General features: G+C 40.6%; 105 protein-coding genes, 3 tRNA genes and 2 pseudogenes (2 of these 110 cut by a window edge). 53 read left to right on the forward strand and 57 right to left on the reverse strand.

Going from position 1 to position 115,343, the window contains the following annotated elements; genetic code table 11:
- The 10 genes from A3217_RS07685 to A3217_RS07730 all read right to left on the reverse strand — a co-directional run.
- On the reverse strand, positions 1-496 hold the 5' portion of the coding sequence (locus tag A3217_RS07685) for an acyltransferase (protein ID WP_066389322.1). It extends 77 nt beyond the left edge of the window; 496 of the gene's 573 nt are visible here — the first part of the coding sequence; it begins with the start codon at positions 494-496; the stop codon falls past the left edge of the window.
- The gene (locus A3217_RS07690; RefSeq protein ID WP_066389323.1) at positions 496-1,428 is read right to left on the reverse strand and encodes a Gfo/Idh/MocA family oxidoreductase; all 933 of its coding nucleotides are present in this window, start codon (positions 1,426-1,428) and stop codon (positions 496-498) included. The genes A3217_RS07685 and A3217_RS07690 overlap by 1 nt, the downstream gene beginning before the upstream one ends.
- A gap of 31 nt (positions 1,429-1,459) precedes the next feature.
- Entirely contained in the window at positions 1,460-2,320 is an 861-nt protein-coding gene (locus A3217_RS07695; RefSeq protein ID WP_066389324.1) for an SPOR domain-containing protein, read from the reverse strand.
- A gap of 71 nt (positions 2,321-2,391) precedes the next feature.
- Positions 2,392-2,934 (reverse strand): DUF1882 domain-containing protein, encoded by a 543-nt coding sequence (locus tag A3217_RS07700; protein WP_066389326.1) that lies wholly within the window; start codon positions 2,932-2,934, stop codon positions 2,392-2,394.
- 38 nt (positions 2,935-2,972) lie between these two features.
- Positions 2,973-4,220: a serine hydroxymethyltransferase gene (locus tag A3217_RS07705; protein ID WP_066389328.1), complete on the reverse strand. Its 1,248-nt coding sequence runs from the start codon at positions 4,218-4,220 to the stop codon at positions 2,973-2,975.
- A gap of 41 nt (positions 4,221-4,261) precedes the next feature.
- Positions 4,262-5,812, reverse strand: coding sequence for a lysine--tRNA ligase (gene lysS / locus A3217_RS07710; RefSeq protein ID WP_066389329.1), 1,551 nt, complete (start codon positions 5,810-5,812; stop codon positions 4,262-4,264).
- A gap of 98 nt (positions 5,813-5,910) precedes the next feature.
- A complete protein-coding gene (locus A3217_RS07715; protein ID WP_066389331.1) occupies positions 5,911-6,444 on the reverse strand; it encodes a CvpA family protein in 534 nt (177 codons plus the stop codon).
- 160 nt (positions 6,445-6,604) lie between these two features.
- Positions 6,605-7,186 carry a hypothetical protein gene (locus tag A3217_RS07720; RefSeq protein WP_066389333.1) on the reverse strand — a complete coding sequence of 194 codons (582 nt, stop codon included), beginning with the start codon at positions 7,184-7,186 and terminating at the stop codon, positions 6,605-6,607.
- A 24-nt stretch (positions 7,187-7,210) separates the two neighbouring features.
- On the reverse strand, positions 7,211-7,975 hold the full coding sequence (locus A3217_RS07725; RefSeq protein WP_082807920.1) for an MlaD family protein: 765 nt from the start codon (positions 7,973-7,975) through the stop codon (positions 7,211-7,213).
- A 96-nt stretch (positions 7,976-8,071) separates the two neighbouring features.
- Positions 8,072-8,148, reverse strand: a tRNA-Arg gene (locus tag A3217_RS07730).
- 115 nt (positions 8,149-8,263) lie between these two features.
- Between A3217_RS07730 and rpsU the strand changes: the two genes are divergently transcribed.
- Positions 8,264-8,476: a 30S ribosomal protein S21 gene (gene rpsU / locus A3217_RS07735; RefSeq protein ID WP_066389805.1), complete on the forward strand. Its 213-nt coding sequence runs from the start codon at positions 8,264-8,266 to the stop codon at positions 8,474-8,476.
- 77 nt (positions 8,477-8,553) lie between these two features.
- Here rpsU and uvrB read toward each other — a convergent pair whose 3' ends face one another.
- A complete protein-coding gene (gene uvrB / locus A3217_RS07740) occupies positions 8,554-10,527 on the reverse strand; it encodes an excinuclease ABC subunit UvrB (RefSeq protein WP_066389335.1) in 1,974 nt (657 codons plus the stop codon).
- Positions 10,528-10,638: 111 nt separating this feature from the next.
- On the opposite strand from uvrB, the gene A3217_RS07745 reads away from it, so the two are divergent.
- Together A3217_RS07745 and A3217_RS07750 are read left to right on the forward strand one after the other, a co-directional pair.
- On the forward strand, positions 10,639-10,866 hold the full coding sequence (locus A3217_RS07745) for a hypothetical protein (protein WP_066389337.1): 228 nt from the start codon (positions 10,639-10,641) through the stop codon (positions 10,864-10,866).
- Positions 10,863-11,162 (forward strand): hypothetical protein, encoded by a 300-nt coding sequence (locus A3217_RS07750; protein WP_066389338.1) that lies wholly within the window; start codon positions 10,863-10,865, stop codon positions 11,160-11,162. The genes A3217_RS07745 and A3217_RS07750 overlap by 4 nt, the downstream gene beginning before the upstream one ends.
- Before the next feature lies 1 nt (position 11,163).
- Here A3217_RS07750 and glmU read toward each other — a convergent pair whose 3' ends face one another.
- Positions 11,164-12,489: a bifunctional UDP-N-acetylglucosamine diphosphorylase/glucosamine-1-phosphate N-acetyltransferase GlmU gene (gene glmU / locus A3217_RS07755; RefSeq protein ID WP_066389339.1), complete on the reverse strand. Its 1,326-nt coding sequence runs from the start codon at positions 12,487-12,489 to the stop codon at positions 11,164-11,166.
- Positions 12,490-12,728: 239 nt separating this feature from the next.
- Here glmU and fliP point away from each other — a divergent pair, with 239 nt between their 5' ends.
- Both fliP and A3217_RS07765 read left to right on the forward strand, forming a co-directional pair.
- A complete protein-coding gene (gene fliP, locus A3217_RS07760) occupies positions 12,729-13,616 on the forward strand; it encodes a flagellar type III secretion system pore protein FliP (RefSeq protein WP_417935361.1) in 888 nt (295 codons plus the stop codon).
- Positions 13,617-13,618: 2 nt separating this feature from the next.
- Positions 13,619-14,863 (forward strand): tRNA (uridine(54)-C5)-methyltransferase TrmA, encoded by a 1,245-nt coding sequence (locus A3217_RS07765; protein ID WP_066389341.1) that lies wholly within the window; start codon positions 13,619-13,621, stop codon positions 14,861-14,863.
- A 4-nt stretch (positions 14,864-14,867) separates the two neighbouring features.
- Here the strand turns inward: A3217_RS07765 and A3217_RS07770 are convergent, their stop codons facing one another.
- Positions 14,868-15,248 carry a winged helix-turn-helix domain-containing protein gene (locus A3217_RS07770; protein WP_066389342.1) on the reverse strand — a complete coding sequence of 127 codons (381 nt, stop codon included), beginning with the start codon at positions 15,246-15,248 and terminating at the stop codon, positions 14,868-14,870.
- A 95-nt stretch (positions 15,249-15,343) separates the two neighbouring features.
- A tRNA-Glu gene (locus tag A3217_RS09110) sits at positions 15,344-15,419 on the reverse strand.
- A 185-nt stretch (positions 15,420-15,604) separates the two neighbouring features.
- Between A3217_RS09110 and A3217_RS07775 the strand changes: the two genes are divergently transcribed.
- The 10 genes and pseudogenes from A3217_RS07775 to A3217_RS07815 all read left to right on the forward strand — a co-directional run bounded on the left by A3217_RS07775 (position 15,605) and on the right by A3217_RS07815 (position 25,985).
- Entirely contained in the window at positions 15,605-16,924 is a 1,320-nt protein-coding gene (locus A3217_RS07775; RefSeq protein ID WP_066389343.1) for an MFS transporter, read from the forward strand.
- A gap of 25 nt (positions 16,925-16,949) precedes the next feature.
- A complete protein-coding gene (locus tag A3217_RS09115; protein WP_156471898.1) occupies positions 16,950-17,120 on the forward strand; it encodes a hypothetical protein in 171 nt (56 codons plus the stop codon).
- A gap of 104 nt (positions 17,121-17,224) precedes the next feature.
- Entirely contained in the window at positions 17,225-18,142 is a 918-nt protein-coding gene (locus A3217_RS07780; protein WP_231860229.1) for a DMT family transporter, read from the forward strand.
- A 12-nt stretch (positions 18,143-18,154) separates the two neighbouring features.
- Positions 18,155-19,792 (forward strand): methyl-accepting chemotaxis protein, encoded by a 1,638-nt coding sequence (locus tag A3217_RS07785; RefSeq protein ID WP_066389344.1) that lies wholly within the window; start codon positions 18,155-18,157, stop codon positions 19,790-19,792.
- 10 nt (positions 19,793-19,802) lie between these two features.
- A complete protein-coding gene (locus A3217_RS09490) occupies positions 19,803-20,189 on the forward strand; it encodes a hypothetical protein (RefSeq protein ID WP_066389346.1) in 387 nt (128 codons plus the stop codon).
- Positions 20,190-20,290: 101 nt separating this feature from the next.
- Positions 20,291-20,629, forward strand: a complete 339-nt coding sequence (locus A3217_RS09495) for a hypothetical protein (RefSeq protein WP_231860230.1) — start codon at positions 20,291-20,293, stop codon at positions 20,627-20,629.
- Positions 20,630-20,699: 70 nt separating this feature from the next.
- On the forward strand, positions 20,700-21,440 hold the full coding sequence (locus tag A3217_RS07800) for a hypothetical protein (RefSeq protein WP_066389348.1): 741 nt from the start codon (positions 20,700-20,702) through the stop codon (positions 21,438-21,440).
- Positions 21,409-22,923: a flagellar hook-length control protein FliK gene (gene fliK / locus A3217_RS07805; protein WP_066389350.1), complete on the forward strand. Its 1,515-nt coding sequence runs from the start codon at positions 21,409-21,411 to the stop codon at positions 22,921-22,923. Before A3217_RS07800 ends, fliK begins: the two co-directional genes overlap by 32 nt.
- A 33-nt stretch (positions 22,924-22,956) precedes the next feature.
- Positions 22,957-23,766, forward strand: a pseudogene (gene flgD / locus A3217_RS07810) (flagellar hook assembly protein FlgD); the annotation flags it as partial.
- 8 nt (positions 23,767-23,774) lie between these two features.
- Positions 23,775-25,985, forward strand: coding sequence for a flagellar hook-basal body complex protein (locus A3217_RS07815; RefSeq protein ID WP_066389353.1), 2,211 nt, complete (start codon positions 23,775-23,777; stop codon positions 25,983-25,985).
- Here A3217_RS07815 and A3217_RS07820 read toward each other — a convergent pair.
- The 4 genes from A3217_RS07820 to metE all read right to left on the reverse strand — a co-directional run bounded on the left by A3217_RS07820 (position 25,974) and on the right by metE (position 31,924).
- Positions 25,974-26,576: an anthranilate synthase component II gene (locus tag A3217_RS07820; RefSeq protein WP_066389358.1), complete on the reverse strand. Its 603-nt coding sequence runs from the start codon at positions 26,574-26,576 to the stop codon at positions 25,974-25,976. The two genes, A3217_RS07815 and A3217_RS07820, sit on opposite strands and share 12 nt — an antisense overlap.
- A gap of 6 nt (positions 26,577-26,582) precedes the next feature.
- Positions 26,583-28,592, reverse strand: a complete 2,010-nt coding sequence (locus tag A3217_RS07825; RefSeq protein WP_066389359.1) for a bifunctional chorismate-binding protein/class IV aminotransferase — start codon at positions 28,590-28,592, stop codon at positions 26,583-26,585.
- A 12-nt stretch (positions 28,593-28,604) separates the two neighbouring features.
- Positions 28,605-29,531, reverse strand: a complete 927-nt coding sequence (locus tag A3217_RS07830; RefSeq protein WP_066389360.1) for a methylenetetrahydrofolate reductase — start codon at positions 29,529-29,531, stop codon at positions 28,605-28,607.
- A 122-nt stretch (positions 29,532-29,653) separates the two neighbouring features.
- A complete protein-coding gene (gene metE / locus A3217_RS07835) occupies positions 29,654-31,924 on the reverse strand; it encodes a 5-methyltetrahydropteroyltriglutamate--homocysteine S-methyltransferase (protein WP_066389362.1) in 2,271 nt (756 codons plus the stop codon).
- Between the two features lie 292 nt (positions 31,925-32,216).
- Between metE and A3217_RS07845 the strand changes: the two genes are divergently transcribed.
- Both A3217_RS07845 and A3217_RS07850 read left to right on the forward strand, forming a co-directional pair.
- Positions 32,217-32,438, forward strand: a complete 222-nt coding sequence (locus A3217_RS07845; RefSeq protein WP_066389365.1) for a hypothetical protein — start codon at positions 32,217-32,219, stop codon at positions 32,436-32,438.
- 394 nt (positions 32,439-32,832) lie between these two features.
- Positions 32,833-33,645 (forward strand): glycosyltransferase family 61 protein, encoded by an 813-nt coding sequence (locus A3217_RS07850; protein WP_156471899.1) that lies wholly within the window; start codon positions 32,833-32,835, stop codon positions 33,643-33,645.
- Between the two features lie 46 nt (positions 33,646-33,691).
- On the opposite strand, the gene A3217_RS07855 is transcribed toward A3217_RS07850, so the two are convergent.
- Genes A3217_RS07855 through A3217_RS07865 form a run of 3 tightly spaced genes read right to left on the reverse strand, consistent with a single transcriptional unit; the run spans position 33,692 to position 36,695 of the window.
- Positions 33,692-34,933 carry a c-type cytochrome gene (locus A3217_RS07855; protein WP_066389368.1) on the reverse strand — a complete coding sequence of 414 codons (1,242 nt, stop codon included), beginning with the start codon at positions 34,931-34,933 and terminating at the stop codon, positions 33,692-33,694.
- Positions 34,930-36,171, reverse strand: coding sequence for a cytochrome b (locus A3217_RS07860; protein ID WP_197456928.1), 1,242 nt, complete (start codon positions 36,169-36,171; stop codon positions 34,930-34,932). Before A3217_RS07860 ends, A3217_RS07855 begins: the two co-directional genes overlap by 4 nt.
- A gap of 20 nt (positions 36,172-36,191) precedes the next feature.
- Positions 36,192-36,695 carry a Rieske 2Fe-2S domain-containing protein gene (locus A3217_RS07865; RefSeq protein WP_066389370.1) on the reverse strand — a complete coding sequence of 168 codons (504 nt, stop codon included), beginning with the start codon at positions 36,693-36,695 and terminating at the stop codon, positions 36,192-36,194.
- Positions 36,696-36,880: 185 nt separating this feature from the next.
- Between A3217_RS07865 and A3217_RS07870 the strand changes: the two genes are divergently transcribed.
- A complete protein-coding gene (locus A3217_RS07870; protein ID WP_066389372.1) occupies positions 36,881-37,705 on the forward strand; it encodes an NAD+ synthase in 825 nt (274 codons plus the stop codon).
- Positions 37,706-37,804: 99 nt separating this feature from the next.
- Here A3217_RS07870 and A3217_RS07875 read toward each other — a convergent pair whose 3' ends face one another.
- The 9 genes from A3217_RS07875 to A3217_RS07915 all read right to left on the reverse strand — a co-directional run bounded on the left by A3217_RS07875 (position 37,805) and on the right by A3217_RS07915 (position 48,435).
- Positions 37,805-38,287, reverse strand: coding sequence for a hypothetical protein (locus A3217_RS07875; protein WP_066389374.1), 483 nt, complete (start codon positions 38,285-38,287; stop codon positions 37,805-37,807).
- A gap of 2 nt (positions 38,288-38,289) precedes the next feature.
- Positions 38,290-38,970, reverse strand: a complete 681-nt coding sequence (arsR, locus tag A3217_RS07880; RefSeq protein ID WP_066389375.1) for an acid response regulator transcription factor ArsR — start codon at positions 38,968-38,970, stop codon at positions 38,290-38,292.
- A gap of 115 nt (positions 38,971-39,085) precedes the next feature.
- Positions 39,086-40,567 carry a Na+/H+ antiporter NhaA gene (nhaA, locus tag A3217_RS07885; RefSeq protein WP_066389376.1) on the reverse strand — a complete coding sequence of 494 codons (1,482 nt, stop codon included), beginning with the start codon at positions 40,565-40,567 and terminating at the stop codon, positions 39,086-39,088.
- 242 nt (positions 40,568-40,809) lie between these two features.
- A complete protein-coding gene (gene trxA, locus A3217_RS07890) occupies positions 40,810-41,133 on the reverse strand; it encodes a thioredoxin (RefSeq protein WP_066389379.1) in 324 nt (107 codons plus the stop codon).
- Between the two features lie 115 nt (positions 41,134-41,248).
- The gene (locus A3217_RS07895; protein ID WP_066389380.1) at positions 41,249-42,265 is read right to left on the reverse strand and encodes a glycosyltransferase family 9 protein; all 1,017 of its coding nucleotides are present in this window, start codon (positions 42,263-42,265) and stop codon (positions 41,249-41,251) included.
- A gap of 23 nt (positions 42,266-42,288) precedes the next feature.
- Complete coding sequence (locus A3217_RS07900) at positions 42,289-44,505, reverse strand: NADP-dependent isocitrate dehydrogenase (RefSeq protein WP_066389381.1); 2,217 nt, start codon at positions 44,503-44,505, stop codon at positions 42,289-42,291.
- An 89-nt stretch (positions 44,506-44,594) separates the two neighbouring features.
- On the reverse strand, positions 44,595-44,849 hold the full coding sequence (locus A3217_RS07905) for a hypothetical protein (protein ID WP_066389382.1): 255 nt from the start codon (positions 44,847-44,849) through the stop codon (positions 44,595-44,597).
- A gap of 28 nt (positions 44,850-44,877) precedes the next feature.
- Positions 44,878-46,914, reverse strand: a complete 2,037-nt coding sequence (abc-f, locus tag A3217_RS07910; protein WP_066389384.1) for a ribosomal protection-like ABC-F family protein — start codon at positions 46,912-46,914, stop codon at positions 44,878-44,880.
- 45 nt (positions 46,915-46,959) lie between these two features.
- The gene (locus A3217_RS07915; RefSeq protein ID WP_066389386.1) at positions 46,960-48,435 is read right to left on the reverse strand and encodes a hypothetical protein; all 1,476 of its coding nucleotides are present in this window, start codon (positions 48,433-48,435) and stop codon (positions 46,960-46,962) included.
- Positions 48,436-48,690: 255 nt separating this feature from the next.
- On the opposite strand from A3217_RS07915, the gene A3217_RS07920 reads away from it, so the two are divergent.
- A complete protein-coding gene (locus tag A3217_RS07920) occupies positions 48,691-51,831 on the forward strand; it encodes a DNA translocase FtsK 4TM domain-containing protein (RefSeq protein WP_417935348.1) in 3,141 nt (1,046 codons plus the stop codon).
- Positions 51,832-51,857: 26 nt separating this feature from the next.
- Here the strand turns inward: A3217_RS07920 and A3217_RS07925 are convergent, their stop codons facing one another.
- The 12 genes from A3217_RS07925 to A3217_RS07980 all read right to left on the reverse strand — a co-directional run bounded on the left by A3217_RS07925 (position 51,858) and on the right by A3217_RS07980 (position 67,025).
- Entirely contained in the window at positions 51,858-52,898 is a 1,041-nt protein-coding gene (locus A3217_RS07925) for a glycosyltransferase family 10 domain-containing protein (protein WP_066389394.1), read from the reverse strand.
- Entirely contained in the window at positions 52,882-54,273 is a 1,392-nt protein-coding gene (gene ccoG, locus A3217_RS07930; protein ID WP_066389396.1) for a cytochrome c oxidase accessory protein CcoG, read from the reverse strand. Before ccoG ends, A3217_RS07925 begins: the two co-directional genes overlap by 17 nt.
- Before the next feature lie 179 nt (positions 54,274-54,452).
- The gene (gene motB / locus A3217_RS07935; protein WP_066389398.1) at positions 54,453-55,202 is read right to left on the reverse strand and encodes a flagellar motor protein MotB; all 750 of its coding nucleotides are present in this window, start codon (positions 55,200-55,202) and stop codon (positions 54,453-54,455) included.
- A gap of 9 nt (positions 55,203-55,211) precedes the next feature.
- Positions 55,212-55,982, reverse strand: coding sequence for a flagellar motor stator protein MotA (motA, locus tag A3217_RS07940; protein WP_066389399.1), 771 nt, complete (start codon positions 55,980-55,982; stop codon positions 55,212-55,214).
- A 143-nt stretch (positions 55,983-56,125) separates the two neighbouring features.
- Positions 56,126-57,307: a glutamine-hydrolyzing carbamoyl-phosphate synthase small subunit gene (carA, locus tag A3217_RS07945; RefSeq protein ID WP_066389400.1), complete on the reverse strand. Its 1,182-nt coding sequence runs from the start codon at positions 57,305-57,307 to the stop codon at positions 56,126-56,128.
- Complete coding sequence (locus A3217_RS07950; RefSeq protein ID WP_066389402.1) at positions 57,307-57,858, reverse strand: DUF507 family protein; 552 nt, start codon at positions 57,856-57,858, stop codon at positions 57,307-57,309. The genes carA and A3217_RS07950 overlap by 1 nt, the downstream gene beginning before the upstream one ends.
- Positions 57,859-58,026: 168 nt before the next feature.
- Positions 58,027-59,781 (reverse strand): 2-hydroxyacyl-CoA dehydratase, encoded by a 1,755-nt coding sequence (locus tag A3217_RS07955; RefSeq protein ID WP_231860231.1) that lies wholly within the window; start codon positions 59,779-59,781, stop codon positions 58,027-58,029.
- Between the two features lie 109 nt (positions 59,782-59,890).
- Positions 59,891-62,980, reverse strand: coding sequence for an acyl-CoA dehydratase activase (locus A3217_RS07960; protein WP_082807921.1), 3,090 nt, complete (start codon positions 62,978-62,980; stop codon positions 59,891-59,893).
- An 83-nt stretch (positions 62,981-63,063) separates the two neighbouring features.
- Entirely contained in the window at positions 63,064-63,990 is a 927-nt protein-coding gene (gene pdxA / locus A3217_RS07965) for a 4-hydroxythreonine-4-phosphate dehydrogenase (protein ID WP_082807922.1), read from the reverse strand.
- Positions 63,991-64,011: 21 nt separating this feature from the next.
- Entirely contained in the window at positions 64,012-64,797 is a 786-nt protein-coding gene (locus A3217_RS07970) for a pyridoxine 5'-phosphate synthase (protein ID WP_066389404.1), read from the reverse strand.
- 25 nt (positions 64,798-64,822) lie between these two features.
- Entirely contained in the window at positions 64,823-65,302 is a 480-nt protein-coding gene (gene ilvN / locus A3217_RS07975; protein WP_066389408.1) for an acetolactate synthase small subunit, read from the reverse strand.
- A 4-nt stretch (positions 65,303-65,306) separates the two neighbouring features.
- Entirely contained in the window at positions 65,307-67,025 is a 1,719-nt protein-coding gene (locus A3217_RS07980; RefSeq protein ID WP_066389413.1) for an acetolactate synthase large subunit, read from the reverse strand.
- Positions 67,026-67,171: 146 nt separating this feature from the next.
- On the opposite strand from A3217_RS07980, the gene A3217_RS07985 reads away from it, so the two are divergent.
- The 11 genes from A3217_RS07985 to ruvX all read left to right on the forward strand — a co-directional run bounded on the left by A3217_RS07985 (position 67,172) and on the right by ruvX (position 75,205).
- Positions 67,172-67,708: a 50S ribosomal protein L25/general stress protein Ctc gene (locus A3217_RS07985; protein WP_066389414.1), complete on the forward strand. Its 537-nt coding sequence runs from the start codon at positions 67,172-67,174 to the stop codon at positions 67,706-67,708.
- A gap of 16 nt (positions 67,709-67,724) precedes the next feature.
- Positions 67,725-68,450 carry an aminoacyl-tRNA hydrolase gene (gene pth / locus A3217_RS07990; RefSeq protein ID WP_082807923.1) on the forward strand — a complete coding sequence of 242 codons (726 nt, stop codon included), beginning with the start codon at positions 67,725-67,727 and terminating at the stop codon, positions 68,448-68,450.
- A gap of 101 nt (positions 68,451-68,551) precedes the next feature.
- Positions 68,552-68,908 carry a class I SAM-dependent methyltransferase gene (locus A3217_RS09125; protein ID WP_156471900.1) on the forward strand — a complete coding sequence of 119 codons (357 nt, stop codon included), beginning with the start codon at positions 68,552-68,554 and terminating at the stop codon, positions 68,906-68,908.
- 542 nt (positions 68,909-69,450) lie between these two features.
- Positions 69,451-69,765, forward strand: a complete 315-nt coding sequence (locus tag A3217_RS08000) for a thioredoxin family protein (protein ID WP_066389416.1) — start codon at positions 69,451-69,453, stop codon at positions 69,763-69,765.
- Between the two features lie 207 nt (positions 69,766-69,972).
- A complete protein-coding gene (gene modA, locus A3217_RS08005; protein WP_231860232.1) occupies positions 69,973-70,710 on the forward strand; it encodes a molybdate ABC transporter substrate-binding protein in 738 nt (245 codons plus the stop codon).
- Between the two features lie 21 nt (positions 70,711-70,731).
- Positions 70,732-71,244, forward strand: coding sequence for a hypothetical protein (locus A3217_RS08010; RefSeq protein ID WP_066389420.1), 513 nt, complete (start codon positions 70,732-70,734; stop codon positions 71,242-71,244).
- 56 nt (positions 71,245-71,300) lie between these two features.
- On the forward strand, positions 71,301-71,963 hold the full coding sequence (gene modB, locus A3217_RS08015; protein WP_082807982.1) for a molybdate ABC transporter permease subunit: 663 nt from the start codon (positions 71,301-71,303) through the stop codon (positions 71,961-71,963).
- A 9-nt stretch (positions 71,964-71,972) separates the two neighbouring features.
- Positions 71,973-72,860 carry an ABC transporter ATP-binding protein gene (locus A3217_RS08020; protein ID WP_066389424.1) on the forward strand — a complete coding sequence of 296 codons (888 nt, stop codon included), beginning with the start codon at positions 71,973-71,975 and terminating at the stop codon, positions 72,858-72,860.
- A 78-nt stretch (positions 72,861-72,938) separates the two neighbouring features.
- A complete protein-coding gene (locus A3217_RS08025; RefSeq protein ID WP_231860233.1) occupies positions 72,939-73,862 on the forward strand; it encodes a divergent polysaccharide deacetylase family protein in 924 nt (307 codons plus the stop codon).
- 54 nt (positions 73,863-73,916) lie between these two features.
- Entirely contained in the window at positions 73,917-74,747 is an 831-nt protein-coding gene (gene dprA / locus A3217_RS08030) for a DNA-processing protein DprA (protein WP_066389426.1), read from the forward strand.
- 47 nt (positions 74,748-74,794) lie between these two features.
- Entirely contained in the window at positions 74,795-75,205 is a 411-nt protein-coding gene (gene ruvX / locus A3217_RS08035) for a Holliday junction resolvase RuvX (protein ID WP_066389813.1), read from the forward strand.
- Positions 75,206-75,208: 3 nt separating this feature from the next.
- Here ruvX and A3217_RS08040 read toward each other — a convergent pair whose 3' ends face one another.
- Entirely contained in the window at positions 75,209-75,850 is a 642-nt protein-coding gene (locus A3217_RS08040; RefSeq protein WP_066389427.1) for a toxin-antitoxin system YwqK family antitoxin, read from the reverse strand.
- 177 nt (positions 75,851-76,027) lie between these two features.
- On the opposite strand from A3217_RS08040, the pseudogene dnaE reads away from it, so the two are divergent.
- From dnaE to A3217_RS08055, 3 genes and pseudogenes are all read left to right on the forward strand, one after another.
- Positions 76,028-79,597 (forward strand): annotated as a pseudogene (gene dnaE / locus A3217_RS08045) (DNA polymerase III subunit alpha); the annotation flags it as partial.
- Between the two features lie 497 nt (positions 79,598-80,094).
- On the forward strand, positions 80,095-81,378 hold the full coding sequence (locus tag A3217_RS08050) for an O-acetylhomoserine aminocarboxypropyltransferase/cysteine synthase family protein (protein WP_066389429.1): 1,284 nt from the start codon (positions 80,095-80,097) through the stop codon (positions 81,376-81,378).
- 28 nt (positions 81,379-81,406) lie between these two features.
- Positions 81,407-82,222, forward strand: coding sequence for a cyclase family protein (locus A3217_RS08055; protein ID WP_082807924.1), 816 nt, complete (start codon positions 81,407-81,409; stop codon positions 82,220-82,222).
- Between the two features lie 367 nt (positions 82,223-82,589).
- Here A3217_RS08055 and A3217_RS08060 read toward each other — a convergent pair whose 3' ends face one another.
- The 5 genes from A3217_RS08060 to fliW all read right to left on the reverse strand — a co-directional run bounded on the left by A3217_RS08060 (position 82,590) and on the right by fliW (position 86,041).
- Positions 82,590-83,699, reverse strand: a complete 1,110-nt coding sequence (locus A3217_RS08060; protein WP_066389431.1) for a DUF354 domain-containing protein — start codon at positions 83,697-83,699, stop codon at positions 82,590-82,592.
- An 11-nt stretch (positions 83,700-83,710) separates the two neighbouring features.
- On the reverse strand, positions 83,711-84,046 hold the full coding sequence (locus tag A3217_RS08065) for an HIRAN domain-containing protein (RefSeq protein ID WP_066389436.1): 336 nt from the start codon (positions 84,044-84,046) through the stop codon (positions 83,711-83,713).
- A gap of 25 nt (positions 84,047-84,071) precedes the next feature.
- Complete coding sequence (thyX, locus tag A3217_RS08070; protein WP_066389437.1) at positions 84,072-84,719, reverse strand: FAD-dependent thymidylate synthase; 648 nt, start codon at positions 84,717-84,719, stop codon at positions 84,072-84,074.
- 20 nt (positions 84,720-84,739) lie between these two features.
- Entirely contained in the window at positions 84,740-85,549 is an 810-nt protein-coding gene (locus A3217_RS08075) for a pyrroline-5-carboxylate reductase (protein ID WP_066389438.1), read from the reverse strand.
- Between the two features lie 72 nt (positions 85,550-85,621).
- Positions 85,622-86,041, reverse strand: a complete 420-nt coding sequence (gene fliW / locus A3217_RS08080) for a flagellar assembly protein FliW (protein WP_066389439.1) — start codon at positions 86,039-86,041, stop codon at positions 85,622-85,624.
- Between the two features lie 169 nt (positions 86,042-86,210).
- On the opposite strand from fliW, the gene bamD reads away from it, so the two are divergent.
- The 6 genes from bamD to A3217_RS08110 all read left to right on the forward strand — a co-directional run bounded on the left by bamD (position 86,211) and on the right by A3217_RS08110 (position 93,651).
- Positions 86,211-86,846 (forward strand): outer membrane protein assembly factor BamD, encoded by a 636-nt coding sequence (gene bamD / locus A3217_RS08085; RefSeq protein WP_066389440.1) that lies wholly within the window; start codon positions 86,211-86,213, stop codon positions 86,844-86,846.
- Positions 86,847-86,866: 20 nt separating this feature from the next.
- On the forward strand, positions 86,867-89,230 hold the full coding sequence (gene lon, locus A3217_RS08090) for an endopeptidase La (protein ID WP_066389442.1): 2,364 nt from the start codon (positions 86,867-86,869) through the stop codon (positions 89,228-89,230).
- Positions 89,231-89,281: 51 nt separating this feature from the next.
- Positions 89,282-90,073, forward strand: a complete 792-nt coding sequence (locus A3217_RS08095; protein ID WP_066389444.1) for a methyltransferase family protein — start codon at positions 89,282-89,284, stop codon at positions 90,071-90,073.
- Positions 90,074-90,191: 118 nt separating this feature from the next.
- Positions 90,192-91,382, forward strand: a complete 1,191-nt coding sequence (locus tag A3217_RS08100; protein ID WP_066389446.1) for a ferritin-like domain-containing protein — start codon at positions 90,192-90,194, stop codon at positions 91,380-91,382.
- Between the two features lie 109 nt (positions 91,383-91,491).
- Positions 91,492-92,616: an acyl-CoA dehydrogenase family protein gene (locus A3217_RS08105; protein WP_066389448.1), complete on the forward strand. Its 1,125-nt coding sequence runs from the start codon at positions 91,492-91,494 to the stop codon at positions 92,614-92,616.
- Between the two features lie 147 nt (positions 92,617-92,763).
- Entirely contained in the window at positions 92,764-93,651 is an 888-nt protein-coding gene (locus tag A3217_RS08110; RefSeq protein ID WP_066389450.1) for a phosphate/phosphite/phosphonate ABC transporter substrate-binding protein, read from the forward strand.
- Between the two features lie 30 nt (positions 93,652-93,681).
- Here the strand turns inward: A3217_RS08110 and A3217_RS08115 are convergent.
- A tRNA-Met gene (locus A3217_RS08115) sits at positions 93,682-93,758 on the reverse strand.
- A gap of 88 nt (positions 93,759-93,846) precedes the next feature.
- On the reverse strand, positions 93,847-94,386 hold the full coding sequence (locus A3217_RS08120; protein ID WP_066389452.1) for a hypothetical protein: 540 nt from the start codon (positions 94,384-94,386) through the stop codon (positions 93,847-93,849).
- Positions 94,387-94,504: 118 nt separating this feature from the next.
- Here A3217_RS08120 and A3217_RS08125 point away from each other — a divergent pair, with 118 nt between their 5' ends.
- From A3217_RS08125 to A3217_RS08155, 7 genes are all read left to right on the forward strand, one after another.
- Positions 94,505-95,737 (forward strand): aspartate aminotransferase family protein, encoded by a 1,233-nt coding sequence (locus A3217_RS08125; protein WP_082807925.1) that lies wholly within the window; start codon positions 94,505-94,507, stop codon positions 95,735-95,737.
- 10 nt (positions 95,738-95,747) lie between these two features.
- Positions 95,748-96,797, forward strand: coding sequence for an SAM-dependent methyltransferase (locus tag A3217_RS08130; RefSeq protein ID WP_066389453.1), 1,050 nt, complete (start codon positions 95,748-95,750; stop codon positions 96,795-96,797).
- A 40-nt stretch (positions 96,798-96,837) separates the two neighbouring features.
- On the forward strand, positions 96,838-98,949 hold the full coding sequence (locus A3217_RS08135) for an ATP-dependent helicase (protein WP_156471903.1): 2,112 nt from the start codon (positions 96,838-96,840) through the stop codon (positions 98,947-98,949).
- A gap of 73 nt (positions 98,950-99,022) precedes the next feature.
- Entirely contained in the window at positions 99,023-99,631 is a 609-nt protein-coding gene (locus A3217_RS08140; protein WP_066389455.1) for a hypothetical protein, read from the forward strand.
- A 28-nt stretch (positions 99,632-99,659) separates the two neighbouring features.
- Positions 99,660-100,517, forward strand: a complete 858-nt coding sequence (locus tag A3217_RS08145) for an NAD(+)/NADH kinase (RefSeq protein WP_066389457.1) — start codon at positions 99,660-99,662, stop codon at positions 100,515-100,517.
- Positions 100,514-102,073 carry a DNA repair protein RecN gene (locus A3217_RS08150; RefSeq protein WP_066389460.1) on the forward strand — a complete coding sequence of 520 codons (1,560 nt, stop codon included), beginning with the start codon at positions 100,514-100,516 and terminating at the stop codon, positions 102,071-102,073. Before A3217_RS08145 ends, A3217_RS08150 begins: the two co-directional genes overlap by 4 nt.
- A gap of 13 nt (positions 102,074-102,086) precedes the next feature.
- Positions 102,087-103,112 (forward strand): ABC transporter permease, encoded by a 1,026-nt coding sequence (locus A3217_RS08155; RefSeq protein ID WP_066389464.1) that lies wholly within the window; start codon positions 102,087-102,089, stop codon positions 103,110-103,112.
- On the opposite strand, the gene A3217_RS08160 is transcribed toward A3217_RS08155, so the two are convergent.
- The 6 genes from A3217_RS08160 to A3217_RS08185 form a co-directional block, all read right to left on the reverse strand.
- A complete protein-coding gene (locus tag A3217_RS08160) occupies positions 103,109-103,462 on the reverse strand; it encodes a branched-chain amino acid transporter permease (protein WP_066389466.1) in 354 nt (117 codons plus the stop codon). The two genes, A3217_RS08155 and A3217_RS08160, sit on opposite strands and share 4 nt — an antisense overlap.
- 1 nt (position 103,463) lies before the next feature.
- Positions 103,464-104,297 (reverse strand): AzlC family ABC transporter permease, encoded by an 834-nt coding sequence (locus tag A3217_RS08165; protein WP_156471904.1) that lies wholly within the window; start codon positions 104,295-104,297, stop codon positions 103,464-103,466.
- Between the two features lie 18 nt (positions 104,298-104,315).
- Positions 104,316-105,950 carry an arginine--tRNA ligase gene (argS, locus tag A3217_RS08170; protein WP_066389469.1) on the reverse strand — a complete coding sequence of 545 codons (1,635 nt, stop codon included), beginning with the start codon at positions 105,948-105,950 and terminating at the stop codon, positions 104,316-104,318.
- Positions 105,950-106,189, reverse strand: a complete 240-nt coding sequence (tatA, locus tag A3217_RS08175) for a twin-arginine translocase TatA/TatE family subunit (protein ID WP_066389471.1) — start codon at positions 106,187-106,189, stop codon at positions 105,950-105,952. Before tatA ends, argS begins: the two co-directional genes overlap by 1 nt.
- 75 nt (positions 106,190-106,264) lie before the next feature.
- On the reverse strand, positions 106,265-106,900 hold the full coding sequence (gene gmk, locus A3217_RS08180) for a guanylate kinase (protein WP_066389472.1): 636 nt from the start codon (positions 106,898-106,900) through the stop codon (positions 106,265-106,267).
- Positions 106,897-109,068 carry a midas domain-containing protein gene (locus A3217_RS08185; RefSeq protein WP_066389473.1) on the reverse strand — a complete coding sequence of 724 codons (2,172 nt, stop codon included), beginning with the start codon at positions 109,066-109,068 and terminating at the stop codon, positions 106,897-106,899. The genes gmk and A3217_RS08185 overlap by 4 nt, the downstream gene beginning before the upstream one ends.
- A gap of 80 nt (positions 109,069-109,148) precedes the next feature.
- Here A3217_RS08185 and A3217_RS08190 point away from each other — a divergent pair, with 80 nt between their 5' ends.
- A complete protein-coding gene (locus A3217_RS08190) occupies positions 109,149-109,751 on the forward strand; it encodes a phospholipase D-like domain-containing protein (RefSeq protein WP_231860234.1) in 603 nt (200 codons plus the stop codon).
- 12 nt (positions 109,752-109,763) lie between these two features.
- On the opposite strand, the gene recO is transcribed toward A3217_RS08190, so the two are convergent.
- On the reverse strand, positions 109,764-110,378 hold the full coding sequence (recO, locus tag A3217_RS08195; protein WP_066389474.1) for a recombination protein RecO: 615 nt from the start codon (positions 110,376-110,378) through the stop codon (positions 109,764-109,766).
- Between the two features lie 72 nt (positions 110,379-110,450).
- Here recO and A3217_RS08200 point away from each other — a divergent pair, with 72 nt between their 5' ends.
- The 6 genes in view from A3217_RS08200 to A3217_RS08225 are tightly spaced (at most 33 nt apart) and all read left to right on the forward strand, a layout consistent with a single transcriptional unit that may run on beyond the window.
- Entirely contained in the window at positions 110,451-111,200 is a 750-nt protein-coding gene (locus A3217_RS08200) for an inositol monophosphatase family protein (protein ID WP_231860235.1), read from the forward strand.
- A gap of 29 nt (positions 111,201-111,229) precedes the next feature.
- Complete coding sequence (gene accD / locus A3217_RS08205; RefSeq protein WP_066389476.1) at positions 111,230-112,093, forward strand: acetyl-CoA carboxylase, carboxyltransferase subunit beta; 864 nt, start codon at positions 111,230-111,232, stop codon at positions 112,091-112,093.
- Positions 112,068-112,526, forward strand: a complete 459-nt coding sequence (gene rlmH / locus A3217_RS08210) for a 23S rRNA (pseudouridine(1915)-N(3))-methyltransferase RlmH (RefSeq protein WP_066389481.1) — start codon at positions 112,068-112,070, stop codon at positions 112,524-112,526. Before accD ends, rlmH begins: the two co-directional genes overlap by 26 nt.
- Before the next feature lie 33 nt (positions 112,527-112,559).
- Positions 112,560-112,967 (forward strand): RNA polymerase-binding protein DksA, encoded by a 408-nt coding sequence (gene dksA / locus A3217_RS08215; protein ID WP_066389483.1) that lies wholly within the window; start codon positions 112,560-112,562, stop codon positions 112,965-112,967.
- A complete protein-coding gene (locus tag A3217_RS08220; RefSeq protein WP_066389484.1) occupies positions 112,957-113,982 on the forward strand; it encodes a hypothetical protein in 1,026 nt (341 codons plus the stop codon). The genes dksA and A3217_RS08220 overlap by 11 nt, the downstream gene beginning before the upstream one ends.
- A gap of 11 nt (positions 113,983-113,993) precedes the next feature.
- On the forward strand, positions 113,994-115,343 hold the 5' portion of the coding sequence (locus A3217_RS08225; protein ID WP_066389485.1) for an FAD-linked oxidase C-terminal domain-containing protein. 27 nt of this gene lie beyond the right edge of the window; the window shows 1,350 of its 1,377 coding nt (coding positions 1-1,350); it begins with the start codon at positions 113,994-113,996; its stop codon lies beyond the right edge, outside the window.

Raw genomic sequence — 115,343 nt, forward strand, 5'->3', positions numbered from 1 at the left:
AATCAAATTCCATTTTCACCCCCGCCTTATCCACAAAGCCAACAAGGCGCGCAGGATTCCCAACCACAAGCCCAAATGCAGGCACATCTTTTGTCACCACACTTCCCGCGCCAATGAGCGCATACGCGCCAATGCTAACCCCGCATACAATAGTCGCATTTGCACCAATACTCGCACCTTGTTTAATGAGTGTGGTGCGAAACTCATTTTTGCGCGAGAGAAAAGCGCGCGGATTTTTGACATTTGTAAAAACCACGCTAGGCGCGATAAACACACTATTTTCCACCACCACACCGCTAAAAAGACTCACATTATTTTGGATTTTCACATTTTCCCCAACACTCACATTTTCCCCAATCATACAATTTTGCCCGATTGTGCAGTTCTTGCCGATTCTAGCACTCGCAAAAATATGACAAAAATGCCAAATCTTGCAACCCTCCCCAATAATCGCGCCTGTGTCAATCACTGCGCTTTTATGCGCGAAATACGCCATTATGCACCATTCATATTTTCGCACAACGGGTGGATTCGCCCCTCTTTGCTAAGAGGGATTGAGCGCAAGGTTTCAACTATTTCAATGCTAGGAATGCTAGATTCTATCCCAAAGCCCTTACCTTGCAGAATCTGGCGGTAACTTTGCGTGTGTAAATCTTCAAATCCGCCACTGAAATCAACTTCTTCAGAATCCACACGCATACAGCGATAAGTGCGCGCAGGGCTATTTTGTGGCAAAAATTTGCTAGAGATTGAGAGAAACCATGAGATTTGCGCGTGCTTGCATTGCAGAAATCCACTCATTGTTTCCATACTTTTATAATGCAAAATATTTTTTTCCACCGCGCCAAAAATATACTGCAACATATCAAAAAAATGTATGCCAATATTGCACGCTAGCCCTCCGCTTTTTGCCTCATCTCCTTTCCAAGAAGCAAAAAACCAGCTCCCGCGCGCGGTGATGTAAGTAAGCTCAACATCAAAAATACGCGCGCCATCTTGGGCTAGGATAGAATCTACGCGTTTTTTTAGCGCAATAATATTTGGGTGTAGGCGCAGTTGCAAAATACTCCAAATTTTTCTATTAGAATTTTTTTCTAACGCGAGCAATTCTCTTGCATCTTGCGCGTTTAATACGAGTGGTTTTTCACAAATTGCATTCACTCCGTATCGCAAAGCAAACTTGCAATGGCTTTTATGTAAAAAATTTGGCGTAGCGATACTAAGATAATCAAGGGGCTGACTTTGCAAAAAAGTACTAAAAGATTCCAAACTAAGAAAAAAGCGTGTATCAGGAAAATAGCTATCTAAGATCCCCACGCAGTCATTTCTATCAATAGCTGCTAGGAGGATGTTGCTCGTCTGCTTGATAGCTTGAAGATGGCGCTTTGCTACAAAGCCCGCTACGCCCAGTAAGCCAAACGCATACATTCAAGCACTCTTTTTAATCTTAAATTTAACCCTACTTTACCTCATAATAAAAAACTTGCTCACCCATATCGGTTTTAACCTTTAACATATCGCGATTTGCATCAGTGCGGGAATTATAAGGTCCGATAAGATATTTTGTAGCATTTTGCATATTATAAACGCGATAGCTGTAATTCTCTAACTTACTTAAAAACTCCTTGTTTGGCGTATTTGAGAATGAACCAACTTGTATATAATGCCCTTTTTGCGCATTTTGCCCATTTTTGCTTTTATCAATTGTTTGTGATGGGAAAGTTTGGGCAATTCCGGGCACATTTTGCGCTGTATCTTGCCCCGGACGCGCTGGTTGTGTTGCTGGTTTTGACGTAGCCACCGGCTTTGGTGCAGGTGCAACTTGTGCTTGGCGCGGTTGTGTGGTTTGTGTTTGTGGCGTTGGTTTTGGTGCAGACACTTGTGTTGGCTCTGGCTGCACGGGTGCTGGCGTAGGCAATACTTGTGGTGTTTGTGTGGGCTCTGTGTTTTGTGCAAGTGCAGGATTTTGCTCGCTTTGTCTTCTTTGGATTTGCTGTACAATTTGCCCAAACCTATCATCTTCATCAGTCGTGCTTTGTGGTTTGATAGGTTCAAACCCATCGGGATTTTCTTGTGTTGGTGTGCTTGCCGGCTTATCTGCAAACGCCACAAGATCTTTTTGTAAGCCACCCTGTGTGGCAGTGCTTTGCTCTAGTCCTTTTTGCACTTTATCTTCGTTCAAACTCGCAATCACAGCAATTACAAGGATTGCAAAAAGCAACACCGCCGCAACTACCAAAAGAATAATCTTTTTACTACGATTTTGGTCTTGCGCCCTTTCATCGATTAAAATATCATTGAATTCTCTTCTATCTTCCATCTTTTCTCCTTAAAGAGTTTCCCTTGAAATTCCTAAATTTTTAAGCAAAAACCTTGCCACAATCACCTAAGCTACATATACTTGGACCACGACGCCCCGCGCTCTTTTGCAAAGACATCATAAGGCAGTGCGAGAATATTAAAAGTCGGCGGGAAAGTATCATTTGGAAAAACCTTCCACTCTAGCGGACAGCTTTGAGAAAGTTTCATTGAAAGCGTCTTAGCCAATCTCTTGCCTTCTCCTAACTCCGTATGTCCCTTGTGAATATACAAATGTAAATGTCCGGGCGTTTTGGTCTTGTAGGCAGTAAAGTTAATAAAACCTTCCTCACGCAATAAAAGTTGTGCCCTATGATAGAATCTCTCCGGATTGCGCCCATTGTAGTCAAAAACGATATTTTCAACCTTTGAATTTTTCAAAATAAGCGAATGCGCGATGATGATTTTTTTATCCCAATGCTCGTGGATAAGCGATGAAGTCAACATAGAATCTACGCGCTTAAACTTGTCATAAAGGATTCTAGCCGAATAAACAACCTTTTGACCGATACCGGGCTGCTTAAGGTAGTAATGCGAGGTGTCCATCTTTATCAGCTTCAAATCCATCTCTGTCATAGTGCCGTCCTTTTAGATTTTCTTTTTTAAATTAAATCCTAATAAATCGCTCTATCGTAAATAATAAAATCTTTCCCCATCTCCTTAACTTCCTGCGCTATGCGCTCTTGCAAAGAAGTATTTGTAATATCATCTAAAATATCCGCGATTTTTCCACCAATCCATTGAAACTCTTTTTCTTTCATACCACGAGCGGTGAGAGCCGGTGAGCCGATGCGCACACCACTTGTTACAAAAGGCGAACGCGTTTCACCCGGGACTGTATTTTTATTTACCGTTATACTCGCATTTCCAAGTGCTAAATCCGCGTCTTTGCCGCTAAAATCCTTATCAAGAAAACTCATCAAAATAAGATGATTATCACTTCCCCCACTCACAAGCTTATAGCCGCGTGAAACAAGCACTTTAGCAAGCTCAGAGATATTAAGCTTCACTTGTTTTGCGTAAGTTTTCCACTCAGGCTTGAGATTTTCTAAAAATCCTGTTGCTTTGCCCGCGATAACATGCATCAAAGGTCCGCCCTGCACGCCGGGGAATACTGCCTTATTAATCTTTGTGCTTAACTCCTCATCATTTGTCATAATCATACCACCTCTTGGTCCGCGCAAAGTCTTATGCGTGGTGGTGGTAACAATATGGCAGTGTGGGAATGGATTTGGATATTCTCCTGCAACGACAAGCCCCGCTACATGCGCAATATCACCCATCAACAGCGCCCCCACAGAATCTGCAATCTCACGCAATCTCTTAAAATCAAGTGCGCGTGTATAGGCTGAAAATCCACATACCAAAATCTTTGGTTTCACCACCTGCGCGTATTCCATAACCTTATCATAATTAATATACCCATCAAGCTCCACACCATAAAAAAAGCTTTGGTATAACTGCCCGCTTGTGCTTACCTTCGCGCCGTGTGTCAAATGCCCACCATGGCTTAAATCCATACCTAAAATTTTGTCATAAGGCTTCAAAAGTGCCGCATACACCGCGCCATTTGCTTGTGAGCCAGAATGTGGTTGGACATTAACAAATTCACAACCAAAGAGTTCTTTTGCCCTCTTAATTGCAAGATTCTCAATCTCATCGACAAACTCACAACCTCCATAATAACGCTTGCCCGGATAGCCTTCAGCGTATTTGTTTGTCAGTACGCTCCCCATTGCTTCCATAACGCTTGGAAAAGTAAAATTCTCGCTTGCAATCATCTCTAAATGTGTATTTTGACGCTCTAACTCTTTATTAATAAGTGAAAAAAGCTCAGAATCTCGCTCTAAAAAATACGCCATTTTCTCTCCCTTAAATGTAATATTGTGTTGAATATTTGGTTTTATTCCTTGTTTTCTAGTATATCATAATTTCCTTTATGTGGCTTAAGGGCAGGGAATAAAATCACATCTTTAATGCTCTTATTGTTTGTCAAAAGCATCACAAGTCTATCAATACCTATGCCCTCTCCAGCCGTTGGTGGCATACCATAGCCAAGCGCCCAAAGGAAATCCTCGTCCATATATTGCGCCTCTTCATCGCCTGCATCTTTTTGCGCCACCTGCTCTTCAAAGCGCGCCTTTTGATCTAGTGGGTCATTTAGTTCATTAAAGCCATTTGCAATCTCGCGCCCACCGATAAAAAGCTCAAAACGCTCGGCAATATCAGGATTTGTCTCACTTCGGCGCGCAAGCGGGCTAATCTCTATGGGGTATTCCACAATAAAAGTTGGATTAATAAGCTTAGATTCTACAAAGTTCCCAAACGCTTCATCAAGCAATTTTCCATAGCTTAGATTTGGTGCGAGTTTGATGCCAGATGCGCGCAGGTGAGATTCCAAACGCTCTTTATTTTCAATAATTTCAGAATCTAGTCCGCCAATTTTTTGTAAAGATTGGTTATAACTAAGAATCTCCCATTTGCTAAAATCAATTTCCATCTCGCCAAAATTAAGCACAGATGGCAATTCCAACCGCTCAAATAAAAAGGCAAAAAGCTCTTTTGTAAGCGTGATTAAATCCGAAAAAGTATGATACGCCCAATAAAACTCAATGCTACTAAACTCAGGGTTATGAGAATGGTCAATGCCTTCATTGCGGAAATTACGGTTAATCTCATAAATCGCCTCAAAACCACCAACAATCAGACGCTTCAAATACAATTCCGGCGCGATACGCAAATAACGCTCGACATTAAGTGCATTATGATGTGTTGCAAATGGCTTTGCATTCGCACCACCGGGAATTGGATGAAGCATGGGCGTCTCAACTTCTAGGAATCCTAAATTATCAAAAAATTCTCGAATAGAAGCGATAATCTTAGAACGTAAAATAAAAGTTTTCTTCACATTATCATTTACAATCAAATCCACATAACGCTGGCGGTAGCGCAATTCCACATCGCTTAAGCCGTGAAATTTTTCAGGCAGAGGAATGATGGCTTTACAAAGGATTCTAAAATCTTGCGCGTGGATACTTAGCTCGCCACTTTTGGTAACAAATGCAAATCCGCTCACACCGATAATATCCCCAACTTCCAAAATCTTTTTTATCTCTTCAAAGCGCTCACCCACATCATTTTTACTAATATAAGCCTGCAAAATCCCACTTTGATCCTCAATCTTAATAAAGCAAGCCTTCCCCATAAGGCGGATAAAGCGCACGCGCCCAACAATAGATTCTGCAAGAGAATGTTTAGAGCCTGCAGATTCTAAGTTGCTTGCTTGCGTATCTGCTTGCAGAGTAGAATCCTGCGCGCAAAGATAGCCGTATTTTTCTAAAAATTCTTTATTACTTAGCGAGCGCTTGGCATTCGTGCCATATGGATTTTGTCCAGATTCTGAAAGAAGCGTGGCTTTCTTAAGTCGTTGTTGGATATAAAAATTTGAAAACATTGCTTTTCCTTGATTTCCTTAATTTCTGCTAATATTCCTAACTTCTTTTTTCAAACTTCTCCCAGATTTAGGGATGATTTTGTTATGATAAAACTGCGCTAGTTTTTGCCCTGCACGGCGTTACCTGCGGATTCTATAGTTTGGGCTACAATTTTAAAATCCGTAATATCGCGCGCGAGATTCTGCATTAATCGATACACAAAGCTCTCTTTCTGTGCCTTTTGAGCGAAATTTTGCAAGAATGAAATTTGCGCAAGAAAAAAGACAATAATCGCAAGTAGCGCAAATGATTTACAGAATCCAAAAATAAGCCCAAGCGCCTTATCTAAGCGCTCTGCAAGCGTGTTTTGCACCCACCTTGCGATAATCTCACTCAATAGCATAAAAAGCAAATACACAATTGTCGCCACCACCAAAAACGCGATAATCGTATTTATCTGGGGGGAAAAATTAAAGACATGCGCACTTAACATATTGCTTGTCTGCGTATAAAAGCGCGCTGCTAAAAAAACACCAAGAAGCAATCCTAACAAACCACCAAAACTACGCACAAAACCTTCGTTGATACTTTTCACGCTCAAAAGTGCGCTTAAAAGAAGTAAGCAAACATCAATATAGCTTAGTTGCTCCATTGTTTTCCTAAGATGTTGGGATTCTTTTATTTTTGTGCCGTTGAAAGCGCGATTTTAGCTAAGGTAAGCTTAAAATGAAGTAAGGCTCTTGCTTAAAATTCAATTACCCTCACGCAAGCAAGCCACAGAATCTGCTCCACTATGTTGAAACACCTTGCGTTTATTTTGAAATTTCAGCAAGTAAATCTTCTAGCACTTTTTTGCTTACTTGTGCAAAAATTGGGGCAAACTCCTTGCCCTCAATGAGTGCTTCTTGCGTGATTATGCCGTTTTTTAGCGGACGTAAATCTTTTGTATCAATAAGTTCAAAGTGTAGTGCTATCGCAGCATATTGTTCGCTACCTTTTTGCACGATAAGGATTCTATCAATGTGGATTTTTAGTGTGTAGGCAAGCTTTGCACTACCAAATGGCGCGCGCGCAACGTTGAATCCTTGTGCATTCATCATTCCCACAAGGCTTGAGGAAAGCATATCACGCGGTTTTGTCGCCCATTGCATATTTGGCAGGGCTTTAAGCTGTAAGCTTTGAGAATCAAGCTTAAAAATATCCGTGCTATCATATGGCATACTCGATGCGAAGATGATTCCATAAGTTTGAGCGGATTTATTTTTTGCAGATTCTAACTCATTACCAAAGCTAATATCAAAAAAGCTAATTTCTGGAATCTCTGTCTTTATATCCACGCTCACGCAGGCGCCTAGCATAAATACCAGCACTAAAATACCAAAAAATTTTTTCATGTAGTTTCCTTTGATTCTTAAAGATTATTTCGCTGGCTTTTGTCTGCCAAATATGCTGTCATAGGGGTTTTTCTCGATTTTATTTACCAAATGTGTAGCTTTTGAGAAAAAGACATTCATTTGCAATAGCGCATCTTGGAGTTGCAACATTGTAGGATTGAGAATCGAGCGAATATCATATTGCCCATCTTTGAAATTCACATCTACCTTAAGCGCGATAGAATCTAATCTTTGAGTAAGGAGATTGAGATGGTTTGTCACCAAAGTGAGTTGCTCTAAAAGCAGGCTTATGTTTTTGGTGTTTTCTTCACTTGTGATTTTTACGAGATTTGTTATCATCTCATCGGTTTTTGCGCCAATATCGCCAGCTTTTTGCAATAAAATATCAAACCCGCCTTTTTGAAGCTCTAAGATAGTGTCATTTTTCACTGCACCATTGCCTTGCGTGAGTGCGAGATAATTTGAACCAGCAAGCCCGCTTGAAGCCACGCTTACAAATGCGCCTTCTTTTAGCGTGAGTGCAGATTCTAGGCTTAGTGTGATTTTGATTTGTCCTAAACTTAAATCTTCAAAGCTTACATCGCTCACTTTCCCAACACCTATGCCTTTAAACTTCACAGGTGTATTTACACCCACAGAGGATAGCTCATCTTGCGTGTAGATATAATAGGTTTTGTGCTTATTGGCGTTAAAATCAAAACGCCCAAGCCACAGCACAAAAAAGCATAATCCAACCACAATGCTAATAAATACAATCCCAATTGACATGTATCTGACATTGCGTTCCATAAAAACTCCGATTTGCAAAATATATATAAAAGGCTAGTGTAAAAAGACTAATATAGAGGATAAAACTCGCATTGCTCTGTGATATTTCAAAGAGTATGGCGTGCTCGGAGGGATTCAAACCCCCGACCTACAGGACCGCAACCTGTTGCTCTATTCAGCTGAGCTACGAGCACTTATTTGTGTGATACAAAAAAGAAGCGCAATTATAGCTTAGAATCCTTAATTTTTGTTTTAGAATTTTTACATTACAATTTCCACCCTAAACTTACACAGAAAGAAGGTGAGAGTATGCCGGGTATTAAAGTTCGAGAAACTGAAAGCTTTGATGAAGCGTATAGAAAGTTCAAAAAACAAACTGATAGAAATCTCGTAGTGACAGAAACGCGCGCGAGAAGGTTTTTTGAGCCACAAACTGAAAAGCGTAAAAAGCAAAAAATTAACGCGAAGAAAAAACTTCTTAAACGTCTTTATATGCTTAGAAGATACGAGTCAAAGCTCTAAAAATCCTTCTCCTAGCGACTTGTTGGTCGCTAGATTCTATAATTTTCTGCAATTTTTGTAATTTCTACAAAAACCAGCTATCCCCTAAGCTTTGCTATCTCATCGCGCAACCGTGCAGCCTCTTCAAATTCTAGATTCTTAGCAGCTTGTAGCATTCTCGTTTTGAGTTCTTTGATAATAGAATCCCTCTCACTTTTTGGGATTTTTTTACTATTTTTTTCATACAATCTCCCGCTAGCACTTGATTCTAGCTTGAGTTCTTCCTCGAGGTTGCGTTTAACAGATTGTGGCGTGATATTATGCGCTTTATTGTAGGCTTCTTGCTTACTTCGGCGGTAATCCGTGATTTCAAAAGCGCGCTGCATCGAGTTTGTAACTTTTTTGGCATATAAAATTACTTTGCCCTCCACATTGCGCGCCGCACGTCCCATCGTTTGGATTAGGCTTGTTTCTGAACGCAAAAAGCCCTCTTTATCCGCGTCCATTATCGCAATAAGGCTTACTTCGGGCAAATCCAGCCCTTCACGCAAAAGATTTATCCCAATGAGCACATCAAATTCCCCAAGCCTAAGCGCGCGGATAAGATGATTGCGCTCGATAGCATCAATATCGCTATGCATATAGCGCACTTTGATTCCTAATTCGGTGTAATATTTACTAAGCTCTTCAGCCATTTTTTTGGTTAGCGTAGTGATAAGCACACGCTCATTTTTCGCCACACGCGCTTTAATCTCACCCATCAAATCAAGCACCTGATTATCAGAATCTCGCACTTCATACAGCGGATCAAGAAGCCCCGTTGGGCGGATAATCTGCTCTGCGCTATGATTAATACTAAGTTCTAGCTCCAAACTCGCAGGCGTAGCAGAAACAAAAAGATAATGTGGTGCTTTATTAATAAACTCATCAAAGCGCAAAGGGCGATTATCCAGCGCACTAGGCAAGCGGAATCCATACTCCACAAGCACCTCCTTCCTGCTCCTATCACCCGCATACATTCCACCAAATTGTGGCAAGCTCACATGCGATTCATCAACGATGATGAGATAAGGCTTATTTTTTTGCGCGAAATAATCTAGCAAACTATAAGGCGTCTCACCAGTCGCCTTGCCGGTTAAATGGCGCGCGTAGTTTTCAATGCCTTTGCAAATCCCAGATTCTCTAATCATTTCTAAATCAAACTCCGTGCGCCCTTTTAAGCGCTGATATTCCACCCGTCTATCCTCTGCTTCAAACTCGCTCAAGCGAGAATCTAATTCAGATTCTATATTTTTGAGTGCATTTTGCAGACGCTCCGCACCCACGATAAATTGATTTGCCGCATACAGCACAAAAGATTCTATATTTTTCACCTTCACGCGCTCGATACTATCATACAGCGCGACACTCTCAACCTCATCACCAAAAAACTCCACTCGCACAAACTCGCTTTCATTATACGCAGGGAAAATATCCACTACTTCACCCTGCACGCGGAAATTCCCCCGCTCAAAAATCGTATCATTTCGCACATAGCCCATATCCACAAGCTTTAGTAAAAAGCCCTTTTGCGCGCGTATTTGCCCCACTTCAATTTTTTCAATCATACTTAAATACTCGTTTGGATTACCCAAACCATAATTCGCACTCACACTCGCCACCACAATCACATCATCATACGCAAGAAGCGAAGTTGTCGCAGAAAGCCTTAGGCGTTCTAATTCCTCATTAATACTAGAATCTTTTTCGATAAATAAATCCCTGCGCGGAATGTAGGCTTCTGGCTGGTAGTAGTCAAAGTGGCTGATGAAATATTCCACATGATTTTTTGGAAAAAATCCCTTAAATTCGCTGTAAAGCTGTGCGGCAAGGGTTTTATTATGCGTCATTATAAGCGTCGGGATATTGAGCTTTGCGATGATATTTGCCATCGTGTAAGTCTTCCCACTGCCTGTAACGCCAATAAGCGTGGAATACTGCGCCCCATCATTTATAGAATCTACGATTTTTTTAATCGCTTGTGGTTGGTCGCCCGCTGGGCTATATGGAGAGTGAAGTTGAAAATTTTTCATAGAAAGTGTGTCCTTATTAGCGGTTTTAGAATCTGCGCTTAAAAAGCGTGTTGTCTGATTTCTTTGTGTTATAATTGCAATTTTACTCTACTTAACTTTAAGGATTGCACGATGGATTCACAAATTATGGAAAAACTCACCCAAAAAATCGAGGAAATGCTGACAAAAATCGCTTCACAAAAAGAGGAAATAGAATCTTTGCGCCACGAGATTGTCAAGCTTAAATCTGAAAATGAGGCAAAAGATTTACAAATTTCAAATCTCTATGAAAACATAGGCTCACAGAAAAAAGGTATAGAGGAGCTTTTCAGTAAGATTGATGAAAGCCTTAGAGTATGAGTGAGCATATTGAAATAAATATCGAGGATAGGCGCTTTAGTATCTCTTTAGCACCTTTGAGTGCGCGCGCACAAAGTGAAATCTGCGCGTTTTTTAACCCTGATAATGAGCAAAAGCGCGTAAAAATTGTCGAGCTTTTGCAAGCCTATATCACAAAATCCGAAGAACACGCAAGACTACATCAAAGCCTTGAACATCTTTACAGCGAGATTGAGCAAACGCAAAAAGCATCAAAAGCTGAAGCTTCAAACATTGATAGCCCGCAAATTGATATTTTAAATAGCGAAAATCTCTAGATTACTTTTCTTTCTTTTCAAAAAATTTCCAAAAAAAGCCTTCTTTGTTGCTTTGCTTTTGACGCGAGATGGCTAATGCACCATTTGGCACATCATTTGTGATTGTGCTACCTGCGGCGATGAGCGTGTTTGATTCTATATTTACGGGTGCGATAAGTTGAGAATCACTTCCCACAAAGACATTTTCGCCGATGAAGGTTTTGTGTTTTTCCTTGCCATCATAATTGCAGGTGATAACGCCAGCACCGATATTGCTACCATTTTTAATCTCGCAATCGCCCAGATAGCTTAAATGCCCGACTTTGACACCTTGAAGATCCCCGGCTTTCACCTCGACAAAATTTCCGATATGTGTGTTTAAAATCTCACTATTTGGGCGGATATGTGCCATAGGTCCGATGTCAGAATCTACGATTTTGCTAGATTCTATCACGCTATGGGCTTTGATATGCGTGTTTTGCAGAAAGCATTTTCCGCTAATTCTCACACCATTTTCAAGCCTGCACTCCCCGCTAAATTCCACATCATATTCTAAATAAATCGTATGTGGCAAATCCATAATCACACCATTTTCCATAGCCCTCACTCTTAGGCGCTCCAAAAGCACCTCTTGGGCTTGGGCTAAATGCACTTTAGAATTCACCCCCATATATTCGCGCTCATTCACGCTAACAGCAGCTATTTGCACTCCCTCAGCACGAGCAAGCGCGATTATATCAGTAAGATAATATTCTTTTTGCGCGTTATTGTTGTTAAGGCGCACAAGATAGGTTTCCAAAATCTCTCTATCAAAGACATACACGCCCGCATTCACGCTTTTAAGCGCGAGTTCCTCTTGTGTCGCGTCTTTTTGCTCGACAATTTTTTGCACACGCAAATTGTTTGGTTCGCTAGATTCTAACACCACGCGCCCATAACCACTAGGATTTTCCAAAAACAGCACGCTTAGCACGATAGATTCTCTACGCGCACAAAGCTCGCACAGGCTAGATTCTTGCACCAAAGGCATATCGCCATTTAACACCAAAATGCGCTTATGTTTTGTCTCAATGCCACGTAGTGCGCCACCTGTGCCGGGGAAATTTTGATGATCTTGTAGATGAAAAAAGATTTTTTCCCCAATAAGCGCGCCAAAATCCTTTTGTATCTGCTCTTTGACAAGCTCTGCTTTGTGAAAAAGCACGATATGAATATCCTCACTAAGCCTAAGCGCACAATCAACACTAAGGCTTAGCATACTCCTGCCGCAAATGGTATGCAACACCTTTGGCGTGTCTGATTTCATACGCGTGCCAGCCCCAGCGGCTAAGATAATGACGGATAACATTAAAAATTCCTTTTGCTAAATTTATTAAATTTTAACACACTAAAATTTATAATTGCGCGCTTACAATGGAAAAATAAAGGTGGCGCGGGATTTAAACGCATAATTGCTAGTTTCTTAAATACCAAGAAGCCTTGAGAGAATGCAAAATCTAAGCAATCAACCCGAGTATGCGCACGAAGTTGAAAGTGGAACTTGTGGGCTTTGCGCGCACAACTGATACAATTCGTAAGGAATTTATTTTGCAAAAAATCTTAACATTGCTTTTTTTCTGTGTTGCAATACTTTTTGCGCAGGGCGAGGAATTTCCCTATATGATAGAAGTGGAGAATCCAAACACGCCACCGCCCCCACTTATTGAAACGCTCAATCCACAACCGCAATCTCAAGCCACGCCAAACACGCAAACGCAAGAAATCACTAGCACACCGCTTGTTGATATTCCATCTCCTCCACCGATTCCAAAAATCGATCTCTCTCTAAGCGCGCCAAGCAACCCAAGCGAGCTTGTTACCACACTCAATATCATCATCATCATCACACTGCTTGTGCTTGCACCATCACTAATTTTGGTGATGACGAGCTTTACGCGCATTCTTATTGTTTTTGCCTTTTTACGCACCGCACTTGGCACGCAGCAGTCCCCGCCCACGCAGATTCTCGTGTCATTATCACTTGTGCTGACATTTTTTATTATGGAGCCGGTGGTAACGAAGGCATATGAGGATGGCATTAAGCCTTATGTTGCCGAGCAGATTTCTTATGATGAAGCGTTTGTGCGCGCGGCGAAGCCTTTTAAGGAGTTTATGATTTATAACACACGTGAGAAAGACATTGCACTTTTTTTACGCATCCGTAATATGGATAATCCCCAGACAATCGATGATGTGCCTCTAAGCATCGCGATTCCGGCGTTTATGATTAGCGAGCTTAAGACGGCGTTTTGGATAGGATTTTTGCTGTATCTACCATTCCTTGTGATTGATATGGTGGTAAGCTCGGTGCTAATGGCTATGGGTATGATGATGCTACCGCCGGTGATGATTTCACTTCCTTTCAAAATCCTTGTGTTCGTGCTTGTCGATGGATTCAATCTCTTAGTGGGTAATCTTGTAGCGGGGTTTAAATAGCTTTGCATTGCCCTGTTTTTGGAATCTGTGGAGGTTGCGCGGAATTTGCAGAATATAGTTTTGCAAAAAAAGTATCGCAAGTGTTGGAAGGCTTTAGCCCACTTATGGTAGAAAATCTCGCAAAAAAATTCCCCAACTTTCAACATATCCCAGCTTTTGAATCTAAAATTTCCAATCAAGGAATGGCTCATTTCCGCGCGCGAGCGGACTTCAGATTTTACACCTCAAAAGAAACTTCAAACCAAAGTCTTTTTTTTGCCACAAACAGCCTCGGGCAAAATAATCGCATCGCCATACAATCCTGCCCCATAGTCCTAGAACCCATAGAATGTTGTATGGACGCGCTACTAAGCTATCTAAACGCGCTTGAACCCTCACATATTTTGCGCCACAAACTCTATGGCGTGAGCTTTTTGGCAAGTCAGAGTGAGTGTATTTTTAGCCTCATTTATCACAAGAACCTAGATTCTGCGTGGGAATCTAGCGCGCGGGAATTGATGGCGCACATAAATTGCACACATAAGAATTTCACAAGCTTTGTATTAGGGCAAAGCAAGGGGCAAAAGGTAATTTTAGAACGCGATTATTTGCTTGATAATTTTAGTTTGTATTTGGACGCAAGCACGCGCAGTGAGTTAGAATCAAATTTTGAGCTTAAAAAAATGAGTTCCTTTAAAAAATACGCACTTTTCTCCCAGCCAAACCCTTACGCAAATGCCAATATGAGCGCGTTTTTATTGCAAGAAATTCCGAAGATTCTGCCAAATCACAAGACTTGCGATTTATTAGAGCTGTATTGTGGTAGTGGAAATTTCACGCTTATTTTGGCTCAAGTATTTAGGCAAATTTTTGCAAGTGAGGTCGTTAAAGATTCTATCGCAATTCTGCGCCACACGCTAGAATTTCAACATATCACAAACATCACCATCGCGCGCCTGAATGCAAAAGAGACGCAAAGCGCGCTAAAATGTAAGCGGGAGTTTGAACGCTTAAAAGGTGTTGATTTAGATTCTTTTGACTTTGGCGCGGTGCTTGTAGATCCACCACGAAGCGGGATAAACGATAAGGAGATTTTAGAATTCCTAGCGCAATTTGAGTGCATTATTTACATTTCTTGCAATCCGCTCACGCTAGATTCTGATTTGCAAAGTTTGCTTCACACGCATAAAATTGCAAGTTTTGGATTTTTTGAGCAGTTCCCCTACACGCACCATATTGAATCTATCGCGATTCTTACACGCATATAAGAATTTATTTTGCAATCTTTTCACGCAGAGATTCTATCCTTGCGTTGAGTTCATCAAAGTCCTTACAATCTTTGAAAATTTCAAAAAACTCCTCTTTTAGCGCTTGGAGATTTTTAAAGGCTTCAATTGCTTTTTTGCCTTCACTTGTTAGCTGCGTGCCGCTATTTTTCCCGCCACCTGCATTTGAAAGCACCAACTCATTTGGGTGTGAGATTTTATTCATAATATCCACGCTATCCCACGCGGCTTTATAGCTCATTTTCATCTGTTTTGCAGCCTTTGAGATTGAGCCACTCTGCGCTATACGTTCCAATAGCTCCACTCTCCCAGCACCCAAATAACTCTTAGAATTCTCCCTAATCCAAATGCGCGAACATACAAACATCTTTCCCCTTTATGTAAAAAATTATATATTTTTTGGATTTTAGCAAAATTTTAGCCTGCGAGAATGCAAAATTTCTTTATTTTTAAGAAGTGATTTGGCGACCCCTGCAAGATTTGAACTTGCGTGCCCGCCTAGAAGGGGCGGTATCCTTGGCCACTAGATGAAGGGGTCAAAGGTGCAATTATAACAAAAAAATGAGCAATGCTGGCAAACAACTTTTAGCCTTTAAGGTTTTTAATCGCCCAACAACGCGAGAATCAAATCTCCACCAAAAATTCACAAGATTCTGTCATTTTGTTTGGTAATTTGAGAATCTGCAATATAATAGCGCCCTAAATTTACCTTCAGGGACAGCAATGTTTAAAGATATTTTTGGACTCACCTTAGTTTCATCTTTACGCTTTTTTGGGTTATTTATCGCGTTGCCTGCAATTTCACTTTATACTTCTAGCTTTGAGACGAGTGCCTTTTTGGCGGGTATTGCAGCTGGTGGCTATGCGATTACACAGATTATTTTTCAAACGCCCTTTGGAATCTGGAGCGATAAAGTCGATAGAAAAATCGTGCTTATTTTTGGGCTTGTGATTTTTATCATCGGCTCGTTTGTGTGCGCGTTTGCGGATTCTATTACGATACTAATTATTGGGCGATTTATCCAAGGTGCGGGCGCAATAGGTGGCGTGATAAGCGCGCAAATCGCGGATTTAGTCAGGGAGGAATCGCGCACAAAAGCTATGGCGATTATGGGTGCGGGGATTTTTATAAGCTTTATTTTGGCGATGATTTTAGGACCGATTGTTGCGGCATATTTGGGGCTTAATGCGATTTTTTTCCTCACAGCTGGATTAAATCTCATCGCGCTTTTGGTGCTAATTTTCAAGGTGGAATCTAGCCCTGTGATGCAGTATTCCTATCAAGATTCTCAAGTTGAAACTCTTTTGAAAAACAAAAACCTACAAATTATGAATCTAAGCTCGTTTTTGCAAAAATTTTTGATGATTCTAAGCTTTGTTGTCGTTGGTATGGCGCTAAAAAATCACTTCGCCCTGTATGAGTTTGACTTGTGGAAAATCTACGCGCCCGCGGCGATTTTGGGACTTTTGATGTTAGCACCCGCGACAATTTTAGCGCAGAAAAAAGGATATTTTAAACAAGTACTACTCTTTGGCATTGGTGCATTTGGGGCGGCATATTTGCTCATTGGCATTGCTGGAGCGATGGAAAGTCTTTGGCTCCTTGTGGTTGGCGTATTTTTGTTTTTCATCGGATTTTCAGTTCATGAACCTATTATGCAAACGCTCACAAGTCGCTACGCAAAAGCCGCGCAAAAAGGCTCGGCACTTGGGCTTTTCACCACGCTTGGCTTTGTAGGCTCGGCACTTGGGGCAGTGTGTGGAGGATTATTTTATGAACTTTTTGATATTAGTTTGCTTGCGTGTGGGGTGATTATTGTGTGCGTGCTGTGGGCGATTGTTATGGCTTTGGGGTTGCAAAATCCAACGCATGAAAAAAATCTCTACCTTCCGCTAGATTCTTTTAACTTAGGGCATTTTACGCGCTTGAATGTGCGCTTTGGGATTATTGAATGGTATGTCAATAGCACACAGGGCGTGATTGTAGTGAAGTATGAAGAGAGCAAAATCTCAAAAGAAGAGATTTTAGAATCTGTAACATAGAATCTACATTCTAAAAGCTAAGACATTGAGATATTTCGCTTACGCTCAATATGACAAAATACATTGTCATATTGAGCCTTTAGGCGAAGAATCTAGGATTCTCCAAACCGCGTTGCAGAATCTACAAACCCAATCAGCCAAAACGCGCGAAGCGGAGCCGAAGCGGGATTCACTCCCGCGCAGGCGATACAATTAAAGGAATAGAATCCAAATATCCACGCAAAAAGCGTTGATAAAGTGAATAATTAACCTAAAATTTCAAAAGATTAGAATCTGCAAATTTAACATCTAAGGCAAGCTGTGCGACAATATTCTTCCATAAGCATTGGCATTTTTTGTATGCTGGCATCTTCATTTTTCTTCGCGCTTATGAATGCGTGCGTGAAAATTCTCTCTGCTAACCTTAGTGCGGTGGAAATTATCTTTTTTCGCTCATTTGTAATGGTGCTTTTGCTTTTGGCTTTTTTTGCCTACAAACCACCAAAAAAGACGCACAAAAAAGGTGGTTGGGGGATTTTAGCATTGCGTTCGCTTTTTGGCGGGCTAAGTATGCTTGCATTTTTTTATAATATCGCGCACATTCCACTTGGCGTGGCAAGCACTTTTATGCAGACAAGCCCGCTTTTTATTGTGGTTATTTCCATGCTCTTTTTAAAAGAAAATATCAAAATTGGCGTGCTTTTTATGAGTGTGATTGGCTTTGGCGGGATTGTGCTTATTTGCGACCCGCATTTTCATTCTATTCCTTTGTTAAATATTTTGCTAGGGCTTTTTAGTGGGCTTGGCACAGCGCTTGCTTTTATTAGCTTAAGGGGCTTGAGAGGGTATTTTGATGGAAATATCATCGTGCTTTCTTTTGGTGTGGTGATGAGCGTGGTGAGCCTTATTTTGGTATTTTTGCAACCCTTTATATTTCCGCAATCTCAAGCGTTGTGGATGATGCCAAATATAAAAGAATGGCTGTGGATTCTCATTATGGGTCTTGTTGGGACTTTTGGGCAGTATTTTTTGACGCAAGCCTATATTCTTGCACCAGCTGGGATTGTCGCGCCAATCGATTACACACGCGTAGTGTTTAGCTTGATTTTAGGGGTTTTGCTTGGCGATTTGTTACCAAATATCACCACATTTTTTGGTATTATCCTAATCATCTTTTCAGGCATTGCTATTAGTTTGCCTGTCTTGCTTAAAGATTTAAAAACACTCAAAACAACATAAAGGAGTTTTTGTATGAAAAGTTTATCAGTGCGTATGCAACTCATTTGTGGATTTAGCATACTTGGTATATTGATGCTTATTATTGCCATTATGAGTTATATCAAAGTCAGCGATATCTCTCATATACTCGAAGAAATTAATCAGGTCAATTCCGTCAAGCAACGTTACGCAATCAACTTCCGTGGAAGCGTGCATGACAGAAGTATTGGCGTGAGGGATTTACTCTTAGAAAATAACACAAACGCAATGCAGAAAACGCTTAGCCTTATCCAAAAACTAGAAAACGACTATACACAAAGCGCACAAAAAATGGATGAGATTTTCAAGCAAGAAAATATGGTGGATTCTAAAGACAAAGAGATTCTTGCACGCATTAAACAAACAGAATCTCAAACAATGCCACTTATTAAAAATCTCATTGAGTTTTCTTTCAAAGGCGATATTGCAAGCGCAAATAAATTGCTAGATTCTCAAGTGCGTGCGCTTTTTGTGCAATGGCTTGGGGTGATAAATGAGTTTATCGACTATCAAGAAGAAAAGAATCTTGAAGCAAATAAGCTCGCACAAAGTGAGGTTTCTACTTATTTGGTGGTGATGTTTTGGTTGGTGCTTTTGGCGATTATCCTTGCTATTAGCGTGTCATTTTTCATCATTAGGAATCTTATGTCGCTCCTTGGAGGTGAGCCTATAATCGCAGCAACGATTATGCGAGGTATCGCACAGGGGAATTTGCGCCAAACTATCCCCTCAAGAGCCACAAACAGCCTCCTTGATGCAGCTGATAAAATGCAAAGCCAGCTTAAAACGCTTATGCACGAGCTTATCAACAACGCAAAAGAGCTCAATTTGCGTGCCGAGCAAGTGGCGCATTCTTCAGAATCTGCAAGCAAGGTTTCAAATGAGCAGGTGGAGTTTGCGCATAAATTTATCCAAATGATAGAAAATCTCTCCAACACCACAAACAATGTCGCAGATATTGCTACGCAAACTGAAGAAAACTCCTCGCACACGACAGACCTAGCCCAAAAAGGACGAGAATCTGTGCAGGCTACGGCACTTGAAATTGAAAAAATCACAGAAGCTGTAAGCGAGACAGGTGAGCATATCAAATCGCTTGATAAGCACGCGCAAGATATTAGCTCATCAACCCAGCTCATCAAAGATATTGCCGACCAAACAAATCTGCTCGCACTTAATGCCGCGATTGAAGCAGCGCGCGCAGGCGAGCACGGCAGGGGCTTTGCAGTGGTGGCTGATGAAGTGAGGAAGCTAGCAGAAAAGACGCAAAAAGCCACTTCAGAAATCGCAGCGATGATTCAGATTATCCAAAGCGAAACGCAAACAGGCGTAGAATCAATGGAAGCTGCAATGCCGAAAGTGGAAAAGGGCTTACAACTTGCAAATGAAGCAACACAAATACTTGAAGAGATTTACACGCAGGCTACGGATTCTCTCTCAAAAGCACAGGATGTCGCGCAGGCAAGCCAAAGTCAAGTTACTACAATGAGTAGGATTAGCGCGGATATTGGCAATATGACACAAAACTCTAAAACCACAAGTGAGCTTATGGAGCAAAACGCACAAGCGAGCATAGCACTAGAGCAAATTTCTGCAACACTCAAAACACACTTAGAAAAGTTTAAGATTTAAAGGAGTTGGAATGTTTGAAAAATTCCCAAAAATACGCAATCCACTGCCTAAAGAATATCAAGAAATCTATGAGCAGTTTTATAAAAGTAATCGCAATGGAGAGACCACAGCAAGTGGATTAGCACAAAAAATGGAGCAGTGGCTACATAAAAAAATCGCAAAAGACACAAAAGGCACACAAGGGCATAAAACGTTAGAAATAGGCGCTGGCACGCTCAATCAGCTAAAATTTGAAAGTGATTTTTCACATTATGATGTCATCGAGCCGTTTTCATCTCTCTATGCAGATTCCCCCAATCTCTCAAAAGTGCATAGAATCTATAATGATATCACAGAAGTAGCTAGTGAATATGGTGTGCTAAAAGCGCAAATAGGGGGGGGGGCATACTTCATTTAAGCCAACCAAACCCAACACCAAAATTCTCATCAAATCCTACGCTTTATGACAGAATCATTTCATCAGCAGTTTTAGAACATATTTTAGATTTACCGCTAGTTGTGGCGTATTCTTGCTTGCTTTTGGCAGATGATGGCGTGTTTTCAGCTTCTATCCCATCGCAAGGGAGATTCCTTTGGACTCTCGGTTACAAGGCAACTACAGGATTTGAATTTCACCACAAATATGGGCTAAATTATGATACTATTATGAACTACGAGCATGTAAATACACAACAAGAAATTATTGAAGTGTGCCAATATTTCTTTGATGATATAAAAAAATCTCTCTTTGGCATAAGCAATGAATTATCGCTATACACGCACCTTTCGTGTAGAAAACCAAATACGCAAAAGGCAAGAAATTATATAGCCTCACAAAATGCAAGTAAGATAGAATAAAATGTAATCTATCGGGGAACATCTTTTGCTTTACCTCTCTTAAAAATAACCATTTTAATGGAGGCAAAAAATGATAGAAGATGTTTTGCGCTCTCAAACAAGCGCACAACAAGCGGCACAAAGCACAAAAAACAACGCGCCAAAAGAAGATTTTAAAAAGTTTTTAAAACAAGCGCAAGATGAAGCGCAAGCGCAAAAAAGCGAAGTCTCAAACGCTCAAAAAGACGTAAGTGCGCAAGAAATTTCAGAATCTCAAAAACCTAACCTAAATAATGCGCTGGAATCTAAAGCAAAGCCAACAACTGCGCTTACTCAAAGCAATACACAAGGCACAAAAACACTCAATCCCCTAGCTCAAGCCCTAAGTGGCACACCAGAATCTAAAACGCAAAAAGAGACACCAAATCAAAACAATGCGACACAAAACGCGCATATCAAACTAGCAAAACTCCCAGAGCCACAAAGCAAACTCGAGCAAAAAGCCCAACTAGATTCTAAAGATCCAAAAACACTTGAAGATGTGCTAAATCTCGCAAAAGAGCAAAATCTCAATCCGACAAAAATAAGCGCGGAAGTAGAGCTCTCACAAGACAAAATCGCACCAAAGCCTAAGCCACTTTCAGCCACACAAAAAATTGAATATGAGTTTGAAAGCAAGGAAGAGCGCGTGGCGGTTGTCAATCGTGGCGTGAAAAAGCCAAAAAATATCACAAGCAAGATTTCAAATATCTATGAGGAAGCCAAAAAAGACGAAGATGCGCCATCCTTAAGCGCGCTACTTGGACAAAAGGACTTACCCAGACAAAGCTAGCAAGAACACTAAAACACTCAATAAAAAAGAGCTAGCAACAAAGCAAAAGCCCATAGATACACAAGAAGTGGTGCAATCAGCGGATTTAGTGCAAAAGACGAAAAAGCAAGAAAAAAGCGCACAAAGGACGCAAAAAGATTCTGTGTTGCAAAAAGATTCCCAAATTTTAAAAGAATCTAGTGCGACAAAAGAGGCAAAAAATCCTACAACGCAAAAAAACGTTGAATTGCCACAGAGCAAAGAAACAAGCCTGGCACAAGATTCTAAAAAACCTTTGCAAGAGCCAAAAAGCGCGCAAGAAGTGGTACAATCAGCGGATTTAGTGCAAAAGACGAAAAAGCAAGAAAAAAGCACACAAAGGGCACAAAGAGATTCTGTGTTGCAAAAAGATTCCCAAATTTTAAAAGAATCTAGTGCGACAAAAGAATCTGCGCGGGATTCTAAAAACACCAAAACACAAAGCACACAAAATAAGAATCCAAAAAAAGCGCAGGAAAATACAAATGTCGCACAGGCACTATCTGCAAATGCTACACAGGTGCTGCCACAAAAAAGCACGCAAATTGACGCAAACAATGTGCAAGCCCCAAATGAAGAAACCGAGTATGTGCAAATAGATTCACAGATAAGCCAAAAAGAAGCGCTCCTTGCAAATATGCTAGAATCTAGCCAAAACAAAGCTCCACTCGCAAACAAAGAGCTTACTAAGCCAAAAGAGCAAACGCCAAAGCCACATAAAACACAAAATGATGAGAGCAAAGAATCTCACAAGATAAGTGAGGCAAAAACGCAAGATTCCAAACAAGGTGGCAACCCAAAGCAAGGAAACCAACAACAAAACGCGCAAAGTGTGCAAGGTGTGCAAAATAAATTTGAACAAGTGCAAGATTCTCCTAATAAAGAGTTTTTAGAATCTCTCCTAGAGCTCCACACACCAGAGGAAAGCAAAAACGCAAAGCCAAGCGTAAGGGAAAAAGCAGCGATAAAAGAATCTAGCGAGCAAAAGACACAAAACGCGCAAAATATCCAGCCAACAAGGACACACACAATCACGCCTTTTGCCTATCGCACCGCGCTTGCTAGGGAATCTGTGCGGAATTTTGCTTCAAATATTCATCAAGAAATACAAAACTACAAACCGCCACTTACCAAAATCACCCTAGAGCTTCATCCGCAAAATCTCGGCACACTTGAAGTGAGTATTTCTAAAAAAGGCAAAGATTTGCATGTGCAAGTGCATTCAAACCAGCAAGCAATCGCACTTTTTATGCAAAACCAAACGGAATTGCGCACAAATCTTGCGCAAATTGGCTTTGAAAATGTGGATTTGAGTTTTTCTCAAAATGGTGGGGAAAATGCTAAGCAAGGGCAAAATCAACATCAAGACTCAAATCTTGCACGGAATGAAAATAGCTTAGAAAGTGATGATACAAGCGCAAATATGCCAAATACGATGTATTTACGTATCCCACAATATGCGTAAATTTTGATATTTTAATAACAAAGGGGCGAGAAAATGGCGATTGATTTAGCTGAAGTGACAGGCGCGAGCGCTAAGATTGAAAGACAAAAACAGAATCCAAAAAACATCAACGAGCTTGATAATGATGCATTTATGCGCCTGTTTTTAGAGCAGCTCAAAAATCAAGATCCAACCGCACCAATGGAAACAGATAAAATCATCACCCAAACCGCCCAACTCACGCAAGTAGAAATGCAAGAGCAAAATAAAAAAACAATGATAGAAGTCGCTGAAGCGATGAAATCCACCCAAGAAACCAACAAGGAATTAAAAGAATTTCAAGCCAAAATGAAAGAATCTTTAGAATCTCTTAATGAAGGTATGAAAACCACAGCAAGCTCAAATACCGCGATGGCAAACCTAAATGCGCTTAATTCTGTCTCAATGATAGGTAAAATCGCAGAAACTGATGTTTTTGGCATTAACCTAAGTGCTGGAGAATCTGTGAAATTTCAAATATATTTTGATGAGGCAATTGACGCAAGCAAGGGAGATTCTAAGGTTTCAATTTTTAACCAACAAAATGAGCTTGTCAAAACCATTTCGCTCAAAAACTTTGAAGGCAAAAAGGGCTATGTCGAGTTTGAATGGAATGGCATCGGTGAAAATGGCAAACAGCTAGAATCTGGAAGCTACAATGTGCGCGCAGAATACAATCTCGACCCAAAAACAAGTCAATACCACCTCGCACGCGTTGGCAGGGGCGAGGTGCAAAGCATTATCTTTGATAAAGGTGCGCCAATGCTAAGAATGGGCGATATGATTTTACCAATGCAAAGTGCCATAGAGTTTTATAACAAGGATTATGGGCTATGAATGGGACGATGATAAATTCTTACAGCGGGATTAAAACACATCAATTTGGGCTCGATTCTCTAGCTAATAATATTGCAAATGTCAATACCATAGGTTATAGGGAAAATCAACCACAATTTGAAAGTCTTTTTGCTAGCACGATGGATTCTCTGAATGCAAATTCCCCGATAAGCAATGATTTTAACTACGGCGCGACAAAAGCAAGCAACGCCATTTCTACCAAAAGCGGAAGCTACAAAGCAAGCGATGGCGAATTTAGCTTGGCGTATGAAGGCAAGGGTTGGTTTGTCGTGGGTGAAAATAAAGACGGCTCTTTTATCATCAATGATGATGGCTATGAATCACACCAAAAAACCTACTTCACGCGCGATGGTGCTTTTATGCGCGATGGGGAGGGATATATTGTCAATTCTCGTGGGTATTATATGTATGGCGTGGATTTAGGCAAGATTGAAAATAATACTTTCACCTCCACAAATAACAGCGATGAGGACTTTTCAAACCTCGCAACTGGGAATCTTAAGCCTTTGCAGATTCCTCAAGATTTGTATTATCGTCCTGTGGCAACAACTGAAGTGAATGCTAGTATTAATCTAAATAAAACGCAAAATAGCGTCAATGCCGCGCTTGTATATAGCGATAATGATGGGCGCTTTGATGAAGCGCGCTTTTTGGGCGCGGACATCAATGGTTTTGGCGCAAATGATTCTGTGCTCGATGCTACGACTTTTGATAAGATTAAGGTTAGCGTTACAAATAATGGGCGCAAGGAAGATTATGAATTTACCTACGGACGCGACTTCCGCACTTTTGAAGAGCTAGGAAATGTATTGCTAGAGCGCGCAGGGCTTGGGCTGGATTTTTCACGCTTGCCCGATGGGAGCATTAGTCAAAAAATCGCACTTAAGGTTTTCAACGCTTCTCTAAGCACGCGTGAAATCACCATAAGCGGAAATCTCGCAGAAAAACTCGGAATCTCTGGAAGCAATGAAAGCTTTAAAAGCGGAGTAGATTCTCCTTATAGCGAAAATAAGCAGTATGCAAATGGTGATATTATCAACACACGCGGGATAGTTTTGCGCTATCTTGGAGTAAGTGGCAATAGTAATCCACTTGAAGATAGAGCAAATTGGGAAGTGGTAGATTCTAGTGCGCTTGGCGAATGGAAAGAATATACAAGCTACAAAGTGGGCGAGCTGACAAACTTTGAAGGCAAAATCTATGAAAAAATAGAATCTAATGGCTCACAACGCCCAACTGAAGGTGGTTGGATGGAAATTGCAGAATCTGCGCGCGTATTACCTGAAGAATATGACGCTACGCAAAATTACGCACCAAAAGCAATTGTGAAATTTCAAGGGACGCTATATGAGCGACAAGTGGATGGAAACTCAAATCCGCGCGAAGATTTAGTAGGCTGGAAAGCGCTAAACAACGACAGCTTTGAAAGCGCGTATTTGGAAGTGCCAAATTATCAGAGTAATATTGAAATTTTTGATGAGAGTGGGGCAAAATTTTTGCTTCAAAGCCGCTATTATTTGATAAATTCCGCAAATACCACCACACAACCCCCACAAAATGAGCATTGGGAAGTGCGCACGCAGATTTTTGATAAAGATGGCGCTATCCCTGTGGGGCAGGAAATACGTCACGAGATAAGCTTTGATGCGAATAATAATGCCATAAGCGAGCCTATCGTGCTTGAATTTGACAATCGACAAGTGCGCTACAATCTCGCTGGCACTCCTGAAAAACATAGCTCAAATAGACTCTATCAAGATTCTCAAATCCTAGCTACAACCCAAGATGGACGCAGTGAAGGGCATTTGCAGGATTTACGCATTGATAAAGATGGTATCATTTTTCTCTCTTTCACTAATGGCGCGACTGAATCTTTTGGGCGCGTGGGGATTTCGGCATTTGTCAATGACCAAGGCTTGAAAAAAGTCGGGGGCAATATGTTTGAAATGAGCGAGATTAGTAATGATGGCAACACCTACATTAGCAGCGGACGCCCGCTACTTGGCTGGAATGGACAACATTTGCGCTTTGGCTCAGTGCTGCATAAATACCTTGAAACAAGTAATGTCGATGTTGGAAATGCGCTTACTGATTTGGTTGTGATGCAAAGGGGCTACTCGATGAACGCAAAAGCTTTCACCACAGGCGATGACTTACTCAAAGAAGCCATCAATCTAAAGCGTTAAAAAATTTTGCAAAAGCTCTTTTCCATAGGTTGAAAGAAGCGATTCTGGGTGGAATTGCACACCATAGACGCTATATTCCTTATGCTTTAAAATCATAGGAATATCTTTTGCGCATTCCTTGCTTGTATCAAAGGCTATTTTTGCAAAGCCTAGAATCTCACATTCTCCACATTTCTCGACAAAAAGCGAGTGATACAATCCAACTTTAAAAGGATTTGGAATCCCACGTGTAAGCGCATTTTCTCTAAATTCACAAAGCGCACTCTTTGCGTGCATTGGGGAGGGCATTTCTGAAACCTTACCACCAAAAACAGAGGCAATGCACTGCATACCCAAACACACACCCAAAATCTTTTTATGCGCGCTAAATTCTTTCAAAATTTCTAGGCAAATAAGAGAATCTTTTGGACTGCCAAAGCCGGGTGAAATCACAATATATTCAAAATCCGCGACAAAATCCCCAACATCTTTTGTAAGCTTTGGCGCGAAATCATTTTTCACCACCACAGGGCGCACTCCAAGCTCACAAAAGTAATAAAAAAGGTTGAAGCTAAAAGAGTCATAATTATCAATAAGCAGAAGTTTTTTCATTATTCCTTACCTCTTTTTGCCCCTACCTCTGGATTTTTTGAGATTTACCCGCACAATGCCACGCACGGAATTGCAAAGGAAAATGCTTTGAGTGCGTTTAAGATTCTTCTTTGATAAATACTCCTCGCTTAAAATCCCACAATCAAGCAAAAATGCGCGCATACAGCCCGGTAGCAAGCCACTTTCAAGTGAGGGCGTTACCAACTTTTTTCCTTGCAAAAGGATAATATTACTTCTTGCACCTTCCGTGAGCGCGCCAAATTCATTGCAGTAAAGCACATCAAAAAGCGCAGAATCTACATTTTTAAAATGCTCTTGTTTTTCAAAATGCGCTCTTTGCGTGGTTTTGTGATACAAAAAATCATTGTGGGAATCTTGGCGCGTGTGGGAGAGATAAGCAGTATTTTGCAAGGTGGAAGGCGTGAAATCCCGCACCTGCAAAGACAGCGCACCATTTTGCGTAAGTATGAGTTTTACGATAAACACAGGCGCTGGCATGTGGGTAAAATGCTTTTTAAGCATATTGTCCAAACTTTGTGGCATAAAATCCCACGCAAAAGGAATTTGCAGCGGTGAAAGATTTTTATTTTCCATAAGGCAGGATTTGAGAAATTTTACACGCATTGCCTGCGCGATATGATTGCTCACATAAGGCTTTGCAATGTGTTTTATTTCGCTTAAAAAAGCTCGTGTGGGATTTTGTGTGAAATTATCAAAATCACTAAAAAGCTTACGCGCGCTTTGCAATAATCTTTGCCAATGATACGCGCCTAAAAATACTCTAAAAGCGTTGTTTTCGTATTTAACAAGAAAGGTTTCAAAAAGAGCTATTTCATTGTTTGTATCATCTTGTAGAGTTTCTACATTTTTTGGCTGGTTAGATTCTGTATTTGTGGGTGTGGCGGAAAATAAAAAGCGTGATTTTACGCGCAATTCTTTAAACTCTTCCTCCATCACAGAATCCCACACAACCCCACTTCCAACGCCATAGCGATAAAATTCCTCATATTTGTAACGCACCAAAGTGCGGATTGGCACATTAAAACACGCCTTTTTCTTATGTACTAAGCCAATCGCACCGCAATACACGCCCCTTGTGCGGGATTCTAACATTTGAATTTTGTGCATTGTGGATTTTTTGGGCGCACCAGTAATCGAGCCACATGGAAAAAGCGCATTAAATATAGAAAAGATTTGGCTTAAATCCTGCGTGGAATCTACTTGCGCTTTGAGGATTGAAACCATTTGGTAGAGTGTTTTTAAAGGTCGGATTTTAAGAAGTTTCTTAACCCTTAAGCTTCCAACGCGCGCGATTTGGCTAATGTCATTGCGCAGTAAATCCACAATCATCATATTTTCAGAAATATTTTTACTATCCCTGTGTAAAAATTCCTTGTTCTTCTTATCTTGTGCTTTATCTTTTGCGCGCAAAATCGTGCCCTTCATTGGTTCTAGCGTGATTGAGCCATTTTTCAGCTTGAAAAAAAGTTCAGGAGAAAAAGAAAGAATCTGCGCATATTTGGTGTTAAAAAAAGCCTTATAACGCGTGTTTTGACGCTTTTTTAACGAGAAAAAAACATCAAGTGGCTTTGCACGGGTGAAAAGTCGCATCTCCTGCGTGTAATTAATTTGGTAAGTATTGCCCACCTTTAGTTCATTTTTAATGCGTGCAAAGTCGCTTTTGTAACGCGAGAAATCAAGATTTTGCAAAATTTCAAAAGCAAAGGGTTGGGAGATTTTTTCGTGCTTAGATTCTAGATAATCTAATTTTTTGCGTTTGGAAAAAATATAAAATTCTAGCAATGGCAATTGTTTAGAATCTGATGTATCTTGCGCGCTTGAAATGGAATCTAAGTCAAAACTTTCATACCACGCCTCATACGCCACATACCCAAGCGCGTAGTGCTTTTTAGCATAGCGCTCGATTTTGCAAAACGCCTCTTGCAACTCACTAAATTTATACGCGCGCACAATGGCTTTTTGCTCAAAATACACATGCTCGCCAAAAATCCACATAAAATAAAGTGCTTATGCCCTGTCAAAATACGGCGCAAAAAGCGCGATTTTTTGCGGATTCATAAAGTGGATTTTGTTATTAAGCTTTTGGAGCTTTTGGAGTAAAATCACGCTTTGTTCAAAACCCACTTTTTCTTCTTCTTGCTTGCTGATTTTTGAAGCAGATTCTAAGCTTTCAATGAGACTTTCTGGCACAAAGACGCCGGGCAATTTATCACGCAAAAAAAGCGCAGTTTTGTAACTCAAAATGGGATAAAAACCAAAAATAAGCACGCTTTTGCGCCCATACTCGCTATTGAGTCGCTCTATGGCTTTTAACAAAAATGCGCCACTTTTTTCATCATATACCGGCTGGGTAAAAAAGCCTATAACCTCGCTATTGCTTAGCTTTTTGGCTAATTTTGTTTTAAGACTTTCCATATTATTTGCGTAAGAATTAATGACATGAAAATTATAAATTTTTTGCACAGGCTCACTTAGGGGCTTATGATTTATGCCATAGCCACTATTTAGCGCATCAATAATGCGTGCGAGTTTTAAAGAATTATCCTCAAATATACCCTTAGTTTCCGTGCAATCCCCAAGCTTGATAGAATCCCCCGTGAGGCTCAAGAATACGCGCAAGCCAAGTTCATTTGCCGCTAAAATATCACCACAAAGCGCGATAGAATTGCGATCCCTCATACTAAGCGTGCAAATAAGTGGCTTTTGCAAAAAATCTTGCAGTTTTAGCGAGCTAATGACAGATGAAGGCTTGAAACGCGCTAATGGAGAATCCGTGCAGACAAAGGCGTTGATGTAATCTAAATTTTGCAATTGCCTTAGAGAATCTGTTCGTATTTTTGCGCTTAAAGGCGGAGTGATTTCAAGGCTTAAAAATGGCGCGTTGGTGTGAAGCTTTGCAATAAGAGATTCTAAATCGAAATTTTTTGCTTTCATTTGTACCCTTTTTGTCTTCTTAAATTTACTCTTTTGCTTTTTTACTTCTGTTTGTAGATTTACTCGCCAACGCTTGTGCGCGAGAATCTCTATATTTAGATTCCCACGCTAGATTCTAAAACTTACAGCTTCGCACGCACCGCTTTTGTCGCTTCGACCATATTTTTAAGGCTCGGCTTTACCTCTTCCCATTTACGCGTTTTAAGCCCGCAGTCTGGATTTATCCAAAGTTGCTCTTTTGGCAATACCTCTAAAAGTGCCTTAATTTGCGCTTCTATTTCCTCCACACTTGGGATTCTTGGACTATGAATATCATACACGCCCGGACCTACTTCGTGCGTATAACCCACTTGCTTAAAGATTTTTAGCAGGCTATTGCCACTGCGCGCGGTTTCGATGCTTATCACATCTGCATCAAGCGCCTCGATGGTTTTAATAATATCATTAAACTCGCTATAACACATATGCGTGTGAATCTGCGTGCTAGATTCTGCTACGGCAGTGGAGATTTTAAAGCATTTAAGCGCCCATTCTTCATAGGTTTTGATATTTTCCGCGCGCAAAGGATAGCCCTCTTTAAACGCTGCTTCATCAACTTGAATAATCTTAATCCCACCTTTTTGCAAGTCATCTATCTCATCAGCAATTCCTAACGCGATTTGCTCACACACTTGCGCGCGTGAAATATCATCGCGCACAAAACTCCAATTTAAGATAGTTACCGGACCTGTAAGCATTCCTTTCATAATCTTTTGCGTGAGGCTTTGGGCGTATTTGCTCCACTCTAACGTCATCGCTTTTGGGCGACTCACATCGCCAAAAATAATTGGTGGCTTCACGCAGCGACTACCATAGCTTTGCACCCAACCATTTGCGCTAAACACAAAACCTTCCATTTGCTCGCCAAAATACTCCACCATATCATTACGCTCTGGCTCGCCATGCACAAGGACATCAAGCCCAATTTCCTCTTGGAACTTCACACAATCTTTGATATACTCCTTAATGCCCTCATCATAGACATTTTTATCAATCACACCTTTTTTGTAGTTTCGACGCAATGCTCTCAATTCTGGCGTTTGTGGAAATGAGCCAATAGTTGTCGTGGCTAAATCGCCATAGCCTAGATTCTCGCGTTGAATCTTAATGCGCGTCGCAAAATCCTCCTTACGCACTTTGAGTGTGTTTGCACTTACGCGCTCGCGCACAGCTTTATTGTTGGTGCGTGAAGAGTTCGCACGCGCGGAATTAATCGCCTTATTTTGCGTGAAAAATTCTTTACTTTCTGCTTTTGGCACGTTATTTTTGAAAAGATCCTCTAAAACTTCTAATTCAATGAGCTTTTCTTGCGCGAAGCTTAACCAAGAGAGAATCTCTTTATCCATTTTATTTTCATCATCTTTACCAAAAGGCACATGCAAGAGCGAGCACGAAGCGCTTACGATAACGCGCTCCTTTGGCACAATTTGCGCGATTTGCTCTAAAAGTGCAAGTTTAGATTCTAAATTTGCCACCCAAATATTGCGCCCATCAATCACGCCCGCAAAAAGCACTTTATCGCTATTTGCGATAGCTTGCAAGCTCTCAAAGTTTTTCTCACCATACACAAAGTCAAGCCCGATACCATAAATTGACGTTTTTAGTAAAATCTCGGTAAATTCCTTGCTATGCTCAAAAAATGTGCTAACAATGGCTTTCACGCCCTTTTTAGCAATAACATCATAAATGCACTCAATCGCGCCTCTATCATACACGCATTGCAACTCAGAAAGCTCTTTGTCCCAGCCACGCACAAAAATCGGCTCGCTAAATTCAATCACAATGTTCGGAATCTTCGCCACCAACTCATCGATTAAATCCAAATACGCGCTTTTCACCTTGCTAAATACCTCTTTTGGCTCGCCTTTAACAACCTTGCTAAGCCCAAAAAATGTGAAAAGCCCAATCAGGCTAATTTTTGGGTTATAGCCTAGATTTTTGGCTTCATTATACTGCGCAATGATAGTGCTTGCATCAGCCTTGTATTCATCATCGATGCTAAGCTCTGGCACGACATAGTGATAGTTTGTATTAAACCACTTTGTCATCTCGCACGCCACCGCGTCTCTAGCTCCGCGCGCTAACGCAAAATAGCCTTCCAACCCGCTCACATTTTTAAAACGTGCAGGCTTTGCGTTGAGCACATAAGCTAAATCTAGCACATTGTCATAAAAGCTAAAGTCATTCACGCACACATATTCTAGGTTTTTTTGCTTCGCCCAATGCTTTGCGCGCAATTCTTTTGCTACACTTTCAAGCTCACTTTGGCTACACTTGCCACTCCAAAACGCCTCTAGCGCTTTTTTGAGTTCCCTATTTTGCCCCATTCTTGGAAATCCGATGATATTGCTCATATCTTGTCCTTTGTGATGAAATAATTTTGTAGGTGCAATTGTGGCACAAATTTTTAAAAATACGATATGTGTTTGGTGATTTTTACTATAAATTTTTTGATTTTTTGGTATTTTTTAGTAAATTTCTAGCAACAATCCCTATTTTGCGAGAATCTGACGCCAAATCCACTATGCCACAAAAAGTAACAAACACATATCGTGTTTTAAATTTTATGATTCTAAAATATAAAATCAAAAAATACTCGCTTAAATGCTATAATGCCCACCACAAAATTAAAAAAAGGAGGCTCTTGTGGCAATACTAAATAAATTTTTTCAATCCAAAACTACAACCTTTAGCAAAGCAAAAGAAAACAACGAAATAAGCGAAGAAATTTGCGTATGGAATGAAGAAAATGTGCTCGTTTGCGGAAATGGACTTTTTTACTATCAAGATGAAAATTCCTTGCCAGAAGTCTTAGATAAAGCTTTGAGGGGGGGGGGATATTGCAAAGAAAAATTCCACAGATTCTAAAAATCTCAACCAGCGCGATAGAATCTTAGATTCCCGACAATCAAAAAACGCAGAGTATGAGCGCAAAGCGGAGGCGCAGTGCGATTTATTTGCACAAGATGATACCATAAAAAGAAATAGCTCTAAACCCCATTATTCTAACTTTCACCTTACTGATGTTTTTGGAAACTACCATCATTTTTTTCGCCCCTACACTTACAAAACTAAAAAACTTATTGTTCGCACCTTGCCAAATGCCTATGCAAGGACAAATATAGATTTAGTTTTCACAAAAAGTAAAAAAGCGTTGCTTTCTTATACTACTCTCAGAATACATCCATTTAACACCCCAAAAAACCTAAACACAAGGCAAGCTCTTATAAATATCTTGCGCTTATCAAAAAATTGGTTTAAATTGTTTTATATCCCCTTTTATACGCGTAAAATCACAGACCTAAATGGAAGCGCAGCTCTTTTAACGCGAAATGTGGGAGATTGCTACGGACACTTTATTACTGAAGTGATGATGGGACTTTATCAAATACGCCTTAGCAAAAAAATGCCGGATTTTTATATCCTGCCACAAAACTATTCTTTTCAAAAAGAATTGCCAAAAATGCTAGGAATTAATGAATCTCAAATTATCCCAGCAAACAAAAATCATCTGATTTTCGCACAAGAACTCATTATCCCAACACTTTTGAATGAATATGAAATTATTGAATACAGAAAACATACGCATTTTCGCATACTCTACCAGCCTAGCCTTGTTAAACATTTATATACCCAGATATTATCGCAATCTTGGATACCAAGGCGCAAAATATTTTTTACGCGTCCAAAAAATTCTAATCGCAACATTGTAAATCATAACGAAGTGGAAGCGATATTTAAAGAATTTGGTTTTGAGATTATCTTGCCGGATTCTTTAAGCATACAAAAACAAATTGAACTTATGCAGGAATGCAAAATCCTAGCAGGAATGCACGGCTCAAGCCTTGCAAATTCTATCTTTCTAAATAAACACGCTACTTTATTTGAACTTTTTTCTGAATACTACCACGATAATCACCCGCACTTTATTGCACTTGCTAAAGAATGTAAATATTTTTATATGATTGGAAAAACCCCAGATACCTCTATGCACCCACAACAAGAAAATACCTATATCGAGCCAAATACATTAAGAAAAGCGTTAGAGAATATTAAAAAATATGTAGAATTTTAAGAACAAAGCCTTTATGAAAGCACAGGGCTTTCATAAAGGAAGGAAATTAGTGTAATTGCTTCCAAATTTTGCGCTTCCAAAAATACGCAAGCACGCTCAACACACCAAAGAATATTATCAAATACACACCAAGCGCTTCGCGCTCTTGCTTTTTAGAATCGCCAACAGATTCCAAATATGCAATCACGCGATCTTGAGATTCTTGAGTGAGTCCAACGCGTGGCATTGAAAGTCCCACAGGCATCACTCCCATTTCTTTTGCAAGATTTGTGTAATCATCATCTTCCTGCCACGGGCTTTTTGAAGTATTTTCAGGAAGTGAGATTCCATAAGCTTTAGCATCTTTCTCCTCTTCTACTGCAATTTTTTGTGCTTTTTGTTCAGCATTAAGCGAAGAATCTGTATTGATTTTTTCTATCTCTTCAGCTCTTTTTTGATTAACCAAAGAATCAAGCACAGCTTGCTTAATCGCGCTGTATGCCACCCTTTGTGGGTTATTGATAAAAGCTTCTAAATAATGTTCACCCTTAGCACGGATAATCATCGATAAATCCGGAGCTTCCGCACCTAGATAGTTTTTGATTTCGTTGCGTTTGGCAAGTACTTGCGCTAAATGCTCTGCGCTCTTTGGCTCATCATAGCGGATATTATGGCATCTTGAGCAAGCATCTTGAAACACTGCTTTATTTGTCAAGCGCTCCTCTAAGTCTTTCAAAATTGCTTCTTTTTTAGAATCTGAAAGCTCGCTTTTTGCAAGTGCTTCTTTTTGCTCGGTGTATTCTTGAGAGTAAATCACCTCATTTCTCAAAGACACGCTACCGATGGATTTTAGATACGCCACAATATCTGCGACTTCTTGCTCTATATCATCACCTTCTGGCGCATAAGGAAGCATTGGGAATGGATTCTCATCGTTAAATTTATGCTCCAACTTTAGTGCATGCACAGGATCAATGATAAGTGCTGCTAAAAATTTCTCATCATAAATCGCGCCTGCTGTGGATAAATCTGGCGTAGTAATCTTGCCATCTTTTCCACCATCAAACTGCAATACCCCATTATCAAAGCCCGCAGCCTTGATATTGTGGCAAGCAATGCAGTTTCCAGTCACAATTGCTTCTCCTCTGTCTTTATCACCCTTGCTTAAATCAATGCTTTGTAAATCATTGAACGCAAAATCAACAGGCGCAGTTTTTGGGTGGAACACTGAATGTGCGAGTGGCTCTACACCCCAATACAAAACGCCTACAACGACACCTACAATAACTAATATTTTAAGTTCTCTCATTGTCTTGCCCCCTTATTCTTGTTTCTTTCCATAATCGTTACAACAGGTAGCGCGACAAATACCCATATTAAGAATCCTAGAGCAGCCACCAAACCAATTTGGTTATTAATGCCTTCTGGTGGTAATTTACCAAAGATTGTAAGCACAACTAAATCAACAACAAGCACCCAAAACCATACAAAATACCCGCTTCTTTTGTGCGCTGGCGCAACAGCTGGGCTTCTATCCAGCCACGGAAGGAAAAGGAATGCCACCTGTGCAATACCAAATGCCGCAAGCCCCAAATCCGCGCTAAAGAAAAATCCTCTTAACACTTCATAACTCCACAAGAAATACCACTCTGGGTAAATATGTGCCGGCGTTTTAAGGTTATTTGCAGGGTCAAAGTTGATGGGATCCATCGCAAAATCAAAGTGATAACATACAAGATAGAAAAAGAGCATCATAAAGACACTAACGATGAAAATATCCTTGCAAAGGAAGTCTGGCCAAAACGCAATCACCTTAGATTCTGCCTTTTTGCCTTCTTCGTATTTCTTTGCTTCCGCTTCAAAGTCAATCTCTTCGCCCTCTTCGTTATTGACATGCGGCACTCTTAGTGTGTAAAAGTGCAATGCAATAACCATCAAAATAACAATAGGCAACAAGCACACATGCAACATAAAAAATCTTGTCAGCGTAGAATCCGCCACGACAAAATTCCCTCTCACCCATTCAACCAAATCAGGACCTACACCCGGAATCGCACTTGGCAAGTTTGTAATCACAGCCGCCGCCCAAAAGCTCATTTGTCCCCACGGAAGCATATAACCGCTAAACGCTTCAGCAGAAAAAAGCACGAAAAGCAACATTCCGCCAATCCACACCATCTCTCTACCGCGCTTATAAGAGCCATAATAAATCGCCACAAACATATGGATGTAAATAATCAAAAATATCATACTTGCAGCCACTGCGTGAATATGTCTCCACAGCCAACCAAACGCCACTTCGCGCATAATCGTATCATTCACACTATCAAAGGCAAGTTTGGTATCAGGCTTGTAATACATAAGCAAAAACAGCCCGCTCACCACCAATGCGCTAAAAAGCACCAACAAAATAACACCCATAGCCCAAAGAAAGTTAATTTTCTTTGGAACCCAATACTTCGTCATCAACACTTCGATAAGCTTCCTTACCGCGATGCGTTGATCAAGCCAATCTACAATACCATCTGCTTTTTTTACTTCCATTATTTGCTCCTTAAAACCTTAAGCTACGCATTTTTAAGCGCTTTGTATTCGGGACCTTCCTCACCTAGCACCATTTTAAGTCCATCAAGTTTGAAAGGTGGGATTTCCATAGGTCTTGGTGGCGGTGTGCCTTTTTTATTCACACCAGAAGCATCAAACTGCCCACCATGGCACGCACACAAAAAGCTTTGTTTCTTTTCATCAAAGCCGGGGATACAACCCAAATGCGTGCAAATCTGAATCCCAACCGTATATAAAGCCCCATTTATTTCAAAATCGCGCCCCTCAACCTTTGGAGCGCCACTTTGTTTTTTGAGGATATAAACAGGCTTGCCTCTCCACTCTACCGTGTTCAATACACCTTCTTGGACTTGACTTAAATCTACAATCGTAAATCCTGCAGAAACCACACTTGGCAACGGATCCCAAGAGCGCTTCATCGCATATAAGGAAGCTACCGCACCAGCTACAGCGACACCTCCTAGCGTCATACCAAGAAAATCACGCCTTTTGACATTCTCTGACATCACATTCTCCTTTTTCTTAGCGTTGTTTTTAATCAAACTTCGTATGTTAGGAAAAAAACACTTAAACATTTATTACCCACCTTAAGTTTTTAGCACTTTTTAACCTTTTGTGGCTAATATTTCGCAAAGTTTATTCTTAAATTTTTCTGACACATTTTCTTAAGATTCTCAAAATAAGGCAAATAATGAAAAACACAATTAGCAAAATACAAGCGTTTTTAAGAGATGAAGTCCAAAAAAGGGGCTTTCAAAAAGTCGTTTTAGGGCTTAGTGGCGGAATAGATTCTGCTGTGGTGGCAAAACTTTGTGTGGAAGTGTTTAAAGAGAATCTTTGCGCGCTTTTACTGCCTGCTTCTACTTCAAATGAGCATAATCTTAAGGACGCAAAACTTTTTGCAGTAGCTAATAAAATTACACATCACATTATCCCAATCACGCCTTATGAGCGTGAGTTTAGGGCTTTTAGCAATTTAGGAGATTCTCTTAATCCATTAGAACGCTTACGTGTTGGGAATTTCTGTGCGCGTATGCGAATGAATCTGCTTTATGATTACGCAAGCGCACAAAATGCCTTAGTTATCGGTACGAGCAATAAAAGCGAGTTGCTTCTTGGCTATGGCACGATATTTGGAGATTTGGCTTGTGCGATAAATCCTATTGGTAATTTTTACAAAACCCAAATTTACACGCTTGCAGACGCGCTTAATATCCCGCAAAAAATCATTAGTAAGCCTCCAAGTGCGGATTTGTTTGAAAATCAAAGCGATGAGTCGGATTTGGGCTTTAGCTATGAGAGGATTGATACATTTTTGCGCGCGTTTGAATCTTTGCTAAAAACGCATAATATCGCGCTTCACACGCTCACACCACAAAATACCGCCGCACTTTTATTGCTTAGTCAAGAGCTTATGGCACAAGGTTTTGAGCAAAATATTGTAGATTCTCTACTTAATCGCATTGCAAGAAACACTTTCAAAACAACTTTGCCAAGTATTTTTAAAGAATCCTAAAAGCTTACATTTCGTTAAGTTCTATCACCTCGCGGGAGCGAATCCCGCTTCGGCTCCCGTGCATACTTAATGCCTTTTGGTTGTTGAGGTTGTGGGATTCTATCTTTTTAACACCCTCAAAAGAAGTGCGCGATTATGCAGTGAAGCAAGCACCCTTGTTGGCTTAATCTCTAAAAGCGTATGTTGCGTAATGGCAGATTCTCTTGAAAGCCCATATTCCTTCACACCAACCACGCCTTTTTGCAAGCATTGTAAAACCTGCTCTTTTTCCTCGCGTAAAAGCGCGATGATAAAAAAACTAAAATCATCACTTATATCATAATCGCCGACATTAATCTCGCATTCATAGGCTATTTGAGCATTTTTTGTTGGTTGTAAAACATATGAAACGCGGTAGCGCTCACTTGTGGGAATAGAATTTTTTAATACAAATTTATAAGAAATGACAGCCTCTATTACTGCGCCATCAAGTGTTTCTTCATATCGTAAAGAATCTAGCGCGTTAGCAAAAACACCATAACTCAAAGCACAAAAAATCCCGCAGATTCTTAGAATCTGTCTGCAAAAAGCTATGTCACTCACCTTTAAACTTCTAGCTTGTAGCCTACACCACGCACGGAAATAATGTATTTTGGGCTTTTTGGATTCTCCTCGATTTTTGAGCGCAGACGCCCGATGATAACATCTATGCTTTTATTTGAACTTTCAGGGTTGATAGATTCAGATTCAATAGCGATAGCTTCGCGTGAGAATACATGCCCTTTTTTACTAATAAGCAGTGTCAAAATCTCATACTCCGCACGTGTGAGCTCAAGCCTCTTGTCTTTGAAAAAAATCTGTCGGCTGTGCTTATCGATTTTAAAGACAGAATCTTTTTCCTTGCTTTGCTCTTTTGGATTTTTCTTGCTGTAACGGCGCAGAAGAGAATGGATTCTCGCGACTAATTCTTTTGGGTCATAAGGCTTTGGTAAATAGTCATCAGCGCCGTATTCAAGGGCTTTAACTTTATCATCTACATCACTTCTAGCGCTTGAGATGATGATTGGGATATTTTTTTGCTTTGCCACGCGTTTGCAAACTTCTAATCCATCCAAATTAGGCAATGTCAAATCTAACAACAAAATATCAAAATGCTTCGCATTCACCGCGCTCATACCGGTGTAGGGCTCATCATAGTTTGTTACATTCATATCATATTTTTTGAGATAATCGCTCAAAATCTCTGCCAACTCCACATCATCTTCAATCATCAATACTTCTAGCACAGCCAACTCCTTAAGGTTTTTGAAAATTGCGCGTATTATAGTGGAAACTTCATTTATGCAAAGTTAAAATAACAATATGGAATCTGCCAATTACCCAAAAAGTTAAGAAACGCCTCTAGCTTACAACCTTTAAGAAATCTTCTGGTGCTACATTTTTCTTTCTTGTTGCAAGTGCCATCAACGTGATGCCTAGCACCACCGCAATAGCAGAAGCTATCAAAATAGAGATTTTGGAAAGATCGATTGCGGCTAAGTCATCTTTATACGCGAGGTTTGCCACAAAAATTGACATTGTAAAGCCTACACCCGAAATCGCCCCAACAGCGATAACATGAAAATTATTCAAACCCTCTGGACGCACGGACAAATTAAGCTTTTCACCCAAATACGCAAAAAGAAAAATACCAATAGGCTTACCTAGCACAAGCCCAAAAGTCGTGCCAAGCACGACATGATCTGTCAAAATACTTTCCATAGATTCCATATCAAGTGCCACACCTGCATTCATAAAAGCAAAAATAGGCACAATAAAATACGCACAAAGTGGCTGAAGTGCGTGCTCGAGGCGCAAAAGTGGATTTTGCGCATAGCGGGAATAAGTGCCAATGGTATCAAGCATATATACAAGCTCGCTTGCCTTTGCCATATTGACATTATGTGTAGATGACGAAGTCATAAAATTTTTGATATTTTTAAAGGTTGATTTCCAAAAGCCCTGTTTTTGCTCTTGCACATGCAAAATATCCGCACCATTGTTTGTAATACGCTTAATGCGCTCAAACTCGTGGAACATATTTGCAAAATATTTGCGATTTACGCGCGTCCTACCCGGGATAATGAGCGCGAGCAAAACCGCAGCGATAGTAACATGTATGCCACTTAAATACACACAAATCCATAATATTGTGCCAAGTAAAAAATAAAGTGATAAATGCTTGGTATCACGGAAATTACAATAACCCAAAAGCGCGATGATAACGAGTGAAAGGCACACCCAAAAAGGTTCAATAGAATCTGAATAAAACAGCGCAATTACGCTTATTGCACCTAAGTCATCAGCCACAGCAAGTGTCACAAGGAATATTTTTACAATCTTTGGCACTCTATCACCAAGCAATAAAATCACCCCAAGCGCAAAGGCAGTGTCCGTGCTCATCGCTATTCCAAAGCCTTTCTCATAAGGCGTGCCGTGCGTGAAGCAAAGATACATAACAATTGGCACAGCAATGCCACCAACTGCCGCTAGCACCGAAAAACTCACTTTCTTAAAGCCCGCTAGCTCACCATAGAGAATCTCCCTTTTCATCTCCAAGCCCACAAGCAAAAAGAAAAAACTCATCAATACATCATTGATAAAGTGCAAAAGCTCGACTTTTAACTCAAGCTCACCAAAAAAAACTCCAAATTCAAACTTTTGCAACCAAAGATACCACTCACTATAAGGTGAGTTTGCCACCACCATCGCAAGCACCAAACACACTCCAAGCAAAATCCCACCAAAAGATTCGTGTGTGATAAAGCGCTGCAAGTCATATTGCAACTTATCCTTCAAGTAAGAATAGCGACGATTGGGGTGTGTTGGTATTTTTTGAATCATCATTCCTCCAATATGCCTAGATTATCTCCAAAAATGGCAAGTTGATTTTAAAGGTTTTAAGTAGAATTTGTTCGCGCATTATAGCAGTCAAAAGTGAAAAATAAAAAAGAATCTTTTAAATTTGTAGCAGGAATTTTTAAAATGCAGTAGATTTAAGTAGATTTAAAGCTTAGAAAGATTCTGAAAAGGTATTATCTCGCGGGAATAAATCCCGCTTTGCCTTAAAAATGAAGTGGTGATTTTTAAGAATTTAGCAAACCATCAAGCTTTTGTGTCAAAGCAGCCTCGCCAACTGCACCGACGATTTGATCAACAACCTCGCCATTTTTCATAAAGAAAATTGTCGGAATACTGCGAATTCCATATTTTGCTGAAAGATTTGCTTGTTCATCAGTATTGACTTTGCAAATTTTTGCTTTGCCTTCATAGTTTTCTGCAAGCTTATCAATCACAGGAGCTAGCATTTTGCAAGGACCACACCACGGCGCCCAAAAATCAACCAACGCAACACCTTCTGCAATCGTAGAATCAAAGTTAGATTCCGTAAGTTCAATGTATTTTCCCATTTTTATTCTCCTTTTTGTAAGTTAAAAAATAAAGCAACTTTGATTATACAAGCAAAAAGTTATCTTTCAACTACAAGGGCGCAAAAAAAGAATCCACAAAAACCGCAAACAGATTCTAAGAAATTAAAATTTCACGCTCTAAAAACGCAGTTGCCTTTTGAATAAAAAGCTCTTTATTACCTACCTTAGGCGCATTTTCAACGCAAAATGCCTCAAACACGCCTCCATAATTGCCACCGCTCCAACGCTCTAATACAGCTCTGCTATAAAGCCCAAAAGTCGGTAGGCGCATATTATCAGCTATGTGGATATTCCCCGTATCCACACTTATTAAGCCATCAACGCGCTCAAAAAGAGCGATGAGATTCAAAATATCTGCGTTATTAACAAAAATCTTGCAGTTTGGTGCGTTTAGCTCCTTGCACGCGTGCAAATCATATGGCGCACCAACAAAGCTTGTGAGGATAAAATCAATCTTTGTAAAGCGCGCACAAAGGGCGTTGATAATCTCTACCCATTTCTTTAGCGAAAAATTGCAAGGTTTTGAAGGGCTGGCAAAAATATTTATTGCGATTATCCTGCGCTTAAAAGTTTGAGAATCTATCCCTAACTTTTGCTCTGTAAAAAATGCTTCCACAAATGCTTTATTTTCAGTCCCTGCGACAAGGCGCGCTTGTGAAAAATCAATAAAGGGGTAATTTTTATCAAAATGTGCCTTATTGATAGCGCGCACAAGATAAAGAATATTCTCACTTTCGTGATGAGACTTTATACCGCGTGGGAAAACGACTTGAAAGCGTGAAGCAAAGAGATTATGCGCGTGTGCATACATAATGATTTTACGCGCATTAAGAGATTTTGCAAGGGTGATATTTGGCAGGCATTTATGCGTGATGATGAGAAGATCAAGCTCCATTTCACGCACTTCTGCCATTTGTGCGCTTTCATCTATATCAAAAAGATAATCAATAAAGCCTAAATGTCTGTATAGCCCCCTCCCCACGCCATTTGTCAGCACCATAAGCTTAAAATCTGGGTAAAGATATTTAAGCACATATAGCGACTTAATCGCTACGACATTATCACCAACCTTATTTGCGCGATGAAAGGCAATAATGCGTTCCTTCGCCATTTTGCAAAGCCTTTATTAAAAGCTTACAGAGATTCTATAATTTTGTTAAATGTTTTGCTCGGGCGCATAATGCTTTCCGCTTTCGCATCATCAAACTTGTAATATCCGCCTAAATCAACCCTCACGCCTTGCGCGTTGATAAATTCCTCATAAATCACGCGCTCATTTTCTTGCAACGCACTAGCGGCTTTTGCAAAGCAATTTTTAAGCTCCAAATCAGAATCTTGCGCGCTTAGGGCTTGCGCGAAGTAAAGGGCTAGATAAAAATGACTTGTGCGATTATCGGCTTCTTTGACTTTACGCAAAGGCGCTTTATTGTTGTTTAGCCATTGTGCAATCGCACTATCAAGGCAGTTTGCGAGAATCTGTGCTTTTTCATTGCCACTTTTTTGCGCGTAGAATTCTAGGCTTGCTTGTAGGGCTAAAAATTCCCCCAAACTATCCCAACGCAAATGGTTTTCTTCCACAAGTTGTTCGACTTGCTTTGGTGCGCTTCCGCCAGCACCTGTCTCAAACATCGCTCCACCAGCGAGCATCGGCACGATGGAGAGCATTTTTGCACTTGTGCCAAGCTCCAAAATAGGGAATAAATCCGTCAAATAATCACGCAAAACATTACCTGTGATTGAAATCACATCTTCACCCTTGCGGATAAGCCCAAGCGTTTTCAAGCACGCCTCTTTTGGCGCGAGAATCTCAATATCCACGCCTTTAAGCGCGCCTTGCTTGTTTAACTCCTCTAAGCGCGCATTGACAAGGTTAATAAGAATTGCATTGCTCGCACGCTTTGCATCAAGCCAAAAAATTGCCTTATTCCCTGTGAGATTCGCGCGTTGCACACCTAAATCAATCCAATTTAACAGCGCATCATATTTTGCAAGATTGATTCTATAAATATCACCTTTATTCACCTTATGCTCGAGTATCGCACCATTATTAGACTCATCTACCACGCGGAAAGTCCCAGAATCTGACGCGATAAAAGTTTTGTCGTGTGAGCCATATTCTTGCGCTTTTTTTGCCATTAATCCGACATTTGACACACTTCCAAGAGTTGAGGGGTCATACGCACCAAACGCGCGCAAATCCTCCAACACCGCCTCATAAATAGTCGCATAAGTTTTGTCCGGGATAAGTGCGTTTGTATCTTTAAGCGCGCCTTGTCTATCCCAGAGCTTCGCGCCATTTTTTAGCATCGCAGGCATACTCGCATCGACAATCACATCGCTTGGCACATGCAAATTCGTGCGCCCTTTTGCAGAATCCACCATACTAAGTGGTGCGCTAGATTGCAAAATGCGCTCATATTCAGCTAATATCTCTTGCTTTTTGGGGCTAGATTCTATTTTTGTTAAAAGCTCAGAAATGCCGTTATTTGGGTTGATACCAAGGCTTTTAAATTCCTCTTCAAAGCGCGTGAAAAGCTCTTTGAAATACACACTCACCGCGTGCCCAAAAATTACAGGATCACTCACTTTCATCATCGTCGCTTTTAAATGTAGTGAGAGCAAAATATCCTCATTCTTGCACTGCGCAATTTGTTCTTCATAAAACCTCCTCAAATGCGCGCAATCTAAAAAACTCGCATCAAGCACTTCATTTTGCTCTAATTTAAGCGCGTTTTTTAGCACACTCACCTTGCCATTGCTATCGATAAATTCGATGCGCGCGGTGGTTGGCGCAGTGATGAGCGAGGCTTTTTCATTGTCAAAAAAATCGCCCTCTTTCATATAAGAGACACGCGATTTAGAATCTTTTGCAAAAGGCGTGATTTTGTAAGGATTTTTTTTCGCGTATTCTTTAACAGCCTTAGTGCAACGTCTATCAGAATTTCCTTGACGCAAGACTGGATTTACCGCCGAGCCTAGCACTTTTTGATATTTTGCTTTTATATCCTCTTGCACGCTATCTTGCGGATTATCTGGGTAGTCTGGGATTTTGAAGCCTTTATCTTGTAGTTCTTTAATCGTGGCTTTGAGTTGGGGGATTGAAGCGGAAATATTAGGCGTTTTGATGATGTTTGCTTCTGGTGTATTCACAAGCGCACCTAGAAACTCAAGCGCATCTTGTGTTTTTATCGGCAAAATGTCATTAAACTGCGCCAAAACGCGACTAGAAAGTGAAATATCAGAAGTTTCAATCTCGATATTTGCTTGCTTTAAAAATGCCTTGATAATAGGCAATAGCGAGTAAGTAGCGAGGGCTGGGGACTCATCAGTAAGTGTGTAAGTGATTTTCATAAGAACTCCTTAAAGTTTAAGTTTTGGGAAAGAAAGTCCTAAGAGTATAGCACAAATAGCTAACACTTGCCACTATCACTTTACACCTTTTATTCGCCTTTACTTAAGCCAAAAAGCCATTCTTTGTTGGATTCTATCTCTTTGCCTTGTTTATGAAGCAAACCATCGCGGATATTTTCTAGCTCTTCGATTTCAAGCACACTCATAATCTCGCGACTTAGCAAGGTTTGATTGAGATAAGAATCTCCTTGCGCGCTTTTGTTATTAAGCAGGCTTTCAATCTCGCTGATAAGCGTGTCTTTATCAAAAATCTCACCATTTTTACTTATATATTTTGCCTGCATACGCGCCCATTAATTGATAAATTTTTGCTTAAGAATTACCATTTTCTCTTAATTCCTGTGCTTTTTGCTCTAAGGCAAAATACCGCTCTAGTGTAGAATCTAGCTTATTTTGCGCCTCTTCAAGCTCATTTGCAAGAACGAGAATGCCCTTTTTTTCATAAATTTGTGGATTGCTCAAATCTTCTTTCAACTTTGCTACCTGCGCTTCAAGTCCCTCAATGCTTTCAGGTAGAGAATCTAGCTCTAAGCGCTCTTTATAACTTAGTTTATTTTGCTTTTTTGTAGCTTTAGATTCTAAGGATTCTTGACTTTGAGAAGTTTGGGGATATTGCGCGCGCTCAAATGCTGTGATTTCACGGAGATTTTGCATAATATCCAAATACTCACTATAAGGTGCATAGCTCTCTACCACCGCGCCTTCACCTTCAAAAATCAGCAGTTTATGCGCGAGCTTATCGACAAAATACCTATCGTGGCTCACAAAAATCACCGCCCCGCTAAAATTAAGTAAATATTCCTCCACAATGCCTATGGTGCTAATATCCAAGTCATTTGTAGGTTCATCAAGAAGCAACACATCAACTTCTTTGGCAAAAAGCAGTGCAAGTGCCACACGCTTTTTCTCCCCACCACTAAGAAAGCCTATTTTTTTATCCAAAAACTCTTTGGGAAATAAAAAATTTTTCAAGTATCCAAATACATGCATATTTTTCCCACGCACAGAAATAATATTTCCACCATTTGGACAAAAAGTCTCAAGCAAATCCTTAGAATCATCTAAACTCGCTAAATGCTGGTCAAAATACCCAATATGTATATTCCCGCGCTTAATTACCCCGCTATCAGGAGCAATCTCACCAAGCAATAACTTTAAAAAAGTGCTTTTTCCACTGCCATTTTTCCCAACCACAGCGATTTTTTCATTTTGCAAGATTCTTAAGTTCAAATCCTTGATAAGAACTTTTTGATAAAGCGTTTTGTTAAGGTTTTGCAACTCAAAAAGGCATTTTTTGGTATTTTTACCCTCACTGCGATTGAAATGTTTTTTTTCTCTTTCAAGCTCTAGGCGCATTTTGGCAATCGCGCTTGGATTAGTTTTGGCAGCTTTTCGCATAGATTCTAAACGCGCGACTCTGCCGACATTGCGCTTTAGGCGCGCTTTTACACCTGCACGCAACCACTCTTCCTCACGTCTTAGAGCTTTTAAAAGATTTTGGTGTGCCTTATCAAGCGCGTGAAGTTGCGCTTCTTTGTGCGCAAGATAGCTACTATATCCACCCTCAAAGCTACTAATTTTGGCATTTTCCACCTCTATCACGCGCGTGGCGATATTTTCAATAAAATACCTATCGTGGCTCACAAAAATAAGGCTGAATTTGCTCTCTTGGATAAAACGTTCTAAAAAACTCACCATCTCCACATCAAGGTGGTTTGTAGGTTCATCTAAAATCAATAAATCCGCATCTGTCAAAAACAGCCTGCAAAGTGCCACGCGCTTTTGCTCCCCACCACTTAGGCTAATGGCTAGGCGCTCTTGAAAAGATTGAAGCTCGAAGCGCTCTAGCACCTCTTGCACACGAGAATCTAAATCCCACCCATTGTGCTCGTCCAAAAAGCTACTAATTTGGGCGTATTCTTCTAAAAGTGCTTTTTGCCTAAACTGCGTGCGCGGATTTTGTGAATCTTGTATGGTTTGCGTACCCTGTGAATCTTGCCCCTCATATGTTTCAAGCATTGTTTGCAACTCAAGCAAGCGATTATGCGCTTGTCGCAAATTATCCAACCCTTGCGCAATGACTTCAGCCACGCTATAAGTGGGGTTAAAATTTGGACGTTGCTCTAAGCTTAGGATTCTAATACATTGCCCGCCTACCTTACTCACCACACGCTCACCAGAATCCACACTCACACTTCCATCAAGCAATCCCAAAAGTGTGCTCTTCCCACTGCCATTTTTGCCAATCACAGCGATTCTCTCACCCTTTTGCACACTTAGAGAGACAGAATCTAGGATTATTTTATGTTCAAATTGTTTGCTTGCGTTAAGAAGACTAAGGAGTGTCATTGCGCGTGCTTTAAAATTTGCAAATTACTAAAATTTTCAAAACATCTAAAACTCAAGGCTTTTTATCTCATTTGCTTTAAGAAGCACAAATTTTGTCTCTTTGTTCATCTTTGATGAAATTCCTGTTTTTAGCACATTTTTTGGGTTGGTAAGCTTCAAATCAGAATCCACAAAGCAAATTTCAAACTTTATGCGATTCATTGCGGTAAAATATTCAATATCTTTTGAAAAAATATGCACGCAACTCACCTTCGCCTTAGCAAGAATCTTGCATTTCAAATCCAGCACAAAAGCATCATTTTCGCTAAAAATCACATAATTAACATAACTTTTCGTATGGCGCTGATAGTAGTTAAACACGACAGATTCATTATTACTCATCTTAGCCTTATTAAGCCGTCTTATGTGATGTTCGATAAAAGTCATCGCACAAAATGGTGTGTTAATATTTTGACGAAAAAAGGTGTTTTTAATCGCTTGAGAATCCATTCCCAATGTAAAAACCTTGTCATCTAAGCGCGTGCCACAAACATCAAGCGCCTCTTTTGTTTTGTTAATCAGCAATTGATACATTTTATTAAACACCACTTCAAAGACCTTGAAATTATCCTTTACAAAATTCTCGCTCATCTCTTTTAGGCGTTTGATGACAGAATCTATCATTTTAGAGTCATTTTTTGCCTTTGCAATGATTCCTAGCACTTCTTGTTTTTTTGTAGCAAGCACTTTTGGGTCGCCTTTTTTCGCATCGACTTTTGATTGGATACTGCGGAGCTCCATATTGCACACGCGGATTTTGTTTTCAATTTGAAGCTTTTTTTCATTAAACATTTCAAGCGCGCGCAAAACCCCACAATAGTTGTATTGCGCATCAAGGAAGCATTCTTTATAGATTTTTGAGGCGTTGATATTGACATTGGTTTTGAAGTGATTATAAGAGTATTCTAATTGTTTGAGAATCTGCATTTCATTGGCAAAATTATCCATTGTGATGTGTTTGTCGTTATACACGAGATAATCGATTGCCTTTTGCAAAAAAGGCTTTATGATGAGATAGTTTAGCGGTGGCTGGGTGTTTGTGGATTGTGTATATTCTTTTTGCGAATCAAGGAAAGCGATGGCATTAAACTCATCGCGAAAAAAATCTTTAATACAATTTTGCGCACTTACACTTAGTTCGATAGAAGCGAGCTTGAGATAATTTGTTTGGGAAAAAATTTTCCTTGCAATCGCAGCTTTTGCGTCAGCTTCTTTTGCTTTAAGCTCATCGTCAGTATTTGTGCGCCAAAAATCAATCTCACGGATAAGCCCTCCTTCTGGGAATTTTTGATAGCTTGAAGCCTTACAATCTACGATGGTATAGCCATTATCATCACAGCGAAATTCTACAAGCATTCCAACAGAAGGCAACATTTTTGAATCGTGCCAACTGTTCCCTCGCAATTCAAAAATTTTCTTTGAAGCATTCGTCACCACGCCATTTTTTGTCTGCGTGGAATAGCGCAATATTTTTCCGTGCAAGTGTAAATCCTTGAAATAATTTAACCTAAGGTAAAAGTGGATTCTGATATAATATACTATTTAAACTTAAAATTGCACAAACTACCCAAGAGCAACCCAGCAACTCAAAGTTTCGCCTATTTGACGATTTATAGGGTTTAATTTTTTTAAAAAAATATATCCACACGCAGGAGGATTCTCATCAAAAAGTCGGAAAAAAAAGTCAAAATCCCCACAAAGAGAATCTACGCCTATATTATTTTTAATGTGGTGGTGGTGTTTTTGTGGCTTGCTACGATAGTGGGCGAGAATGGCGCTGTTGGGATTTTAGGACAGAAATTTGCAAACTTTAATATCACACTTTTTGGTTATATGGCGTATGTGTATTTGCTTTTCTTGCTTTACCCCGCATACGGCTTATATAAAGACCCACAATTAAATTTTCATAAAATCGAGCTTTTTATAGCCGCATTGCTATGTTTTGTAAGTCTTTTGCTATTCCAATCGCTTCTCTTTTCACGTGGGCTTTTTGGCAATAGTGTGGTTTTCTTTTTGAGTGGCTTCATTGGCGATTTTGGTGTGTGGATTCTAAGTATTGGTTGTTTGCTCTTGTCAATTTTCGTGGCTACGGATATGAAAGTCGAGCTTATCGTAACGTTTTGCAAAAAACACATTTTGGCTTTTAGTAAGAAATTTTATGCACTTAGCCGTGCATTAGTGGCAAGGATTTTTGCCTTTGCGTGCCTTTGTTTGCAATCGCTAAAAAATGCCTATACAACGATAAAAGCACGGATTTTAAGCTCATATCACAAACGACAAAAAATCCTCAAAGCCGCGCAAGAAGAAATGCTAAAAAAAGAACAAGAAAGGCTAGCCCACCTCCAAGAAGTACAAAACCTCCATCTTGATAATTTTGAAAATGTCTTTACAAAAACACAATCCACTCCGACTACACATTCTACACCCACGCCCATAAATTTACAAAACGCAGATTCTCAAAATATTTTGCAACCTCAACAAGTGGTGCAAACAGCGCAAGTGATGGAGCAGGAAGCATTTTTTGCAAGTCAAGCACCTTTGCAAACTCAAAATACGGAATCTCAAGTTCTAACCCAAAATACGATTCAAAACACAGAGCAAAATGCGACACAAAACACAACTCCACCTCAAAACACAACACCATTTATAGAAGTCGTGAATGCTCCACTCCCTGACCCGCAGGCATTTTTGCAAGAGCAGATTCGGCATTTTCAAGCGACACACCCACAAACAAACACACAGCCCACACCTATGCCAAAGCCAAACGCTCCTGTAATTGAAGAGATTATCCTTCCCCAATCTGATGTGCAAAAAGAGATGCAAACTAACACACAAAATACCTTTTCCACCCAAACTAGCGCATTTACGCAAAATACCCAAATCAATACACCCTATTCATCGCTTAACGTCGCGCAATTTGGCGCGCAATTTAGCATTCCTTCAAGCCCTTACAAACCTCCGCATTTGCAAGAGCACAAAAACACGCCACTTGATATACAAAGCATTATTAAAGAGATCCCAGATATTCCAACACCAAAGATTGCAACGCCACCAAGCGCACCTACGTCAAATGCGCCACTTTCTGCGCAAAGCACGTCAGTGCCTAGCACCGCTCCAACACCTCCTGCGCTAGATTCTCAATCTCAAAATATTGCAAATACTCAAATGCCAACACCACAACCTAGCGCGCAGAATACATTTATAGATTCTCAAAACTCACAGAATCCTACACCCACACAAAACACACAAAGCCTAGCACAACCTATGCAACTAGAGCAGCCTCAACCAACACAAAGCCAGAGTATGCCAACTGCGCCGATACCAAATGAACCAGCCACGCCTGAACCTAAGCAATCCGAGCCCGAGCAATCCGAACCAAAGCCAGAATCTAGCGCGTCAAAAACGCATATTATCGTGCGCGAGCTAAGCGAAAATACCGCGCTTTTAAAAAGTCTAGATTTTGGTAAATCCTCCACTCCGCTTAATTTCAAGCTTCCACTCACAAGCTTGCTTAATCAGCCAGATGGATTCCGCAATGAAATTGATGAAGTGGAGATTGACACAAAAAGCGAGATTTTGCTTGCAAAATTGAAGACTTTCAAAATTGAAGGTGATGTCGTGCGCACTTATAGCGGACCGATTGTTACAACTTTTGAATTCCGTCCAGCACCTAATGTCAAGGTTTCAAGGATTCTCAACCTTGAAGATGATTTAGCCCTTGCTTTGAGTGCAAAATCTATCAGAATCCAAGCGCCTGTGCCGGGCAAAGACGTCGTGGGCATTGAAATCCCAAATAACAAAACTGAAACGATTTATTTGCGTGAGGTGCTAGAATCTGACCTTTTCAAATCCACACAATCAAATCTAACACTTGCCTTTGGTAAGGATATTGTAGGGAATCCATTTGTGCAGGATTTACGCAAACTCCCGCATTTGCTAATCGCGGGCACGACTGGAAGCGGAAAAAGTGTGGGGATTAATGCAATGATTCTCTCACTTCTTTATAAAAACTCTCCGGATAGTCTTAAGCTTATGATGATTGATCCAAAGCGCGTGGAATTCTCACTCTACAATGACATTCCTCACCTTATCACGCCAATCATCACTGACCCTAAAAAGGCGATAGCTGGGCTTGTGAGCGCGATGCAGGAAATGGATAGACGCTATGAAAAAATGAAAGATATGCGCGTCAAAGAGATTGAAAGCTACAATAAAAAGGCGCTTGAAGAGGGCGAGGAACAGCTGAAATATTTTGTGATTATCATCGATGAGCTGGCGGATTTGATGCAGACTTCTGGGCGCGAGGCGGAAGCACCACTAAGCAGGATTGCACAGATGGGGCGTGCGTGCGGGATACATCTTATCATCGCCACACAGCGCCCGAGTGTAGATGTCGTAACCGGCACGCTTAAAGGCAATCTGCCTTCACGCATTAGCTACAAAGTCGGCAGCAAGGTGGATTCTAAGGTGATTTTAGATTCCACGGGTGCGGAATCCTTGCTTGGAAAAGGCGATATGCTTTTCAAAATTTCAGACACGATGATACGCCTGCACGCGCCTTTTAGCACGGAAGAAGAGATTGAGCGCGTGGTTGAATTTATAAAATCACAGCGCGAAGTGCAGTATGATGCGAACTTCTTGCTTGATGAAAAGGAAAATATTTTAGCTGGCAGAAGTGAAAGCGAGACAGAAGATGATGATATGCTAGAGCAGATTAAGCGCTTTATGCTTGAGAGTGGCAATACCTCTTCAAGTAGCGTCCAGCGACGCTTTTCAATCGGCTTTAACCGCGCGACAAATTATGTTGAAATGCTTGAAAAAGAAGGCTTCCTTTCAAAGCGTAACACAAAAGGCGTGCGTGAAATCATTGGGCGTTAGTTGGATATACTATAAGATTCTCAACTTTATTTCTCTTTGCCCAGCAATGCTTTGAATGCCAAAATCGGAAGTTTGAAAACTAACAATGGAGCTTTGAGGGTAAAGCGCAGGGCTTTTGTGAGATTGATTACCACAGCTCTTGCGCGTTGGAATTTTTTATAGCGCATCTCTATATTGCAACGCCATTGCCCAAAGCCCCTGCGATAAGCGCGCTTGCGCCCTTGAGAAAAAATTGCGTCTAAAAACTGCGCAAGCTTAGAATCAAGCTCTTGTGCGTGTCTAGGATTTATCAACAAAGGCGCATTTAGCATTGTCAAATACACCTCATCATTAGAATCTAAATATTTTATAAATTCCACCGCTTCTTTAAGATTTGCAAAGTCTGAAATATTTACAAATGCCTTAGCGTTGAGAATGCCCCCCCCCCCGAGTTCGCAACTTGCAGACATATCACCCCAATAAATGGGGAGTGTGCCAGCGGCTTTGGCATCAAAGATTTTTTCAGTCAAATAACCATTTGTTTGGGAATTTTCAAAAGCTATATTAAATTTATATTGACTTAAAAACGCCTGCTTATCACCCACACACACGCCAATATTATTTTTATATTTCCCACCAGAATCTACGCGTTTATATGCACCCAAAAGCTCAAAAAATTCCTCACGGATAGAATCTGCCTTGCCATTACTCACCACAAAGGAGCAAAATTTGCGCGCACAGACTTCTTTGCCATAGTTATATGCGCTATTTTGCTCGTTTTTTGCAACTTCCCTAAAACTCTGTGCAAAAAGATAGCAAGGATAACGCAAATGTCTATCCTCAAAATTGAGATAATCAAAGCTTATCGCGTAATCGCAAAAATTAAAATCCGCGCGGAGATTTTCAGCAGTGTAGAAAATCCGCACGCCATCATATTTAATATGTTCATTCCCAAAAACACTATAAAAAATAAAATCTGGATTCTTAGAATCTAGCACATAACCTTCCGGTAAATACGACTCAAACCAATACTGCGCGCAACCATCGGTAAAATGGATTCTAACGCGCTCTTTATTTTCTACGCTCATATTCTTGTATCACCCCTTTGCTTGGGTAAATAAAGTTTGCTTTGCGTTCTGCAAAGATACTTTCATCATCAAGCGCATAAGACTTCAATATAAATGGATAATTCACATCGCCACTCTCACTTGCTTCTAAGCCTTTTGCACGAATTGTTACGATTTGGGTAACTTTTTGCCCTGCTCGTATGCGGATAGGTTTTTTGGGCGTGATGATTTCAAGGTTTGAAGCGATTTGAGAATCTGCGCTTGGATTTTCAATGCTTAAAAAATATTCGTGCTCTTTGCTGTCGGTATTGTGGAAAAGCACGCGGTAAGTGTTTTCTACGCCTTGCGTTTTGATTTTGTAGATTTCAGAGGTGCTATTGACATTCAGAAGCATACCTTCTTTTTTACCACCCATAATAAGCAGCGCGATACAAGTCGCAAGCAAAATTCCCACATAACAAATGGTTTTCAAGCGCATATAGCGCACTTTTGAATTTGTCTCCACCGCAGCGGGTGAGCTCCAGCCAACAAGGCTTGGTTTGTTGTATTTTGCCATCACGCTTGTGCAGGCATCGACACATTCAAGGCAGTTAATACATTCAAGCTGCATACCTTTTCTGATGTCAATATGCGTTGGGCAGACTTTGACGCAGTGTTCGCACTGCACGCACTCAGCATTTGGATTGGTAAATTTTAGCTTTTGAGTGATTTTATCCCCTTTGTTATAAATCACGCCACCGCGATTTTGATTATAAATCGCCATAATCGTATCATTGTCATACAGCACGCTTTGCACGCGAGAATAAGGGCAAATGTAAATACAGAAATTTTCTTGTATGAAAGCAATATCAATGGCAAAAAATAGCCCAAAGCCAAGCCAAAACACCATAAGAACCTTATGTTCGCTAGGATTTTGGATAGCAACAAAAAAATCTTCAGGCGCGGTAAAGAAAAACATAAGACTCGCAGCTGCCACAAGGCACAAAAATAGGATAATCACAAACGCCAAACTTGCCTTTACCTTTTTACCAAAAGTATCAAGCACAAGAGGTTTTTGCTTATTTGAAATCTTTTGACGCAAGCCAAAAACCTTTGTCTGCAAGAAATCCCTATAAATCACGCGGAAAATTGTTTGCGGACACGCCCAGCCACACCAAATGCGCCCACCTAAGGTTGTGAGGAAAAAGATTCCCACAAAAAGCAGAATCGAGAGAAAAGGCAGTAAATACAACTCCTGCATATTAAAACGCGTGCCTAGCAGATGGAATTCGCCCTTAGTAAATGAGAGTAAAAAGATGTGATTATCATTAATCGTTATAAAAGGCATTGTAAGAAGGAAAATCGTAGCAATCGCATACACCAAATAGCGTCTTTTGCGGTAATAGACTTGTCTCATTTTTCTTCCTTAAACGTGGATTGTGCGCCACAAATTTGCGCGACTTGGTCATTTGAGTGTTGTTTGTGTAATGGCACGATTGTATAACTTTTTGTATTTTAAATCCATAAATTTAGCGCTAATTTTCCTCTCTCAATTTAGACACCAAGCAAGATTCTAAAATCGCCTTGATATTTGTGCTAATTTTCGCCTTGGCGCTCAAGCATAGACTTGACTTTAGGGCTATTAACCTTGCTTACAAAGAAATAAATTTCCACGCGGTTATTTTGCGCGCGCTGTTCTGGTGTGTCATTTGGTGCGACATTACCATAAGAGCCATAGCCAGAGACAGAGATTCTGTGTGCTTCTACGCCTTTTTGTATCAGTTCGCGCGCCACACTTACCGCGCGTGCGCTTGAAAATTCATAATTATCCCTAAAACGTGATGGTGGGGTGGAATCATCAGTGTAGCCTCGTATGTCAAGATGCACATAATTTGGGTATTTTTTGATGATTGTTGTAAGTCTATCAAGATAGGTGAAAGTATCGCTATTTGTGATTTCAAACTCGCCAGCTCTAAAGAGAATCCTATCAGGCAGGCGCAACACACTTCCAGAATCCATTTGCTCTAGCACGCCACCTATATCATTGATAATATCCGAAGAAATAGCACTTTCTGCACTCGTGCTTGCAGCAGAGGAGGAGTCTTCAGCGTCATTACCTTCATAATTCCCAACATCTTGATCCACAGGTGAAGGCAGGGGCATTGCCACAGGATAATCAAAGATTTTGATAAGCTCTTCTTTGAGCGCGCGCACCTTTTCGCTATCAGATGATGAAATCGCCCAAAGTGCGATAAAAAGCGCGAGCAAAAGCGAAAGAAAATCCGCATAAGGCACAGCCCATTTTTCGCCTGCGGGGCATTCGGGGCATTTTTTCTTTTTTGCCATTTGCGTGTCTTATTCAAATTGTGAGATTCTAGGCTCGCCGGGCTTGATAAAGCCTAGTAGCTTTTCTTCAAGGTTGCGCGGGTTGTCACCATTTGCGATACTTACGACACCTTCGACAATAAGGACTTTTTCTTGGATAATATCCTTGCTTTTTGCTAGTAACTTATGCCCGCACGGACCAAAGAACGCATATGCACCAAAAATCCCCGTAACCGTCGCTGTAAATGCCCCAGAAATACCAGCCGCCATAGCCTTTGGGTCATCAAGGAGCTGAAGTGCGAGCATAAGCCCCATAACCGCGCCAACAAGCCCAAATGTTGGGCAAGATTCCCCAACTAGCACCCAATAATGCCCGCTTCCGTGGTAATACTCCTCTAAAACTTCAATTTGTATTTCCATATCCTCGCGCACTGCCTCAGCTTCCCTACCATCGACAATCATACTAATTGCCTTGCGTAAAAAATCATCTTCAATCTGTGCTGCGCGCCCTTCGAGTGAAAGCACGCCATCTTTACGCGCAAGAGTGGAGAGTTCAACAAGCTGGCGAATGGTTTCATTAAGGTTAATCTTTGAACCCATAAAAACCATTTTAAACTCTTTAAATGCACCTTTGACATATGCGCCGTGCGTGGCTGTCATACCTGAAAACATCGCAGTTGGTATCACAATCATAACCGAGCTTAAATGTATCACCTGCCGTGGATCCCCACCTTCTAAAATATCCCCGACAGAAATACTTGTAACAGACATAAGAATGCCCAAAAGGGTCGTTAGATCCATACAAAACCTTTATTGCAAAATGTTTCATTCCTTTAAGACGAAAAGCAAAAATCAATCCAAAAAATCACCTAAAAATCGCACACCGTTATGCCCCAAAAAAACAATCTACAAAAATCTTTGTGGTGTGCGTTTGTATCGTGCGTTTAACGTGTTTCACACACAGCTTTTGCAAACTCTGCAAATACACTGCGCGCTTCTTTTGGTCCCGGGCTTGATTCTGGGTGATGCTGGAGGGAAAAAATTGACTTGTTACAATAGCGCACGCCCTCAATCGTCCCATCAAAAAGATTTCTATGCGTAACCTCAGCAATAGATTCTATGGAATCTGGCACGGAATAATTGTGGTTTTGTGAGGTGATTTCCACTTCACCTGTGAGCGTGTTTTTCACCGGGTGATTTGCGCCGTGATGTCCAAATTTTAGCTTATAGGTGTTAAAGCCGTGTGCGATTGCTAAAAGCTGATGTCCTAGGCAGATTCCAAAAAGTGGGATTTGAAAATCTATAAGCGCGCGAATTTGAGCGATTTCATTTTCTAACATAAGCGGATCACCCGGACCATTTGAGAGAAACACACCGCCGATTTCCTTGCTTTCAAAGCGCTTCAATACAGAATCCGCACTAAAAGTGTGCGGGATTACTTCCACTTCAAGCCCAACACTTGTGAGCTCATTTAAAATATTACGTTTTATACCAAAATCAATGGCTAGAATCTTTTTGCGTTTTGTGGAATCTATGCGCTCATAATCCATAGATTCAAAGCTAAACACACCATCCTTGTGGATATAGGGCTTTTTGGTTGAGACTTCAGGGATAAGATTTTGTTCGCTAATAGAAGGTGAGGATTTAAGCAAAGTCTCTAAAGTTTCCTTGTCGCTTCTCTCCGTGCTAGCTATCATCATCATAGAACCTTGCGTGCGAAGCATTTTGACAAGCGCGCGCGTATCAAGATTGCAAATGCCTATGATATTATGCTTTTTCAAAAGTGTGCTTAAATCGCCTTGCGCGCGGAAATTTGAGTAAAAATTATTATACTGCGAAACAATCACGCCTTTGCAAAAAATCTCCCTACTCTCTTTGTCTTGCTCATTCACACCCACAATGCCAATCTCTGGCATACAAAAAGTGATGAACTGCCCCGCATAGCTCGGATCTGTGATAATCTCCTCATACCCGCAAAGCGAGGTATTAAATACCACCTCGCCAATCGCACTTCCTTCCGCCCCAAAGCTTAGCGCCTGCAAAAACACGCCATTTTCAAAATAAAGAAAAATGTCTTTGAGCGCTGGCAATGATTGCGTGTTTTTAGAATCTGCTTGCTGTGTCATTATGCGAGCCCTCGCTTGCGTAGTTCTTCTTCATAAAGTTTGTTAAAAACAATCTCATATTCATCACTTCCATACACAAGCTTTCTTTTGTATTTTTTTAGACACTCATTAACAGCCTCTTCGCTCTTCTCATAGATTTTAGAATAGTCATTGATAGCCTTGTAAATGGTATTTTTGACAATCACTTCTGAAACCTTAAAAGTAAGCATATGTTTTTGCAGCATTTGCGTGAGAATCCTATGCGACAAATCACTGCAACGCTCGTCCCAATTGAGTATGAAATCCTCCTCATCAGCAATTTGTTTTTTAAACATACGAAATATTGATCGCTCGTCCATACGATAGTCCTCGATTTCATTAACATACTCTTCGAGCAAATCGCGCACTTTTTCATCAATCGCACGCTCTTTTTGGATATTTTCCATCAAACAATCAAGCGTGATTTTGCTTACAGATTCTACTGAAGAATTGAGCGTGATAAAATTTGCATTTGCCAAGTCTAGACCGATCTTATTTGCAATGTAGGGCGCATGCTGTGCTTTTAGTCTCATATGAAAGCTCCTTGTATCAAAAAAAAAGGGTGGGTGATTCGCGATATTGTAGCGTGCTTTAAGTAAAAAAGGCTTTAATTCCTCAAATGTATGTTCGCAAAGATGAGGCATTTTCAAAAACACGATTTTAAGTGGAAGCGCGCAAGAGACAACGCGCTTTTTATAAATTTAGGCTAGTTCCTTGCGTGCATTACTTAGCATCAATTTTATACGATTCTCTTGATTTACTCGCGTAGCACTTGGATCGTAGTCAATTGAGACAATGTTGCTTTGCGGATTTTTCTCTTTTATCACCTTCATCATACCGCGTCCAACAATGTGATTTGGCAGGCAACCAAAAGGCTGTGTGCAGACGACATTATTTACGCCCTGCTCGATGAGCTCTAGCATTTCAGCAGTGAGTAGCCAGCCCTCTCCCATATTCATCGCCTCGCTCACATAGCCATCAGCAAGTGATTTTGTGTGTTTAAACGGACTTGGTGCGCGGAAAACTCCGTGTTTTTGGATCGTTTTTATCATATCTTTTTGTTTTCCGCAGAAGTATTCAAACACCACGCGATAAATCATTCTTGTAAGCCACTTGCCACCATACATTTTATTTTCCACAATACTATCATTGATGCAATATAAGCAAAAATCTAAAAATCCCGGGATTACCACTTCGCAATTCTCACTCAACAAGAAATCCTCGAGGTTATTATTCCCTAATGGCGAGAATTTGATATAAATTTCGCCCACAATCCCCACCTGCACCTTTTTTTCCGTGCTTCGTGGAATGCTTGCAAAATCATCTAAAATCTCTTTCATATCTTTTTTAAGCGCTTTATAGCTTGTAAGCCCTGTGTTTGTTCCCGGCGTGGTGATTCGCTCTACCCATTTAGCAATTTTTGCCTCTGTATCGCCTTTGTTGAGCTCATAGGATTTGCATTGATTTGAAATATGCATCAATAAATCACCATAAACGATAGCTGAAAGGAAATTTTGGAGCATTGGACGCGTGACGCTAAAGCCCTGATCAGTTTCTAACCCGCTAAAGTTTAGCGAAATCACAGGAATCTCGCCAAAGCCCGCTTTATTCAGCGCTTTACGCAAAAGATGGATATAGTTACTCGCGCGGCAGCCCCCACCGGTTTGCGTGATGAGAAGCGCGACCTTATTTAAATCCCATTTGCCACTTTTGAGCGCGTCAATCATCTGCCCTATCACAAGAAGTGCAGGGTAGCAAGTATCATTATGCACATTTCTCAAGCCCTCATTCACCACGCCCGCACCTTCATTATGGAGCAATTCAGCCTTATATCCATGCAAATGCAAAATATTCACCAAAAATCTAAAATGTATCGGAAGCATCATCGGCACGAGGATTGTATGCGTTTCTTTCATCTCTTTTGTGAAAGGCACTTTGGTAATCTCGCGATTTGTTTTTAAGATGCTATCCGTGCTTGAGCCGACATTCCACTTGCCGATACTTGGAGTTTTTCCACTATTTGGAATGGAGTGGGAATCTGGGCGAAAATTCACAAAAGAATCTTTTGCACTTTGGGCGATTCCTTGAGTTTTGCGCACTAGATTTTCCGCAACTCCCTGAACAGAATCTTTTGCATTTTGCGCCACACCTTGCACATTTGAAGCCACTTCACTAGCCACGCCTTTTGCGCTTTGGGCTACATTTTGAGCTTTTTGTGCCACGCTTTCAGCCACTTCGTTCGCTACACTTTGCGCGCTTGAAAGGGCAAGATTTGCTTTATTTTTTGCACTTTGAGCTACCTCAAGCGCTGTGTTAGCGACTTCCGCAGCTACACCTTGTGCATTTTTAGCTACTTCGCTTGCAAGCTCTTTTGCATTCTGCGCTGTGTTAGCGACTTCGTGGGCTAAATCCTGCGCGTTTTGCGCAAGTGTTTGGGGGGTAATTTTTTGTGTCATACATTCTCCTTAAATTGCAAAGTTTGGATTTCTTTCTTTGATTTATTTTCTTTAGCTTTTTTTGGATTGTTTAGGGCTAAAAAGCCCTCACAATGATGCAAAGACTAATCTAATTTGTCAAAGCCATCATTTTTCGCATTTCTTTTTGCGCGTGGGTATTGTGGAAAAGTATGCTTTGCGTGAGCTTTGAACTTTTGCCATTTATTTTTTCTTCCATAGCACCCAGAAGCGAGCGGATTCTGATTTTTACCGCGCCAAGGTTGCTAATCTCATCAATTTTTAGCTGTGTGTAAAATCTCCCGCGAGATTCTAAAATCGCGCGCACCTCATCGGTGGTGATAGAATCTATCCCACAACCAAAGCTCACAAGCTGGACTAGCTCGATATTATCGTGCGCGCAGACAAACTCCGCGGCGTTATAAAGGCGTGAGTGGTAGCTCCATTGATTGAGAATCTGCAAGTCCTTAGCCGTAGCCAAATGTGAGATAGAATCTTCACTCAAAACCACCAACCCAAGCGAGTTTATAAGCTTATCAATGCCGTGATTTATCTCTGGGTCGATATGGTATGGACGCCCGCTTAGCACGATTGCTTTGAGATTATGCTCTTTTATGTAAGCAAGGTTTTTCTCACCCTCTCTTTGAATATCATCTAGCCACATTTCACGGAACGCATACGCCCTATCCAAAGCTTTTCTAAATTCACCCTTGCTAGCACCCAATTCTTTTTTGAAAAAATCTAGGCTTTTTGCAAAAAATTCTTCCTTCTTATGCAAGCCAAAATATGGATAGAGGAATTTTACCTCGCGCAGTCTATCGACATTTGCATTAAGCAATTCCGGATAATAAGCAACCACAGGGCAATTGTAATTATTCGTGCTAGTATCTTGGTGTTTAGCATCAGATTCAAAGTTGTAGCTCATACAAGGATAGAAAATCTTTTCCACACCCCTATCCATAAGGTTTTCTATATGTCCATGCTGAAGCTTTGCCGGATAGCACACAGTGTCGCTTGGAATGCTGTATTGCCCTTTAGCAAATGTTTTACGCGTGGTAATATCAGAAACCACAACTTCATAGCCTAGCTCACTTAAAAGTGTATGCCAAAAGGGAAGATTCTCATACATATTGAGTCCCAAAGGAATGCCGATTTTCCCACGCGAGCCAAATTTCACTACACAATGCTCTTTGTCAAAATCCTTGTATTCAAACATATTCTTAAGCTTTGTGAGCTTATAGTCATACATATTTGGCAAATGCAAGACTTTCTTAAAGCCTAGCGGTTTGTCGCAGCGATTGCCAGAGATAAATTTTTTCGCCCCTTGCGTGTTGCCAAATTTATTTATCGTTAGATTGCAGTTATTCCCACAAATCTTGCAGACCGTCGCTGTTGCTGTATGTTCAAAGCCTTGCAAGGCTTCGGGTGTGATGATGCTAGATTTTGCTAAATGCAGCCCTTGTGCGTAAAGTGCCGCACCAAAAGCCCCCATAAGCCCGCTAATTTTAGGGCGGATAACATTACGCCCAATTTCTTTCTCAAAACTTCTTAAAACCGCGTCATTATAGAATGTCCCGCCCTGCACGACAATCTGCTGTCCCAAATCGTCCGCATCGCGCGCGCGGATAACTTTATAAATCGCATTTTTTACCACACTCATAGAAAGCCCGGCGCTAATATCTTCAATGCAAGCACCCTCTTTTTGTGCTTCTTTCACCGAACTATTCATAAACACGGTGCAACGACTTCCAAGCTCCACAGGGTTTTTAGATTCTAATCCTAGCTTTGAAAAGCTCGCCACATCATAGCCCATCGAGCGCGCAAAAGTCTCTATAAAGCTCCCGCAACCGCTCGAGCAAGCTTCATTTAACATAATGGAATCTATGGTTTGATTTTTGATATAAAAGCATTTAATATCCTGCCCGCCAATATCAATGATAAAATCTACTTGCGGATTGAAGTGTTGCGCGGCTTTAAGGTGTGCCATTGTCTCCACAAGTCCGGAATCTAGCCCAAATCCAGCCTTGATAAGCTCCTCGCCATAGCCTGTTACTGCGCTTCCTTTGATATTGATTTTATCGCCGAAATTTTCATAAATATAGCTTAATTGCTCAAAAATCACGCTTGCGGGATTGCCTTGATTTGAGTTGTAGAATTGATACAAAATGCGCGCGAAATCATCGATTATCACAAGCTTTGTCGTTGTCGAGCCACAATCTATACCAATATAGCAATCTATCTTTTTAAATCCGCCCGCTTCATAAGCTTCATCAATGCTTATCTCCTCCACGCTTGCATCTTTATGACGCGCAAGGAATTCTTCATATTCTTTAGAATCTGCAAAAAGCGGCTCAAGGTATTTATTTTTACTCGCAACATTTTTAGATTCTACAAGTTTTGCAATAAGGCTATCGCAGGTGTAGGATTTTTCATTTTCCCTCGCGCAAAGTGCTACACCAATAGACACAGAATACTGCGCGTAGTCTGGAAAAATCGCGTGTTCGTTATCAAGTTTCAAACTCTCTTGGAAGCGCTTTTGTAAGCCTTTGTAAAAAAACAGCGGACCGCCTAGAAACATCACTTTTCCGCCAATTTTGCGCCCTTGTGCTAGCCCACTGATGGTTTGATCCACTACCGCTTGAAAGATACTTGCAGTAATATCTTTTTTATTCACACCTTGATTAAGCAGTGGTTGCACATCAGTTTTGGCAAACACGCCACAGCGCGACGCCACAGGGTAGATTTTATCCGCATTCAAAGAAATTTCATCAAATTCCTGCGCGCTAATTGAGAGCAAAGTTACCATTTGGTCGATAAATGCACCTGTCCCACCAGCACAAGAGCCATTCATTCGCTCTTCTGTCCCACCGCTTAGAAATAGAATCTTCGCATCTTCACCACCTAGCTCAATAACGCAATCTGTATCAGGCTCTAGAAATTTTATCGCTTCAGCTGTGGCAAACACTTCTTGCACGAAATCAATCCCCACCGCCTTGCAAATCCCAAATCCAGCCGAACCAGAAATTGAAACCTTAAACTCACGCTCACCGATAATCTCGCGCAAGCCCTCCACAATCTCAATGCTTTTCTCGCGCACCTTAGAATAATGGCGCTCATACTTTTTGTAGATAATCTCATCGCCATCCATTAGCGCGACTTTCGCTGTTGTGCTCCCTATGTCAATGCCTAAAGTCAAACTCATACTTTAAACCCCCAAAAATAAAATCTTCAAAAAAATAGAACCCGCATTCTACCTAAAAAAACAACTTTTTAAACAAAAGTCTTTTAACCTTTCTCACTTGCGTATTTAAGAGCGTTTATGTAGCTTTTTGTATCAAGTGGCAGATTTTTATACGCTTTATCAAACGCCACACCATGATCAACTGACGCACGCAAAATTGGCAGATTAAGACTTACATTGATACTCTCATCAAAATACAGCGCCTTAAGTGGTGCTAATCCGACATCGTGATACATACTCACAAAATACCTAAATTTTTTACGATTATGCGGACTAAACGCAGAATCTGGCGGGAGCGCACCGACAAAAAGTTCATTTTTAAGCACTTTGTTCGCATTTTTCACCGCTTGAAAAATGATTTTATCCTCATCTCCCATAAGCCCATTATCCCCACAATGCGGATTGAGCCCGAGCACCGCGCAAGGCTCGTTTAGATTCACACATTTTGCAAATGTCAGCAAAAAATTTGTGAGTGGCTCTAGTGAAATATGCTCACTCACAGCTCTAAGCGCGATATGGTCGCTAAAAAGCGCGACAAACATTTGCTCACAACCTAACATCATAATCGCCTCTTTTTTATAGCGCGCACTTAGGGCTTGTGTGTGCCCGATAAAAGGGATTTGCGCGCTTGCCCACGATTCTTTGTGGATTGGCAAGCTCACAAGCGCACAAGCCTCCTTAGAATCCACCAAATCACACGCACATAAAAAACTCGCAAAGCTATACGCCCCACTTTGAGAATCCACCTTTCCGGGTTTAATTTGTGGCAAGGATTCTATGCCTTTTGGTGGATTAAAAGAAAAATCTTGCAAAGAAAGCGGATTTTTTAGCTTTTTTTGTGCTTGCACTAAAAGCTCTTTATGCACGCAATAAATAGGCTTGCAAAAGCGCGAAATCTCCTTATGCGCGCTCAAAGCGATTTGCGCGCTAATGCCATTTATATCACCGATACTAATTGCTATGGTTTTCATCATAAAATCTTAATGGAATATCTAAGGTGTTGGCAGTTGTTCTAAAATATCTTTTATCGCGCGCTCCAATCCCACAAATACTGCGCGTGCAATGATTGAATGCCCGATATTAAGCTCTGAAATCTCTTTGATTCTCACAATTGGTTCGAGATTATTTGCATTAAGCCCGTGCCCTGCAAAGCAAGCAAGATTAAGTGTTGTCGCCTTTTTTGCGGCATTTTGCAAAAGCAAAATTTCAGAATCTAGAAGCGATTTTAACTCCTCTTGTGGAAGTTCAAGCTCTGCAATACTTGCATTTGTGCGTGAAAGGTTGGTAGTTTGCATTAAAAAAATATTTGCATATTTCCCGGTATGAAGCTCGATAGCCCCAGCCCCTAATTCTTTTGCAGATTCTATCATCATCTCATTTGGCTCGATAAAAAGCGAGGTGGCAATATTGTGCTTGTGAAATTCCGCAAGCGTATTTTTAATATTTGCAAAGTTTTTTTCTAAATTAAGCCCGCCTTCCGTGGTTACCTCCTCGCGCTTTTCAGGCACAAGCGTAATGCGATTTGGTTTTAACGCGCACAAAAGCTCGATAATATGGGAATCCAGTGCGCATTCAACATTTACCGGCAGTGGCGCAGCGCTAATAACCGCACGCACATCATCATCTTGTATATGGCGTCTATCCTCGCGCAGGTGCATTGTGATTTGATGCGCGCCGGCATTTTTGATGATGAAAATCGCCTCCAAAGGATTTGGCTCGTTTATCGCGCGCGCTTGGCGTAGGGTGGCAATGTGATCGATATTCACGCCCAAAGTCATTTGCACGCTCCTTTAGTGATAATTTTTAGCGCTCAATCGCCACAGCGCCACTTTTCACCACCTCTTTTGGTTTATAAGATTCAATGGCACTGATGAAAGATTCTATACGTTGTGGCGTATCTGTGGCTGTAATAATAATATGCTTTTGATTTACCTCTGAAATAGTGCCATTATAAATGTTACAAAGGGTTTGAATATCGCTTAGATTCCCATTTGCAGGCAATTTGACAAGTACCATTTCTTTTTGAAATAAATTTTCGTGCTCCGTCACGCTTAGCACAGGGATAAGCTTATGAAGCTGCTTGATGATTTGCTCCAAAACACGCGGATTGCCTTTTGTGGTGATGGTGATATGCGAAAACTCGCTATTTGGCAGGGGCGCGACACTTAGAGATTCTATATTGTAGCCGCGTCCTGCAAAAAGCCCAGAAATACGCGCCAAAACGCTATGCTCATTAACAACGCACACGCAGAGTGTTTTTGTGCTTGTTTTTTCTTTTGTCATTTTGCTAACTCCTTTTTTTATACACAATCATCTCGTGAAGCGCCGCACCATTAGGCACCATCGGCAACACATCTTCATAGCGATCGACTAAAACCTCTATAAAGCACACTTTTTGAGAATCCACACATTCTTTTAATACGTCCAAAAACTCCTCTTTTTTCTCCACACGCCTTCCCATACCACCAAAAGATTCTATAAGCTTAATGAAATCTGGTTGCGAGCTCAAATCTGTGTGTGCAAAGCGATTGTCATAAAAGAAAGTCTGCCATTGACGCACCATACCTAAATAGTTGTTGTTAAGGATAATGTTAATAACAGGCAGCTTAGATTCCACGCAAGTCATAAGCTCTTGTATATTCATCAAAATACTACCATCGCCGGTGATATTTATCACACATTGTGCGGGCGTTTTTGCGCCGACTTTTTCTTGTAACGCACAAAGCGCACCAAGACTTGCTGGTAATCCATAGCCCATCGTCCCAAGCCCGCCACTTGTCAAAAATTGTCGCGCAAAACTAAAGGGGTAAAACTGCGCCGCCCACATTTGGTGCTGCCCCACATCTGTGGCAATAATTGCACGCTTGCCAAATTCTTTCCCAAGCGTCTCTATCACCCATTGCGGCTTAATGACTTTATCGCTATCTTCATAGCATAGCGGATTTTCCTGCGCGCAGAGATTAAGATGCTCATTCCACGCATTAATTTTCACACCATCATAGCCCTCTAGCTTTTGCCTTAGCTCTTTTGCCACGCTTTTTAAATCCCCAACAATTGGATAATCAATCTCTACAATCTTGCCTATCGAGCTAGGATCAATATCCACATGTGCAATTTTGGCATTTTTGCAAAAGACGCTAAGCTTGCCTGTAACGCGGTCATCAAAGCGCGCACCTAGACAAATAAGCAAATCACACTCACTCATCGCGATATTTGCCACGAAATTCCCATGCATACCAACCATACCAAGCAATAGCGGATTCTCATTTCCTAAAACTCCGCGTGCCATTAGCGTTTCCACACTTGGAATCTGCGTTTGCTCCACAAGTGCGCGCACCTCATCACTCGCCCCACTCAAAACTGCCCCACCACCGATATAAAATAAGGGCTTTTTTGCGCTCATTATGGCTTGTGTGAGTTTGTCAATCTGTTTTGCATTGCCCTTCATCGTGGGCTTATAAGTGCGTAAATTTATAGAATCTGGATAGTCAAAATCCCCGCTAATCCCGCTAATATCCTTTGGTAAGTCAATAAGCACCGGTCCGGGACGCCCACTGCGTGCGATATAAAAGGCTTCTTTCAAGATTCTAGGAAGTTCTTTAATATCTTTTACTAAGTAATTATGCTTCGTGCAAGGGCGCGAAATCCCCACCGCATCAATTTCTTGAAACGCATCTGTGCCGATTTGACTAATTGGCACTTGCCCACTAATCACAACCAAAGGAATAGAATCCATATATGCCGTGGCAATCCCTGTAATAGCATTTGTAAAGCCCGGACCGCTTGTGATAATCGCCACGCCAACCTCGCCACTAGCACGCGCATAGCCGTCGGCTGCGTGCAGTGCTGCTTGCTCGTGACGCACGAGGATATGACGAAAATATTTTTGCTTATAAATTTCATCATAAATATGTAACACCGCCCCGCCGGGATAGCCAAAAACAACCTTTACATTTTCCAACGCAAGCGCTTCAATAAGCATTTGTGAGCCGGTTAATTTTTTCATCTTTCTCTTACTTCCTTCAATAATCGGATTTTTATCATCGCAAAAAGGGCTTATTATATAAAGCGTAGGTAAAAATAAATCTTAATTTAAGCAAGCTTCATGTAAAATCGCGCCCTTTTTAATCCCAACAATCTAAGGACAAAAAAATGTTAGAAGGTATCATTAGAGAGAGTATTTCAAAAGCAAACTCTAAAGCTTTGCGAAAAGATGGTTATCTGATTGCCAACATTTATGGAAAAGGACAGGAAAATATCCATTGTGCGTTTAAGCTCAATGACTTCATCAAGGAGATAAAAAACAAGCCAAATCTTATTTTTCAAGTCAAAATTGGCGCAAAAACCTTTGATGTCGTGGTGCAAGAATATCAAAAAGACCCTGTGACAAGCACACTCAAGCATGTAGATTTACTTTTAGCCCAAAAAGGCGTGGCAAGTAAATTTAAAGTGCCTGTGAAAACAAAGGGAAGCGCGAAGGGGCTTAAAAATAAAGGTGTGCTTTTCATCTCTACAAAGCGCATTAGCATAAAATGCACCCCTGAAAAGCTCCCAAATGCGTATGAATTCGATGTAAGCGATTTAGATGTGGGCGATTCTATCCTTGTGCGCGATTTAACACCAATTGAAGGTGTGAGTGTGCTAGATAAGCCAAATGTCGCTGTTGTAGGTGTGATTAAAGCGAAATAATTTACAATAGCGCAGAATGAGCGCATTACTTCTTGCCGGACTTGGAAATCCGGGGCAGAAATACGCCAACACAAGGCATAACCTCGGATTTATGGTGCTAGATTCCCTCACACAAAGGCTGGGTGTGCAATGGAATCTCGATAAAAAGCATAATGCGCTTATTGCTTCTCTGCAAAGAACGCAGGCTTTATATTCTTTTTCACAATCTCAAAAATCTGCAAATTTGCAATCCAAACAATCCACGCAAAATGCGCCCACACAACCCCAACCACAAAAACATATTTTGCAAGAGCGCGTTTTTTTACTCAAACCTCAAACTTTTATGAATAATTCCGGCGTAAGTGTCGCAAGCGTTTGTAATTTCTACAAAATCCCTTTGCAAAATATCGTGGTAGCGCACGATGAGCTTGATATTGAGCTAGGGGCAATGCGCGTGAAAAAAGGCGGGAGCAGTGGCGGACACAATGGACTAAAATCGCTAGATTCCCATCTTGGACGCGAATACATACGCCTGCGCTGTGGTATTGGCAGACCAAAAAAGACAAACGAGGTAGGAGAGATGGGCGCACACGCGGAAAATATCATCAATTATGTGCTTGGGGATTTTAAAAATGATGAATTACAAAAGGTAGAGATTCTCGTGCAACGCGGAGTTGAAGCACTTTTATTTTTTATCCAAACGCAGGATTTTACACAATTGCAAAATAACTTTAGCAAAAAGGCGAGTTTAAGTCCTAACTAAGCATAAACACAAAGTTGCTACAAAAAACCTTTACATAAAAATTAAAATACACTACAATTTCAGGCTTTTATCTTAAAATTTAACTTTTTGCGGGGTGTAAAATGCAACAATCTCAACTTCATAAAATCTATGACGACAATTTTTATATGGCGCAGGCAAGTGGCTCTTATCTTTCTGCAAAAGAGATTCTTCCGCAAGTTAAGGAACTTTTTGGGGAAGTGCAAAGCGTTATTGATGTGGGTTGTGGTATGGGGACTTGGCTTCGCGTGTGGAGTGAGATTGTACCAGATATAAAAATTTTTGGTATTGATGGAAATGTAGCAGATTCAAACCTTTATCATATCCCCTTAGAATCTTATAAAGAAGTCGATCTTAACTGTGATGCGCCAATCCTTATGCAAAAAATCTTGGAAAAATGTAATATCTCTAATGGGGGGGGGCAAAGCCATTTTCTCTAGCTCAAAGTCTAGAAGTCGCTGAACATCTCTATGAAAAGCACGCGTCTAATTTTATAAAACTTCTCACCTCACTCTCTGATATCATACTTTTTTCCGCAGCAATTCCTTATCAAGGTGGCACGCACCATGTCAATGAACAAGCACCAGCTTATTGGGCAGATTTTTTTACCAAAGAAAATTTTGTATGTTTTGATATTTTGCGTCTAAAAAATTGGGGAAATGAAAATATAGAATGGTGGTATAAACAAAATATCTTACTCTTTATCCATAAAGATAAGCAAGAACTCCTCTTAAATCAAGGCTTTAAGCCCGTGTCAATTCCTCCCTATCTTATCCACCCTGAATCTTGGAAACATAAAAATCAAGAGATTGCAAATCTACTCCACAGCACAAGGCATTATCGCAAACTAAAAGGATTTATTGCTAAAATTCCTTTTCTTAAAACGTTGTATCACAAGCTCGCCAACTAAGCACCCTTACCAAATGTTTAGCTTTTTTGTTTATAAATAGAGCTTTTATATTTAAGGAACAAAGGGTAAAAAATGGTAAAGCAAATTAATGCAACACAATATGAAGAACTTATCAAAAATGGTTCAAGTGTCGTAGTACTCGGAGCTTCGTGGTGTCCGGATTGTCGCAGGATTGAGCCCGTGCTAGATTCTTTGGCAAAGGATTTTAGTGGAAAGGTGGAGATTTATTCTATCTCGATAGATTCTGAACCAAATCTCAAAGATGCCCTTGGTGTGCGCAGAATCCCAACGCTCATTGGCTACAAAAATGGACAGGAAGTGGGCGAGCGCCTCATTGAGCCAAGCTCTAAAGTGCCTATCCAAAATCTTATCGAACAAACACTCTAAAGCCTCTCCCACTAAATTTAAAAGTGGTTTAAACTCAAACCACTTTTAAGAAATCTTTACGCTAAATTCTTAAAAATATCTTAAAACACCTTATTGCAAGTTTTCTCTTTAAAATTTTTATCCCAAAGTAACTATATAGTAAAAAATATAGTATAATCTCCGCTTCAAGTTTCAACTTGTAAATTTCTCACCTTGAAAGGAAAGTATATGTTACGCATAGTATTGATTTGCGCGCTGATTGTCTCTAGCGCGTTTGCGGAGAAAATCAACGTTTTGGCAGCGGCAAGCTTAAAGTTCGTTTTAGAAGACATTAAGGCAGAATTTCTTAAAAGCCACGAAAATGATGAAATAGAAATTAGCTATCTCTCATCAGGCAAGGCGTATGCACAGATTAAAAATGGCTCGCCAGCAGAACTTTTTGTCGCGGCAGATTCTGGATATCCACAGAAGGTTTTTGAAGATGGGCTTGGCGCGGATAAGCCACAAGATTATGTGCGCGGGAAGCTTGTAGTTTTTAGCGCGAATAAGGATTTTAATGCAAGCAATGCAAAGATTTTGCAAGATTCTAAAATCAAGCATATTGCTATCCCTAATCCAAAGCTCGCGCCCTATGGTGTTGCAGCAGAAAGCTATATCAAAAGTATGAAGCTAGAAAAAGAGTTAGAAAAAAAGCTCGTGCTTGGGGAATCTATCGGGCAAGCCACGACTTATGTCAAAGAGGGTGCGGCAGAAGTTGGCTTTAGTGCGCTTTCAATGGTAATAAAAGATGAGGATAAAAATATCACTTACACTATTATCGAGCAGAAATACTACAACCCTATCGTGCAGTCCTTAATCGTTACAAAAAGCGGAAAAGATTCTAAGCTGGCAAAGGATTTTGCGCAATATATTTTGGATAAAAAAGCACAGGAGATTTTCAAAGAATACGGCTATGACGCGCCTTAAACCTCATAAACTTGAGGCAAAATGAATACGCTTTTAGCTTATATCAAGGAGATTGTTTTTGAAGGGAATCTAGCACTTGTGGTGTTAGATTCCCCCATTGGTGAGCTTAATGCGCTTATTATCTACACGCAAGAGCGCTGGGAAAAGGGACAAAAAGTAAAAGTGCTTTTCAAACAAACCGAGCTTTTAGTTTTTGCACCTTTTAAGTCTAAGACTCTAAAGATAAATAAAAACCCTAAAAAGCTAGAATCTACAAATCTAGCGTGCGTATGTAGCACGCAAAATTGCTTTTTGCAAAAGATAGAAGCGATACAAAAAGATTCTATCCTTTCTCTTGTGCGTTTTGCTAGTTTAGATTCTCTTAATTCCTATGCAGACTTTCAAGCCCACACAGATACAAACGCACAAGATTCTCACATTAGCGCACTTATTGCCACAAAGGATTTGGAGCATTTAGAATCTCTTGGCTTGAAAGAGGGTGAAAAATGCGCTTGGTGTGTGAATCCCACACATATTTTACTTGAGCATCTTTAATTGCAAAAACCGCAAAAAGGAGAAAACAAGTGTTTGAGCAAGAATTTTTACAAACAATGTTGCTAACCTTTAAGCTTTCATTCCTCACCACGCTTATTTTACTGCCACTTGGCATTGCGCTTGCCACACTTTTAGATTCTATGCGTTCAAAGTTTGGGATTTTGCTTGAGGCATTTATTTGGATGCCACTTATTTTGCCCCCATCAGTGCTTGGATTCTATCTTTTGGTCGCGTTTAATAAGCAAAATTTTTTAGGCAAATTTTTGCTTGAGCATTTTTCTTTTCAGCTCACCTTTAGCTTTGAAGGACTCGTGCTTGCAAGCGTGATTTTCTCGCTTCCTTTTATGGTAAATCCTATCAAAAATGCCCTAAGCGCACTTCCTAACTCAATCAAAGAAGCCAGCTACACACTTGGGAAAAGCAAAATCTATACGCTTTTTTTTGTGCTTTTACCAAATATCAAAAGCGCACTCTTGCTTGGTTGTGTAACGAGCTTTGCGCATACGATTGGGGAGTTTGGCGTGGTGATGATGATAGGTGGTTCGCGCGCAGGTGAGACAAAGGTCGCAAGCATCGCAATTTATGAGCAAGTGGAGACACTAAACTACAACCTCGCGCATCAATACGCGCTCACACTTTTTGTTATTAGTTTTTTGAGTTTATGCGTGATTTTTTACATTACGCGCAAATATTTTGACAATTCGCTAAAAATCATCTAGGGGTGCGCGATGGATATTAATCTAGATTTTAGCAAAAAGCTCATTGGTATAGGTGCGCAAAATACGCTTACTTTACGCGTGCAGGAAAGTTTAGATTTTGGGAGTTTTTTAGCACTTTTTGGCAAATCAGGCGCTGGAAAAACGACAATTTTAAGAATCCTAGCAGGGCTAACAAAGCCAAATGAAGGTGTTATCAAGGTTGGGGGTGAAGTGTGGTTTGACAAAAAAACAAATCTTGCGCCACAAAAGCGCAGTATCGGCTTTATGTTTCAAGACTACGCACTATTTCCGCATTTAAATGTGTATGAAAATATTATCTTTAGTCTTTCAAATAAAAAAGAGCGCGACTTTGCGGACTGGCTCATTACACTTATGGAGCTAACACCAATTCTCAAAAATCCTGTGCATCAAATCTCTGGTGGACAAGCCCAACGCGTGGCTTTAGCGCGTGCTCTTGTGCGTAAGCCAAAGATTTTATTGCTTGATGAGCCTCTAAGCGCACTAGATTCTGCAATGCGCGCAAGTTTGCAAGATGAAATCGCAAGGTTGCATCATCATTTGGGTTTGAGCACACTGCTTATTAGCCACGATATTGTTGAAATTTTTAAGCTCGCTTCAAAAGTGTGGGTGATAAAAAACGGCACAATAGTCCAAAGTGCAAGTCCGCAGGAGATTTTCACCTCACGCAATTTAAGCGCACAAGTCCAACTAAGCGGGGAGATTCTCTCCAAGAAAAATCAAGGCTTGGTGGATATATTTGAGATTCTCTGCGGGAGTGAGATTGTAAAAATCCTTTATGAAAGAAGCGAGGCAGAGGCTTTTAGTATAGGTGATAAGGTGCTTTTGGTGCAAAAAGCCTTTAATCCGATGCTTTTTAAAATAAAAAATCCGCTTTAAATTTTTCTTCCCTCGCATTCAATTAAGGCATAAGCAAAGTAAAAGTCGCTAGAATGCGCGCTTAAAAACGGAGTGCCTTTGAAATTTGTAGGGCTTTTTTGTGCTTTTTTGTGCTTTTTGCAGGCTGATACACTTTTTGATAACCTAAAAAAACAAATTGAATTTGCTAAAGAGCAGTATTTGCTTTATCAAAATGAATTAGGTTTTAAGAATCTAGACCCAAAAGATATTATCCTAAAGCCAATAAAACCCAAAATACCAAAGACGCAAAAGCCCCAAAACGTCCAGAATCTCCCAAAACTTCTCATCATTATGGACGACATCAAATCGCTTGAACAGATTCATTCCTTACAAAAAATCGGGCTTAACATCACACCTTCGATTTTCCCAAAAACGCCCGCAAGCCCAAAAACCCCAGAGATTGCAAAGCACGCTAAAGAATATATGATTCACCTACCATTAGAAGCGTTGAAGTTTCCTCAAAAAAAGCTTGAACCAATCCCAATAGGCACGAGTCGTGAAGAAATATTAGCGCGCCTCAAGGCAATCAAGGCGCAATTCCCTAACCTTAAATACCTCAACAATCACACAGGCAGTAAATTCACCAGCAGTTATAAGGATATGAATATTCTTTTAAGTGTGCTTGATGAGCTAAATTTACATTTTATTGATAGCGTCACCACACCTGAGAGCACGCTTGCAAGGATTTCACAGGAGCAAAATCGCCTTATTATGCAGCGCGATATTTTCCTTGATAATCGCGTGAGTGAGGAGAGTATCGCCTTGCAAATTGAGCTAGCCATTGCAAAAGCTAAGCAAAAAGGCTACGCGATTGCTATTTGCCACCCGCGCCCAAGCACTTACAAAGCCTTGAATAGGGCTAAAAATAGGCTTAGCAAAGAAGTAGAACTCGTAAGTCCCCAAGAATTAGAATCTTATCTCACAAAGCGCAAAATCACCATTTATGCGCGCTCAAAGTTTCATTATGCTCAAGAAAACTAGCTCCGCGCAACATCCAAGATTCTCACAATGAGAATCTTTAAGGAGTTTCAAAGTATGCAAGTTTCCCAAAACTCACAAAATGTTCAAAATAAAAAAACGCATTCAAATCTTTCTTTTGCGCGTCTAGATTCTATTCCCCAATCATTGCAAGCTTTACCAAAACCACCAAAAGAGCTTTTTTACAGCGGGAATCTTAAACTTTTAGAATCCCCAATCAAAATTGCCATCGTAGGCACGCGCGCGCCAAATCCTTACACAAAACAATTTTGCGCAATGCTTGCTTCAGAAATTGCCAAAGCTGGTGGCGTGGTGGTAAGCGGTGGCGCGCTAGGCGTGGATATTATCGCACACAGGGCGAGTTTGCCAAATACCATTATGTTTTCCCCCTCAAGCCTTGATATTATCTATCCAAAATCAAACACACAAACAATCGCGCAAATTATGCAACAAGGGCTGATTTTAAGCGAATATGCGCAAAATTACCAACCGCATAAATTTAGCTTTTTAGAGCGTAATCGCCTTGTGGTGGGCTTGAGCGATTTTGTCATTATCCCGCAGGCGGATTTGCAAAGTGGCTCGATGCAAAGCGCGAGGCTTTGTATTGAATCCAAAAAGAAGCTTTTTGTCCTCCCACACCGCATAAATGAAAGTCTCGGCACGCAGAGCTTGCTTGCGCGAAAGTTTGCAAGCGCAATTTACGAGATTAAGGATTTCATTGCTGAAATTTTTGGTGTGCAAGATGATAAAGTGCAAGATCCGATTTTAGAATTTTGTAAAAACGTCCCAAGTTATGAAGAAGCACTCGCGCGCTTTGGGCTAGAGATTTTAGAATACGAAATGCAGGGCAAAATTTTGCGTGAAAATGGGATTGTGCGTTTATGCTAGATTCTATCAATTCTCCTGACGCCAACGCAAATTCTGCAGATTCTAAAATGCAAAACACTTGCTTTGTAGCGTGCGATGTTGGATTAAAGCGCATAGGTTTAGCCACATACCAACAGGGCGTGGTTTTGCCTCTAAAACCAATCTTACGCGTCAATCGCAATCAAGCCGCGCTCGCGCTAGATTCTCTCTTGCAAGAAAGAAGCGCTACACATCTTATCATCGGCTTACCAAGTGGCGGGCTCGCAGGACATAAAGAAATGCAAAGGCGCATTAAACACTTTGCCTCACTCCTTAACTTTAGCGGGGAAATTGTGTATGTAGATGAGGATTACAGCTCTAAAGAAGCAGCGGATTTTCTCACGCACTCACGCGCAAGGAAGGATAAAAGTGGTCGCCTTGATAGCATCAGCGCGTGCATTATTTTAGAAAGATTTTTAGATGCCACTTTACGAGGATAGGTTTTAGCGGATGTAATCCTCCCTGCTTACTTCTACGCCGTCTTTGTAGATGATGATAGCCTGCAATGCGCCACTTGGCGTATAGAGTCTAGATTCTCCATTAGCAAGGTCATTGCTATAATTCCCCTCTTCGCGCATTACGCCGTGTCGATAGTAAGAAAGTAGCGCGCCATTGGCATCACCACTGACAAAAAACATCTGTGTGCGGACTTGATTATTATCATAATACCACTTTGTCCAGCCATCTTGCCTGCCTTCTTTGAAAGAGATTTCCCACGCAAGCGCGCCATTATTGTGATAAAGCTTAATAACGCCTGTGTAGTTGTAGTCTTGCACTTCCTTTGGATTTACAATATCTTGCAAGGAAAATTTCAGCCCGTTTGCGCTTTTTGTGGGTGCTTGGTTGCTTTGTGTGCTTTTTTGAGTCCCTTTTTTTTGAGAATCTTGCGTGTTTTTTGGCTTTTTGGTTGTTGTGGGTTTTTTAGACACTAGAGAATCTTTAGGCACATTTTGAATCTGGGCTTGGGCGGTAGTTTTTGTATCATTAGCACCCAAAACTTGCACGCGCTCTTGCTTGCAGCCCACAAGCACAAAAAGCGCAAGCAGCCCAAAAAAATAAAAAGGTAAAAGAAAATCTTTTTTCATCATTTGCACCTTACATTTAAGAGAGAAAATTTAAGAGAGTTTTGCTAGGAACTTATCGTAAATTTCTTTTAAATTTGTAGTGTGAATTTAAAAGATTTAAAGAGTTTTATAATTAAGAATCTCTTACAATTACACAACAAGTTTTTACAACTTTTTACTTGCATTAAGGAGTCTGCGATGATCTTCACACATTTACATTTACACACAGAATATTCCCTGCTTGATGGATTAAATAAAATTGAAAATCTTGCTAAACGCGTAAAAGAATTAGGAATGGATTCTGTGGCGATGACAGACCACGGCAATATGTTTGGTGCGCTGGATTTTTATGTTGCAATGAAAGAAGAAGGCATAAAGCCAATCATCGGTATGGAGGCGTATTTACACAACGCAGATTCTCTAAACGATAAAAATCCGCGTCGCTTCCACTTGTGCTTATATGCAAAAAATGAAGTGGGCTATAAAAACCTTATGTATCTTAGCTCGCAAGCTTATATCAATGGCTTTTATTACTATCCGCGCATTAATAAGAAACTTTTGCGTGAGCGAAGCGAAGGGCTTATATGCTCTTCAGCTTGTTTGCAAGGTGAGGTGAATTGGCATCTTAACACGCAAAATGAACGCAATGTCAAAAATGGCGCAAAAGGCTATGAGATAGCTAAAGAGGTGGCACTTGAGTATAAAGATATTTTTGGCGAGGATTTTTATTTAGAAATTATGCGTCACGGCATACGCGATCAATATTTTATCGATGAACAGATTCTACGTTTAAGTAAAGAATTGGGTATTAAGATTGTTGCTACAAATGACACGCATTACACCTTACAACAAGATGCAAGTGCGCAAGAAGTCGCTATGTGCGTGGCTATGGGAAAAACTTTGGAGCAAAAAGATAGGCTAAAACATTCTGTCAAAGAATTTTATGTCAAATCGCCAGAAGAAATGAAGCTACTTTTTTTGGATATTCCAGAAGCCATTGCAAACACGCAAGAAATTGCGGATAAATGTAATTTGGAATTGCACCTTAAAAATAAAGAGATTAAAAACAAGCACACCGGCGAAGTTATCCTAAAAAATTCCCCAGCTACACCACCGGAGTTTAAGAACACGCGCGCTTATGCACAAAGAGAGGGTTTGGATTCTGTGCTTAATATGCCTTTAGAGTCTATTGATGATGCAGTCTATTTTGCCTACAAATGCAAAGAGGGGCTAAAAGAGCGCTTAAAAAATATCCCGCAAGAAAAGCATAATGCCTATATTGAGCGCTTGGAACACGAGATTAAAATTATTACAGATATGAAATTCCCGGGTTATATGCTCATTGTGTGGGATTTTGTGAATTTTGCTAAACAAAATAAAATCCCCGTAGGTCCCGGGAGAGGAAGCGCAGCGGGAAGTCTTGTGGCTTATAGCTTAAAAATTACAAACATTGACCCACTTAAATATGACTTGCTTTTTGAGCGATTTTTGAATCCAGAGCGCGTGAGTATGCCTGATATTGATGTGGATTTTTGCCAACGAAGAAGAGGTGAGATGATAGAATATGTGGGAAATGTGTATGGAAAATACAACGTCGCGCAAGTGATTACTTTCAATAAAATGCTTGCAAAAGGCGCGATAAGAGATTCTGCGCGCGTGCTTGGTATGCCTATCCCAGAGGCTGATGCCTTCGCAAAGCTAATCCCTAAAGAGCTCAAAATCACGCTCACCAAACAAATAGGTAAAGATGGGAAAGAAAAAGAGGGTGCATGGGAAAAAGAGCCAAAAATCCGCGAGCTAGTTGAGAGCAACGAGCAAGCAAAAAGAGTGTGGGAAGCAGCCTTGCAACTTGAAGGGCTTAATAGAAACGCTGGAATCCACGCCGCGGCTATTGTGATAGATTCTAAAGAGGAGCTGTGGAATAAAATCCCGCTGTATTCAAATGATAAAGTCAAAGGCGTAGTAACGCAGTGTCATATGGATTGGCTTGAACCAGCGGATTTGATTAAATTTGACTTTTTGGGCTTAAAAACACTTACCGTGATTGATGATGCGCTAAAGCTTATCAAAAAGCGCTATGGTGTGGAAATTGACTTTAGCACGATGCCGATGGAAGATCCAAAGGTGTTTGAAACAATTCAAACAGGCAATACGCTAGGCTTATTCCAAATAGAATCTGGTGGTATGCAGGGCTTAAGCAGGCGTTTAAAGCCAAGCACATTTGAAGATATTATCGCGATGCTTGCACTTTATCGCCCCGGACCTATGGAATCTGGAATGCTAGAGGACTTCATTAAGCGCAAACACGGCGAGCAAGAGATTGTTTATCCATTTGCCTCGCTAGAGCCGATTTTAAAGCCAACTTATGGTGTGATTGTCTATCAAGAGCAGGTTATGCAAATCGTGCAAACAATTGGTGGATTCTCTCTTGGGGGTGCGGATTTAGTGCGTCGTGCTATGGGGAAAAAGAAAATCGATGAAATGTTGCGATTGAAAAAAGAATTTGCCGATGGCGCACAGAATCAAGGACTTGATAGAGCAAAGGCAGAGGATTTGTGGGAATTAATTGTGAAGTTTGCAGGCTATGGATTTAATAAATCTCACTCTGCGGCTTATGCGATGATAACCTATCAAACCGCTTATCTCAAAACCTACTATCAACACGAGTTTATGGCAGCAATGCTTACAAGTGAAACTTCACAAATAGAATCCGTGGCAATATATATAGAGGAAGTTAAAGCTATGGGCTTAGAGGTGTTGCCACCGCATGTCAATCATTCAGATAATGACTTTAGCGTGAGTGATTTTGACGGAGTGAAAAAAATCGTTTTTGGCTTAGGTGCGATGAAAGGGCTTGGAGAAGCACCTATTGAAGATATTATCAAACAAAGGGAGGAATTTGGCGCGTATAAGGATTTGGAAGATTTTATAGAAAAAGTGGATTTCTCAAAGCTTACAAAACGTTCAATTGAGCCGCTTATCAAAAGTGGAAGCTTGGATAATCTAGGCTATTCGCGCAAAAGTATGCTAGAAAATATCGATGCGATTTGCGATGCTGGGCGCAATAAGGATAAAGCAAAAGATATGTTCAAAGAATCGCTTTTTGGTGGTATCACCGATGATACAAACACAAACAATGTGTTTTTGAAGTTCCACGATATGAAGGAATATGACATTAACACATTGCTTGATTATGAGTTTGAATGTATGGGAATCTATATCAATGGGCACCCGCTTGACCAGTTTAAAGAGACGATTAATAAAATCCGTGGCGTGGTGAAATCAAGCGATATACGGGATTTGAACGTGGAGAGTTCGTGCATTTTGGTAGGCAAGGTGCTAGAGACAAAGCGCAAGATTAGTAAAAAAGGGAAGCCTTATGGGAGCATTGACTTTTTGGACTATGGTGGGAAGATGAATTTTATGGTGTTTGAATCTCAACTTAATAAGCTTGAAGAAATGAGCTCTCTTATCGAACAGGGTTCTCCTATCGCGTTTAAATGCAAGATTGAGGAGCGCGAGGAAAAAAAAGGCGTGCGCGTGCTAGAGGTGTTGAGTCTAGAAGAAGCGCTTTCTACAAAAGTAACGCTTAAAAAAGACGAAGAAGCGGAGGCGCAAAGAATAGAAAAAGAGTTTTTCCCACTCGATATGCGCCCACAGATAATTGATACCTGCACGCCTTTAACGCTTATTTTAAACGATAATAATGTTAGTCCGCAACTTTTCAAAGACATTAAAGACGCATCGGTAGAATGCACCGGTGAGCGTGAGCTAAGGATTCTCATCAAGGATAGCGGAAGCACTTATACCTTTATAAGTCAGCTCAAAGTCGGCTCAAAAATCAAAGAAAAATTTGAGCATTTGCATTGGGTTGAGTAGTGAGGTCTTATCCTTTAAATCTCGCTAGCTCTGCCATTATTTTTTTAAAAATTGCTTTGTCGGGCAAAGCCCGCAAGCTTCTATATTTCTCTATTTTATTTTCATCGTCTGAATTTTCCACTCACTTTAACTTCCTTATATTAAGCTTCATTTTCGCACACCCTACGCTTTTTTGCTTGACTTAGATTCTGTAATTTTTTCAATAACACCGCCAATCAAAGAAGCAATAAAAAACTAAAAACACATATTGTGTTTTGTAAAAAAGTAACACCTCCTAAAAAATTTCAGCTAAATCTTTAAAAACACATATTGTATTTTTAATTTTTTGTATATTATTACTCGTGTTAAACAACTTAACAAAACAAAAACTAAACAAAGGACAAACAATGGCAAATCTAAGTAGCAACAATTTCACTTCAAACACACTTTCCCTTCACGCGGGGTATGACTATGACGCACAGCGCACATTAAGCGTGCCGGTGTATCAAAGCACGGCTTTTAGCTTTGAGAGTTTAGAGCAAGCAGCAGCGCGCTTTGGCTTACAGGAGCTTGGGAATATTTATTCTCGTCTTACAAATCCGAGTGTTGATACACTTGCAAGACGTTTAGCAGCGGTTGAAGGTGGTGCATTTGGCGTGGCAACAGCAAGTGGAAGTAGCGCGATTTTCTACACAATCGCTAACCTCGCGCAAGCAGGCGATAATATCGTGTATGCAAATAAAATCTATGGTGGCACACAAACACTTTTCGTGCATACTTTGAAGCGCTTTGGTATTGAAGCACGCGTATTTGATATTGATGATTTAAGCACTTTGGAAAAAGTGATAGATTCTAACACAAAGGCGATTTTCTTTGAATCCCTTTCAAATCCGCAAATTTCAATCGCAGATGTGGAGACAATCACAACTATCGCAAAAAAACATAAAATCGTAAGCGTGTGTGATAATACCGTGGCTACCGCGCTTTTATTCCGCCCATTTGAGTGGGGCGTAGATGTGAGCGTGCATAGCTTGACAAAATATGTAAATGGGCATGGCAGCGGGCTTGGGGGAGCTGTCATCGAGCGCGAGGGCTTAAATGACCTAATCAAAGATAATCCACGCTACCCAGCTTTCAACACACCTGATGAAAGTTACCACGGATTGGTATATGCGAGCCTACCACTGCCGATTTTCTGTATCCGCCTCATCACAGAATGGTTGCGCAACATTGGCGCATCTCTAAGCCCGCAAAATGCGTGGATTCACTTGCAGGGCTTGGAAACTTTGGAATTACGCATTAAGCGTCATAGTGATAATGCCCTTGCAATTGCAGAGTTTTTAGAATCCCACCCAAATGTAAGCTCTGTAAGCTATCCGGGACTAAAAAGCAGTCCTTATTATGGTTTGCTAAAAAAATACTTCAAAGATTCTCGCGCAAGCGGGCTTTTGAGCTTTGAGGTGAAAAGCAAAGAAGCTGCAATTAAAATCTGCAATAGCTTGGAGCTTTTCTCTATTACGGCAAATATTGGGGATTCTAAGTCGCTTATCATCCACCCTTACTCCACCACACATTCACAGCTTAGCGAGGCGGAATTCAAGTCTGCTGGCATCACACCTTGCACGGTGCGCTTGAGTGTGGGGCTAGAAAGTGTGGAAGATTTATTGGCGGATTTAAAGCGGGTATTGTAGATTCTAAAAAAGAATTAAGGAGCAAATGATGAAAAAACTACCGCTTATTGCGCTATTTTTAGCGTTTAGTTTAACTTTGACACAAGCAAAAGAGGATAAAAACCAAACAAGCCAAATCGTGCAAGCCCTAGAAATCTTGCAAAAAGGCAAATGGGTGGATTTAACCCACGCGGTAAATGAGGAAATACCACGCTTTGGCTCATTCCCAAAGCTTGAAAAAGAAACGCTTTATAATGTCAAAAATGATGGCTTTTTTGTGTATAAAAGCTCGTTTGTCACGCAGTATGGCACACATATTGATGCGCCTATCCACTTTGTGGAGGGCAAAAGGAGCTTAGAGCAAATCGAGTTAAAAGAGCTTATCCTTCCGCTTGTGGTGATAAATAAAGAAAAAGAGGTGAATAAAAATCCGGACTTTATCCTTAGCAAGCAAGATGTTTTGGAGTGGGAACGTATCAATGGCGCAATTCCAGAGGGTAGCTTTGTGGCGTTTGCGAGTGGTTGGAGCAAGAGATGGGGCAAAAAGGATTTTAACAATAAAGATTCTAAAGGTGTGGCGCATACGCCCGGTTGGAGTATTGAGGCGCTTGATTATGTGCTAAATGAGCGCGGGGCGGTAGCTATCGGACACGAGACATTTGATACTGATGGTAGCAAAGATGTGATAAAAAATAATTTTTTTGAAAGCGAAAAGTTTGTGCTAGCGCAGGATAAATACCAACTTGAGATTCTTAATAATCTCACAAGCCTACCAGCAAAGGGCGGAATCATCGTTATTGGTGTGCCAAAATTTGCAGGCTATCCCGGATTTCCTGTCCGTGCATTTGCGATAATCCCGCAATAGATTCTAAAAACTCCAAATAGTGGCAAGAGAATCCAAGATTCTTATCAACCAAAAAAGGTTGTGTATGAACGCGAAGCTGAGACGAAGCGGAATTTATTTCCGCGAAGACGATACATTAAAAGGAATAGATTCTAAAAGCTAGCAAAACAAGTAGTGCTTGCTTGCATCATCTCGCAATGACGACCATTTCTGTCATTGCGAGAAAATAAAACCAACAATGACTAAAGGATTTATTGAATTTAGAAATTTAGAATTTCTTTTTTTGCTTTACAATTTTTGATTCTACAAAGATTTCCACTACAAAACGACATTACAGAATCCGCAGAATCTTATCGATTAAAAAAAGCTATCCCCGCGAGAATGCAATTTAAGGAATGCTATAAAACTCCTCCCTAAGTCTTTGAATAATAGCGCGTTTTGCAGATTCTAAATCCCCTTTGACAAAGGCTTTTTTATTGTCTTTGCGCGCGTGGATAAGCATAGATTCTACAAGCTTTAATACTTCTTGTGCATTTGTTGCATGCGACATAAAGCCATTTTCAAGCAAAAAACTATCGTGAAACAAAAAAAGCGAACGCACCGAAATCGTGGGAATCCCAAGATAGCAAGCCTCCAAATTCATACTACCCCCACCGCCTAAAAGCACATCAATATAGGGGTAAAATTCCTGCGGGGCGAACTTAGATTCTAAAATTTTCACCCGCTCTAAATACCCAAACTCCGCAATCAAAGGCGCACTCTCATAACGAGGCATAATGACGATATTTGCGCGTAAGTGTTGGTGAAGTAAATGCACGCTTTCATAAAGAATGCGCGCTTGCTTTGTAACATAATGTGCCTTATACTCCTCCTCACGCACAAGAATAATCGGAAGCTCCTCTCTAAAGCCTAACGCACGCAAAAATGGCGCACTCTCTTTACCCTTAAGCCTTTGCGCGCGCAAATCCTCTATATTTTCAAGCCACAGCGCGACATCGATAAATGGATAACTCACAATATTGTGCGATTGCATACCTAGCATAGTAAAAGCCGCGCTCGGAAGCACAAAAGGATAAAAAATAAGACGTGAAAGGGGCAGACTTAGACGCGCCACAATGCTAAGCAAACGCGCATCGCACACATTCCCCGCAATTGGCGTATCCGCAAAATGCACCACCGGAATCCCAAGCCCAAACGCACACTGCGCGCCCTCCACGCTCACGCCGGTAATAAAAATTTTTGGATTTTTTGGCGCGATAAGCTCAAGCAAGAGTTTCTCACGCTCTAAGCGCGCTTTAAACTTTTCAATTTTTTGCGCGCCACCATAGCCGCCCACGCTAATATGCGGGATTTTGAAAAGCTCCAAAAGACGCGCGCATTCATCATAACCGCTTGATTTTCTTGTCGTAATAAACACCTCATCTAAGCCCTGCAAATACGGCAACAACGCGCGAAAAAACAACACATATTTTGGGTCAGTAATATCAAGCCAAATCAAATCTTAAACCTTTATGGAATTTTAAAATGCATTTTTGGCTCACACAGCGCGCAAATCGCCCAATGCTCGCTCAAAAACTCAACGCGCGCATACGCCCTTGTGATGAAATCAAAATAAATCCCGCGTGCGTCTTTGCAACCCTCTATCTGGCTACGCAGGCCAATTTTAAGAGAATCTCGTCTTGCCACATAGCCCACAATACCGATATAGGGCAACTCCGCGCGGATAGCAAACTCATCAAAGGGATTTTGCGGCTCTTTTTCTAAACGCAGGATTCTCCCAAGTCGCAAATGTGGGCGCGAGCCAAAAGTCTGCAAGCCGATGATAAGAATATGCGTTGGATTCAAAGCTTATGCGCTTTTAGAAAAGTAATCATTGCGTGCAGTCCTCATCGCTTTGGTTTTCTAGGTATTCTTCAAAAAGAAATTTATGTCCTTGTGGCAATGCTTCAAAAATACAAAAAGCTAGCTTCCTAATCTCCCACAGCGCGCGCTTACTGCTCCTAAGCTCTAAGAAATTTTGTAACGCCCTCGCATTAATACTCCACGAAAGCTCAGTTTTGTAAGATTCTGGCATACAAAATTTTGCAAAATCGTTGCTTACACCCTCGCTTAGGATTTTCCTTAGATTTTCTAGCGCCAAAACACTTGCTTCATTGACGCGCTCATTTTCACAAAAAACTAAAAATTGTTGCGCGCGTGTGAGATTGATAGAATCAAGGGGCAAAAAACTCTGGGTGTGTTTAAGCTCTTTGAGCGTGTAGCGTGTGGATTTCACGCTTAGGCTTGCGATTCTGTGACGTGCGAGCTCTTGCAGACACGCACGCGAAATGCCTTGAATGTAAAAATTATAAAACAAATGCTCCAAAGTCGAACTATGCTTGTTTTTATTCCCCACTTTGTAGATGAGTGCAATATCCTTTTCTCCGCCATTATCCCCGCGCTCAAAGGACTGATAACAAGTGCGTATGGCGTGCGAACAGACAGGAATTGGCGTGTGGTGCAAAAGTGTAACTTGCATAAAATCTCCTAAAATTAAAATTATTTTTTTGCTAATTCTTGAGCGCGGGCGATGGATTCAATGCCTGCTTGGATAAACGCCCCGCGCACGCCGAGTTTTTCTAAACACGCTAAACCGCGTGCTGTTGTACCATTGGGACTTGTGACGGACTGCTTAATAGATTCTGGTGAGGCTGTTTCTAAAAGTGAGGCAAAGCCTTTGAAAGTCTGTCCTACAAGCTCTTGCGCTTGTGAAAAACTAAGTCCGTGATACACGCCACAATCAACAAGACTCTGCGCCACAAGTGCTAAAAATGCCGGTGAGCTCCCGCTTGTAGCAATTGAAGCATCAATGAGCGCTTCAGAATCCACAAACACACAATTCCCAAAACTCTCCACAAATACCTTTATCGCATCATTATTATTCGCAGATTGTGCAAACACACAACTTGCAGATTCCCCAAAATGCGCGCCGACATTTGGCATAATGCGCACATAATTTTGCGCGCTAATTGCCTTTTTTATTCGTGCAATATCAATGCCAGCCATCACGCTATAAGCAATTTCCACACTTCCTGCAAATTTAAAAGAATCTATACCATAAGGCTTTATACAAAAAAGCGCGCTATCAAAAGATTCTAGCTCAAGCACCGCATTTGTAGCGATTCCTTGCGGATATAAAATCGAGGCTTTTTCGTGAGTAGCAAAGCTCTTGCAAAATTCCTGCGCTTTTATAAAATCACGCCCAGCGATAGCAATGCACTCAAACTTTTGCGCAGAATCTAAAATCCCTTTAACAATCGCGTGCGCCATATTTCCATAGCCCAACACAAGCAGTTTTGAAGGCTTCATCAACGCTCCTTATAAATAAATTCTTAAAAAATAAATTTTAGGCTAGGGATTCTCTAAAAAATTTCGAATCTTTTAAGAATCTTGTGGCTTTGGGTTTTCATCTTTTGGTGTTTCGCAGAAGTTTTTGAAAGGCTCGGCAATCGAGTATTGCGGATATTCAAGGCTATCAAGCACCACCTGTGCCATTGTTTTATTATCAAAATTAAACACTAATGGCGCGAGAAAATTAATCGTAGAATCTTCTAAAGGCTTTTGCAACACCATAATATTTGCTACGAGGATATTTTTGCAATTTTTCAAATCAAGTAAAAGCTCTAAAGCTGTGGGGATTTCAAACTCATATTCACGCAAGACAAAGGGATTAATGAGCGTAAAGGAAGGCACACTACTTTCAGTATTAGTAATACGCAAAAAAATATCATCAATGCGCTCAAGCCTCATCGCTTTGACATGCTCAAAACCCAAAATTGGTGACTTGATCTCAAAAAGCATTACATCACTCCAAAATATTTGCTATCTCTTTAAATATGAAAAAAACAATAAGCGCGGATTCTACCATAAAAAGCAAGGATTTTTCCTAAAGTTTAAATGTCTTTGTGTATAATACCAGCTTTCAAAAATCTTAAAAACTTTCTTTGAAATTGAAGGAATTACCTATATTATGAAGTCTTTTTTGTCACTTTTATTTCCTTTGTTTTTGTTGTTTAGCGCTTGCACGAAAAAAGAGTTAGAATACAACAAACCAGCGACTTATTGGTATGAAAATATTTTGAAAGAAATCAATTTTGGGAATCTAGAAAGCGCGGATTCTCACTTTTCCTCCTTGCAGTCAGAGCATATCAACTCACCTCTTTTGCCAGAATCTATGCTGATTTTAGCACAGGCACATATGGATAAAGAAGAGTATTTGCTCGCAACTTTTTATGTCGATGAGTATGCAAAGCGCTATTCAAGCTTTGATGACCAAGATTATTTAGGATATTTAAAAATTCTTGCAAACTACTATGGGTTTAAAAACTACGCCAAAGACCAAGAATTTATCGCGCGCTCCATTGATGAGATTGTAGAATATTTAGATACCTTCCCAAAGAGCCGTTATACGCCATTTGTGGAATATATTTATATCAAGTTTAAGCTCGGCGAAAATGAGCTTAATGAATCTATCGCAAATGTGTATAGACGCAAAGGCAAGATTGAGGCAAGCAAAGATTATCTCTCGCGCAATCAAGAGGTTTTAGAAGGCATAAAAATCAAACCCTCATATATCCCGTGGTATGTAAGAATGTTTAATTGGTAAAAATTTTATAAGGACTATATATGAAAGAAAATATTGAATTCCCCCTTATTGTGCCAATTTTGGTGCAAGATGATTTATTTATCTATCCTTTTATGATAGCGCCGGTGTATATCAATGACGATGAAAATGTGCAGGCTGTGGATAAGGCGATGGAGGGCAATGATCTTATTTTGATTAGCTCGCCAAAGGATTCTGAATCTAGCGATGAAGCATTGTATGATGTGGGTGTGCTAGGCTCGATAATGCGAAAAGTCGCAATGCCTGATGGCAAAACAAAGCTCCTTTTTCAGGGGTTGTATCGCGCAAAGATTGAAAAAATCATCTCTGACAATCCACTGCAAGCACTTGTCGATGTGATTTCTTATGAATCTTATGAGGAAAACACCGTAAATGCGTTGCTTGAAATCCTGCGCGAAAAGGTAAAGATTCTCGCAAATACAAGCCAACGCTTTCCACCGGATTTACTAAAAACCATTGAAGACAATCACGAGCCAAATAGAATCATCGATCTTGTCGCTTCTAGTATGCGTCTAAAAAAAGAGCCTGCATATAAGCTTTTCGCGCAAGATAGCGTGCTTTCTCGCTTAGAGCTTATCATTGAATATGTGATGGAAGAGATACAAGCCCAACGCATACAAAAAGAAATCAAATCCAAAGTTCATAATAAAATGGAGCAAATCAACAAAGAATATTTTCTCAAAGAGCAGCTAAAGCTTATCCAAAAAGAGCTGGGCGAAAATCCAAAAGATGAGGAAATAGAGCGCTACAAACAAAAGCTAGAAACTCTGCGTCCTGCGATGAATGAAGATGCGTATAAGGAAATAAAAAAGCAAATTGAGCGCCTCTCTCGAATGCACCAAGATAGTGCAGATGCGAACTTATTGCAAAATTATGTGGAATGGTGTTTAGAAATCCCATTTGACAAGCAATCCAAAACAAAAATTTCAATCAGCACTTTGCAAAAGCAGCTAGACAGTGACCACTACGCACTAAAAAAACCAAAAGAGCGCATAATTGAGTATTTTGCAGTGCGGGAACTCTCATCTATGCGCAAAAAAGATTCTAAGGATTCTAAAGGCACGATTTTATGCTTTTTTGGACCGCCTGGAGTTGGGAAAACAAGCCTTGCAAATTCTATTGCCAAAGCCACAAAACGCTCGCTTGTGAGAATTGCACTCGGTGGATTAGAAGATGTGAGCGAGTTGCGCGGGCATAGACGCACCTATATTGGCGCGATGCCGGGCAGAATCACACAAGGGCTAATAGAGGCAAAAGAAATGAATCCAGTCATCGTGCTTGATGAGATTGACAAAGTAGCAAAAAACTATCGAGGTGATCCGACAAGCGCACTTTTAGAGATTTTAGACCCAGAGCAAAATAGCGCGTTTAGGGATTATTACACAAATTTTAACCTTGATTTGTCTCGTGTGATTTTTATCGCCACGGCAAATGACATTGGCACGATTCCGCCACCTTTGCGCGATAGAATGGAGTTTATAGAGATTTCAAGCTACACACCGCAAGAAAAGTTCCAAATCGCGCGCAAATACCTAATCCCTCAAGAGCTAGAAAAGCACGCGTTAAAAAGCCCAGAGGTAACAATCTCAAGCGAGGCACTCAAAGAAATCATCGAAAAATACACAAGAGAATCGGGCGTGCGTGGATTGCGCCGACAGATTGCAAGCATTATGCGCAAGAGTGCAAAAGAAATTCTTAATAAAAAAGAAGCAACAAAAATTAGCATTACCCCACGCAATGTAGGGCAGTTTTTGGAAAAAATCGTTTTTGAAATTTCCCCAAATGACGCAAAAGATAAAACCGGCGTGACAAATGGGCTTGCTTGGACGAGTGTAGGTGGCGATGTGCTAAAAATCGAGGCGATTAAGATTAAAGGCAAGGGTGCTTTGACACTTACAGGAAGTATGGGCGATGTGATGAAAGAATCTGCTAAAATCGCGCATTCTGTGGTGAAGACACTATTTGATAAAAAATTCTTGCAGAACAAAAGGCAAAAATTACCTAAAGATTCTCAAATTTATACGCTTTTTGATATTCACTTACATATCCCAGAAGGCGCCACGCCAAAAGATGGTCCGAGTGCGGGCATCACAATGGCTTGCACGATTGCTTCAATTTTGAGTGAAAGAAAGGTGCGCGCACAAATCGCTATGACAGGCGAGCTCACGCTCACAGGCGCGGTTTTGCCAATCGGTGGATTGAAAGAAAAGCTCATCGCTGCGCATAAGACAGGTATTAAAAAAGTGCTTATCCCGCGCAAAAACTATGAACGCGATTTGGGTGATATAGAACAGGAAGTAAAGCAAAATTTGGAGATTGTAGGCGTTGATACAATCGAAGAAGTTTTGGAGCTCGCGCTTGTGTGAGCGGGACTAGATTCTAAACAGAATCTAAAAAGCAACTTTTAAGGAGGCAGAATGATTTTAAAAGAGAAATTTAAAAAAGAAGGCGATTTTTTATTTAGATATCGCAGTTACCTGCCTTTGGCAATTATTCCGATGTTTTTACTCTGCCTTTGGAGCTTTGGGCAAAATCTCATTTATATGCAGGGTTTTACTATCTCGCTTATGGGTGTAAGCCCGATTTTTAGCGGGTATAACACCGCGCTTATTCTTTTGGCACTTTTTGTTGGATTGCTAGGGCAGTTTGTGAGAATCCTTGTGGCTGGCTATGTCCCGCGCGATACTTCAGGGCGCAATACAAAAGAGCAAAAAGCAAACGTGCTAAACACCACAGGTATGTATTCACTTTGTCGCAATCCGCTCTATCTTGGAAATTTTTTGATGATGCTCTCTCCTATCATTTTGCTTGGAAATTGGCTTTTTGCGCTTGTGTTTGCGCTTGGTTTCTGGCTATATTATGAGCGCATAATTTACGCTGAAGAGGCATTTTTAACGCAAAAATTTTGCGATGAATATTTAGCGTGGGCAAAAGATACTCCAGCTTTTTTACCAAACTTTAAAGCATACAAAAAAAGCGAGCTTGATTTCAGTATGAAATCTATGCTTAAGAGAGAATACCACTCGCTTTTTGGGCTAGCAGTCTCACTTGCCTTTGCGTATTATATGATTGCATTGTATGCTTTTAGAAGTTTCAAAGTCCCGCTTGAGCCGATTTTAAGCGTGTTTTTTGTGCTATGCGCGCTCATTTATGTGAGTATGTTAATTTTGGTCAAGAAAACAAAGCTTTTTGAGATCGAGGGACGCTAAGTTAAACATTTTTTATTACAATCTCCACTTCCTCTGCTTTTCCGTGTGAAAAATTAGCGCTTGCAAAAAGCGCGTATATCGTCTAGATTCTTAGAATCTAGACTTTTAAAGCTCAAAAATGGCACAACAAACACATTCTCTCGTTTTAGATTCTCTTCCTCTTGGCAAGCTTTTTTTCTTGCGTTTAGAAAATGCCTTTTTACTCGCGCAAAAGGGCGATTGTATCGCGCTTACAAGCAAGCTTGATAATTTAGAACACGAGTTGCTTTCATGGTGTCAGTTTAAAGGCGAGCGGTTTTTAGAAAAAAAAGCGCAAAAACACTGCTTTACTTATCTTTTACAAAAGCATTCTCACACGGCTTTCCCACATTTCCAAACTCCACAGCAAAACTCCATTCGACCACTAGCCCCCGATGATTTAGGGCTTGCTGCGCGTGGGAGCATCACTGAGCTTGCTAGCCCAAATTATTATTTTGAGCTCACTTCAAAGCAAGAGATTTGGAGCGAAAAGCTAGGAAGACTCTATGAAGATTCTAAACTCTCACAATGGAGCGCCACAAATGATATTGCTTGGAGTGAGATTCCGCAGTATTCCCCTGCGCTAGAGTTTGCCACCGCACAGATTATGACTTATTTGGTGGAAAATGAGTTTTCTGCGCTCTATGTGCCTTCAAAATTTTTATCAAAAATTTCGCCCTATTATTATGAAGTGCCGCTTTTGCTTAGCTCTATTATTGGCGATGAGGCACGACATATAGAGGTTTTTATCAAGCGTGCAAATGCCACAGGACTTGGGCTTCAGTATTCCACACGCACAACGCAGCAGAGCCTTTTTACGCTTTTTAAAGAAGATGACTACTTGAGATCAAGCTTTTTGCTTCATATTATGGGGGAGGGGACATTTGTGGATTTATTGCATTTTTTGGAATCTCACGCCAAAGACACGCCCACAAAAAAGCTTCTCTACCTCGCGCGCAAAGATGAAATGCGCCATGTGGCGTATGGAATGAATAATATTAAAAACGCACTTTTGTGTAATCCGCAAAAAGTCGAGATTCTCAAAAATGCCGTTTTCAAGCGCAAGCAGTATTTAGATGAGCTAAGTGGAGAATCCACTTTGCTTTTAGAATCTCTTTGTGTCTTTGCCGGTGGAGGCGAACAAAGCGCGCAGGTAAAAAGGGGCTTTGAAAAGCTAGAAAATCTCAAAGCAAAAATGCAAAAAAACCGCACAAAAAGACTTGTAGAATGCGGGATAGATGCGGAGCTAGCGTATGAAATGAGTAAGGCACACACGCCAAATTTTATGTAAATCCTACAAAACCCTTAGCAGTATTTTAAGAACTAGAGTATTGCTAAGGGCTTACGACCCTTAAAAAGCAATCCGTTGGATTGAAACACAAACCACATAAGGAGTATTTATGCTAACACTTCAAAATCTTACAACCTACACACAGGAATTTGGGCGCAAACATATAGCCCCACTCACAAAACGCACCGATGAGGAAGCGAGATTCCCACAAGAGGCTTATGAAGCACTCAGAAAAGAAGGCTTTATGGGGTTGCTTATCCCTAAAGAATATGGAGGCTTAGGCGGGGGGAATTTCGAGCATGCACAAGTATGCTACAACCTCGCGCAGTTTTGCGCCACAACCGCGCTTTGCTATATGATGCATAATACTAGCACAGCGACTTTGGTGGCATTTGGAAGCGAGGAGCTTAAAAATGAGCTTTTGCCAAAAATCGCAAAAGGTGAAGTGAGCCTCGCACTTGCATTTAGTGAAAGTGGCTCGGGGACGCATTTTGGCTTGCCTGATATTACAGAATCTCAAAATGGCGCAAAGCGTATCTTAAATGGACGCAAAAGCTTTGTAACTTCCGCACAGCACGCGAATTTCTATCTTACTTACACAAACTCTTGTCAAGTTGCAGGAGAGAAAAACATTTGGCTTGTGAGTAAGGATTCTCAAAATCTCGTGCATGAAGCAAGCACTTGGAATGGGCTTGGTATGCGCGGAAACGCTTCAATGCCCGTGCAGTATAACAATGTCGAGCTTGAAGAAAAATGGCGCATTGGCAAAGAGGGTGAGGGAGAAGCGCAAGCGGGCTTGGTGGCGATGTATTTTGTCACGGGGCTTGGGGCGGTGTATAGCGGACTTGGCAATGCGGCTTATGAATGCGCGCTTGCACACACTAAGGAGCGCAAATATACTTCTGGTAGTGCGCTCAAAGATGTTGAACTTGTGAGAATCCACCTCGCAGATCTTTACACAAAAACCCAAAGTTCAATCGCACTCGTGCTTGATGCGGCAAAAAGCTTTGATGAAGTTGGTGCTGCTGCTGCGCCAAAAATCTTTGCGTGTCGTATCAATGCAACGCATAATGTGATGGATATTTGCGCGCTTGCTTTAAGGCTAGGTGGAGGCAAGGCATATAACAAGGCATTGCCACTAGAACGCTATATGCGCGATGCACTCGCTTCACAAGTAATGGCACCAAGCCTAGATGTACTTAAAGTGTGGTTAGGAGATGCGATTACAGCTTAAAGTGCTTGAGGATTCCCAAAATACAAAAAAACACATTAAAGAATCTATCAATTTCAATTAACCAAGCAAGGTTAAATATGAACGCGAAGCGGAGCTTTGGCAGACTTGTTTGCCAAAGTGATACATCTTAAGAATGAAAGGATTTTTATGAAAACACTACTTCTAGGAGCTGTGGCATACGATCCAAAGGTCGTGCCCATTTGGGATATTATCCGCGATTATAGCAATGAGTGGGGGTTAAAGCTTGATTATGTGCTCTTTAGCAATTATGAGCGTCAAGTACAATCCTTTCTTGCAGGGCATATTGATATTGCATGGAATACGAATGTCGCGTGGATTCGGACATTGCACAAAACGCAAGGCAAGGCAAAAGCACTCATTATGCGCGATACAGACAAAAATTTCACAACAAAATTTATAACACGCAAGGGAAACGGGATTAAGGATTTGCAGGATTTGAAGGGCAAACGCTTTGGGCTTGGAAGCTTAGATTCTGCACAGGCGGCGATTTTGGGCTTGTATTATTTACAGCAAGCAAAGATTGCGCCAAATATTGTGGAGTTTAATTCCCCAGATGCGTGTGGGCGTGGCACAAATGAAAGTAAAAGCGCAAAAAGCGATAACTCAAGCCTTTCTATCGTGCGTTTTAATAGCGATTTAGGCAAGCACGGCGATACAGGTAGAAGTGAATTTGATGTGCTTGATGCGATAAAAAGAGGCGAACTAGATGCTGGCAGTATTGGTTCAAGCACTTGGATTAGGATTTTGAGCGAGGGAAGCTATCCAGAGATTGAGAGTTTTTGGAGCACGCCGGGATATTGCCATTGCAATTTTAGTGTTTTGCCAAGTTTGGAATCTAGCGCGCAAGAGGCATTTTGTGAAATGCTACTAAGCCAAAATAAGAAAAAAAGCGAGCCATTGATTGCAAAAATGATGCAAATGGAAGGTTTAAATGAGTGGATACGCGTAGGAGAGGCGGAATTGCGCGATTATGATGTGCTGCAAAAAGCAATGGAAGAACAAAATTTGTTATAAAAGGATTTATAAAGAATGTTTGTAAGCTGATGGTGTCAAGGGGGAGACTTGAACTCCCGACCTCCGGCTTATGAGACCAGCGCTCTAACCAGCTGAGCTACCCTGACTCCTATAAATTTATTTTTGCTTGTATCTTGTGCTTTTGTGCTTTCTAAAAAAACGCGCTATTTTAGAAAATCTTTGCTTAATAAGCTATTAAGCTAGATTTCCATTGATGTAAGCTTCGCGTTGAATCTGCGTAAGCGCATTTTTATAGCGCGTGATTTGCTGCTCTACTTTCTCATTATCCACGCCAAAGGCTTTGTATTTATCCTGCAATGCCCTATGCGCGGAATCTATCTCTTTGCGCCCTTGATAAAAATCCGTGAAACGATACAAGCTTTGCGCCATAATCATTTTTTCATCTTCACTCAAACCCTCACTTGCGCGCAAAAATGCTCGATACTCTTCATCGCTCATACGCTCCAAAATCTGCAATCCATAAGTAATACGCGCTTCTTTAAACTTATATTGCGCTTTATCTTTTTGCGTAGAATCAGCCTCTTTTGTAGAATCTACCTGCGCATTTTGCGAAATATTTTGCGTGGTGTTTTGCGCGTCTAGATTCTGTGGATTCTGTGGATTTTTGGTTAAATTTAGAGAATCTTGCCCCTCCAAATTAGATTCTTTAGCATTAGATTCTCTTTTTTGTGTCAAAGGATTTGTAAAAGAATTATTAAGCGAGGTTATCTGCACGCATTGCTCCTAAAATGTAAGATATGCCTAAGTGAGAGTTAAAGCAAAAATCACGCCAAATTTCTGCTATAATCTTTCCCTTTTGCTGGCGAAATTCTCAAATTTTTAAGGAGCGTTGATGGATTCTCATAAATTGCAAAAAATTATGCAAACAGATAACGCGTATGTTTTTAACACTTATGCGCGTCAAAAGGTGGCTTTTATCAAAGGCAAAGGCGCGAAACTGCAAGATACAAAAGGGCGCGAATACATTGATTTTGGCTCTGGTATTGGTGTGTGTAGCTTAGGATATGGAAACAAGGCTTTGGCAAAAGCGCTTAAAAAAAGCGCAAAAACGCTTATCCACACTTCAAATCTCTACCACATTGCTCCACAAGCAAAGCTCGCAAAGCGCCTTGTTAAGTATTATCAAAAAGATATGGAAAAAAAAGAACCTATGCGCGTATTTTTTGCAAACTCTGGCGCAGAGGCAAATGAATGCGCTATCAAACTCGCGCGCAAGTTTGGCGAAAAAAGTGCGCCAAATGGCGAGGATAGATATAAGATTATCACGTTAGATTCTAGCTTTCACGGACGCACGATAGCTTCTCTCAAAGCCACAGGACAAGATAAATTCCACCAACATTTTGGTCCTTATCCTGATGGTTTTGTGCGTGCAAAGAATATTAAAGATATTCAAAATGTTGTAGATTCTCACACTTGCGCGGTGCTTTTAGAGCTTGTGCAGGGTGAGGGTGGCGTGTGCGCAATGGATAAAAAAGAGGTGCAAGAATTAGAGAGATTTTGCAAGCAAAAAAATATCCTTTTAATGGTTGATGAGGTGCAAAGCGGAATTTATCGCAGTGGAGAGATTTTTGCCTCCAAACTCTATGGAATCTCCCCTGATGTCATCACTACCGCCAAAGGCTTAGGCGGGGGTGTGCCGATAGGCGCGTGTATGAGTAAAAAAATCGATGTATTTGCGCCGGGTGACCACGGAAGCACTTTTGGTGGGAATTTCCTTGCCACAAACGCCGGACTTAAAGTGCTAAAAACGTTAGAATCTATGCGCAAAAACTCTGAACTTGAATACATAATAAATGATTTTCACAATCGCTTAGATTCTCTGCTTGCCAAATACCCAAAAACTTTTAGCAAAAAAACCGGCTTAGGGCTTATGTGCGGGCTTGAAATAAGAGATTCTCAAAACTATGCAAAGATTTTAGAATCTTGTTTCAAAGCGCGCGTTCTTGTGCTAAAGTCTGGGAAAAATGTTTTGCGATTCCTCCCGCCATTAAATATTACAAAAAGCGAGGTTGATGAAGGATTTAAGCGCATAGAAACAGCCTTAATGCAGCTCAAACTCAAATAAATTTCTTCATATGCTTTCCCTTAGCGCTTGGCTAGAATCTTCGCTCTATGCGGAAAGTGGCTACTACAACAATCCCGCGCGTGTAGGGAAAGAGGGCGATTTTTATACCTCTGTGAGCGTGAGTAGATTTTTTGGCGCTGGGATTGCGAACTATATTTTAAAACTTTTAGAATCTAATGCCTTGCGCCCTCCTTTGCATATTATTGAAATTGGCGCGCATAAGGGCTTTTTGCTTAAAGATATTGCAGATTTTTTGCGCGCACTTGGCAAGGATTCTCTTTTTTCTCAATTGCATTTTTGCACTATCGAGCCTTTGGCGCAGTTACAAGAAGCACAGAGGGCGACTTTAAAGAATCTTAGGAATTTTTGTGTGCATAATTCTCTGCAAAGCTTAGAATCCACGCTAAAACCAAATGAGCAAAGTCTTTTTTTTATCAGCAATGAATTGCTTGATAGCCTTTGTGTGGATATTTTTATGCACGATTCAATGTTTTTTATTAATGGAGATTGTGGGCTATGGGTTGAAAGCAAAAGGCAAAATCTCACTTTAGCGCAAAAAGATTTGCTTTTTACCTTAAAAAAGCTCAACCTAAATGGTGCATATCCACCAAGCCTAAAGCCCTTTCTAACCCAAATCGCACAATGCGCCAGAAAAAGCCAAAGTGCGTATTTTCTCACCTTTGATTATGACAAACTCGGCGCGCGCAATCCTAGCTCTTTTATCCGCGCATATAAAAATCATCAAGTCTTTAGCTTTGAAGAGATACAAAATCTCGGCTTTAATGCGTTTTATCAAACTGCGGATATGACAGCAGATGTAGATTTTGAATTTGTGGCGTATTTGTTTAAGAATCTGCAGTTTTTGCAAGTCTTTAACAAAGCGCAAAATAAAGTGCTGCTTGAAGAATGTGCGCTTTTTGAAGTGGTGGAAAGCTTTGAAAAAAGCTGTGATTTTAGCCTATATCAAAAAGAGGTTGCGAAATTACGCGCTTTGCTTGACCCGCAGATTTTGGGCGAGCGTTTTAGGGGTGTTTGTTTTTGTTATAATGCGCCTTTGTAAATGATTTTGGGGCAAAGACGACTTTTAAGGACAAAAAATTATGCAAGATTCTCAATCTTTATCCACACAAACACCACTACAAGCAATGCTACAAAGCCTCAACCCCCAGCAATTAGAAGCAGTAGAGTGCATTGATGGTGCGCTTTTAATTTTAGCGGGTGCGGGAAGTGGCAAGACAAAAACACTCACCACGCGCCTTGCTTATCTTATTGAAGAAGTGGGAATCCCGGCGCAAAACACGCTCACACTTACCTTTACCAACAAAGCCGCAAAAGAAATGCGCGAGCGTGCGTTGAGCCTTTTGCAAAATCACAACGCAACACCGCCACTGCTTTGTACTTTTCACCGCTTTGGGCTACTTTTTTTGCGTTTTTATATCCATTTGCTTGGACGTAGTGTCAATTTCAGTCTGCTAGATTCCACAGATTGCAAGCGTATTGTAAAAAAGATTAACCCAAATATCCCACCACAACGCATTCTCTCTTACATTTCAAGCAATAAAAACGCCTACCTAAGCGCGCAAGAAGCAAAGGTGTATTCCAAAAATCCAGAATACAAGCTCCTACAAAAGGCGTATGTCGAGTATGAGGCATTTTTGCTAGCAAATAATATGCTTGATTTTGATGATTTGCTCTATCTCACCTGTAAGATTTTAGAATCTAACCCCGCGCTGTGTGAGCAAACAAGCCAAAAATATCAATACATTATGGTTGATGAATATCAAGATACAAACGAGCTTCAAGCACGCTTGCTTAGACATCTCACAATGACACATCAAAATATTTGCGTGGTGGGCGATGATGACCAAAGTATCTATTCTTGGCGCGGGGCGGATATTAGCAATATTTTGGAGTTTCAAAAAAACTTTGCAAACGCGCACATTATCAAGCTTGAGCGCAACTACCGCTCTACGCCACAAATCCTGCGCGCTGCAAATATGCTAATTGCTAAAAATAAAAAGCGTCTTGGCAAGGAGCTAGATTCTCAAAATGATGATGGTGAGGAGATTAGTCTTTTATATTCTGATGATGAAATAAGTGAGGGCAACACGATTGCGGAGCTTATCAAGACTCAATGCAAAAAGGGCGCAAAGTTTGAGGATTTTGCGATACTTTTTCGGCTTAATGCACTCTCAAGGGGGCTTGAAGAAGCTTTATTGCGCGCAAAAGTGCCTTTTAAGATTATCGGCTCACTGCGCTTTTATGAGCGCGAGGAGATTAAAGATGTGCTAAGCTATCTGCGCTTTATCATTAATGGCGATGATAATTTTTCACTACTGCGGATTCTCAATAAGCCAAAACGTGGACTTGGCAAGCTCACGCAAGAGCGCATAGAATCTTTTGCAAATTCTAAAAATCTTGCAATTGAACAAGCCTTCAAATTGCACAAAGAGGAGCTAGGCGCGCTTATTGGTGCAAAAAATATAAAAACATTAGAAGAGTTTTTTGCTATGGTTGGGGATTTGCGAGAAAAGCTAGAGGGCGGAATTGAGGAGTTTTTAGAATCTTTTGAAAGTGTGATTGACTTTAGCGCGGAATTTAGCAAGGTTGAAAATGTCGATAAAATGGCAAATATCGCGGAATTTTACGGCGCATTGCGGGATTTTGCACAAAATAATGACGAGCTTGGGTTGGAAGATTTTTTAAACGATATTGCGCTAAGCTCTAGCAGTGATGAAAGTGCTCAAGATTCTGTAAGCTGTATGAGCGTGCATAGCGCAAAAGGGCTAGAGTTTGAAAGGGTGTTTGTGGTGGGAATGGAGGAGGGATTTTTCCCGCTTATCCATACCGATAGCGATTTAGAAGAAGAACGTAGGCTTGGCTATGTGGCAATCACAAGGGCAAAAAAGAAGCTGTATCTCTCAAGTGTTTCAAGTAGGCTTTATCGAGGCAAGAGAGAGTTTTCCCTGCCACGCTCGAGATTTTTAAGAGAATCTGGATTAATAGATTCTCACAATGATGAGAAAGATTTAAACATAGAATCTTGCGCGAAAACTTGTGCTGAAATTTGCGTCAATGACTTAGTAAAGCACAAACTTTTTGGCACAGGGCGTGTGCTGGAAGTAAAAAATCAAGGCACACAAACCACACTTAAAATCAATTTTGGTGGCACGCAACGCATTATTTTAAGCTCTTTTGTGCAAAAACTCTAAGTTAAAATCTATCCAAACTAGGCTATAATCGCGCGTAAATCTTTCCTAAAATTTTCAATCAAAGGAATAGGCAATGGGACAAATGGAGCAAAAGAAAAAAAGCAAAGTAGGCTTGTATTTGACATTAGTCGCGCTTGTATTGTTGCTTATTTTGGGGCTTGTGTATTATATTATCATCGGTTTGCAAAGTGTGGATTTGAACGAAAATCATAACACTGGATACTCAAAATTTCAGTCCGAGCTTGATGCAAAAGATGCACAAATTAAACGTTTAGAATCACAAACTAAAGCCCTGCAAGCAGAGCAAGATAGTGTAGCACTCAATTTAGGCTATATCATCAAGCCAAAAGAAGAGCTTGTAAGTCAATGCCACAGCCTAAAACTCGGTAAATGGAATCTTAGCAAGGAGTGTGAGGACAACCTCACCGAGCGTCTCAAAAAAGTGCTAGAGGATAAAAAAATCGTTGCAATTGAAATTTCTGGCATTGTGGATACAAACCCATATAGCGGAAATAATGCCGAGCTTAAACAAGAGGGCTTAGCGAGCTTTCGCGCAAAAGAGGCGATTTTACTAGCGCGCAAAGTCGCGCCAAATGTCGCAGTTTTTGAAGGGCTTTCGCAGCAATTGCCAAGCAAAAGAGGCTTTGTTGTGAAAGCCTATTATGTCGCTACCAAAAAATAACACCCAAAAGTAGCTAAAGTGAAAAACTATGACGCCTAAGCCTATTAAAAAAATTGGCGTTTTTTTGCGCCCATCTACGCCGGATTTGAAAAGCACCTTTGAAGAAATGCAAGCAAAGTTTGGCGCGCACAATATTAAACTAAAGTTAGATTCCATAAGTGGCGCGATGATTGGCTTTAGGGGCGTGGAGTTTGGGACATTAGTAGAATGGAGTGATATTTTACTTTCTATTGGTGGTGATGGCACGCTCATAGCGATGGTGCGCCGCGCACACGGGAAAAATATCGCGTGTGTTGGGATAAACACAGGGCGTTTGGGATTTTTAACCGCGATTATGCCAAATGAGTTGGAATCTTTTATCCTAGAGCTCAAAAACGCACACTACGAGATAAAAGAACATTTGATGCTAGAATGCAGCATTATCCGTGAGGGTGCGCGCTACTGCACTTTTGGCGCACTTAATGAGTTTCTTATCTCTAAGCAAAGTCTTTCAGGGCTTATTGACATTGAAGCAAAGATTGAGGATTACAGCTTTAATACCTACTTTTGCGATTCGCTTATCATCAGCACGCCTACGGGTTCAACCGCGTATAATATCTCCGCGGGTGGCTCGGTGGTATATCCATATTCAAAAAATATTTTGCTAACTCCAGTCGCGCCACATTCGCTCACACAGCGCCCGCTTATTATTGATAGCTCTATGCGCTTAGAATTTAGCGTCAAAGAATCCGCGCTTCTTATCATCGATGGGCAAGAGAATATCGATATTTTGCCAAAAGATAGAATCTGCATTCAAGAATCCGCGCAATGTGCGTATCTCATCTACCCAAAAGCGCGCAATTATTTTCAAGTCCTGCGCGAAAAATTCAAATGGGGCGAGCTATGATTACGCGTATTTTGATTAATAACTCACCTGCTTTCAAGCTCCTAGAATTGCATCTTTTTAAGGGCTTTAATGTCTTTAGCGGGGCAAGCGGAAGCGGAAAGTCTGTTTTTATGGAATCTTTGCTTGCGATGTTTGGCATTAAAGATTCAAATGCAGATTTAATCGAAATCAACCTTTCGCTTGAGGCACTTGATATTGATTTGGCAGATTATGGGATTTTAGAAGAAGATTCTCAAATCGTACTAAGCATTTTAAAAAAGGAAAAAGTGCGTTATTTTATCAACCATCAATCAAGCTCAAAAAAGCGTCTAAGCGAGCTGGTTGCAGGCTTTGGGAAGCATATTAGCGCGCGTGGGGAAAGCGATGTGAGTGCGCAAAATATTTTAAAAATTTTGGATTCTTTTATCGCGCTAAAAAATCCCAAACATAGTGAAATTTTAGAATCTGTGAAAAGTGATTTTGACGCGCTTGAGAGTGCAAAAAAATCCCTTCTTGCGCTAGAATCTAACCAATCTCAAATCGAAACACTCAAAGAAATCGCGCGCTTTGAAGTGGAAAAAATCACCTCTATCGCACCAAAAGTTGGTGAATTAGACGAGCTTTTAGAGCTTAAAAAAACGCTTTCAAAGCAAGAAAAAATCACAGATTCTATCCAGCAAGTGCGTATGGCGCTAGAAAATCTTAGCTGTGTGGATAGCTTTTTGCAAACAAGCGAGTGCGAATGCGAGGCGTTTTTTGATGGGCTAAGTGAGCTTGAGGCACTGCTAGATTCTAAGCAGCAGCAGTTACAAAGCCTAGAAGAGCTTGATGCGGAGAAGATTTTGGAACGCATTAGCGCATTGAGTGAATTGACGCGTCGCTATGGAAACATAGAGCGCGCACTTGAGGTGTGTAAAGAGCAGCAGGAAAAACTGCTTTCTTATGAAAATATGGATTTTGATAAAAAGGAATTAGAATCTAAAATTGCAAGTCTGCAAACACACCTGCAAGAAAAAAGCACGCAATTGCGCCAAAACCGCGTGAAGGCTCTGCCACAATTTTGCAAAGAGCTTTCAGGCATTTGTGAAGAATTGCGCTTAAAACCACTAGAAATGCACTTGCAAGAAAAAAGCCTAGATTCTAGCGGGAATGATGAGATTATGACGACTTTAGGGAATTCGCAGATTCAGACTTTGAGCTCGGGGGAATACAACCGACTACGTTTAGCGCTTTTGTGTATTGATGTGAGTATTAGTCCGCGCGCTGGCGTGCTTGTGCTTGATGAAATCGATGCGAACCTAAGCGGGCAGGAAAGTGAGGGTGTGGCAAAAATCCTCAAACGCCTTTCACACGCCTATCAAATCTTTGCAATCTCTCATCAGCCACATATGCCAACGCTTGCGGATAATCATTATCTTGTGTATAAAGATGGTGAAAAAAGCGAGGTAAAACTCCTTGATACGCAAGGGCGCATTAGTGAAATTGCGCGTATGATTAGTGGCGCAGAAATCAGCAAAGAAGCGCTAGAGTTTGCCAAAAATGCACTTGCTAAAAGCGGGGTTGTGGATTCTGACTAATTTGGAATAGACAATGAGGGTGATGACGCGATGGCAGAGATTTAAGCACAATAAAAGGGCATATATTTCGCTGTGGATTTTTGGGCTTTTATTTGCTGTGAGTATTCTTGCGCCTTTTTTAGCAAATGACAAACCACTTTTTATTTATCACAATCATAAAGCCTATTTTCCGCTTTTCTTTGACTACCCAGAAATAACCTTTGGAGGAGATTTTGAAAGCTATACAAATTATTTAGATCCCTATGTCAAAGATATTTTGCTAAAAGATTCTCTTGTTATCCGCGCACCCATTCCTTATAGCTTTGAGAGCATTAACTTTGATTTAAACGAGCCTTTTCCCACACCGCCAGATTCTACACATTATCTAGGCACTGATGACAAGTCACGCGATGTGGCTGCGCGCATTCTCTATGGGCTACGCACGTCGATTGCGTTTGGGTTGATTCTCACTTTTTTTAGCGCGGTGATTGGGATTTTTGTAGGCGCGCTACAAGGCTATTATGGCGGGTTTGTAGATTTGCTCGGACAGCGCATTATTGAGGTGTGGAATTCTATTCCTATTTTGTTTGTGATAGTTATCATTTCAAATATCTTGAGCCCAAATTTTTGGTGGATTTTGCTTATTGTGCTGGCGTTTTCGTGGATTAGCCTTTCAAGTGTTGTGAGGGCTGAATTTCTAAAAGGACGCAATCTTGAGTATGTAAAGGCGGCAAAAACATTGGGCTTGAGTGATTGGTGCATTATGTGGAAACATATTTTGCCAAATGCGATGATTTCAAGCATTACCTATATCCCTTTTGTGTGTGCGAGTGGGATTATCGCGCTTGGCAGTCTTGATTTTTTGGGTTTTGGCGTGGGCGCGCAAAGTGCTAGTTTGGGTGAAATCCTCGCACAGGGCAAAAACAATCTCACCGCGCCACACCTTGGAATCAGCGCATTTGTGATACTCTCAATCCTGCTTTCAATCCTTGTATTTATCGGTGAAGGTGTGAGAGATGCCTTTGATGTGAGAATGCAAAATACACTGAAAGAATCTTAAGAAATCATTGTCTCTAGCATCTTGCTTTGGGTTAAAAACATATATACACCCGTGCCACAGAGGATAGCAAGGAATGAAAATCTAGTAAGTAAAAAAAGCACGATGACAACGTTGCTTGCGATGATTTCTTTTAGCGGCAAATGAGGAAGCGCGCTTAGAGTGAGAATATCTTTAAAGCAAAATACAAGCAAGATTCCAATAATCATCGGCGGGGCGAGCCTACCAAGATAAAGCACAAAGTTTGGAATCTTTTTGGCAAAAAGCACAAAAGGCAATGCGCGCGTGGCAAAAGTCCCAAGGGCTAAAGCCAAGATAAATGCACCAAGAGTTAAAGGGCTATCAATCTGCATATTATTTCCTTTTTGCATCACAAAGGACTTTTAGGTCAAGATTCTTATAAATTAGCACCAAAGCAATGCCAATAAAAATCGCTGGCAACAAAAATGAATCCGCCCCAAAAATCCATAAACTAAGCACGCCTATAACAATACCAATCACGCCTAGCCATTTATGCGTTTTAAACTGCTCTAAAAAAATCACAAGAAACACCGCACTCATCACAAATTCCACACCTTGCGTGCTAATGCCATTTTTATGCAAAAGTGTCGCGCTCAAACTCCCGCCTACACAACCAATAACCCAATAAATCTGATTAAGTAGCGCGATAAAAAAGCAATAAAGGGCGTTTTGAGATTCTACTCCATCAATTAATATCCTCTCGCGTGAATAAATCCCGCTTGTCTCCGCCGAGCTTTGTTCGCGCTCATATTTGGTGTTGTTTGGTTGATTAGATTCTAAAGTTTGCAAAGGTTTTTTGAGGTTGAGCAGGGCAAAAGTTTCATCGGTGAGTGTGAAAATCATATAAAATTTTTTCAAACCTTTATACTTACTAAATGCTCCAAGCATACTAATGCCATAAAAAATATGGCGCGCATTGATGACAAATGCCAGCACCACAAGCGCAATAAAATCAAGCCCTTGCGCTAAAAGCTCAACTGCGGCAAACTGCATAACACCCGCATAAATAAACACTGCCATAAAAAACGCACACAGCACTCCATAGCCCTTTTCATCAAGCATAATGCCAAACGCCGCTCCCATAAGCACATAGCCAAGCATAATAGGCAGGCTCGCCAAAAAAGCACTTTTAAAAATCTGCCAACGACTTTGCAAGGCGGAATCCAAGTTTATCTATAAAGATACTTACATTTTTGTTTTTGCGCGTATGCCAATAAGCCCTAAGCCTAACGTAATGCTCTTACTCACCACAAGCAGGGTTTTTAGGATAAACGCGCTTTGTTGGTGCTGCAAAATCGTGTGCGTATTATAAAAACTATGCAAATCGCTTGCGAGATTCTTAAGATACTCACATAACTTTTGGATTTCTCTTTCTTTAAACGCAGATTCTAGTACTTGATGAATTCCTAACGCGTGGAATTGCAAGAAAAGCAAATCCTCTTTTAAGTTTTCCTCTAAAGATTCATATGCACCTTTTGCATTGCTAATCTCTTGTATCCCAAGCCCGCTTTTTTCAATAAGCGTGTGGATTCTGGCATTTGCATAATTGATATAAAAAATCGGATTGTTAGAATCTTGCGCGCTTAGTGTATCGACATCAAATTCTAAATGCGTATCCACACGCTTAGTCAAAAACACAAAGCGCAACGCCTCCGCACCAATATCAGCTACGACATCTTTAAGCAAGATGAAATTCCCCGCGCGCTTGCTCATTTTGTAATTTTGCCCGTTTTTACTCAAAGCCACCATTTGTGAAAGTAGCACTTCTAAGCGCGCGCTATCATAGCCCAAAAACTCGATTGCTGCTTTCACACGCGGGATATAGCCATGATGATCCGCACCCCAAATGTTGATATAACGCGAAAAATTGCGCTCAAATTTGTCATTATGATAAATAATATCGCCCGCCAGATAAGTAGGCTCGCCACTCTCACGCACGATAACACGATCTTTTTCATCGCCTTTTTGTGAGGACAAGAGCCAAGTTTTACCTTCTCTTACCTCCACACCGCCATTTTGCACTAATTTTCGCAAAGTGCTATCCCAACGCGAAAATAGCGCCTTTTCACTCACAAAATTATCAAAACTTATATTGAGTTCTTGCAAATTTTCCTTAATCTCTTCAAGCATCAAATCCTTAGCAAACTCGCTTAAGCGCGCAATAGATTCTTTGTTTTCAAAAATGCTTGCGCCAAATTTTTCAAGTGCTAACTTCGCAATATCCACAATATAAAGCCCCTTGTAATACTGCTCTGGATAGCTTACTTCCCTGCCTAAAAGCTCGTTTCCAGCCAAAAACACAGAAAGTCCGAGTACTTCAATCTGCGCACCCGCGTCATTTATGTAGTATTCACTCACAATCTTATAACCCAAAAACTCCCCAATGCGCTTCAAGCTATCACCATAAATCGCACCCCTTGCGTGCCCTATGTGAAGCGGACCTGTGGGATTAGCACTAACAAATTCAAGCAAAATAGATTCTGCCTTTGGCGTATGTGAGATAAAATAGTCGTTGTCAAGCGCCTTTTCACAAAGAGAATCTAAAAATTTTTCACTCAAGGTAAGGTTAATGTAGCCATTAAGCGCCTGAACTTTGCTAAATTCCTCACATAGTGAAAAAATCTCCGAAAGTTCGCTAGCAATAATATTTGGGGCTTTGCGTAAAGGCTTTGCAAGCAAAAAAGCGATAGGTGTGGCAAAATGTCCGAGGTTTTTTTGCTTTGGGCGTTCAAGCGGGAGAGAAATAGGCTCAAGCCCAAGCGGAGAAAAAATCTTTGTGAAAAGTAGGTTCTCACAAAGCGTTTTGATATGTTGATACATCAGTCTTCTTTTTTGGATTCTGTCGTGGTTTTAGTTGTTTTTGGTTGTTGCTCGTTTTGAGTGATTTTTTCGGTGGTATTTTGCACCGCGTCTTGTTCCTCATCTTCTTTGATGGCTTTTTTGAAGTTTTTCACACCACTTCCTAAACCTTTCATAAGCTCTGGAATCTTCTTCCCTCCAAAAAGCAATAAGACTATAACTAAGATTATAACTACTTGCCAAACGCTTGGTGGTGTCATTTCCTCTCCTTTGTGTGTGATTTGTGGGATTATTTAATTGCTAAAAGTGCGCCATTATAACAAAAAAGCCACAACTTAATTCCAATTTTTCAACAACTCATCATTCTGATTTGTATTGCGATACAAAAGGCTTGTGGCAATGCTAACAATGGCTTGTGTGGCACTTTTAATATCATCATTGATGATGAGATAATCAAAATTTTGTAAATGCTGCATTTCACTAAACGCCTGCATAAGGCGAAATTCTATTGTTTGCGCGTCATCGGTTTGACGCTTTTGCAAGCGATTTTTGAGAATCTCCTTATTTTTTGTGGTGATAAACACAGACTTCGCATTTGCCCCAAAATACTGCTTTATATCCCTATGCCCCTGCACATCGACATCAAAAATCACTAATTTTCCAGAATCTAGCGCATTCATAATAGGCTCTAACGCCGTGCCATAGTAGTTATTATGCACCTGCGCCCATTCTAAAAACTTCCCCTCTTTAACTTGAGCTAAAAATGCTTCCTTATCCACGAAGTGATAATGCACGCCATCAACTTCGCCATCGCGCTTGGGGCGTGTAGTCGTAGAGATAGAAAAATACACATTTGGTATTTTTAGGATTTCATTTGTGAGTGTGCTTTTCCCACAGCCACTAGGACCAGAGATGATTAAAAGCGCGCCATTTACTTGCTGTGGGGGTGTTGTGGTTTTTTTGTCAGTCATTTATGTTTATCCTTAAAGCTGATATTTATCGTTACTTCTAAGCCATTTAAAAGCTCTTTAGTCTCGCTACTTTGGATATTTTGCAGGCTTTGAGAGATGGTTTTATTAAGAGAATCGCTAAGCTCTTGAAGCACATTTTGGTGGGCTTGCATTTCTTTAGGAAGCGTGATTTCATCAATTTGCATATCGTTAGAATCTTTGGAATCTGGTATGTTTTCCGCACTTGCCACGTCTGCAAAGTCTTGTGCGTCTTTTGCGCTTTCATCAATCGCTTCGCCTAAGGCTTGGCGCACTTCATTTTCGCTTAGAGATTGAAAATCTTGCGTGGATTTTGGCGCAGATTCTATAAGTTCTTGGCTTTCCTCTTGTGCGTTTTGTGTGTCCAAATCCGCTATATCATCATTTTGCGTATGCGATTGCTCATCTTGTGCTGCATTTTCTAAATGTGGTGCAAGCTCATCAGGCAGGGCATCGCTCACTTCCAAACTCTCATTTTCAAGCGATTGAATTTCTGCTGTGTCTAAATCGCCTAATGAAGTCGTATCGACTTCAAAAATTTCAGAATCTTGCGCATTTGGCTCATCTAAAGATTCTTTTTTGCCCTCATTATCGGCTTTGTCATCATCGCTAATTTTCTCATCATTTATCTCATTTTTATTACCTTGGCTTGTTTGGGTGGGTTGTGCTTGATTCTCATCTTGTGTGAAAAATGCCTCATTAGATTCTGTAAATTCTGCTAAATCGCTACTCTCTTTAGAATCTTCAAAATCCTCTAGTTCGGCTTTAAAATCATCTAGGCTCGCCATTCCCAAATCCTCGCCTAATTCCAAATCATCAAATTTATGCGCTTCAAGCTCCTTACCATCATCAAGCGTATCAGTTGGGATTTCCAAACCATCAAGATTAATATCCTCCAGTCCAAGATCTAGGGATTGTAAGTTTTCATCTTGCGGGCTTGTTTGGCTTTCATCTGCACTCTCACTTTGCGTGTTATCTTGTAGCTCTGCTGGCTGGCTTGGGCTTTCAATCTCATGGAGCAAGTTGCTTACTTCACTCAACTGCGCAGAATCTAATACTTGCAGGGATTGCGTAGGTGCAGAATCTGCTTCCTCTAAGCTTAGGTTTTCTTCATCTAAGTTCTCTTGTTGCGCAATCTCTTGCGGTTGTTCTGTTTCTTGTGGTTGTGCTATCTCTTGAGCTAGTCCAGATTCTGAGCTTTCCAAATTATTTTCTTCACCTCTTTGCGTGTCTAAACTTATCGCCCCTTGCAAATCCTCCGAATCTAAATCCTTATTATCCTCTAAAATATCACCAAGCCCTAAATCCAAATCCTCTAAATTTATTTCATCAGATTCTGTATTCTCTGTGCTTGCTTGCGTGCTTTGCTCACTATCAAGTGCAGCTTCATCAAGCCCATCTACACGTGCAAGCAACGCATCTAAATCCTCCATCGGGCTACCTTCATGACGTTCATTTTCACTAAAGTCAATAGAATCTAAGTCAATTTCCTTTTTCTCTTTCTCATTTTTTTCAGATGTTGCAAGGTCGGGTGTTTGTAGCGAGCTAAGCTCGTCCAATTCCTTATCATCTAGCACTTCTAAATCTAAATCACCTAATAAATCTTGCGTGTCGATTTTTTCGCTTTTCTCCTCTTTATCCTCGCTAGGCTCGTGCGATTCTGCGGTTTCAAGGTTGAGTTCTTTTGAAAGTGCAGAAAGATCACTCAAAGGCTCGCTAGATTCTTGAGATTGCAAGCTTTGCGATTCTTGTTCTTGCGCCTGCTCTTGTGGTGTTTGCTCTTGTGCTTCTTGTTCTTTTTGGTTTGATGTATTGAAATGCTCTTTTGTCTGTAATTTCGCTATTTCTTGCAAAATAATATTTAGCACATTCGTTGGGATAAATGGCTTTTTTATATACTCACTAAAACCACTTGGCATACTCTCACTCTTGGAGTAAATCAAGCACGCGCGACGCCCTTTGATAAGCGCATCAAAAGACTCTTTTTCCAAATTGTAGCAATCATCATCAGCGATAATATAATCATATTGCTCCATATCGCCTACCTGCTTTGCCTCGCTCACGCTGACAAGCTCTACATTTGCCTTCTGTGCGGTAACCTCAACGAGCTTTTGGACTATTTGGTTGGTGTTGATGAAGAGTATTTTCATATTTGGCTAACCTTTTTCTTAAAGCATTTTCGTGTATTATAGCTAAAGTGCTTTTAATTTTTTAGTAAAAAAGGAATGCAATGTTTGGAAAGTTTTTTGGAATGGTGATTTTTAGCGCAATTTTTGTATGTGCGCCAAATTTGGCTGAAAATTTAGCTAAAAAGGCAGATTCTCAAAGCATAGTGTATTCTAAAAAAATAGCAAATACCCAAAATAATGAGCGACTTTTTTTTATGCCTTTTGAGCAAAAACAAGCCCTAAATGCGCTACTTTCTAGCTTCAAAAATGCGAAGCAAAGCATACAAGTTTCAATTTACAGCTTCACAAATAAAGAAATCGCTAAAGCGCTCAAAGACGCGGCTGCACGCGGGGTAAAGGTAGCAATCATTTATGACAAAGACTCAAATGCTAAAAACAAAACCTCCACAATTGGCTATCTTGCAAAATACAAAAATATCTCAGTCTGCCTTTTAGAAGGGCTTAATGCAGGTAAATACAAAGGCATAATGCACCAAAAAATGGCAATTGTGGATTCTAGGCTTCTTGTTTTGGGTTCGGCAAATTGGAGCAAAAACGCATTTGAATACAATTACGAAACTTTGCTTTTTAGCGATAATGCAGAATTTGTGGCAAAAGCAAGTCGCACGTTTGCCATAATGGCGCAAAAATGCCAAGCGTTTTAAAAAATATCTAAATTAAAACCCAAGACACAGAATCTGCCAAAGTTTTTCCACCTCGCTATCTTCTAGCCCAATCGTGCTTGCTTGTTGCAAGAATCTTAAGATTTTTTGCTTTTCAAATCTAGCACCCTGCACGCATTTTGTGTGTGCAAATAAAAAAGCTCTGCCAAGTGTAATTTCAGAATCTAGCGCCTCCTCACACACAAAGCATTTATCCTCTTCTCTCAAACGCCCCTCAAAGGACAAAAGCTGCGCATAAGATTCTAAAAGTGCGCGTAGTGGATTTTGTCGCTCAAGCTTCCTTGCGCTTTTTTGCAAAAGCTCATAATAAAACGTCTCTATTTCGGATACTTCATACAAATGACGCTCTAAAAGCTGGATAAATTTCTGCCAAATAAACACACGCTCATATTCCCTCTCCCACAAATGCGCTAGATGCAAAATATTGCGCGCTTGTGGCAAATACACGCCCTCTATTTTTTGCTCAAAGTCAATTTTATAGCCAAGTGCGATGGTGCTATGTCGCGCCCCATAGAATCTATAAAAACTGCTAAGATGTGATGATGTAAGGATTTTCAGCACTACATCTTCATTTTTTGCTGGGGTGATTTTGAGTATATAGCCCTGCATACGCGCCTTTAAAAAAGTAAGATTTTATGAAAAGTATTTTACAATGCCTAAAATTTATTCTCAAGGTTTGGTATGAAAAATCTTTCAAGTCCGTTTTTTATGGGCTGTGTAAATGCTAGCAAAGAGATCATCACAAAGCTTAATACAAAAGAACAGGCACTTTTTACCAAAGGCACAAGGGGCAATGGCGGGGATATTAGCATAGGTGCGGATTTGATAAGTGAAGAGATTTTCAAGCGCACATTTTTGCCTTTATGCAGTATAGATTCTGAAGAAAGTGGCTTTATACAAGGTGGGAGCAGTGATATTTTGGTGCTTGATCCCCTTGATGGAAGTGATAATTTTCTTTCGCACATTCCCTACTATGGTGCGTCTTTGGCACTTTGTGATGAAAAAAGAGAGGTTAAAGAAGCAGCAATTATAAACTTTTGCACCCAAACAATGCTTTTTGGCAACACGCAAGGCACTTGGGAACTCTCGCTAAATGCGCCTAAATCCGCACAAGAGATTCTCAAATACGATACGCAATCCCCAAAATGTGGCGTGTTTGAAAAAGCCTATTCAAATCCACTTTTTGCATCAAGACTAAAAGAAAATGGCTTGAAATTCCGCTCACTTGGTGCAAGCGCGCTTTCACTTAGCCTTGCGCATAAAGTAAAATTTATGCTTTTTTTAGGCACGATTAGGGAGTATGATTGCAAGGCAGGATTGTTTTTGTGTAGAGATTTGTATATTTCACACACGCAAGATTCTCTACTTGTAAGCAAAGATAAGCAAACTTTTGCTATCATCACGCAACTTTTAAATCAACAGCAAACTTAAGGCTTTTAGGGCTTTAGTAAGGATTTATAATGTCATTTAGCGATTTTTTCAAAACAAAAAAAACTGAGCCACGAGCCCAAAATTCCGATGCACCATCACACTGGATAAAATGCCCAAGTTGTGGGGCGTTAATGTATTACAAAGAGATTTTTTCACAATCTCATGTCTGCCCCAAATGTAACTACCACTTCAGAATCTCCGCAAGCGAGCGTATCGGGCTTTTATGCGATAGTTTTAAAGAATTCGATAAAGAATTGCGTCCGATTGACCCATTAGAATTTGTCGATAAAAAAAGCTACAAAAAGCGCATTCAAGAAGGTGAGGCAAAAACAGGCAGGGCAAGCTCAATCATTGCTGGAGAGGCATTTATAAATGGCTTAGGCGTACAATTAGTGGTGTTTGATTTTGATTTTATGGGTGGTTCTTTGGGGTCAGTTGAGGGTGAAAAAATCGTGCGTGCGATAAATCGCGCCATCACCTCACGCCAAGCACTTATCATCTGCTCTACAAGCGGTGGCGCGCGTATGCAAGAATCTACCTTTTCTCTTATGCAAATGGCTAAAACTTCCGCCGCACTTAATAAACTAAGCGAGGCAAAGCTTCCTTTTATCTCTGTGCTTTCAGATCCGACATTTGGTGGCGTGAGCGCGAGTTTTGCATTTTTGGGTGATATTATCATCGCAGAGCCGGGTGCAATTATTGGCTTTGCTGGACCGCGCGTGATTAAGCAAACTATTGGCGCGGATTTACCACAAGGATTCCAAACAGCGGAATTTTTGCTCGAGCACGGGCTCATTGATATGGTGGTGGAACGCAAGGATTTGAAAAAAACGCTTTTTGACCTTTGCAAATTTTTGACGCAAAAAAATGAAGTGCAACCTGTATTGTATTAGTCGGGCAGATTCCGAGATTGAAGCAATGGTTGGGGGCTTTATAATGAAGATTCGAGGTTTTGGTGTGAAGCTTAATGTGATTGATATTTTCACACCCGCCATTGCCAAAGCACAAAAAATCTCCGCCCAAAAAGCTCAAGAATCTTACACCAATGCGCTAAGCCCCTTTATCAAACCGCACGCACAAAATATCGCCTTGCACCCGCAAGCAAAAATGTTAGATTCTTTTCAATTTTCACAAACTTTTGAAAACAAACAAGAAGTAAATTTTTTCATCGGGGGGGCGTATGGCTTTGAAGAATCCTTTTTGCAAAAACTTAAAACACTTTCCTTAAGCCCGCTCACGCTAAGTCACAAAATCGCAAAGCTTGTGCTGTGTGAGCAGATTTATCGCGCGCTTAGCATTTTGGCAAAACACCCTTATCACAAGTAGTGTTTATCTTTTAATGGAGGTTTGAAAAGTCTTATGGAATACACATTTTTTGAGAATTTGCTAAAAGAGAGAAAGAAAAAGCTCGAGGATTCATTGTTTGAAAAAAATGGGGTTTTGCATGAATGGAATAATTCGCATTTTAGTGATGATGGTGATGTAATCGCAGCAAGCACGCACGGAAATCAGACGATTTCCATTATGGAATTACAGAAAAAAGAGACGCAAGAAATCGAGCATTCCTTAGAAAAAATCAAAAACAAAACCTATGGAATCTGCGAGATGTGCGATGAGGAAATTAGTATCGAACGTTTAAAAATTAAACCTCACGCAAAATATTGTATCCAATGTCGCGAATACTTTGAGAAAGCTCAACATTTGCAGGATAAATTTAAGAATCTAAAAACTAAGGGTTCAAATACAAAGGAATTTGATGAAATTTAAATACTACACGGCTTTCAGCGCTATTTTTTGCTTTTTGCTCGGCATTTACGCGTATAGCTTAGATTTGGGAAGTTATAGCTTTATCGTGCCGCATTTTCATAATGAAATCACCCTACCAATCGCTCTATGGCTGATTTTGCTTATTTTATTTTTCTTTATTTGCACGCTAGTACTTTTTGGAGCAAGCTTTGCGCTTGAACTTGTGCGTTCCTATCAGACAAAAAGCGATTTTGATAAGCTTTTATCACAGATAAATTCCCAAGCACTCAACAAACCAATTGAAAACAAAGTATATAAAAATACCAACATCGCAGGTATTTCTAAAATCCTCGCGCGCTTTTATCTCAAACCACGTTTAGATTCTAAAGAATGCCTTGAGCCAAAGATTGACAAGCTTTTTGAAGACTATAAAAATGTGATGAATGGCAAAAATGTGGATTTGAAAGCCTATAACCTTGATAAGGAAAATAAATTTAGCATACAAAACAACAAAAACAAGATTCAAGAGGATAGAAAATATGCTTTTAATGTGCTTGCAAAGGCTGAGCCAAAGGAGCTAAGGGATTTTGCGATTAAAGAGATTCTCAAATTTGGAGATAAAAAAGAGCTAGAAAAATTATTTTCCTATGAAATCACGCTAGAACCTTGTATGAAAGAATCCTTGATTGAAGCTTTTATACACGAAAAAGATACATTTAGCACAGGGCTTTTGACAAAAAGCTTGCAACAAGTTGGCTTTAGCCAAAGTGATTATCTCAACCTTGCAAAAAGCGCAAAGGGGATTCTAGAGCCAGATTCTTGGTATAAGCTTTTTGAGAATCTTGCAAATAGCGATGAGAAGGCGGAAATCGCACTCTTTTATGTAATGCTAGAATTGGAGATGATTGACAAAGTGCGCGAGCGCAGGGCACTTCACGGCAAGGATGAGTTGCGCTTTATTGATGCGTATTTGGACTTGCGCGATACTGCAAAGCACCGTTATAGGCTTGATATATTTTTTAATCAGTTTAGTTAAAGGAAGCGCGAATGCTAGAATCTAAACATTTTTTAGCCCTACAAAATATCGTTGGCAAGGAAGACTGCCACAATGACAAGGCGCATTTAATAGCGTATTGCTATGATGCTACGCGCGAGCGCTACGAACCTGATGTAGTGGTGTATCCACAAGATGAAAAAGAGGTGAGCGCAGTTTTGAAATATTGCAATGAGCATAAAATCTCCATTGTCCCACGCGGTGCGGGAAGTGGCTTCACCGGTGGTGCGTTACCTGCAAATGGCGGGATAATTTTGGCGATGGAAAAATATTTTAATCAGATTCTAGAAATTGATGAAAAAAACCTCATCGCACGCGTGCAACCAGGAGTAGTGAATAAAATCTTTCAAAATGAAGTCGAAAAACGCGGGCTTTTCTATCCACCAGACCCTGCAAGTCAAGAATACAGCACACTTGGGGGCAATGTAAGCGAAAATGCCGGAGGTATGCGCGCCGCAAAATATGGAATCACCAAAGACTATGTAATGGCGTTGCGCGCGGTTTTGCCAAATGGCGAGATAATCCGCGCAGGTAAAAAAACAATAAAAGATGTCGCAGGCTATAACATCGTAGGTACGCTCATAGCGAGTGAAGGCACGCTCGCGGTGCTTACAGAGCTTACTTTAAAGCTTATTGCCAAGCCAAAATTTAAGCGCTCGGCTATAGGGATTTTTGATAGCATAAATGACGCGATGAATGCGGTGTATAAAAGTATGGCAAGCGGACTTACACCTGTGGCGATGGAGTTTTTGGATAATCTTAGTATCCGCGCGGTGGAAGAGCGCTTTCACAAAGAGTTGCCCATAGATGCGGGTGCGATACTTATCACGCAGGTTGATGGCGATTTTCCCGAAGTCATTGAATACCAACTAAACGCGCTAGAATCGAAGTTTAAAGAAAATGGTTGCAAAGAATTTAAAATTGCTCAAAACGAACAAGAGGAAGAGGATTTGTGGTTTGCACGACGCAATGTAAGCCAAAGTATCACAATCTATGGCAAAAAAAAGCTAAACGAAGACATCACCGTCCCACGCGCACGCCTGCCAGAATTATTAGAGGGTATAGGAAAAGTAAGCCAAAATTATGGCTTTAAGATTCCGTGTTTTGGACACACCGGCGATGGAAATGTGCATACAAATGTAATGGTGGCGGATTTGAAAGACTTAGACAAAGGACACGAGGCGATAACAGAGATTTTTAAACTCGCTGTGGAGCTAGAAGGCACACTTAGCGGCGAACACGGCATCGGACTTTCAAAAGCGCCTTTTATGCACTTAGCCTTTAGCAAGGCGGAAATGGAGCTTTTTAGAAGTCTCAAAAGCGCTTTTGACCCGAATAATATT

The sequence above is a fragment of the Helicobacter himalayensis genome (genome assembly GCF_001602095.1).
In the GTDB taxonomy this organism is placed as follows: domain Bacteria; phylum Campylobacterota; class Campylobacteria; order Campylobacterales; family Helicobacteraceae; genus Helicobacter_F; species Helicobacter_F himalayensis.

Coding starts and splice junctions, on each gene's coding strand:
- pdxA (WP_082807922.1), bottom strand. CDS start 63,990: ATGAAAACCATAGCAATTAGTATCGGTGATATAAATGGCATTAGCGCG.
- A3217_RS08050 (WP_066389429.1), top strand. CDS start 80,095: ATGGCAAATCTAAGTAGCAACAATTTCACTTCAAACACACTTTCCCTT.
- A3217_RS07980 (WP_066389413.1), bottom strand. CDS start 67,025: ATGAAAAAATTAACCGGCTCACAAATGCTTATTGAAGCGCTTGCGTTG.
- A3217_RS08130 (WP_066389453.1), top strand. CDS start 95,748: ATGCTTTCCCTTAGCGCTTGGCTAGAATCTTCGCTCTATGCGGAAAGT.
- A3217_RS08095 (WP_066389444.1), top strand. CDS start 89,282: ATGATTTTAAAAGAGAAATTTAAAAAAGAAGGCGATTTTTTATTTAGA.
- abc-f (WP_066389384.1), bottom strand. CDS start 46,914: ATGACACTCCTTAGTCTTCTTAACGCAAGCAAACAATTTGAACATAAA.
- tatA (WP_066389471.1), bottom strand. CDS start 106,189: ATGACACCACCAAGCGTTTGGCAAGTAGTTATAATCTTAGTTATAGTC.
- accD (WP_066389476.1), top strand. CDS start 111,230: ATGTCATTTAGCGATTTTTTCAAAACAAAAAAAACTGAGCCACGAGCC.
- A3217_RS07970 (WP_066389404.1), bottom strand. CDS start 64,797: ATGACTTTGGGCGTGAATATCGATCACATTGCCACCCTACGCCAAGCG.
- A3217_RS07955 (WP_231860231.1), bottom strand. CDS start 59,781: ATGACACAAAAAATTACCCCCCAAACACTTGCGCAAAACGCGCAGGAT.
- A3217_RS07705 (WP_066389328.1), bottom strand. CDS start 4,220: ATGGCGTATTTTTTAGAGCGAGATTCTGAGCTTTTTTCACTTATTAAT.
- modA (WP_231860232.1), top strand. CDS start 69,973: ATGTTACGCATAGTATTGATTTGCGCGCTGATTGTCTCTAGCGCGTTT.
- dprA (WP_066389426.1), top strand. CDS start 73,917: ATGCAAGTTTCCCAAAACTCACAAAATGTTCAAAATAAAAAAACGCAT.
- A3217_RS08020 (WP_066389424.1), top strand. CDS start 71,973: ATGGATATTAATCTAGATTTTAGCAAAAAGCTCATTGGTATAGGTGCG.
- A3217_RS07725 (WP_082807920.1), bottom strand. CDS start 7,975: ATGGAACGCAATGTCAGATACATGTCAATTGGGATTGTATTTATTAGC.
- A3217_RS08040 (WP_066389427.1), bottom strand. CDS start 75,850: ATGAAAAAAGATTTTCTTTTACCTTTTTATTTTTTTGGGCTGCTTGCG.
- recO (WP_066389474.1), bottom strand. CDS start 110,378: ATGCAGGGCTATATACTCAAAATCACCCCAGCAAAAAATGAAGATGTA.
- A3217_RS07925 (WP_066389394.1), bottom strand. CDS start 52,898: ATGAGCGTAGAAAATAAAGAGCGCGTTAGAATCCATTTTACCGATGGT.
- A3217_RS07960 (WP_082807921.1), bottom strand. CDS start 62,980: ATGAGTTTGACTTTAGGCATTGACATAGGGAGCACAACAGCGAAAGTC.
- A3217_RS08200 (WP_231860235.1), top strand. CDS start 110,451: ATGAAAAATCTTTCAAGTCCGTTTTTTATGGGCTGTGTAAATGCTAGC.
- A3217_RS08110 (WP_066389450.1), top strand. CDS start 92,764: ATGAAAACACTACTTCTAGGAGCTGTGGCATACGATCCAAAGGTCGTG.
- fliW (WP_066389439.1), bottom strand. CDS start 86,041: ATGCTTTTTGAGATCAAGTCACCAATTTTGGGTTTTGAGCATGTCAAA.
- A3217_RS08140 (WP_066389455.1), top strand. CDS start 99,023: ATGGGACAAATGGAGCAAAAGAAAAAAAGCAAAGTAGGCTTGTATTTG.
- lysS (WP_066389329.1), bottom strand. CDS start 5,812: ATGTTTTCAAATTTTTATATCCAACAACGACTTAAGAAAGCCACGCTT.
- bamD (WP_066389440.1), top strand. CDS start 86,211: ATGAAGTCTTTTTTGTCACTTTTATTTCCTTTGTTTTTGTTGTTTAGC.
- A3217_RS07695 (WP_066389324.1), bottom strand. CDS start 2,320: ATGGAAGATAGAAGAGAATTCAATGATATTTTAATCGATGAAAGGGCG.
- A3217_RS08145 (WP_066389457.1), top strand. CDS start 99,660: ATGACGCCTAAGCCTATTAAAAAAATTGGCGTTTTTTTGCGCCCATCT.
- A3217_RS07870 (WP_066389372.1), top strand. CDS start 36,881: ATGAAAAACACAATTAGCAAAATACAAGCGTTTTTAAGAGATGAAGTC.
- A3217_RS07815 (WP_066389353.1), top strand. CDS start 23,775: ATGAATGGGACGATGATAAATTCTTACAGCGGGATTAAAACACATCAA.
- dksA (WP_066389483.1), top strand. CDS start 112,560: ATGGAATACACATTTTTTGAGAATTTGCTAAAAGAGAGAAAGAAAAAG.
- A3217_RS07825 (WP_066389359.1), bottom strand. CDS start 28,592: ATGTGGATTTTTGGCGAGCATGTGTATTTTGAGCAAAAAGCCATTGTG.
- pth (WP_082807923.1), top strand. CDS start 67,725: ATGAGCGCATTACTTCTTGCCGGACTTGGAAATCCGGGGCAGAAATAC.
- A3217_RS08150 (WP_066389460.1), top strand. CDS start 100,514: ATGATTACGCGTATTTTGATTAATAACTCACCTGCTTTCAAGCTCCTA.
- A3217_RS07950 (WP_066389402.1), bottom strand. CDS start 57,858: ATGAGACTAAAAGCACAGCATGCGCCCTACATTGCAAATAAGATCGGT.
- A3217_RS08010 (WP_066389420.1), top strand. CDS start 70,732: ATGAATACGCTTTTAGCTTATATCAAGGAGATTGTTTTTGAAGGGAAT.
- ccoG (WP_066389396.1), bottom strand. CDS start 54,273: ATGAGACAAGTCTATTACCGCAAAAGACGCTATTTGGTGTATGCGATT.
- A3217_RS07895 (WP_066389380.1), bottom strand. CDS start 42,265: ATGGCGAAGGAACGCATTATTGCCTTTCATCGCGCAAATAAGGTTGGT.
- A3217_RS08185 (WP_066389473.1), bottom strand. CDS start 109,068: ATGAAAATACTCTTCATCAACACCAACCAAATAGTCCAAAAGCTCGTT.
- A3217_RS08155 (WP_066389464.1), top strand. CDS start 102,087: ATGAGGGTGATGACGCGATGGCAGAGATTTAAGCACAATAAAAGGGCA.
- A3217_RS08105 (WP_066389448.1), top strand. CDS start 91,492: ATGCTAACACTTCAAAATCTTACAACCTACACACAGGAATTTGGGCGC.
- motA (WP_066389399.1), bottom strand. CDS start 55,982: ATGGATCTAACGACCCTTTTGGGCATTCTTATGTCTGTTACAAGTATT.
- A3217_RS08055 (WP_082807924.1), top strand. CDS start 81,407: ATGAAAAAACTACCGCTTATTGCGCTATTTTTAGCGTTTAGTTTAACT.
- modB (WP_082807982.1), top strand. CDS start 71,301: ATGTTGCTAACCTTTAAGCTTTCATTCCTCACCACGCTTATTTTACTG.
- A3217_RS07720 (WP_066389333.1), bottom strand. CDS start 7,186: ATGAAAAAATTTTTTGGTATTTTAGTGCTGGTATTTATGCTAGGCGCC.
- A3217_RS08135 (WP_156471903.1), top strand. CDS start 96,838: ATGCAAGATTCTCAATCTTTATCCACACAAACACCACTACAAGCAATG.
- A3217_RS09490 (WP_066389346.1), top strand. CDS start 19,803: ATGTTTGAAAAATTCCCAAAAATACGCAATCCACTGCCTAAAGAATAT.
- A3217_RS07830 (WP_066389360.1), bottom strand. CDS start 29,531: ATGAAAGCAAAAAATTTCGATTTAGAATCTCTTATTGCAAAGCTTCAC.
- motB (WP_066389398.1), bottom strand. CDS start 55,202: ATGGCAAAAAAGAAAAAATGCCCCGAATGCCCCGCAGGCGAAAAATGG.
- gmk (WP_066389472.1), bottom strand. CDS start 106,900: ATGACTGACAAAAAAACCACAACACCCCCACAGCAAGTAAATGGCGCG.
- A3217_RS08075 (WP_066389438.1), bottom strand. CDS start 85,549: ATGAAGCCTTCAAAACTGCTTGTGTTGGGCTATGGAAATATGGCGCAC.
- A3217_RS07750 (WP_066389338.1), top strand. CDS start 10,863: ATGAGTGAGCATATTGAAATAAATATCGAGGATAGGCGCTTTAGTATC.
- A3217_RS07865 (WP_066389370.1), bottom strand. CDS start 36,695: ATGTCAGAGAATGTCAAAAGGCGTGATTTTCTTGGTATGACGCTAGGA.
- argS (WP_066389469.1), bottom strand. CDS start 105,950: ATGTATCAACATATCAAAACGCTTTGTGAGAACCTACTTTTCACAAAG.
- A3217_RS07900 (WP_066389381.1), bottom strand. CDS start 44,505: ATGAAAATCACTTACACACTTACTGATGAGTCCCCAGCCCTCGCTACT.
- A3217_RS08125 (WP_082807925.1), top strand. CDS start 94,505: ATGGATTCTCATAAATTGCAAAAAATTATGCAAACAGATAACGCGTAT.
- ilvN (WP_066389408.1), bottom strand. CDS start 65,302: ATGACAAAAGAAAAAACAAGCACAAAAACACTCTGCGTGTGCGTTGTT.
- A3217_RS07745 (WP_066389337.1), top strand. CDS start 10,639: ATGGATTCACAAATTATGGAAAAACTCACCCAAAAAATCGAGGAAATG.
- lon (WP_066389442.1), top strand. CDS start 86,867: ATGAAAGAAAATATTGAATTCCCCCTTATTGTGCCAATTTTGGTGCAA.
- A3217_RS07785 (WP_066389344.1), top strand. CDS start 18,155: ATGAAAAGTTTATCAGTGCGTATGCAACTCATTTGTGGATTTAGCATA.
- A3217_RS08220 (WP_066389484.1), top strand. CDS start 112,957: ATGAAATTTAAATACTACACGGCTTTCAGCGCTATTTTTTGCTTTTTG.
- rlmH (WP_066389481.1), top strand. CDS start 112,068: ATGAAGTGCAACCTGTATTGTATTAGTCGGGCAGATTCCGAGATTGAA.
- A3217_RS08100 (WP_066389446.1), top strand. CDS start 90,192: ATGGCACAACAAACACATTCTCTCGTTTTAGATTCTCTTCCTCTTGGC.
- A3217_RS07715 (WP_066389331.1), bottom strand. CDS start 6,444: ATGGAGCAACTAAGCTATATTGATGTTTGCTTACTTCTTTTAAGCGCA.
- A3217_RS07700 (WP_066389326.1), bottom strand. CDS start 2,934: ATGACAGAGATGGATTTGAAGCTGATAAAGATGGACACCTCGCATTAC.
- A3217_RS08000 (WP_066389416.1), top strand. CDS start 69,451: ATGGTAAAGCAAATTAATGCAACACAATATGAAGAACTTATCAAAAAT.
- A3217_RS07690 (WP_066389323.1), bottom strand. CDS start 1,428: ATGTATGCGTTTGGCTTACTGGGCGTAGCGGGCTTTGTAGCAAAGCGC.
- nhaA (WP_066389376.1), bottom strand. CDS start 40,567: ATGATTCAAAAAATACCAACACACCCCAATCGTCGCTATTCTTACTTG.
- ruvX (WP_066389813.1), top strand. CDS start 74,795: ATGCAAAACACTTGCTTTGTAGCGTGCGATGTTGGATTAAAGCGCATA.
- A3217_RS09125 (WP_156471900.1), top strand. CDS start 68,552: ATGCAACAATCTCAACTTCATAAAATCTATGACGACAATTTTTATATG.
- A3217_RS07775 (WP_066389343.1), top strand. CDS start 15,605: ATGTTTAAAGATATTTTTGGACTCACCTTAGTTTCATCTTTACGCTTT.
- A3217_RS08160 (WP_066389466.1), bottom strand. CDS start 103,462: ATGCAGATTGATAGCCCTTTAACTCTTGGTGCATTTATCTTGGCTTTA.
- A3217_RS07905 (WP_066389382.1), bottom strand. CDS start 44,849: ATGCAGGCAAAATATATAAGTAAAAATGGTGAGATTTTTGATAAAGAC.
- carA (WP_066389400.1), bottom strand. CDS start 57,307: ATGACACAGCAAGCAGATTCTAAAAACACGCAATCATTGCCAGCGCTC.
- A3217_RS07820 (WP_066389358.1), bottom strand. CDS start 26,576: ATGAAAAAACTTCTGCTTATTGATAATTATGACTCTTTTAGCTTCAAC.
- A3217_RS07800 (WP_066389348.1), top strand. CDS start 20,700: ATGATAGAAGATGTTTTGCGCTCTCAAACAAGCGCACAACAAGCGGCA.
- metE (WP_066389362.1), bottom strand. CDS start 31,924: ATGAGCAATATCATCGGATTTCCAAGAATGGGGCAAAATAGGGAACTC.
- A3217_RS07985 (WP_066389414.1), top strand. CDS start 67,172: ATGTTAGAAGGTATCATTAGAGAGAGTATTTCAAAAGCAAACTCTAAA.
- uvrB (WP_066389335.1), bottom strand. CDS start 10,527: ATGAAAAATTTTCAACTTCACTCTCCATATAGCCCAGCGGGCGACCAA.
- rpsU (WP_066389805.1), top strand. CDS start 8,264: ATGCCGGGTATTAAAGTTCGAGAAACTGAAAGCTTTGATGAAGCGTAT.
- glmU (WP_066389339.1), bottom strand. CDS start 12,489: ATGTTATCCGTCATTATCTTAGCCGCTGGGGCTGGCACGCGTATGAAA.
- thyX (WP_066389437.1), bottom strand. CDS start 84,719: ATGCAAGTTACACTTTTGCACCACACGCCAATTCCTGTCTGTTCGCAC.
- A3217_RS08190 (WP_231860234.1), top strand. CDS start 109,149: ATGTTTGGAAAGTTTTTTGGAATGGTGATTTTTAGCGCAATTTTTGTA.
- trxA (WP_066389379.1), bottom strand. CDS start 41,133: ATGGGAAAATACATTGAACTTACGGAATCTAACTTTGATTCTACGATT.
- A3217_RS07770 (WP_066389342.1), bottom strand. CDS start 15,248: ATGTTTGTATGTTCGCGCATTTGGATTAGGGAGAATTCTAAGAGTTAT.
- A3217_RS07855 (WP_066389368.1), bottom strand. CDS start 34,933: ATGAGAGAACTTAAAATATTAGTTATTGTAGGTGTCGTTGTAGGCGTT.